The organism is Mitsuaria sp. PDC51 (assembly GCF_900113225.1).
Taxonomy (GTDB): Bacteria; Pseudomonadota; Gammaproteobacteria; order Burkholderiales; family Burkholderiaceae_C; genus Roseateles.
In genome coordinates this window covers 1,084,047-1,198,062 of the sequence record NZ_FOZE01000001.1, presented here as the reverse complement: position 1 = coordinate 1,198,062, position 114,016 = coordinate 1,084,047, and the positions used below count along the sequence as shown (strand labels likewise).

At 65.8% G+C, this 114,016-nt stretch carries 98 protein-coding genes, 1 tRNA gene and 1 pseudogene (2 of these 100 only partly in view); 31 read left to right on the top strand and 69 right to left on the bottom strand.

The genetic code is table 11. The features are described 5' to 3' along the window. The 3 genes from dnaJ to BM393_RS05250 all read left to right on the top strand — a co-directional run. On the top strand, positions 1-12 hold the 3' portion of the coding sequence (gene dnaJ / locus BM393_RS05260) for a molecular chaperone DnaJ (RefSeq protein ID WP_091723150.1). The gene continues 1,134 nt to the left of window position 1, outside the view; only the last 12 of its 1,146 coding nucleotides appear in the window; the start codon falls outside the window, past its left edge; its stop codon occupies positions 10-12. A 178-nt stretch (positions 13-190) separates the two neighbouring features. Beyond that, the gene (locus BM393_RS05255; protein WP_091723148.1) at positions 191-1,852 is read left to right on the top strand and encodes a response regulator; all 1,662 of its coding nucleotides are present in this window, start codon (positions 191-193) and stop codon (positions 1,850-1,852) included. A 177-nt stretch (positions 1,853-2,029) separates the two neighbouring features. After that, a complete protein-coding gene (locus BM393_RS05250) occupies positions 2,030-3,658 on the top strand; it encodes a phosphoethanolamine transferase (RefSeq protein ID WP_217648386.1) in 1,629 nt (542 codons plus the stop codon). 46 nt (positions 3,659-3,704) lie between these two features. Here the strand turns inward: BM393_RS05250 and BM393_RS05245 are convergent, their stop codons facing one another. Together BM393_RS05245 and BM393_RS05240 are read right to left on the bottom strand one after the other, a co-directional pair. After that, the gene (locus BM393_RS05245) at positions 3,705-4,577 is read right to left on the bottom strand and encodes a PA0069 family radical SAM protein (protein ID WP_091723144.1); all 873 of its coding nucleotides are present in this window, start codon (positions 4,575-4,577) and stop codon (positions 3,705-3,707) included. 481 nt (positions 4,578-5,058) lie between these two features. After that, positions 5,059-5,334 carry a helix-turn-helix domain-containing protein gene (locus BM393_RS05240; RefSeq protein ID WP_091725059.1) on the bottom strand — a complete coding sequence of 92 codons (276 nt, stop codon included), beginning with the start codon at positions 5,332-5,334 and terminating at the stop codon, positions 5,059-5,061. 177 nt (positions 5,335-5,511) lie between these two features. On the opposite strand from BM393_RS05240, the gene BM393_RS05235 reads away from it, so the two are divergent. From BM393_RS05235 to BM393_RS05220, 5 genes are all read left to right on the top strand, one after another. Beyond that, positions 5,512-5,898 carry a hypothetical protein gene (locus tag BM393_RS05235; protein WP_141225233.1) on the top strand — a complete coding sequence of 129 codons (387 nt, stop codon included), beginning with the start codon at positions 5,512-5,514 and terminating at the stop codon, positions 5,896-5,898. An 18-nt stretch (positions 5,899-5,916) separates the two neighbouring features. Further along, a complete protein-coding gene (locus BM393_RS05230) occupies positions 5,917-6,408 on the top strand; it encodes an HAD domain-containing protein (RefSeq protein ID WP_091723140.1) in 492 nt (163 codons plus the stop codon). Further along, positions 6,405-6,971 (top strand): HAD domain-containing protein, encoded by a 567-nt coding sequence (locus tag BM393_RS26410; protein WP_175538192.1) that lies wholly within the window; start codon positions 6,405-6,407, stop codon positions 6,969-6,971. Before BM393_RS05230 ends, BM393_RS26410 begins: the two co-directional genes overlap by 4 nt. 196 nt (positions 6,972-7,167) lie before the next feature. After that, positions 7,168-7,833 (top strand): hypothetical protein, encoded by a 666-nt coding sequence (locus BM393_RS05225; RefSeq protein WP_091723137.1) that lies wholly within the window; start codon positions 7,168-7,170, stop codon positions 7,831-7,833. A 365-nt stretch (positions 7,834-8,198) separates the two neighbouring features. Then, a complete protein-coding gene (locus tag BM393_RS05220; RefSeq protein ID WP_091723134.1) occupies positions 8,199-8,429 on the top strand; it encodes a hypothetical protein in 231 nt (76 codons plus the stop codon). 192 nt (positions 8,430-8,621) lie between these two features. On the opposite strand, the gene BM393_RS05215 is transcribed toward BM393_RS05220, so the two are convergent. The 8 genes from BM393_RS05215 to BM393_RS25120 all read right to left on the bottom strand — a co-directional run bounded on the left by BM393_RS05215 (position 8,622) and on the right by BM393_RS25120 (position 16,426). Beyond that, complete coding sequence (locus BM393_RS05215) at positions 8,622-9,806, bottom strand: restriction endonuclease (protein WP_175538191.1); 1,185 nt, start codon at positions 9,804-9,806, stop codon at positions 8,622-8,624. A gap of 25 nt (positions 9,807-9,831) precedes the next feature. Further along, on the bottom strand, positions 9,832-10,350 hold the full coding sequence (locus tag BM393_RS25590; RefSeq protein ID WP_175538190.1) for an H-NS family nucleoid-associated regulatory protein: 519 nt from the start codon (positions 10,348-10,350) through the stop codon (positions 9,832-9,834). Positions 10,351-10,499: 149 nt separating this feature from the next. After that, positions 10,500-11,669, bottom strand: a complete 1,170-nt coding sequence (locus BM393_RS05205; RefSeq protein WP_091723129.1) for a reverse transcriptase family protein — start codon at positions 11,667-11,669, stop codon at positions 10,500-10,502. A 188-nt stretch (positions 11,670-11,857) separates the two neighbouring features. Then, complete coding sequence (locus BM393_RS05200) at positions 11,858-13,168, bottom strand: hypothetical protein (protein WP_091723126.1); 1,311 nt, start codon at positions 13,166-13,168, stop codon at positions 11,858-11,860. Between the two features lie 344 nt (positions 13,169-13,512). After that, complete coding sequence (locus BM393_RS05195; protein ID WP_091723123.1) at positions 13,513-14,445, bottom strand: HNH endonuclease; 933 nt, start codon at positions 14,443-14,445, stop codon at positions 13,513-13,515. A gap of 78 nt (positions 14,446-14,523) precedes the next feature. Then, positions 14,524-15,090, bottom strand: a complete 567-nt coding sequence (locus tag BM393_RS05190; protein ID WP_091723120.1) for a hypothetical protein — start codon at positions 15,088-15,090, stop codon at positions 14,524-14,526. 96 nt (positions 15,091-15,186) lie between these two features. Beyond that, positions 15,187-15,864 carry an SOS response-associated peptidase family protein gene (locus tag BM393_RS05185; protein WP_175538189.1) on the bottom strand — a complete coding sequence of 226 codons (678 nt, stop codon included), beginning with the start codon at positions 15,862-15,864 and terminating at the stop codon, positions 15,187-15,189. 139 nt (positions 15,865-16,003) lie between these two features. Continuing rightward, complete coding sequence (locus BM393_RS25120; RefSeq protein ID WP_141225231.1) at positions 16,004-16,426, bottom strand: hypothetical protein; 423 nt, start codon at positions 16,424-16,426, stop codon at positions 16,004-16,006. 97 nt (positions 16,427-16,523) lie between these two features. On the opposite strand from BM393_RS25120, the gene BM393_RS05180 reads away from it, so the two are divergent. Continuing rightward, positions 16,524-16,952 carry a hypothetical protein gene (locus tag BM393_RS05180; protein WP_141225230.1) on the top strand — a complete coding sequence of 143 codons (429 nt, stop codon included), beginning with the start codon at positions 16,524-16,526 and terminating at the stop codon, positions 16,950-16,952. On the opposite strand, the gene BM393_RS25115 is transcribed toward BM393_RS05180, so the two are convergent. Continuing rightward, positions 16,939-17,310, bottom strand: a complete 372-nt coding sequence (locus tag BM393_RS25115) for a hypothetical protein (protein WP_141225229.1) — start codon at positions 17,308-17,310, stop codon at positions 16,939-16,941. The genes BM393_RS05180 and BM393_RS25115 overlap by 14 nt on opposite strands. Positions 17,311-18,115: 805 nt before the next feature. Here BM393_RS25115 and BM393_RS05170 point away from each other — a divergent pair. From BM393_RS05170 to BM393_RS05150, 5 genes are all read left to right on the top strand, one after another. Beyond that, entirely contained in the window at positions 18,116-18,871 is a 756-nt protein-coding gene (locus BM393_RS05170) for a GIY-YIG nuclease family protein (protein WP_091723110.1), read from the top strand. A gap of 409 nt (positions 18,872-19,280) precedes the next feature. Then, the gene (locus BM393_RS05165; protein ID WP_091723106.1) at positions 19,281-20,384 is read left to right on the top strand and encodes a restriction endonuclease; all 1,104 of its coding nucleotides are present in this window, start codon (positions 19,281-19,283) and stop codon (positions 20,382-20,384) included. A 308-nt stretch (positions 20,385-20,692) separates the two neighbouring features. Beyond that, positions 20,693-21,868, top strand: a complete 1,176-nt coding sequence (locus BM393_RS05160; RefSeq protein ID WP_091723103.1) for a dsDNA nuclease domain-containing protein — start codon at positions 20,693-20,695, stop codon at positions 21,866-21,868. Positions 21,869-21,901: 33 nt separating this feature from the next. After that, positions 21,902-23,608 carry a hypothetical protein gene (locus BM393_RS05155; protein WP_091723101.1) on the top strand — a complete coding sequence of 569 codons (1,707 nt, stop codon included), beginning with the start codon at positions 21,902-21,904 and terminating at the stop codon, positions 23,606-23,608. Positions 23,609-24,077: 469 nt separating this feature from the next. Beyond that, complete coding sequence (locus BM393_RS05150) at positions 24,078-25,028, top strand: putative phage abortive infection protein (protein ID WP_175538188.1); 951 nt, start codon at positions 24,078-24,080, stop codon at positions 25,026-25,028. 195 nt (positions 25,029-25,223) lie between these two features. On the opposite strand, the gene BM393_RS05145 is transcribed toward BM393_RS05150, so the two are convergent. Continuing rightward, positions 25,224-25,646 (bottom strand): hypothetical protein, encoded by a 423-nt coding sequence (locus BM393_RS05145; protein WP_141225228.1) that lies wholly within the window; start codon positions 25,644-25,646, stop codon positions 25,224-25,226. Positions 25,647-26,110: 464 nt separating this feature from the next. Further along, on the bottom strand, positions 26,111-26,830 hold the full coding sequence (locus tag BM393_RS25110; protein WP_141225227.1) for a hypothetical protein: 720 nt from the start codon (positions 26,828-26,830) through the stop codon (positions 26,111-26,113). 273 nt (positions 26,831-27,103) lie between these two features. On the opposite strand from BM393_RS25110, the gene BM393_RS05140 reads away from it, so the two are divergent. The 4 genes from BM393_RS05140 to BM393_RS05130 all read left to right on the top strand — a co-directional run bounded on the left by BM393_RS05140 (position 27,104) and on the right by BM393_RS05130 (position 34,299). Continuing rightward, the gene (locus BM393_RS05140; protein ID WP_141225226.1) at positions 27,104-28,399 is read left to right on the top strand and encodes a site-specific integrase; all 1,296 of its coding nucleotides are present in this window, start codon (positions 27,104-27,106) and stop codon (positions 28,397-28,399) included. A gap of 152 nt (positions 28,400-28,551) precedes the next feature. Further along, positions 28,552-30,297 carry a hypothetical protein gene (locus tag BM393_RS25105; RefSeq protein ID WP_141225225.1) on the top strand — a complete coding sequence of 582 codons (1,746 nt, stop codon included), beginning with the start codon at positions 28,552-28,554 and terminating at the stop codon, positions 30,295-30,297. Positions 30,298-30,389: 92 nt separating this feature from the next. Continuing rightward, positions 30,390-32,612 (top strand): hypothetical protein, encoded by a 2,223-nt coding sequence (locus BM393_RS25100; protein ID WP_217648385.1) that lies wholly within the window; start codon positions 30,390-30,392, stop codon positions 32,610-32,612. 568 nt (positions 32,613-33,180) lie between these two features. Then, entirely contained in the window at positions 33,181-34,299 is a 1,119-nt protein-coding gene (locus BM393_RS05130; RefSeq protein ID WP_091723082.1) for a PA0069 family radical SAM protein, read from the top strand. Positions 34,300-34,769: 470 nt separating this feature from the next. Here the strand turns inward: BM393_RS05130 and BM393_RS25095 are convergent, their stop codons facing one another. From BM393_RS25095 to BM393_RS05115, 3 genes are all read right to left on the bottom strand, one after another. After that, the gene (locus BM393_RS25095) at positions 34,770-35,852 is read right to left on the bottom strand and encodes a hypothetical protein (protein WP_141225223.1); all 1,083 of its coding nucleotides are present in this window, start codon (positions 35,850-35,852) and stop codon (positions 34,770-34,772) included. Between the two features lie 464 nt (positions 35,853-36,316). Continuing rightward, positions 36,317-36,748, bottom strand: coding sequence for an NYN domain-containing protein (locus BM393_RS05120; protein ID WP_217648384.1), 432 nt, complete (start codon positions 36,746-36,748; stop codon positions 36,317-36,319). Between the two features lie 436 nt (positions 36,749-37,184). Continuing rightward, positions 37,185-40,523, bottom strand: a complete 3,339-nt coding sequence (locus tag BM393_RS05115) for an NERD domain-containing protein (protein WP_091723074.1) — start codon at positions 40,521-40,523, stop codon at positions 37,185-37,187. Between the two features lie 672 nt (positions 40,524-41,195). On the opposite strand from BM393_RS05115, the gene BM393_RS25090 reads away from it, so the two are divergent. Beyond that, on the top strand, positions 41,196-42,446 hold the full coding sequence (locus BM393_RS25090; RefSeq protein ID WP_141225222.1) for a hypothetical protein: 1,251 nt from the start codon (positions 41,196-41,198) through the stop codon (positions 42,444-42,446). A 276-nt stretch (positions 42,447-42,722) separates the two neighbouring features. Here the strand turns inward: BM393_RS25090 and BM393_RS05110 are convergent, their stop codons facing one another. Then, entirely contained in the window at positions 42,723-43,064 is a 342-nt protein-coding gene (locus BM393_RS05110; RefSeq protein ID WP_091723070.1) for a hypothetical protein, read from the bottom strand. Positions 43,065-43,139: 75 nt separating this feature from the next. Here BM393_RS05110 and BM393_RS05105 point away from each other — a divergent pair, with 75 nt between their 5' ends. From BM393_RS05105 to BM393_RS05090, 4 genes are all read left to right on the top strand, one after another. After that, positions 43,140-44,825, top strand: coding sequence for a hypothetical protein (locus tag BM393_RS05105; RefSeq protein ID WP_091723066.1), 1,686 nt, complete (start codon positions 43,140-43,142; stop codon positions 44,823-44,825). Between the two features lie 184 nt (positions 44,826-45,009). After that, positions 45,010-45,675 (top strand): response regulator, encoded by a 666-nt coding sequence (locus BM393_RS05100; RefSeq protein WP_091725057.1) that lies wholly within the window; start codon positions 45,010-45,012, stop codon positions 45,673-45,675. After that, the gene (locus BM393_RS05095) at positions 45,672-46,256 is read left to right on the top strand and encodes a hypothetical protein (protein WP_091723062.1); all 585 of its coding nucleotides are present in this window, start codon (positions 45,672-45,674) and stop codon (positions 46,254-46,256) included. Before BM393_RS05100 ends, BM393_RS05095 begins: the two co-directional genes overlap by 4 nt. A gap of 71 nt (positions 46,257-46,327) precedes the next feature. Beyond that, the gene (locus tag BM393_RS05090) at positions 46,328-48,397 is read left to right on the top strand and encodes a glycoside hydrolase family 2 TIM barrel-domain containing protein (protein WP_091723058.1); all 2,070 of its coding nucleotides are present in this window, start codon (positions 46,328-46,330) and stop codon (positions 48,395-48,397) included. A 431-nt stretch (positions 48,398-48,828) separates the two neighbouring features. Here the strand turns inward: BM393_RS05090 and BM393_RS05085 are convergent. The 8 genes and pseudogenes from BM393_RS05085 to ppsA form a co-directional block, all read right to left on the bottom strand. Further along, positions 48,829-50,091 (bottom strand): annotated as a pseudogene (locus BM393_RS05085) (alpha-L-fucosidase); the annotation flags it as partial. Positions 50,092-50,159: 68 nt separating this feature from the next. After that, positions 50,160-51,581, bottom strand: coding sequence for a replicative DNA helicase (gene dnaB / locus BM393_RS05080; protein WP_091723049.1), 1,422 nt, complete (start codon positions 51,579-51,581; stop codon positions 50,160-50,162). A 200-nt stretch (positions 51,582-51,781) separates the two neighbouring features. Then, on the bottom strand, positions 51,782-52,234 hold the full coding sequence (gene rplI, locus BM393_RS05075; protein WP_091723044.1) for a 50S ribosomal protein L9: 453 nt from the start codon (positions 52,232-52,234) through the stop codon (positions 51,782-51,784). A gap of 12 nt (positions 52,235-52,246) precedes the next feature. Beyond that, positions 52,247-52,537: a 30S ribosomal protein S18 gene (gene rpsR / locus BM393_RS05070; RefSeq protein WP_067062534.1), complete on the bottom strand. Its 291-nt coding sequence runs from the start codon at positions 52,535-52,537 to the stop codon at positions 52,247-52,249. A 64-nt stretch (positions 52,538-52,601) separates the two neighbouring features. Beyond that, the gene (gene priB, locus BM393_RS05065; protein WP_091723040.1) at positions 52,602-52,886 is read right to left on the bottom strand and encodes a primosomal replication protein N; all 285 of its coding nucleotides are present in this window, start codon (positions 52,884-52,886) and stop codon (positions 52,602-52,604) included. Positions 52,887-52,943: 57 nt separating this feature from the next. Continuing rightward, positions 52,944-53,306 carry a 30S ribosomal protein S6 gene (gene rpsF / locus BM393_RS05060; RefSeq protein ID WP_091723036.1) on the bottom strand — a complete coding sequence of 121 codons (363 nt, stop codon included), beginning with the start codon at positions 53,304-53,306 and terminating at the stop codon, positions 52,944-52,946. A gap of 169 nt (positions 53,307-53,475) precedes the next feature. Continuing rightward, positions 53,476-55,554, bottom strand: coding sequence for a sodium:solute symporter family protein (locus BM393_RS05055; protein ID WP_091723030.1), 2,079 nt, complete (start codon positions 55,552-55,554; stop codon positions 53,476-53,478). Positions 55,555-55,778: 224 nt separating this feature from the next. Next, on the bottom strand, positions 55,779-58,190 hold the full coding sequence (ppsA, locus tag BM393_RS05050) for a phosphoenolpyruvate synthase (RefSeq protein ID WP_091723027.1): 2,412 nt from the start codon (positions 58,188-58,190) through the stop codon (positions 55,779-55,781). A 311-nt stretch (positions 58,191-58,501) separates the two neighbouring features. On the opposite strand from ppsA, the gene BM393_RS05045 reads away from it, so the two are divergent. Together BM393_RS05045 and BM393_RS05040 are read left to right on the top strand one after the other, a co-directional pair. Further along, positions 58,502-59,323 carry a pyruvate, water dikinase regulatory protein gene (locus BM393_RS05045; protein ID WP_091723022.1) on the top strand — a complete coding sequence of 274 codons (822 nt, stop codon included), beginning with the start codon at positions 58,502-58,504 and terminating at the stop codon, positions 59,321-59,323. Between the two features lie 15 nt (positions 59,324-59,338). Beyond that, a complete protein-coding gene (locus tag BM393_RS05040; RefSeq protein WP_091723019.1) occupies positions 59,339-60,232 on the top strand; it encodes an EamA family transporter in 894 nt (297 codons plus the stop codon). A 31-nt stretch (positions 60,233-60,263) separates the two neighbouring features. On the opposite strand, the gene BM393_RS05035 is transcribed toward BM393_RS05040, so the two are convergent. From BM393_RS05035 to rpsB, 16 genes are all read right to left on the bottom strand, one after another. Further along, a complete protein-coding gene (locus BM393_RS05035) occupies positions 60,264-61,037 on the bottom strand; it encodes an RNA methyltransferase (protein WP_091723015.1) in 774 nt (257 codons plus the stop codon). Between the two features lie 77 nt (positions 61,038-61,114). Beyond that, positions 61,115-61,780: a ribonuclease HII gene (gene rnhB / locus BM393_RS05030; protein WP_091723010.1), complete on the bottom strand. Its 666-nt coding sequence runs from the start codon at positions 61,778-61,780 to the stop codon at positions 61,115-61,117. Continuing rightward, complete coding sequence (gene lpxB, locus BM393_RS05025) at positions 61,752-62,897, bottom strand: lipid-A-disaccharide synthase (RefSeq protein WP_091723005.1); 1,146 nt, start codon at positions 62,895-62,897, stop codon at positions 61,752-61,754. Before lpxB ends, rnhB begins: the two co-directional genes overlap by 29 nt. A gap of 18 nt (positions 62,898-62,915) precedes the next feature. Next, complete coding sequence (gene lpxA / locus BM393_RS05020) at positions 62,916-63,707, bottom strand: acyl-ACP--UDP-N-acetylglucosamine O-acyltransferase (RefSeq protein WP_091723002.1); 792 nt, start codon at positions 63,705-63,707, stop codon at positions 62,916-62,918. A gap of 38 nt (positions 63,708-63,745) precedes the next feature. Continuing rightward, positions 63,746-64,201, bottom strand: coding sequence for a 3-hydroxyacyl-ACP dehydratase FabZ (fabZ, locus tag BM393_RS05015; protein ID WP_091722999.1), 456 nt, complete (start codon positions 64,199-64,201; stop codon positions 63,746-63,748). Further along, positions 64,198-65,259 (bottom strand): UDP-3-O-(3-hydroxymyristoyl)glucosamine N-acyltransferase, encoded by a 1,062-nt coding sequence (gene lpxD, locus BM393_RS05010; RefSeq protein ID WP_091722993.1) that lies wholly within the window; start codon positions 65,257-65,259, stop codon positions 64,198-64,200. The genes fabZ and lpxD overlap by 4 nt, the downstream gene beginning before the upstream one ends. A 2-nt stretch (positions 65,260-65,261) precedes the next feature. Further along, positions 65,262-65,771, bottom strand: a complete 510-nt coding sequence (locus BM393_RS05005; protein WP_091722990.1) for an OmpH family outer membrane protein — start codon at positions 65,769-65,771, stop codon at positions 65,262-65,264. Further along, positions 65,771-68,074 (bottom strand): outer membrane protein assembly factor BamA, encoded by a 2,304-nt coding sequence (gene bamA / locus BM393_RS05000; RefSeq protein WP_091722986.1) that lies wholly within the window; start codon positions 68,072-68,074, stop codon positions 65,771-65,773. The genes BM393_RS05005 and bamA overlap by 1 nt, the downstream gene beginning before the upstream one ends. A 9-nt stretch (positions 68,075-68,083) precedes the next feature. Further along, positions 68,084-69,454 carry an RIP metalloprotease RseP gene (gene rseP / locus BM393_RS04995; protein WP_091722983.1) on the bottom strand — a complete coding sequence of 457 codons (1,371 nt, stop codon included), beginning with the start codon at positions 69,452-69,454 and terminating at the stop codon, positions 68,084-68,086. 54 nt (positions 69,455-69,508) lie between these two features. Further along, positions 69,509-70,717: a 1-deoxy-D-xylulose-5-phosphate reductoisomerase gene (gene ispC, locus BM393_RS04990; RefSeq protein WP_091722980.1), complete on the bottom strand. Its 1,209-nt coding sequence runs from the start codon at positions 70,715-70,717 to the stop codon at positions 69,509-69,511. Between the two features lie 19 nt (positions 70,718-70,736). After that, complete coding sequence (locus BM393_RS04985; protein WP_091722977.1) at positions 70,737-71,570, bottom strand: phosphatidate cytidylyltransferase; 834 nt, start codon at positions 71,568-71,570, stop codon at positions 70,737-70,739. A gap of 1 nt (position 71,571) precedes the next feature. Continuing rightward, positions 71,572-72,303 carry a polyprenyl diphosphate synthase gene (gene uppS, locus BM393_RS04980; RefSeq protein ID WP_255511904.1) on the bottom strand — a complete coding sequence of 244 codons (732 nt, stop codon included), beginning with the start codon at positions 72,301-72,303 and terminating at the stop codon, positions 71,572-71,574. 13 nt (positions 72,304-72,316) lie between these two features. Continuing rightward, the gene (gene frr, locus BM393_RS04975; RefSeq protein ID WP_091722973.1) at positions 72,317-72,877 is read right to left on the bottom strand and encodes a ribosome recycling factor; all 561 of its coding nucleotides are present in this window, start codon (positions 72,875-72,877) and stop codon (positions 72,317-72,319) included. 94 nt (positions 72,878-72,971) lie between these two features. Beyond that, positions 72,972-73,682 carry a UMP kinase gene (gene pyrH, locus BM393_RS04970; RefSeq protein ID WP_091722969.1) on the bottom strand — a complete coding sequence of 237 codons (711 nt, stop codon included), beginning with the start codon at positions 73,680-73,682 and terminating at the stop codon, positions 72,972-72,974. A 107-nt stretch (positions 73,683-73,789) separates the two neighbouring features. Next, positions 73,790-74,686, bottom strand: coding sequence for a translation elongation factor Ts (gene tsf, locus BM393_RS04965; RefSeq protein WP_091722965.1), 897 nt, complete (start codon positions 74,684-74,686; stop codon positions 73,790-73,792). A 118-nt stretch (positions 74,687-74,804) separates the two neighbouring features. Continuing rightward, entirely contained in the window at positions 74,805-75,551 is a 747-nt protein-coding gene (gene rpsB / locus BM393_RS04960) for a 30S ribosomal protein S2 (protein WP_091722962.1), read from the bottom strand. 204 nt (positions 75,552-75,755) lie between these two features. On the opposite strand from rpsB, the gene BM393_RS04955 reads away from it, so the two are divergent. The 3 genes from BM393_RS04955 (at position 75,756) to BM393_RS04945 (ending at position 79,918) form a co-directional block, all read left to right on the top strand. Beyond that, entirely contained in the window at positions 75,756-77,111 is a 1,356-nt protein-coding gene (locus tag BM393_RS04955) for an amidase (RefSeq protein ID WP_091722958.1), read from the top strand. A gap of 1 nt (position 77,112) precedes the next feature. Further along, positions 77,113-78,318 carry an FAD-dependent oxidoreductase gene (locus BM393_RS04950; protein WP_091722955.1) on the top strand — a complete coding sequence of 402 codons (1,206 nt, stop codon included), beginning with the start codon at positions 77,113-77,115 and terminating at the stop codon, positions 78,316-78,318. 73 nt (positions 78,319-78,391) lie between these two features. Further along, a complete protein-coding gene (locus BM393_RS04945; protein ID WP_091722950.1) occupies positions 78,392-79,918 on the top strand; it encodes an NAD(P)H-hydrate dehydratase in 1,527 nt (508 codons plus the stop codon). Positions 79,919-79,992: 74 nt separating this feature from the next. Here the strand turns inward: BM393_RS04945 and rnr are convergent, their stop codons facing one another. Continuing rightward, a complete protein-coding gene (gene rnr, locus BM393_RS04940; RefSeq protein WP_091725051.1) occupies positions 79,993-82,443 on the bottom strand; it encodes a ribonuclease R in 2,451 nt (816 codons plus the stop codon). A gap of 117 nt (positions 82,444-82,560) precedes the next feature. On the opposite strand from rnr, the gene BM393_RS04935 reads away from it, so the two are divergent. After that, positions 82,561-82,645, top strand: a tRNA-Leu gene (locus BM393_RS04935). A 217-nt stretch (positions 82,646-82,862) separates the two neighbouring features. Here the strand turns inward: BM393_RS04935 and BM393_RS04930 are convergent. From BM393_RS04930 to BM393_RS04830, 20 genes are all read right to left on the bottom strand, one after another. Then, entirely contained in the window at positions 82,863-83,384 is a 522-nt protein-coding gene (locus BM393_RS04930; protein ID WP_091722945.1) for a phosphoribosyltransferase, read from the bottom strand. A 71-nt stretch (positions 83,385-83,455) separates the two neighbouring features. Continuing rightward, complete coding sequence (locus tag BM393_RS04925; RefSeq protein WP_091722941.1) at positions 83,456-84,793, bottom strand: adenylosuccinate synthase; 1,338 nt, start codon at positions 84,791-84,793, stop codon at positions 83,456-83,458. A 53-nt stretch (positions 84,794-84,846) separates the two neighbouring features. Beyond that, positions 84,847-86,010, bottom strand: coding sequence for an ATP phosphoribosyltransferase regulatory subunit (locus tag BM393_RS04920; RefSeq protein ID WP_091722937.1), 1,164 nt, complete (start codon positions 86,008-86,010; stop codon positions 84,847-84,849). A gap of 162 nt (positions 86,011-86,172) precedes the next feature. After that, positions 86,173-86,358: a DUF2065 domain-containing protein gene (locus BM393_RS04915; RefSeq protein ID WP_091722933.1), complete on the bottom strand. Its 186-nt coding sequence runs from the start codon at positions 86,356-86,358 to the stop codon at positions 86,173-86,175. A 73-nt stretch (positions 86,359-86,431) separates the two neighbouring features. Further along, positions 86,432-87,328 carry a protease modulator HflC gene (gene hflC, locus BM393_RS04910; protein ID WP_091722930.1) on the bottom strand — a complete coding sequence of 299 codons (897 nt, stop codon included), beginning with the start codon at positions 87,326-87,328 and terminating at the stop codon, positions 86,432-86,434. 20 nt (positions 87,329-87,348) lie between these two features. Then, positions 87,349-88,542 carry an FtsH protease activity modulator HflK gene (gene hflK, locus BM393_RS04905; RefSeq protein WP_254783385.1) on the bottom strand — a complete coding sequence of 398 codons (1,194 nt, stop codon included), beginning with the start codon at positions 88,540-88,542 and terminating at the stop codon, positions 87,349-87,351. Between the two features lie 143 nt (positions 88,543-88,685). After that, positions 88,686-90,026, bottom strand: coding sequence for a GTPase HflX (gene hflX / locus BM393_RS04900; RefSeq protein WP_254783213.1), 1,341 nt, complete (start codon positions 90,024-90,026; stop codon positions 88,686-88,688). Between the two features lie 6 nt (positions 90,027-90,032). Continuing rightward, entirely contained in the window at positions 90,033-90,275 is a 243-nt protein-coding gene (gene hfq / locus BM393_RS04895; RefSeq protein WP_091722923.1) for an RNA chaperone Hfq, read from the bottom strand. Positions 90,276-90,354: 79 nt separating this feature from the next. Beyond that, positions 90,355-91,704, bottom strand: a complete 1,350-nt coding sequence (gene der, locus BM393_RS04890) for a ribosome biogenesis GTPase Der (RefSeq protein WP_091722919.1) — start codon at positions 91,702-91,704, stop codon at positions 90,355-90,357. A 1-nt stretch (position 91,705) separates the two neighbouring features. After that, complete coding sequence (gene bamB / locus BM393_RS04885; protein WP_091722914.1) at positions 91,706-92,851, bottom strand: outer membrane protein assembly factor BamB; 1,146 nt, start codon at positions 92,849-92,851, stop codon at positions 91,706-91,708. Further along, on the bottom strand, positions 92,848-93,522 hold the full coding sequence (locus BM393_RS04880) for a tetratricopeptide repeat protein (RefSeq protein ID WP_091722909.1): 675 nt from the start codon (positions 93,520-93,522) through the stop codon (positions 92,848-92,850). The genes bamB and BM393_RS04880 overlap by 4 nt, the downstream gene beginning before the upstream one ends. 121 nt (positions 93,523-93,643) lie before the next feature. Then, entirely contained in the window at positions 93,644-94,951 is a 1,308-nt protein-coding gene (gene hisS / locus BM393_RS04875; RefSeq protein WP_091722904.1) for a histidine--tRNA ligase, read from the bottom strand. After that, on the bottom strand, positions 94,948-96,249 hold the full coding sequence (gene ispG / locus BM393_RS04870) for a flavodoxin-dependent (E)-4-hydroxy-3-methylbut-2-enyl-diphosphate synthase (RefSeq protein ID WP_091725047.1): 1,302 nt from the start codon (positions 96,247-96,249) through the stop codon (positions 94,948-94,950). The genes hisS and ispG overlap by 4 nt, the downstream gene beginning before the upstream one ends. A gap of 55 nt (positions 96,250-96,304) precedes the next feature. Continuing rightward, the gene (locus BM393_RS04865) at positions 96,305-97,363 is read right to left on the bottom strand and encodes a RodZ domain-containing protein (protein WP_175538187.1); all 1,059 of its coding nucleotides are present in this window, start codon (positions 97,361-97,363) and stop codon (positions 96,305-96,307) included. Positions 97,364-97,373: 10 nt separating this feature from the next. After that, positions 97,374-98,138 (bottom strand): type IV pilus biogenesis/stability protein PilW, encoded by a 765-nt coding sequence (pilW, locus tag BM393_RS04860; protein WP_254783212.1) that lies wholly within the window; start codon positions 98,136-98,138, stop codon positions 97,374-97,376. A 56-nt stretch (positions 98,139-98,194) separates the two neighbouring features. Beyond that, complete coding sequence (gene rlmN / locus BM393_RS04855; protein WP_091725044.1) at positions 98,195-99,385, bottom strand: 23S rRNA (adenine(2503)-C(2))-methyltransferase RlmN; 1,191 nt, start codon at positions 99,383-99,385, stop codon at positions 98,195-98,197. A gap of 57 nt (positions 99,386-99,442) precedes the next feature. After that, the gene (gene ndk / locus BM393_RS04850; RefSeq protein WP_091722894.1) at positions 99,443-99,868 is read right to left on the bottom strand and encodes a nucleoside-diphosphate kinase; all 426 of its coding nucleotides are present in this window, start codon (positions 99,866-99,868) and stop codon (positions 99,443-99,445) included. A gap of 121 nt (positions 99,869-99,989) precedes the next feature. Further along, positions 99,990-102,083 (bottom strand): pseudouridine synthase, encoded by a 2,094-nt coding sequence (locus BM393_RS04845; RefSeq protein ID WP_091722889.1) that lies wholly within the window; start codon positions 102,081-102,083, stop codon positions 99,990-99,992. A gap of 50 nt (positions 102,084-102,133) precedes the next feature. Continuing rightward, the gene (gene scpB, locus BM393_RS04840; RefSeq protein WP_091722885.1) at positions 102,134-103,045 is read right to left on the bottom strand and encodes an SMC-Scp complex subunit ScpB; all 912 of its coding nucleotides are present in this window, start codon (positions 103,043-103,045) and stop codon (positions 102,134-102,136) included. A 286-nt stretch (positions 103,046-103,331) separates the two neighbouring features. Further along, positions 103,332-104,390, bottom strand: coding sequence for an RluA family pseudouridine synthase (locus BM393_RS04830; RefSeq protein WP_091722879.1), 1,059 nt, complete (start codon positions 104,388-104,390; stop codon positions 103,332-103,334). Between the two features lie 142 nt (positions 104,391-104,532). Here BM393_RS04830 and BM393_RS04825 point away from each other — a divergent pair, with 142 nt between their 5' ends. Next, positions 104,533-105,315, top strand: coding sequence for an outer membrane protein assembly factor BamD (locus BM393_RS04825; RefSeq protein ID WP_091725042.1), 783 nt, complete (start codon positions 104,533-104,535; stop codon positions 105,313-105,315). Positions 105,316-105,512: 197 nt separating this feature from the next. Here BM393_RS04825 and BM393_RS04820 read toward each other — a convergent pair whose 3' ends face one another. Then, positions 105,513-107,621, bottom strand: coding sequence for an ATP-dependent DNA helicase (locus BM393_RS04820; protein WP_254783211.1), 2,109 nt, complete (start codon positions 107,619-107,621; stop codon positions 105,513-105,515). Continuing rightward, the gene (locus tag BM393_RS04815) at positions 107,608-107,862 is read right to left on the bottom strand and encodes a YdcH family protein (RefSeq protein ID WP_091722875.1); all 255 of its coding nucleotides are present in this window, start codon (positions 107,860-107,862) and stop codon (positions 107,608-107,610) included. Before BM393_RS04815 ends, BM393_RS04820 begins: the two co-directional genes overlap by 14 nt. 52 nt (positions 107,863-107,914) lie before the next feature. Here BM393_RS04815 and BM393_RS04810 point away from each other — a divergent pair, with 52 nt between their 5' ends. Further along, complete coding sequence (locus tag BM393_RS04810; RefSeq protein ID WP_091722870.1) at positions 107,915-108,682, top strand: PP2C family serine/threonine-protein phosphatase; 768 nt, start codon at positions 107,915-107,917, stop codon at positions 108,680-108,682. 63 nt (positions 108,683-108,745) lie between these two features. Here BM393_RS04810 and BM393_RS04805 read toward each other — a convergent pair whose 3' ends face one another. The 5 genes from BM393_RS04805 to BM393_RS04785 form a co-directional block, all read right to left on the bottom strand. After that, positions 108,746-109,471 (bottom strand): hypothetical protein, encoded by a 726-nt coding sequence (locus BM393_RS04805; RefSeq protein WP_141225221.1) that lies wholly within the window; start codon positions 109,469-109,471, stop codon positions 108,746-108,748. 104 nt (positions 109,472-109,575) lie between these two features. Continuing rightward, complete coding sequence (gene zapE, locus BM393_RS04800; protein WP_091722861.1) at positions 109,576-110,676, bottom strand: cell division protein ZapE; 1,101 nt, start codon at positions 110,674-110,676, stop codon at positions 109,576-109,578. A gap of 135 nt (positions 110,677-110,811) precedes the next feature. Next, on the bottom strand, positions 110,812-112,239 hold the full coding sequence (gene lpdA / locus BM393_RS04795) for a dihydrolipoyl dehydrogenase (RefSeq protein ID WP_091722857.1): 1,428 nt from the start codon (positions 112,237-112,239) through the stop codon (positions 110,812-110,814). An 18-nt stretch (positions 112,240-112,257) separates the two neighbouring features. Then, a complete protein-coding gene (gene odhB / locus BM393_RS04790) occupies positions 112,258-113,520 on the bottom strand; it encodes a 2-oxoglutarate dehydrogenase complex dihydrolipoyllysine-residue succinyltransferase (protein WP_091722854.1) in 1,263 nt (420 codons plus the stop codon). A gap of 118 nt (positions 113,521-113,638) precedes the next feature. After that, positions 113,639-114,016, bottom strand: partial view of a 2-oxoglutarate dehydrogenase E1 component gene (locus BM393_RS04785; RefSeq protein ID WP_091722849.1) — the 3' portion only. It continues 2,475 nt past the right edge of the window; the window shows 378 of its 2,853 coding nt (coding positions 2,476-2,853); the start codon falls outside the window, past its right edge; it ends in the stop codon at positions 113,639-113,641.

The window sequence follows — 114,016 nt, the reverse complement described above, 5'->3', positions numbered from 1 at the left end:
CTCTTCAAGTAAGCCACCAACAGCGGCGCGCAAGTTCACGCCCGGATTGGGAATTCAAGCTGCGGCCCCCACGCAAACCCGGGGAGCCGGCGGCGATCGCCGGGCGGACAATCCGCCTCGTGGTTGACGACATTCGCACACATCGTTGGGGTGCTGCCGGCCCGCTCTCTTCGGAGGCGGGCTTTTTCACATGGGCGCCCGCCACGCCCGCGGGACGGCGGCCATGACGCTGGCCAGCCCCTTGTCCAGCCCCCTGTCCAAGACGCAGGCGCTGGTCATCGACGGCAACGCGACCTCGCGCAGCCTGATGACCGCCCAGCTGCGCGAACTCGGCGTCGGGCACGTGCGCCAAGCCACGCGGGTGCGCGACGCCCGCGTCATCCTCGAGACGCAGCCCTACGACATCGTCCTGTGCGATTACTACTTCGACGGCTCGGAGCTCTCCGGACAGGACCTGCTCGATGAACTGCGGCGCGAGCAACTGCTGCCCTACGCCACGGTCTTCGTCATGGTCACCGGCGAGGCCTCCTACGCGAAGGTCGCCGAGGCGGCCGAGGCGGCGCTCGATGCCTACCTCGTCAAGCCCTACACCAGCGCCGCGCTGGCCGACCGCCTGGCCAACGCGCGGCACCGCAAGCTGGAGCTGAAGGCGATCTTCGACGCCATCGACGCCCGCGACTTCGACCGCGCCGCCGACCTCTGCCTGGAGCGCTTCCAGCAGAAGGCGACCTACTGGCTCTATGCCGCGCGCATCGGCGCCGAACTGCTGCTGCGCCTGGAGCGCCACACCGAGGCGCGCGAGCTGTACGAGGCGATCATCGCCGCGCGCACCGTGCCCTGGGCGCGGCTGGGCGTGGCGCGCACCGAGGTGGCCAGCGGCAACCTGAGCGCCGCGCGCCGCACGCTGGAGACGCTGATCGGTGACATGCCCGACCAGGCCGACAGCTACGACCTGATGGGCCGGGTGCAGATGGAGCAAGGCGAGATCGACGCCGCGCTCGCCACCTACCGCACCGCCGCGACGCTGACGCCGGGATGCCTGCTGCGCCAGCAGCATTGCGGCACGCTGGCCTTCTATGCCGGCCAGCGCGACGAGGCGCTCAAGATGCTGGAACGCAGCCTCGCGCAGGGGCTGCGCTCCAAGCTCTTCGACTGGCACAGCCTGGCCCTGCTCGCGCTGATGCGCTTCGACGCGAAGGACGGCAAGGGACTGAAGTACGCCGCCGACGCCCTGGCGCAGGGCATCGAACGCGCGCCGCGAGACGTCCGGCTGCAGCGCTTCGACGTGCTGCTGCAGGGGCTGCGGCTGCTGATGGAACGCCGGCTCGCCGATGCGCTGCAGCTGGCGCGCGACTTCGCGCGCCGCGCCGCGGACGAGGCCTTCGACCTGGAAGCCGCCTGCCTGCTGATCGCCCTGTGGGTGCGCATGGCGCGGCAGGACATCGAGCTCAGCGAGATGGACCTGCTGATGAGCCAGCTCGGGCTGCGCTTTTGCAGCTCCAAGTCGGCGACCGAGGTGATGCTCGCCATGGCCGAGGGCCACGAGCCCAGTTCGCGGCTGATGCGCGAGGCCAATGCCCGCGTCTTCGCGATCTCGGAAACCGCGATGCGCCAGGCGATGCGCGGCGACGCGCAGGCCGGGGTGCAGCTGCTGGTCGAGCAAGGCGGGCTGACGCTGAACGCCAAGCTCATCGACATGGCGGCGCTGGTGCTCAAGCGCTACCGCGACAGGATGAGCGACCCGAGCGCACTGGCGCCTCGCATCGAGGACCTGCAACGCCGCTACGTGCAGGCCAGCGGCCAGGGGCTGAAGGCGGCCCGTGCCGCCGGCGGCATGGCCTTGCGGGGATGAAAGCCGGTCCGGTGGCCGCGCCGCGGCATGACGCAGGGCGAGGCTTCAGGAGATCTTCAGGTGGGACCACTACAAGGGCCGGTTTGATCATGCCGGCCTGACACAAGCAAGATGCCGTTTTCCGATTCCTCGACCTCGCGATCGCGCCAGGCCGGCGCCGCGCGCACACGTTCCCCGTTGACCCTGGCCTGGCTGGCTGCGCTCTGGATCGGCGTGCTCGGCAACTGGCCGCTGTGGCAGCGCATGAGCGGCATGCCCGACTACGCCGGCCCGTCGGGCCAGTTGTTCGTCGTCGTCTTCGCCGGCATCGTGATCCTGGTGCTGGCGGCCTGCTTCAGCCTGCTGGCCTGGCGCGTGGCGGTGAAGCCGCTGCTCACGCTGATGCTGCTGCTGACCGCGCCGCTGGCCTACTTCATCGGCAGCTACGGCGTGGTCATCGACAGCGCGATGATCACCAACGCGCTGCAGACCGACGTGCGCGAGACCCGCGACCTGATGGGTTGGGGCCTGGCGGCGCATGTGGCGGTGATCGCGCTGCTGCCGCTGCTCTGGCTCTGGCGCCAGCGGCTGACCGACCGGCGCTGGTACCAGCGGCTCGGCTGGAACCTGGCCAGCGTCGCGCTGGCGCTGGCGCTGGGCGTGGGCCTGGCGGCGACCCGCACCGCGGAGCTGGCCTCGACCCTGCGCAACCACAAGGTGCTGACCAAGATGGTCAGCCCGATCAACGCGATCTGGGCCAGCGCCGCGCTGGTCGTCCAGAAACAGAAGAAGCCCAAGGGCCCGCCGGAGATCGTCGCCGCGGACGCGACGCTGACGCCCCGACCCGACGGTGCGCGGCCGCCGCTGGTGCTGCTGGTGGTGGGCGAGACGGCGCGCTCGGAGAACTTCCAGCTCAACGGCTACGGCCGGCCGACCAATCCGGAGCTCTCGGGCAAGCCGGTGCTGAGCTACCGCGAAGTCGCGTCCTGCGGCACCTCGACGGCGGCCTCGCTGCCCTGCATGTTCTCGCAGCTCGGCCGCGAGGCGTATGTCGACCACCCGGGCAACCAGGAGACGCTGCTGGACGTGCTGCAGCGCGCGGGGCTGGCGGTGCTCTGGCTGGACAACCAGTCGGGCTGCAAGGGCATCTGCGACCGCGTGCCGAATGCGCAGGCCATCAATCCCGCCCGCGCCGACCATCCCCTGCCCGCCGGCCTGTGCCGCCCCGACGGCGAATGCCTGGACGAGGCGATGCTGCACGACCTGGACGCCCGCATCGCCGCGCTGGATCCGCAGCGCGTCGCGCGCGGCGTGGTGCTGGTGCTGCACCAGATGGGCAGCCATGGACCGGCGTATTACCTGCGCACGCCGGCCGAGCGCAAGCCCTTCCAGCCGGAATGCCGCAGCAACGCGCTGCAGCAGTGCCCGCTGGAGGAGGTGCGCAATGCCTACGACAACACGATCGCGTACACCGACCACGTGCTGGCCAAGGCGATCGACTGGCTGGGCACCCAGCAGTCGCGTTTCGATCCGAGCCTGCTGTACGTGTCGGACCACGGCGAGTCGCTGGGCGAGAACAACCTGTTCCTCCACGGCATGCCCTATGCGCTGGCGCCCAAGCAGCAGAAGCATGTGCCGCTGATCCTGTGGCTGCCGGCACAGACGCGCCAGTCGCAGCGCCTGGACGAGGCCTGCCTCACCCAGCGCCGCGACACGCCGATGTCCCACGACGGGCTGTACCACACGGTGCTGAGCCTGAGCGGCGTGCAGACCTCGGTCTACCGCAAGGACTGGGACTGGGTCGGCGCCTGCCGGCGCGGCGGCTGATCGACCGTCCGTCAGGCCCTCGAGCCCGTCAAGCCCCTCAGGCCCGTCAGAACAAGGACTGCTGCCCCTCCAGCTTCGAGGGGGGTCTGAACTCGCTGAAGTCGAACTGGTGCCGCTCGCGGCCCAGGCCCAGGCGCTGGGAGGCCTTGCGCAGCCGCTGCTGCAGCAGTTCGGCCCAGATCCCTTCGCCGGTGAAGCGCGTGCCGAAGCGCGGATCGTTGTCCTTGCCGCCGCGCATGTCGCGCAGCCGCGCCATGATGCGCGCGGCCTTGTCCGGCTGGTGCAGCCGCAGCCAGTCGTGGAACAGTGGCGCCACCTCCCAGGGCAGCCGCAGCGGGATGCTGAAGGCCTTGGTCGCACCGGCCTCCGCGGCCGCCTCGAGGATGCGCTCCAGCTCGGGCTCGTTGAGGAAGGGGATCACCGGCGACACGCTCACCCCCACCGGCACGCCGGCCTCGGCCAGCGCCTTGATGGTCTGCAGCCGCCGCTGCGGCGAGGCGGCGCGGGGCTCCAGGATGCGCGACAGCGCCGGGTCCAGCGAGGTCACCGACAGGTAGACCGACACCTGCCGCTTGAGCGCCATCGGCACGATCAGGTCGAGGTCGCGCTCGATGCCGCTGGACTTGGTCACCACCGAGAACGGATGCCGCGCCTCGGTCAGCACCTCCACCACCGCGCGGGTGATGCGCAGCTTGCGCTCGATCGGCTGGTAGGCGTCGGTGGCCGTGCCCAGCACCAGCGGCGCCGGCTGGTAGGCGGGCGAGGCCAGCGCCTCGCGCAGCCGCTCGGCGGCGTTGACCTTCGCGATGATCCGGGTCTCGAAGTCCAGGCCCGGCGACAGGTTCAGGTAGCTGTGCGTCGGTCGCGCGAAGCAGTAGATGCAGCCGTGTATTACACGAACCAAAAATATGTGGAGCACCCCTCAAATTCAGAGGAGAGGGCAGCTGGCACAAGTCGACAATAGGACGGAAGCAATCGCGCCCGCCCCGAAGAAGCGCGGTCCTCTGTTGACTGAGCTGGGTCAGACGCAAGGCGTTGTGGCTGCTCGGGAGTCGACCCGCTAGGTCTTGACCGACCCAAACGTTCGATGAGCCGCCACGCGCGCGACCTGCGGACGCGGACTGACTTTCCGTCAGCGCAACTAAGCCGACGGCGAGCTCAAGTTTGGACGGCGTCCGTTATCAGCAGGCAACACCGCTTCGCGCTACGAGACGCAAAGCGGTCCGCTCGGTGAGACTGTCCCGCCTCCAAGCTCCCCGTACCCACGACTCCAAAGGGCACGTCGCCGCTCTACCCCCATAAGGACAGAGGGCGAGTAAAAGGCTTCAGCGCACTGGTACGGCTCGGATACGCGCTCCCCGCGCCATGACCAACCTCCCCCTGGGCTCAACCGCCAGCCCTTAACTCCCGTCGGCTTCTTCAGGAGAGATTCTGGCCCGCTCCCGAGAGGGTTTTAGAAGCAGATGAGGCGCGACCCCTAGCGCGTTGGCGAGGCGCTCAATGCTGTCCAGACTTGCGGCTTGACGGCACTGTTCGACCTGGCTCACATAGGTTCGATGCAAGCCAGCTTTCCCGCCCAATGCCTCCTGCGACAGGCCCAGCTTCTTGCGATAAGACTGCAAAGCTGCAGCAAAAACTTTTCGAAGGGCTTGCCCTTCCACCTTCGCTTCTTCCATGTCCGCACGGTGCAAGAGCGCAGTTGAAACGTCTACAGTTCATTCATCTACCGCTTTTTCGTATACTGGCTATTCATATCGCCCACAAACGTCGGCTACGCCGGAACATCCGGGGGCTCAGCGACCCTTTCGGGTCCTCCAAGTAGGTTCAACGACCACGAGCGAGAAGGACATCCAATGAACGCGCAAGCTACGGCAATGCCTAAGGGTGGCATCAGCCTCGACCCCGCCCACCACCTGTTTATCGTTGACGTAGACGAGACGGTGGAAGGTCGAACGGTCTGCCAACGTCGCGCCTTCTTGGATTTCGGTGAGGCCCTCGCCTTCGCAGGAGAGAGGCCGTCGCGGTTGAGCGCGTTCTTCGCGCCGCTTGGCCCTTCCACAGATTCCGTCATGTTCGGCACCGTCCAGCAGGTCTTTGCCTCGCGCTACTCGGGCTCCTACGCACTGACGTTTGCCAACGCACCATCGTTGCTCGTGCGAATTGATGGCAAACCTACTGAGGCCGGGATGGAGCCATGCACGCTCGTGTATCCGCCGGCGGCCAAGTTTCGGACTTCCTAAAAGGAAACGAGCGTAGTGATGGCGCCCGTAGTCTTTCTAAATTTGGACGGGGTCACGCATCCCTTGAGCATGCAGTACGCAGTACTGAGAGGCTATCCGCATGCAGGTCCACCTCACTTTTGCTGGGCCACCCCGCTGCGCGACGTCCTCGAACGCTGGGACGCTTCGGTGGTGTTTCGCTCGACCGCAGTCAGCATGTTTGGCATCGAAGCCATCAAGAGCCTGGCACCGGCTTGGCTACAGGGGCGAGTGACTGGCGCAACCGGCGACGTCGTTAGGTGCATCGCATTGTTCGAGCTAAGGAAGGTGAACACAGTCTTCGGGACCATCCGGAATTGCGTCCAGCAGAACAAGCTGCTGCACTGGGTGTCTCTCGACGACAGCGACGACGGCTGGCCGTCCGACCCGGCCGTGAAGCGGCACTTGGTCAAGGTCGACGCTAGCAGCGGACTCAGCGACCCAAAGGTCATCAAACGGCTAGAGGCCGCGCTCAGGGAGTGCGCGCCATGACAGTGGCCGCGAAGCGTCCGACGGTGCTTTTGGACGTGGACGACGTGCTGTGCCCCAATCAACCGTTTGGCGGTCTGCACGTGTTTCGCGCATTGCATGGACTTGACGTTGCGGTGCCGGACCTCTACGAAAAGCTCTTCGCCGCCCAAGCGGTCGCGTTGCTGGATGAGCTCATGTGCGAGCTCTCACCACGTGTAGTGTTGACAACGAGCTGGCTCTCGCTCCTCAAGCGTCCGCATTTCGAGCACGTGTTCAGGCGATGCGGCCTAGCGAGCGTCGCTGACAACTTTCATGTGCATTGGGCGGCCCCGACCAATCGGGACGAATCTCGGCTTGATGCCGTCCAGAGGTGGTTGCGCGCACACCACAATGGGGAACCGTTCGTCATTCTTGACGACGTGGAGTCCGGAGAGAGCCTCACTGGTTCAACCCTTGACGTCGCCGGTCGAGTGGCTCTCTGTGACGCGACGGGTTGCTTGCAGCCCTCTCATCTCCAACTCGCCCGACGCGCTCTACAGCGGCCGATTTATGAGCCACACTCGACGGCGCCGCCAAGGGACTGAGATGCCGAGCGCGTTTGAGCCTGATGCGCGCCAGAAGCTTCTCATCAAGGAGGCGAACCGACTCGCGAATCGCGACAGCGGCCCAAGTCGGTACGCCCCCGCGGAGCTTGTTGTTCGCATGACTTCCGAGGGGCTACATGTGAACAGCACTTAAGATGACAGCCAGTCCGATGGACGGGACGGTAGCAACCAACCTATGCCTCCGTTGGACCTGGAGGCACAGCGCCGCGAGGAGAGCCTCCCTGCGGAGTTCTCGGTATGCCGGGTGGTACTTGCCGCGGCAGTGCACTCAGCCGAGGATTTCCCCCTGACCCAGCCAGAAATCGCAGCGAGATATCCGATGGCGAACTGCGTTGCCGCGCACGTGTTCAAGGTGCCACCACACGTCGTGTTGCTCGAGTTCGACCAACAAGTCAGTCATCGTGACGCCGCGATGGTCGCAAGCGTCGAAGCAGTCCTGCGCACCTTCCCACGCGCCGAGTTCATCGACTTGCCCGGGCAGAACTCCCTCATCGAATTGCTCGTCGATGCAAGTGACGAGATAGCGCCCGCCCAGAAGCAGCTTGAGACCATGTACCGGTGCACGATGCCTTCGGATGATTTGGTTGCCATCGCCGCTTCATCCGTCGATGGCCTTCTGGCGCAGCGAAATTTTGGTGCACGACTGGTTGAGGCAGATGTCTTCGAGGTGCACACAGAACTCGGCATCGCACACCTCGCAACGCCTGACGGACGCATGCTCTGCATTACCGAGCGGACGCCTGGAATTGCGAGCCTGAGTCTGCTCGAGGATGGTCAGCGGTACCGCTGCTGGGTTCACGGTAGGTCCAACCTAGTCCAGCGTGCAGAGCCGGCGGACTGAGAACTATCGATGTGTCATGAGGACGAAAGCATCAAGCGCGGCGAGCCGCGCAAGTTCGGGGTGGTCGTACTCGCCTTCCAGCACGCGGCGAATTGCCGGTCCGAGCTCTGGCGGCGGCGTGAGTATGAGAACGGCGACGTACTTGCCGTTGGGCAGTTCATCAGCATCGACGTCCGCGGACTACTCATCCATGTGACTCCTCCTGCTGAGGCACAGGTTGCGCCACCACGATTGGAAGACGGGCGCTCGGGCCAGGCCGGGCAACGAAGGCAAAGCGCGCCTCGCTGGAGCTCGCGCTCAACATGTGGATTCTTGCGGTGCGTCGTCCGGGTCGTCAACGTTCAAGCTGAGATGGAGCTGAGGCGATGAAGGTCTGCATGTGCCGGTTCTGCGGCGTCAAACACGAGTCGGTGATGGAAGTCGTCCTTGTGGGCATGAGCAAGGAAGAAGCCTATACCCGGACGCACTGTCGGTACTGCGAGGCTCCCGCATCAAGCTTTCTCGAGCTACCGGATGAGCCTGAGCTCGGAATCGATGAGATTGGCTACCCATCGGTGGTGATTTCCAAGAACCGGTTCGGGGCGCCGACGAATTGACGTCAGCTTTGCAGCGGCAGCAGTCTATCGGGCGTGCCGCCGTAAGATGCGCCCCTACCTGCACCGACCCGTACCGCTGAACCTGGAGAACATCGCAGTTGAGGCTGGCAGCACCACCGTTGCGCACCTAGCGATTTTGGTTCGCAGTGACCTTGGGGCTGTTCGTACGTTGGCGCCGCCAAAAAATGCACATTAGGGGCCGGGCTTGTCCTTGCGAAAGTCCGCCTCGAAGACTTCGATGCGACCATCCGTCCTACTCGGGTACAGCACGCGCGGGTCGTAGCGGTCCGTCGTCTCGACCCTTGCGTAGAACGTCGCGAAGGGACCTGCGAGACGGTCGAAAAACGGCGCGTATATGTGCGGCTCCTCAAAGTGCTCATCGCCCAGCTCGTCAATGTCGAGAATGTTTTCGAAAGGTATGGTGGCGAGCACTTCGAGCCAGGCCTTGTTAGCCTTCGGAAAGGCGTCCCAGACCTCCTGGATACGACTGCGCAGCTCGTAGTCTTCCTCCTCGCGCCGCCAAGGGTCTTGATGCGGAGACGAACGCACATGATTGAACGCCATGGCCGCGTCCCATTGCTCCCCATCGTCGTGCAGATAAGCGAAGTACCGACGCACGCAGAACACCAAGCCCTCGTGGCTCATCTGCCGATACTCCCGTACGAACCACGGTGGTTCACCTGTCTCAGGGTCGCGCACGTCCCTGGAGTGCGGGTACGAAGGAGCCTCGGGCGGCCGCAGAAGCAGGAACTGGTGCTGGTAGTCCTTGAGTAGCCGATTCGCCTTCCGCTTCATCGCGAGGCGCGCTCGGAGTTCGGTGCGTTGGGTGCGCCGACGAATGGTCAGCGAGATACCGAAGTATGCGAAAAGGAGGTGGTCCGCAGCCGGCTGGAACAACTTGTCTTCAAGCTCGGCCTTGCCCCAAAGGTGCCACTCTTGCAGACCCATGGCCTTGCACTTCTTGGCGAAGTCGTCACGTGCCTTCTTCGAGAAGTCTGCGGCGGCGGTGAATACTATCCCGTACAGCTGCTCGTCCGGGCTCAACACAACGCCGTCGAGGTAGTCCGTCAGCGCCTTGGGCCCGATGGCCCTCTCACGTTTGCATTGGATGAGCCACAGTCGGTCTTCGGCCCCTTCACGGACAGCCGTCTCATCAACAACCTCGGTCTCTCCGTCCGAGGAGCGCTGGGTGGTGTCCCCGCCGACGATTTCGTAGCCTCGAGCGTCAAACCCGTCATCGCTGCCGGACCGTCCGGTCGCTTCAAGTTTGCGCCAAGGTTTGAACTCGTACGCAAGCTGTCGGACCAGGTCCTCGAATCGCTTCGGCTCAAGGTCTTCAAAGTGAAGTGGCCCAAGCGTCTTGGTAGTCGTCGCCATGCGGTGGTTCAGTGGTAAGCCGCCCTCACGGTTTCGCGATGAGCAGGTCTTCAGCAGTCCTGCCCTCAGCCAGCGCGGCAACGAACCAGCCCGGACGTGTGCCCTTGCCTGTCCAGGTCTTGCCATCACCGTTGTGATACTTGGGTTCACCAACTCGCCTCTGCTTGCTGGCCGCCCGCTTCCCGCCGAGGCTGCGTTTGCCGCTTGAATCGCGACTGGGAGCGTCGGTTGAAGTAACGAGCAGGTCCTCCGGGGATTTGCCTGCTTCGAGCGCCTCGCGGAACCAGCTTGGACGCTTGCCCACCCCGCTCCATGTTCGCCCGTCGGCAGAGCTGTACTTTGCAACGCCGCCGCGTGGGGTCTTGGCAGGAGCGGCGCCCTTCTTGGCCGTCGAACTGAAGAGGTCCTCGGGTTTCAAGTTGTAGTGCTTGATTGCTTCCTTGATTCGCCCGATGACGCCAGCGACTTCCTTGGCGCGGATGGAGTCAGCCTCCTTCTGTAGCTTGTCGATTTGAATCAGGACCTGTTGTAGCGATTTAGGCATCGGGAGCTCCGTTGGACAGAAGGCATTGCGTTTCCGCGTACTGCTGATTTAACCACCCGAACGTCTCTAATCCATGCGAAAGCAGGTAACAGCAAGACATAGAGTGCCAGTAATTTCGATGGGCGCTCGGCGCCATCCACATCACGAAGTCAATAGACAACCGGCCAAGAAACTGCATTGAGGCGTCGTGCAAGCTCGGCGCCGTACTGCGGTTCCACTTGGCTGGCGTAAGCCGCAAGTCCCAATAGGTGATTTCTTAGCCCGGCCACGGCAGAGAAGCCGCGGGCTTGAGCGTGGCGAACCGCGCCCACATCAGGCCTCTCAAGGTAGTACAGGTGCTGACGCATCTTGTTCTTGAACTCCCTGGTGAGCCTGGGCTCCTTGCCGTCGACAAGCAACCCGAGGACGACCTTCCGAGAGCGAGGTGGCACTACTTGAGTCTTCGCAAGGTTGGGCTGCAAACCGAATCTTCCTAAGCTTCGGTAGACCTTCTGAATGAGTTCGACTGCAATCTCCCGTCCGAAATCCCTTCGGGGTGTTGAGAACGTGAGGTCGTCGGCGTAGCGCGTGTAGGTCATGCCGTGAAGCTTTGCAACCTTCGTCAGCTCTTCATCGACATCTCGCATGACAAGATTCGCGAGCATCGGACTTGTGGGCGCCCCTTGAGGGAGGTGCCCGAACCTCACCACTGCGTACTTTCGTATCGCTGCGACATAGCGAGGCGCGCGCCTGGTCCACCGCGCGTTGGCGTACAGACGAGAGGCTGGCCCCACCCTTGTGCACAGCCGCGCCAGTTCCAGTGAGACCAGCGGCTGGTAGCCCAATCTGCGGAAGGCCTTGTAGACCGAGACTTCTGAAATTGACTCGAAGAATCTTCTTACGTCAAGCTTCACCAACCATCGACTACCGCAATGCGGTTCCACAGCTGCGAGAAGAGTAGAGCCGGGAGCGAACGCCGTGCTTGCAGAGTGTGGTCGACCCCAAGAGAGAACGTTGCGCGACAGCCACCTTTGGAGAAATGCCAGCTCCACATCCGGTACGCAAATCGTTCTGAACGCAGTGCAATTCGGAGCAACCGGGCGTTTCTTGATGCGAAACACCCTGTAGGGGTCCTCAATCTCTCGGCTGACCCAATCGCGGAGTTTGAGGTAGCTCGTGTCTGTGAGATGCGCGAGATGCCGCAGCGTCAGGATTGGCGGCAACGAAGGATGAGCTGCTACAACCGCCTCGCTAGCAGCGACCGCAGCATCAAGAATCGACTGCGCAACTCCTAGCTGCTGCGCTTGTCGAATATAGGGTTGAGGCTTCCAATCATCCATCTACTTTGACACCCTCTGGGTGAGGTCTCCCGCCGCAAGTAGAAGGCTACGCCACGTAACCTTGTGGCGGGAGGGCTTAGCCGTAAGCAGGAGCTGGTTCATAGAGCGGCAGTAGTCTGCGCCCGGTTGATGAGCCGATGCTCATCAATGGTGGCTGCGTCCTCTCGACGCGCACCGAATCTAGACTTTCAGACTGGATGCCTCAACGACTTCGGATAGTACGGCAATATCTTGACGGAGCGAGGCTGGAAATCGGCTTCTTGTATGGATTCCGTCCATTGCTTTCGCGCATGCTTCAGCTGGCCTGCTCCCGCGTCCGTCATGCGTCTCTGGGAGTCAATCCACCCGTACTCGCCAAGGAGCCGGCAGAGTCTCCTCACCTTCGATACGTCAAAGCCTGAACGCGTAGCCAGCACTCTGTCGTTTGCCCTCGGCGGTGAAGCCAACGCCGCCAGCATCTGCAGCACCTCCCAGGCCGAAAGTTCCGACTTGACGACCCTCGAGCGAGCCAGCCGTTGCTGCCCGAGCTTCTCCAGTCGTCTCAGCACCCTCTCTGGGGTAAGCGCTTGCCCAAACGCATCGCTTCCTAACGATGCTGTAACTCGCGACGGAAACAGGGGTGTCCAGGGTCTCGATGCACTTCGGGATGCCTTGTGGAGAAATGATGGAGAAGTGTTCGGAGCCCCGTGGGCAAAGACAATCAGCGTTCCCAAAGAGCCAAACCCCAGCGGATTACCAGTACCGCCTCCCCATGGCGGCGCCTTCCCGTCGCCGTACACCGCGGGCGCATAGGCCTCGCACAGCCTCTTCATCTGCAGAGCCTTTCCTATGGAGAACTCCGTGTCGATGGTCGGCGCAGGGTGCACATGGGTGACGCGTGCCTTCGTTGAATGCGCGTCTATGAGGCGCTCGCCTTTTTCCGTACTGGCATAGGCAACGACGCCGAACTTGAGAAGCTCGCCTGACCACCAACTGCGAACAGAGCGAACTCGCCAAGCGGCCTCAAGGTAACTTCGGATGCGGTAGCCGCTCCCGACAAGGTCGGTGACGACCCAGAACTCTTTGACCTTCGCCTTCCGAATGCGCTCCGGTCCAGGGTGGTCGAGAAACTTCTTCGGATGCTCCTTGACGAGCTGAGAGATGAGTTGAGCGACGAGTCCCTCGCTCCCCACGGAGGCGTCATAGGCCTTGGTGGACTTCACAGGGGGTGGACCCATCGCGCCTATCGCTCTCTTGCGCCTTCCTGTTGTCTCCTTGAAGAGCCGATGCGGGATTCCAAGGCGACTACCCAGCTCGCGTTCGGCATAGAGGGCAACCGTCCCATGGACCGCCTCCGCCCGTTCCAAGATATGCGCTCGCAATCCGTCTGCAAACTCATCTCGCGAGACCAAGCGTAGCGCTCGAAGCAGTTCCGTAGCCAAAGCCTTATCCCCGAGCGGGAACTGCCCCAGCCACTGCTGTGCGCTCTCAGTCGTCTCGACTGCATTAGGGGCTTTCATAGCTGCCATATGCTAGGGAGAATTTTGGGAGTAGAGCATCTCACTGTCGACGAGTCCTGGTGCTTGGAAGCCACTGTGGCCCGGATGGGATTTGTAGATGGCCAGCCTTGCACATGCGCGTAGTAGCGACCAACTCTGGAGACCGTTATGTCAAAGTCTTCTCCCGCTCCAAGCCAAGGTAGCGTCCGGTAGCCATCTCCCGCAGGCTCATCTCCCGGTCGGTCTTCGAGCCATCCAGGGCCTGGAGGGAACTGGCCCAGCACGACGGGTCAGCCGCCTGGTGGTGGACGAGGAAACGCTCCACCAGGTTCGAAGAGGTAGCACTGGCGCGTTGCGCGCCGCGCCTACTCTTCGTCAGCCTCGCCCTCTTCGTCCCTAGCCTTTGCAATCGCAACACGCTGCAGTTCAAGTTCCTCGAATCGCTTATGGTGCCGGGCCAAATAGCTCGCGCGGCTAGCACATGGCTTGAACTTGAGCTTCCCGAAGGGCCCCAGCAAGGCCATAACTTCGGAAGGAACGCTTTTGGCGAACTTCACGCTTCCGGTTCGACTGAACGTAAGCAGATGCTTGTCAAACAGCGCATCCAAGTTGGCGGACAACAGCAATCCATTGAGCGGGTCCCGCCGCTCCTCTGCATTCGCCTCACGCCAAGGGACGATGTGGGATGCACGCAGCGCTGCGCGCAAGTTCATTCCAGAGGACGGACAGGTCCAGTTGAACTCCTTCCCAAGAGCCGCCCGGAACGTGCCTTGTCCAAGGCGCACCTTGATGAGTGCGTCCTTATCGGTGGCTGAGAGATTGGACTTTTCAATCTCGGCGATGTCGCGTGCTATGTCATCCTCGGCACCAAGCCCGAGAGCTCCGTCTACCCATTGGGCGGACTGCTTCATCACCTTCAGCGTTGCCTCTGTTCCGACAATTCGGTAGTAGCGCCTAACGTCCTTCCCTTCCGCGCGAATCGAGAACTGTGATTCGTCTAGATGATGAATCCTCATAAAATCCTCCGCCCCGTACTCCTTAGGCTCAGCGAAGCGGAGGCGCCCGGCACCGTCCAACGAGTTGAACCGATAGAGGCATCCGTAGCCGTGGTCCCAAAGGTCTGAGTGCATTTGCCCCACGTACACCCCGTCCCACAAGACGCGGATAAGATTCCGCTTTCTATTTGGGTTGGAGCTGGGGAGTGCAACGATGTCGAAGCCAGCAGCTCGGAGAGATGCACGCGTTCTCTCTGCGAAATCGTTGAGCTTTGGACCCGAATAGTTCTTGATTTCGGCCATGTGAATGTGAGGGACAACTTGGCGAGGTAGCTTGCCACGTACCGGCGAGCCCCAGTCGTGTCAGCGGTATGACAGAGGTCAGCGGAAGACTTCGCCAGTTGCCGCGTTCAGGTACACCCGATTCTGCTTGGTCATGCCGCCGCAGTAGGTGAAGTACACGGGCTTGTTTGGGAAGTTCGTGGACTTGGACCAGCCGCCCACTTCCTTGAAGTCCTGCACCGAGCACTGCTTACGCTGGATGAGTTCCTGCGAAGCCTTGATGAACGCCTTTCGGTATCGGGCGAAATCGTCCGAGCCTGTGAGCAGCTTAGCAATCTCAGGCTCATCAGACTTGGCCACCTCGTCAGCAGGCCGCGCCGCCGAAAGGTCCTTCACCGCAACCCAGCGCGCCACCTGCCCAGGAACGCCTTCCACTTGGCCGTCGTAGTACTTCGTGACGCGGGCCCATTGCCCCTTGACCTCAAGAACTTCCACCGCTTGGCGCGTGCGCAGCACGTTTGTGGATTTCGCGTTGGCGGCGGGGGCTAGGCGCTCATCCGTCTTTTCGACAGAAACGTAGTACGTCCCCGGTCCTTTGACCTGGCCGATGGCCGCGCTGGACGCCACCACCGCGGCGAGGAAGATGCAAGTAGTCAGGATGCGCATGCGCCGATTCTGGCGACGTCTTTGCAGATGCGCGCCACCCCATGTCGGGGGAGGCTGACCCAGCGCCACCTCCTCAACTCTTGACCAGAGAAGGGGTCAGGTATTGCCAGCAATCAATCCACGCTGACTGACAGATTGCGAAGATATGCCCGTGAGCATTTCGTCCATCCGTTGTGCATCCGACTTGTCGTAGAACTCCGCCGGCGGCGCGACGAGAAGAGCCTTCGCCTCATCGATGGAGCCCTGGAGCCAAGTTGTCCAGTGCGCCGGCTCAATGTGGGCCGACCCTCGCTTGTCCTGCTTCTCTGGCGGAAGGACCTCGCCGGTGACACGGTCCTTCTCCGGTCGATGCAGCCGGTTGAGCAACGGGTGGTCGTCGACGTTGAATGTCAACATGGCGTAATTGTTCACCAGCTCGCCGGACTCGGGGTCAGTCCATTCGGACCAGATTCCCCCCACCATCCACGGCAGCTCGTCAGCGCGACGTAGCTGCCACCAAACGCATTTGCCAGTCTGCCAGTTTGGCTCTTGCAACCGCAGAGCGGGAATCAGACAACGTCGGCCGCCGCGCCACGCATCTTTGAACGCGGGAGAGCTGGCAACGGTCTCTACCCTCGCATTGTTTTTCAGCATCGACTCACGCCGAGGCTGGCCGCCGGGCTTCTTCGACGGGTACTCCTTGTACTCAACACGCTCACGCTGCCCAGCCCGAATCATCCCCCACTGACCGAGGCGACCGGTCAGGCCGCCATCACCGGCCGGGATGAGGAACATGCCTGTATCGAAAGGGCCCACGATTGGCCTGGGCGGCTCCTCAGGCAGCCAGAGTTTCCCGATGTGCCGCCGGACGTAGATTTCGAAGTCGTCCCGCGGACTCATGTGGTAAAGGTTGCACATCTGTCGCGCTCCGCTCTCAAGGCGAGTTTCTTAGGCTGCCAAGGAAGGCCGCCGGGTCCACGGCGTAGCGCCACGCCGCAGAACGCTTCAAGGCGTCCAGCACGGATGCCGGGGTTGGTTGGAGAACCTCATGGAGTTCAGCGCTGAACAGGCTGCAGTCCAGCGCTGAAGCAAGCTTGCAGGTATCACGAACGAACCCGTCGGTTTCCGAGGCTCGAGCGTCGAAGCGAGCATGAATCTCACAGCCCCCGTCATCGAGCACGAGCAGGTCCACGCGATTCCCGACCTCACTTCCAAAAACGAACCATCGGTCAAGCATTTCGTCTCCTACGCCAAACAGCAGAGGAAGCAGGTGCTCTGCGGCCTCGCGTGTGGAAGCCGGCAGCGGTTCATCAAGAGCTTGCCGATAGAGCTGCACATCGAACTGCCAAGTCGCCATGGCACTCTCCTGCGGGCGGCGAGATTGGCCGCGTTATCCGGGTCCAGAGGATACGGCGCTCCCGCCGTTCGTGGAGGCGTGGCCTAGGCCAAGAGTCGTGGGCGATAAACTGGGCAGCATGCAGGCCTTGGTAGATTCCGCAGCCGACGAAGCGCGGCAACAGATTGGTGAGCGGATTGCTCGGTCGCTGCTCGACGTCGACCACTTCGTTTCGCTGCTGGCGCAAGAACTCGCCAGGTCCAAAGCGGCGGTGGTTCGCGAGCTCGTCCGAGACCTCGTCGCTCAGGTGCAAGCGCTGCGCCTGGCCATCAGCATGGACCGTACGGGTGAACACCTGCTGGGCCCGGCTCAGGACCTCAAGGCGACGTCGAGCCAACTTCGCCTCATCTGCACGAAGTCGCGCATCAGCGAGGGTTCGAAGTTGGCCATCGAGCTCGTCGCGAAGTTGCTGCCGCAGCTGCTTCGCGACCTCCACGAATGGGACGCCGCTCCCAGCGCTCCAGCGGGCGACATCAGTCAGCCGTGACGCCGAGGGCCTCTATGGCCTCCAGCAGCTTCATCACTTCGCGGCGTCCGTTCGACTCCTTCGGTTCGGAGGCAGGGACTGGCGGAGGCATCGGCCAGGCCCACAAAGTCTGGCGAAACGATGTTCGCCGCTTGCGGTCCCACTCATCCTCTTCACCGCTCACGATGATGCCTCTTGCCTCGATGCGAACCAGTCGAGCACTGAACATCTCGACCAGAGGCTGCAGAGAGCCTCCAACGGGCATCAGAAGGCACACGGTGCGTCCACGCCCATCCCGGCCCTGATAGCGGCTTGCATCGAGCCGTAAAAGCCCTTCCAAGGGCACGGCAGCACGCAGCACCGAGGGGTCGAGCTTCACCCCTCGGTGTCGAAGACGGAGTGCTCTGACCAACATCTTGCGAATACTGTATGTTTATACAGTACTATACCCGCATCGCGATTTCGGAACCAAGCCATGCTGCTCGATTTGAACGACCCTGCCTCAATCGTGCGTTGATACTCGGTTTACCCCGCGCGGCACGGAGCACTTCTGGCCGACTGGTGGTCGCGGCGACCGGAGTTCCGAAGCACCATCGAGCGAGCTCGTCAGCTCATCAAGTCCGACCCCAAGCTTCGGTCCGCGATGCGCCAAGCACGCGCCGCAGAAGCGTCCGAAGCAACTTGGGACGGCAACTATCGGCCGTCTCACGACGAAGTCTTCGCAGGTGAACTGGGGAACTGAGCGTGCTGGATGACGTATCGCCCCCTCATCAGCTACTAACCGATACCCGCGGAACCCTGCTGGAGTTCGAGTTCAGCTTGCGGTTTGAGCTCGAAGAATGCGATGGACTGCTGGATGTCGCCATGGAGCGACTTGACGCTACGGGGAGCACCAGCACTCTCCTCGGAGCAAGCATCAATGCGGTGCTTGAACTGCAGTTCGTTCGGCGAGCGGTCTCCGCCCAGGAGGCATTGACGGAGGCTACCGCGACCGTTGAAAAGGCCTTCCCGGGCGCCAGACTGGTGAGCATCTCACCCGCACCCGACACACCGGCGGCGTAGCCAGTTGGCGCTGGAGGCTGGACGACCGAGCCGCAGCGCGACGGAATGCGCTACCGACTTGCGCTTGGCTCCGCACGTTTCGGGGGTGAAGTCAGCCCGGTAGGCAAGGTAGGCTCCGCCCTATGCTGACCCCGAAAAAATACTGGCGCCTACCAGTCGACATCGATGACGAGTCCGTGCCGCGTTCCGCATTTACGCTGCCGTCGACTATCTCGGGCCAATCCCGCCCGCCAGCCGTTGGCGACGGTGTTGTACTTGCAGCGTATGACATCGAAAACTCTTCCGGCCTGTTCAGGTGGGTTGGTGTCGTGACGGGCATTGGTGTCGGCCCGGAGCGGATGGTGGACTGGCGACCTGCCAGCGAAGAAATCTACGTGGATACGGTTCCCGGCCGCGGCTACTGGCGTAAGGGAGCGTTCGGATTCGCGGACTCCAAGGTTGCTGGCTACGGACTCCACGAGGTATGGGCCCATCACTTTGGCCTGGAACTTAGGGACCACGCAAAGGTCGAACGTATGCCTCGCGCGCCGAGAAGCGTGGGCCCTACGCGCTCAGGCATCTCGAAGGAGCGGCTGGTTCCTGTAGAAATCATCGGGACACCGACGGTGGGACCAAAGGCTGGCGTTGTCTACGTACTGAAGTCCGCCTACGGCTACAAGGTGGGCCGGACTAACAATGTTCCTTCGCGCATGCGAGCCTTCGGTGTGCAACTTCCGTTCGCGTACTCCATTCCCTTCTGCATCTGGTTCAAGGACTGTCATGCGGCGGAACGAAGCTTTCATAGGCAGTTCTCGGACCGTCACATCAACGGCGAGTGGTTCGACCTCGGCGAAGACGATTTGTCCAACATGCGTAGCGGCCCGCGGGTCATGGCTTAGAGACAACGCTAGTCCAGCTCTTGGTTGAGCCCTTCGCTTGCACCTCGCGATGTCGGACCTTGCGGACCTCCGAAACGTGGTCCTCAGCGTGCCGCTTCGACGCGAGAAACAACACGCAGCGCTGCCCCGCAAGTTAAGAGTCGTGATGGGTTGTGAGTGCGAGCTCGTAAGGCGCGAGGTGCTCCGCCTCGTCCGCCAACGGACGGAACGCATTAGCGCAGATTCAAAGCGGCGGTCGCTCAAACATCAAGGCGTCGGCACTCGGACCGAGAACTCAGAAGATACAAGTGCGTCAAATCGAGAAGTATCGGCAGCGTTGTATCAATTCAGCTCCGCAGGATGGACCTGAGGTCGTGAATTGCGACGGAGAAATGCGTTTGAACGAAGTAGAACATCACAGCGAGTAAACATGGCGAGCATCGATTCTGTTCTATCCCCATTAGGCGAGGACCTGCCACTCCTCCACCTTTCAGAGATGGAGCACCTTAGAGAGGCGATGCTGACTAGGCGAGAGCGAGTCGTAGCCATATCCGGTGATAACGCCACCGGCAAAACCCTGCTGTGGCGGACGATGCTGGAGCGCCATCGCGAAGACCTCGTCGGAGGCGTTGAAGCCATCAGCTGTCGCCACACGCCGAGGAGCCTCCCCCGCATAGCTGGCGACACAGCACTGATAGTTCTCGACGACCTAGACAATGAAAGCATCGAGAGTTGGTTCGGCCCAATTGCGACCCTACTTCACCAGCATCCCGAGAAGCAGGTGCTGCTGGTCGGCTGCTACCCTGAGTTCTTCGAGCGATTCGGCCCGAGCACACACATCCGTATGGCGACGCTCGACGACCTTCACGTCCGACGCACCTTGTCAAAGCTGCTGTCAGGCGGTTCTACTGCAACTGAGTTGCGGCGCGCTGTCGATTACTGTCGAGGCGATATCAGACTGCTACGCGCACTTGTCAGGGAGCTCTCGGCCAACCCTGGCGACCTCCACGGCGCGCTTCAGACTATCTCCAGCGGCGTCGAGTACGCGCTGAGCAGCGGCGGCCTCCTACTCCCAGATAGGAAACGAGAGTGGCTCGAGTTCACGTCGCACATTCAAACAGTCAACGGCCAACTCCTTCGGTCGGTGCAAAAGAATCCGAACGCCATCTTCGACCTCACGTCTCGGCAGTTCGAAGAAGTCACAGGCGAGTTGTTGGAGAAGCTTGGATACAAGGTCGAACTCACTAAGGCAACCAGAGACGGCGGCAAGGACCTCATCCTGGCGAGCCATTCCAACGTTGGCCAGTTCGTCTACTACGTTGAGTGCAAGCGTTACGCCCCGGAGAGACCTGTCGGCGTCCACCTCGTCCGAGAGCTCGTGGGCGCAATCTATGCGGACAGAGTAACTGCCGGAATCATGGTCACCTCGTCCTACTTCTCGCCGGATGCCGTTAGCTACTCTCAGCAGCTTAAGCATCAACTTACTCTCGTGGACTTCCTGCGGTTGAAAGCTTGGCTCAAGGATGCACACTGACTCGCACCGGAACGGTCTGGAGGCCGGCATCTGCTCTCGAGGTGGAAGTCGCCATTCCAAGCCCGCTTGACGCCTTCAGCTACCAGGGCAAGGAAGTAGCCCCGCACGATGCTGCTCTGACCAAGCATCCGGTGTTTGGCCTCGGTGTGAGTAAGGGCCGCCCCCTCATCGGGGGGGGTTCACGTTTCGCATTCGCTCAACAATTTTCTTGTTTCACGTCTTTACACATCTCAAACACTCCTCGATGATGGCCCTCGCCAAACACAAGATTTCCTCCGCATGAACGGGGGCAAAAGAGGGAGGGCGCGTTGAGCGGAATCAACGGCGCGGCGGAGCTTCTGTCCGTCGCCAACAATCCAGACTACTCGGAGACCGGTGGTGGTCACGGCGCCAAGGGCGTTGACTTTCCGCGCTGGTGGGCGGTCTTCAGAATGATGGAGCTGGAAAAGGCCAACGAGCCGGACTTCCTGCTTCTCTTCGAATCAGTCCAAGACGTTGCGGAGCTCGATTCAGCTAGCGCGCCAACGCGGGCTAGGGTCTACCAAGTCAAGAAGAAGGACTCGGGCAGCTGGACTTGGGCGGTCCTAACTGGCACGGTCACTCCGAAGGACCCATCCGCGCCCCCAAAGAAACCGGCCAAGACTACAGCGGCGACGCCGAAAGCCCCTGACTTTTCGAAAGTCGCGGGCTCCGTGCTCGGAAAGCTCCATCTCAGTCTCAGTGCATTCACCGCGCTTCCCGTCGAAGGTGTATTCCTCTCTAACGCCGGTTGTGACCTTCCGCTCGCCGGCGGGGGCTCTGCGTCGACGACGATGCCCTGCTCCCTAACGGACTTGTCGCCCGACCACGTTCAGTTGCTGACAGACGCCTTCGCATCACTGGCGCCAGGCGGCCCACCGCCCGACCTGGCGCGCGTGAAGCTCCAGAAGGTCGCTATACATCCGGACAAGCTAGATGCGCCGGCCATTGCCGCAGCTCTGGAGCTGTTGATGGAGCGAAGCCCTTTACACGCCGGCCAGGCTAAGGCACTCGTTGAGTCGCTGGTGATGAAGATTTCGCCGTTGACCCGCGGTACCGACGCGTGCAAAACGTTCGAGGACCTCGTGAAGGAGCGAGGCTTCTCCAGGGGTGCGTTCATCGACGCGCTTGCGGCCCTGGAGACGGTGCCGGACCGAATGGCGCTGCTCAGCGACTTTCTGGGCCAGCTTCAGGCCGAGGGAATGCCGTTCATCACCATCGCTGCGATTCGCGTCGCAGCGGCACGGGTGCAGCAAGAGCGACTCACTGGAGGGACGGACGTTTCTCGGGAAATCGACGATTTCAGCGATGGATGGATAGCGGCGAACCCACCCACCCCGACATTGCGGCCCTACGTCGAGGCCGCGTTAACCGAGCTCAAGGTCAAGTTCAGCGCACATCGCGACCAGGACCTGATTGCTCGGTTCGTAATGAGAGCCATAACGAAATGCGTGGACCAGAACTAAGACTGCTCGTCCGAAGCCTGAGAACAAAAGACTATGCATCGCTTCCGATTCAAAAACATCTGGCTGCTCTCTCACCGAGAGAAGAAGGCGCGGCACGTGGAGTTTCATCCGAGCAAGAACTTGCTGGTGGGGAGGAACCACACGGGCAAGACGACGCTAATTCGGAGCCTGTTTGAAACGCTCGGCGCCACGCCGCAAGGAAAGCTCGAACAATGGGACGAGAACGCAGTTTCTCTGCTTGAGTTCGGCGTTGACGGGAAGAGCTACTTCGCGCTTCATCAAGATGGTCGACGTGCGCTCTTCGACGGGCAATTCAACCTCCTAATCTCCACTTCGAAGTTCGGAGAATGGTCTAAGCGCTTCTGCGAAGTCACGGACTTCAACTTGGTGTTCTCCGATAAGAAGCAGGCAGAAGTGGTCCCGGCCGACCCCGCCTGCTTCTTCGCCCCGTTCTACGTTAACCAGGACGGTAGCTGGCAGGCCGAATGGAACACATTCGGCGGCATGAAGCGTTTCAGCGCACCTTTCAAGCCCATCCTGGAGTACTTCACTGGGGTCTGCCCACCGGAGTACTACTCGGCAAGCGCTGAGAAGTCGCAGCACTCTAAGACGCTCGAGGAACATCGGCGTGAGTACAAGCTGCTCGAGCGCGCCATAGAGCGCTTCAGCAAATCCATCCCGTTGTCCGGCCCCAAAGTTGCCCCGGAGAACTTTGTCGCAGAGATTGAGCAGCTTACGCGGGAGGTCAATGAGCTCAACGTCCGGCAAGAAGGACTGAGGAGCACGGCCGTCCGTGAGCAGGAGCTCCTGAAGAGCCTTGACCATCAGATTCACCTCGCCGAAGGAGCCTTGGCTGCGTACGACAGCGACACAAAGTACCTTCTCAAGGAGGGTGCCGCACCGCTCATCTGCCCGACATGTCACGCGGAGCACGAGAAGCCATTCATCGACTTGCTCGAATTTGCTGAGGACGCCCGTGTTCTGCGGGAGCTAGCGGCACGACTTCGGGAGGATGCGGCAGAGGTCCGCAGACGCACGCACAAGGCGTTCTCTGAATTGAGTACGCTCAATGAGAACTATCTGCGCATCTCCCGCCTTCTGGATTCTCGCAAGGGCGAGCTGAAGTTTAAGGATGTGGTCGGTAGCCTCGGTGCCGAGTCCGCATTCGCGGCCTTCGAGGCGGAACGCAAACAGATACAGGCGGCCATCGACGCGGTGGTTCTTACGGTGGAAGCACTCGAGACAAAGATGGCAGAGCTTCGCTCAGTAAAGCGCACCAAGGCAATTTTGACGAAGTTCCGGGAGCACTACGTTGCAAGCCGCATCGCACTGCAACTGCACGCCGTACCGACCAAGACGCTCCAACTGGCCTCTCGCCCCTCCCTATCGGGAAGTGGCGGCCCAAGGTCCATCCTCGCCTATTACGCAGCCATCTGGCGGACGGTTCAAGGCGACCAGGGGAGCTACGACATTCCCATCGTCATTGACTCCCCCAACCAGCAGGCTCAGGACGACATTAACCTACCAGCCGTCCTGCAGTTCATCGCGAACGAGCTTCCCGCCGGAACACAACTCATCGTTGGTCTGGAGACTCCGACTGACTTTGTGTTCGACCGCGCGGAGACACTGACCGAGAAGTTCGGAATGCTTACCGAGGCGCATTGGGACGACACCAACGCTCTGGTGGAACCGCTGCTGTCCAAGATGTACGAGGCAACATTGGCCCAAAGCCGGAGTTGACCGAGAGCGGTGCCACGAGGTCCGGAGCCGAGGTCTGCGCGCTTGACGTCGCTACCTCGTAAATTTCCCCTTAGTCCATGCTTCGGGCGGACCGACGGACGATTCGCTAAGAGCTAAATCCGTCCGAGGGAGAGATATGAAAACAAGCAGCAGCGACAGTTTGCCCACTAGACCCAAGGGCAAGGCGACGAAGACTCCTCCGCTGCCGGTACCTGGACCGCTCGCTCGATTCATTCGACGAAGGACTCAGCCGCGTCCGGCCGACGCCACGGACAAGCGAGACTGGTTGTCCGGCCTCGTACCGATACTGGCCATCGCAGTCGCCGCGTTCATCTGGTGCGGGTGGGTTGCTTGGGGCGCGGCGTTTGTGCGAGGAAAGATGTTGTCTGAAGGCACAGCACCTGAGGCCGTTCCTGGCTCGGGAGCCCCCGCTGCGCCTGACGCCAAAGCGTATGTTGTAGAGATTCCCATGCCTAAGAATGGCGAGGCCGGCAAAGTGGCAAGCCAAAGCAGTGTCGCTATCCGTGTCGAACTGCCTGAGCTACCCAAGGCCCCAACGGAACCACCTTCGCGCTTGTCAGAGCTTGGACAGGCAGGTGACGCCTTCGGCGGGGCGAACGCTCTCTTCTCAGCCATCGCCGGTGCGCTGCTCATCTGGGCGGGCTGGCTGCAGCGACGGTCGTTGATAGAAGCAAGAAAGGTGAATGCTCGGCAGGCCTTCGAAACGACATTCTTCGAGTTGCTGACGTTGACGCGGGAGCTTGAGAGCCGCTTCAAGCGCGAGGTCAAAGAGCCCGCCTCCATCTTCGCAAGGCGGCCCCCTCTGAATCGGCGAACGAAGTACGTGCGAGACCGCTCCACGCGGTCCGAACGTCCGTTCCAAATGCCGCCCGAAGTGCGCGGCTCGGATGCTCTCTCAGCTTGGGCGGTAGCCCTCATGGAGTTCTCCGCGGCGAATGGCGCAGCAGTGCCCGAAGAGGACCGGCTGCGGTTGGTATCTACGTTCTTCCACAACTACATCTATCTGCCAAACTCCGGCAGCTTCGGGCCGTACTTCCGCACGCTCTATCAGACATTCAAGCTCATCGACCAATCGCCGATGTCGCGAATCGAGAAAGAGCGCTACGCAAAAATTGCGCGAGGGATGGTCAGTGAGGACGCGGTGCTTCTGTTGGCCGCTAACGCTGCGACGCCGGCGGGACATCGCTTCAAAGTCTATTTGCGCCGGTACGCACTGCTGGAACACATGAATCCGACCTACAAACGAGCGCTACGAGCGTCGCTTCTCAAGTACGTTGGCGCGTCGTCGTTCCTCCGCCATCCTGGGGCCATCCGGCCAGAGACATTGAACAAGTACACCGGCGCCCAAGCGTACTCAGAAGACCTACTACCGCTCACCGCCGGGCAACGGCTGTACTAGACGGCCAAGAACTTATCCGAGCGAGGACAGTCTGGGCGCCCGCCAATCGGCGCTACCTAGTTGATGCCCTACCAACAAGGTTCTGCGCAAGTCTCCAGCGAGACGTGAGCGACAAACCATGGTGCAACTACGCCGCTCGATATTGACTGCTGCCGCGGACAAGGTGGCCATCGCCTACGCCATGTTCCATCCTCGTCAGGGAGCTTTGAAACCCCAATCGACGCACACCTGGTCGATACGAGCGCGCCCGCGTGGAACAAGGTCCATCAAAGGGCATTGAGCCCAACGTACCCCATCAAGACAAGCAAGCATGGCGTCAGACAACTCGACATCGAGACTCCGCAGCGAGTACATGTCGAAGTGCTGATATCCAGCCACGGCCGCAACGAACGTTGCCGCGCGGCGGGCCTGCCCTGTGTCCGACCGCTCCGCCAGCGACAACAACAGCTCTAGCGCCTCCCTTGCTGGCTGTTGGGCAGCACGGGCACGCTCAGCCCACGCCAATTGCTCCGCCTCCCGCTCTCGGCGGCGCGCCTCGACCTGCTCAACGCTAGGTTCCTGGCGCTTCATGGGCGCCCGCGCCGGACTCAGCGGGTGCGGTTCATCACTGTCCTTCATGGTTCATCGGCCCTCTAGCCCCTCCTGAGTTCGCGACCACCTCGCCAGGCTCCGTATCGACGTAGTAGTCGCTACCCACAGCAACTGCACGAGCTAGAAGCGCGTTCGACACGCGCCAAATCGGCCGTTGGAGTTGCCCAGCCGCTGCCAAGCAAGCTTCCATATCCGCCGCGATGACGGGGCCAAACGCGGCAAGCTCAGTTTGCTCACCTCCCCAAATCATCTTCCGACCAAACGATATCACCGGCTCTCTACCCTCTTCTAAGCCGCCTTCTACTGCCTGAAGCAAACGCTCATACGCTTCATCCGCACGCCGAAAGGGAACCGCGCGCCCATAACTCTTGGACATCAGTACTCCAGTTCACAAGAACCCCGCTTTGAAACACTGGCCGCTGGGGGCATGGAAGTTGTGCACAGCAAATTCGCAAATATGCGTCGGCAGTGTATCGAGCGACTCATCTGCCTCAACGCACCCGACGAAGCTCTTGGTCAAAGAATTCGAAGAGGTCGGTATAACCACCCCAATAGTCGGAATAGCTGGCCCGAAGCGGGGAATCCATGGGAGGAATCTCGGAGGCGTACTCCCAGGGCAAAGGTAACGCACGCTTGGGGTCACTCATGCGCAACGGAGGAGGAGTTGGGCCTGCAAATGCCAGCAACCTCAGAATCCGCATCACCAGCTGACTAACCTCAATTCTTCCTGGCGGAGGAACCAAGTCGAGCACCGCTCTCATATGGTCCGAGAATGACCAAGCCTCGCAAGACCAATTCCCAGATTGGACACATGCCTCAATTCGGACGGCAATCTCCTCACCGTAACGAACCTCAATGAGTAGCCAGGAAACCTCCGGCCCGTCCTGCTCCCATTCGCTCTGATACGACCAGAGCTCCTCTGCGGCTCGTGCTGCGAGGCAAATCAACGACTCTCTCGAGACAAGATGGTGCTCAACGCTTTCGCCTCCAATGCACTGAAAGCGATGGTTTCTCTCGGTGACCGACCAACCAACATCCGACCCGTAAACCTCGGAAGTAAGGTCAAAACGAGGGCCCCAATGCAAAGCCCCATCTGCCGTTGTGTAGACCGCTAGCACATCCATCTCAAGCTCGTCGCGCGACTCCTCTTCCGCCGCTGTATCGGCATGGCCGTCGGAGTGCGACACCTGATTCGATACGTCATTGCTCATGACTGAAAACTTGCCCAAGCCAAGTAGGAATGGTCTGACGCTAACACCATCGTCGAGTTCAGAGCAAGTAAAAAAACGCAGAAGACCCCTGGTATCCACCTTTTGCATAGCCCGACCAGAACGGTATTCAACTTCAGCATTGCAAATCAAGTGGATGGATTACAGCAACTGTATCCATTGAAGGAATTCACATTTTCTTGAAGTGATAAAAGGGGTTTGCACCATTGAGTTTCGGGTGGCACATTCGGCGCCTTTCACATCTCGACCGACCTCGTGGCCGCCTCCATCGACTGGCAGTTAACACGTTGCCATCGCCCCCTTCCCTCTTCGCTCTTGCCGGAGGGATTTCCGGTATTGAGCGATGCCTCGTCTGACCTCCTATGCGAGCCCGCCGTAGTTTTTTTGTACGAAACGTTTGTTCGCGCAAAAATCAACTATGCGGATAAGGAGTACTCAGTAACAAACCTAGCAAACGACCTTAAGGGTTGGTTCACCTATCTAGAACATGTGGAGTTGGACTGGTCGGAGGCTACCGAGTCTCATGTGGCGGGATACATCCACGCAATGGCAATCACCATCGCTCCAAAAACCGCGAAGTTCCATTCGGAACAAACAATGAAGCGCCGCGTATCCACAGTCTCGAACCTCTATAGGTGGGCAGCAAGAGTCCACTTCTGCAAATGGGACGATAGTAACGACGAGTTACTGCTGCAGAAGGCCTCTACGAGTAGGGGCGCTAGATACTTCAAATGGCCGGATTGCTCCAGTAAGCAAGATGCCTATCGAATAAAAGGACTACTGAAGGATGAAGCCAAGGAAATATTCAAGAAGCTGGGCGAACGCCCTACCAAGCACGAGCAGGCGTGGAAGGACTTTGGACAAGGCGTCTCCAAGTCACTTCCACCTAGCGCAAAAGACAGACTAGCTGCAGAGATGGCACTTAATGCAGGCTTGCGAGTCTTTGAATGCACACGCTTGAAACTGGGTGCCGTGCAGAAGTATCTCGACGACATCGAGAATATTGTCGCCACGAAACTTTATCCGGTAGATATCAAGGGAAAAGGCGGCAAGACACTGCCGACCAATTTCTCAGGAGCGTTGCTTCTCCAAATTGCTGCGTACGTCCGCGGCGAAAGGGCTTGCTGTAATCCAAGATGCGATACGGTGCTAGTAAATCCGCCGCACTACGGACCGAGCCTTATGGGTCGCCAATGTACAACGAGGACTCTTGAGAAACGTTTTTCTGAAGCCTGTATTGCCCTTGGCGTTCTGCGGGAAGAAGAGTACTTTGCAATTGGAGATGATGGCAGATACGAAAGCACCCCGCGGAAACGCAAATGCCCCAAATACGTCTTTCACGACTTGCGACATACCTTTGCATTCTGGACCTATCTCGCCCGTCGGTGGACGGATGCAGAACCGTGGAAGTACGTTTCCGAACAACTTCGGCACGCCAGCATAGAAACAACGCTGAAAATTTACCTCGCACATATCAATGCATACGAAGCAATAGTAAGCGACGATTTCTTGGAAAGTTTTAAAACTCGCCGCGGCGGCGCAAAAAACTGAACTCCAATATGTCACGTCGTCCTAAACGACCTACTCATTACGACCAACTCTCTGCGGCTGCTTGGGAGGTCGTTGCTGCTCGGGATACGCTCCCCAGCGTTGATGCATCGCTTACGTCCTATACGGGAGATCCTTCGCTGGCGCCAAGCTTCTTGCAGCAGCTCGAGATTCTGCGCAACACAGTTCAGGAATGGCCCACGTCCGATTTCTGGCTGCAGGGATACGTGCTATGGGCGAACGACCCAAAGTCCAAACGTAAAAACCACCGTCAATTTTCAAACTTTGTAGGAGGCCTTCAGAATGGTGTCTTTGAGTTCATGGAAGCACACGATTATCTCCAAATCCAGTCGACGGAAATTGACACCAAATGGGTGAACGCCTTAGTTGACTGGTTGAAGACTGCAGATAGAAAGCTTAAGAAGCGGGCAATATCTAGCCTGGGTGAAGGGCCTCGTGCATACAACACTGCAAGACGCCAATACCTCTACTTCAAGGCACTAATTGATGCCTTGCGCGGAAATGCACGATGCAGCCATTTACTCAGCCCCAAACTAAAGCTTCCAAGGATTCCGTTTCCCGATGCAGAAGAGCATGGAAAGCGAACCAAGCGACTGTCAGATGAACTTTGGCTGAAGATTTACGATGCCGCTGTCGAAGAAGTGACGGAGACGATTACCACTTGCTATGAATCATGGAACATTCTGGAAGGCGATTTTATCGCACCTGACGAAAATCGCGCGGGCTCAGGCAGATTCCGCAACAACTTCCCAGCCGTTCTATGGGGCCTCAAGAATCGCCACCCCGACATTATTCCCACCATCCGCGAGATGCAGGCGGAATGGCCTGGCGACCTCACGAACGCAATTAAGGAACACATAAGCATTTATCGCGCGAGCCTGTGCTTCCAACCGACAGCTCGCTCCCTGTTTCCATTTGTCCTCCTTCTGTACATCTACTCGCAGGCCAACACTGGTTCCCTGCGGACACTGCGGATTAATGACATCGCAGAAATTGAAGGTTTCGGCGGTCAACGCGTGGCTTGGTACTTGAGCAAGCCTCGCGGAAGTGATTACACCCGGTCGTTTCCGATTGACCGAGAGGACATTCTATCTCCGAACGCCATCGTGGAGTTCATTATTCATTGGACACGCAGGATTCGAAGATTGGCGGGAGATTATCGAGAATTCACCTTCATTTTCGTGAATAACTGGGGAAACGTATTTCCATTCAGTGCATCGTCAATGCCTGGCAAGAAAACGGAAGCATGTGGACACTGGCTTTCAGCAGCAAAGGACTTCTGCAGGGTTCACAGTCTGCCGCATTTCGTTATCAAGGAGCTTCGCTTAACCGGCCTGCACGTTATTCGTGAACGTTCCGGTGATGACCTACTCGCGCATAAAGTTGCCTCGGGCACGAGCACTGAAGCAGTAATCAAAGACCATTACGAGGGGGAGGACGCCAAACTTATAAGGTCCCAGCAGTTGGGCGAAGCAATGGCTAATCAGTCTCGGTGGATTACGTCCAACGGGCGCATCCATCAGCGAGGAAACAACCTCAGCGAAGATTTACTCGCTGCAACGCCAGGATGGAACTGCCTCGACTGCTTCAATTCGCCGCGTCCCGGGCAAAAGCCCGGGCGCCTTTGCGATGCCTTTGGCGAATGCCCCGCTTGCCCTCACTCAGTTCTCGACACGGATTCGCCTTACTGCTTCGCCCGAGCAGTCCAACTTAGAAACGAGATAACCGACGCATTTGACTACATGGAGTATGAGCGTTGGGCAAAGGTATTCAGTCCCGTTGCAAAGCGACTGGATGAGTATTGGTTAAACCTGTTCTCGGACGAATGCATCGAAGCGGCTCGTCTGCTGAACGTCAATGACCTGGGACGTTTAACATGAAACTAAACGCACTGCAAAGAGCCGGCAGCTACGATTACCAACGGACGTTGGGGCAAGCCCTACGCGATGTACTTTGCTCCCCCTGGGACTCAATGAGTTGGTACTTCTCCCGTTTCCTGCCCACTGGAGAAGTTCGGATTCCGGCTCACTGGTCGTTTGTCATCGCCCCGGGCATTACGTCTGAACAGTACCCAGAACTAATCGAATGCTTCAAGGCTCTCTTGGCTAGCCTGCTGGCGAATCGTAATCAGCAATCCTATGATTTTTCCGTACGTTCAATCCCTGCGTTCCTCATCGGCGCGCGCGCGATGTTACGGTGGATGGCGACCAACAACATTCGTGACTTCTCCGAACTAACTCCGGAAGTGTGCGATGCGTACTTGGCAGACCTGCCGTCTGAGATTCTTCACCCAGTGAACTACCGTCCCGGACCGCAGGAGGGTCGAAAGAAGGTCACCGAACTCCGAGAGATGGCTGATATCGAACTCGCTTACGAAAGCGCGGGGGTCGATGAGTTCGACGAACAGGCAACGCCCACATTCGATGAAGAAACGGGCGGCGAGGATGAGTACGTCAATGACGACGTGAGGGACGAAGACGGCAACGAAACAGTGAGCGTCGAACAGATTGATGATTCCATCGTTGCGCAAAACGTTGCTGAGAATGAGGAAAACCGTCAACCCTCATTTAACCAAGTCTATTTGAGAATTAGCACCATTCATCAGATTTATTCGCAACGTCTCGACTTCGAAGAATTCGGAATTCCATTCATGCTTTCGCAGCCATTCGACGGTCTGTCGGCAAAGAAAGTGGCGGAGCCGGTATCCAGAATTGTCCGAGAAATTACGCCCCCACTGCCTGACGAGGTCGCTCTGCCGTTGCTGACTGAGGCTCTTACATGGCTTGACGATAAAGCACCCGACGTCCTTCGATTGCGCGACCTGGTTTTGATGGAACGCACTCGCCTTGCGAAGGAACATGGCTTGCGTACTACGAAGTACTACACGCAACTCAACAAGGCGCTGCGCGCTTTCGAGTTTTCGGTACTTACTGGTCAAGTCAGCCCCTGGCGTGAGGGCCTCGAATCCGTCTCCATGGAGACACCTACGACCAACCCCGCGAAGTTGATTCCAGTTCAGCTTGGGCCACTGAGGCAAGTCAGACGCCTTATCCTCACGCTACGTGATGCAGCCTTTGTACTACTAAACTATCTCGTTGGCCTTCGAATATCCGAGTACAAATCTATTCGGGTACGAAACCAAAGCGGATTGCTTTTCGGCTGTGTGGAAAAGAGAACTTCTCGCTCGGGAATTCTTGAGATTTTCTTTGTAAAAGGATTCATCACGAAAGGCCGTGACATTCCAATTGAGACCGAATGGGTTATTGGATGTCGTCCCGTAGGCTCCGATTTTGAGCCCATACCTCTTCGAGCAATTCGACTTCTGCACGAACTATTCCTACCTTGGAAGGGCGACTGTCAGGAGTATGGACTGTTCCAGCAGTTCTCCAACATGAACTCCTTGCCCTACGACGAAGATTTGACCGTCGATGCATTCTCTGGAAATCTGGTGTTGGGCTTACGTCGCTTTGTGCATCATGAGGTCGACCTCACGGGCCTCCCACAGAGAGGAGCGCATGGGGAAGACTTAACCCCCTACATTGCGACCAGGGGAAGATGCATCACCTCACATCAGGGGCGGAAGACCTTTTCGGCGTTTATGCTTGACTCTCGCCGGAGCTTGCTGCTTCCCGTTAGTCGACACTTTCATCACCTCAACACGACAGTAACTGAAGCATCGTATTTCGCCGCAGTTGCACGATTGAAAAGGGAGGTCAATTCTGAGACTACGGCCAACACTATCCGCGTTTTTGAAGAAGTGATGGACGGAAACGTCGTCCTTGTCGGAAGAATGGCGGCTGCGATTGACGCGATGGTGAATAGTGAAGCCTGGGCTAACGCAAGCACTCGACGCGAGCGATATATTGCAATCAAGGCCACCGTTCTGCTTCACGAGTTGACCATTTATTTCACTCGATATGGAATGTGCTTCATTAAAGCTAAGCCCCTCGAGTCACGCTGCAACGAGGCCGCCGAGCATACGGGATGGCTGTGGGACGAGCCTGCTTTTGAATACCGAACACCAGCGCTCTGTGCCGGATGCGGCTGCTTCGCCATTGACCCGAGCCATCGCACATATTGGGTAGACCGAGCTGACCGCCATATTGATGGGGACGCGCGGGAGTTCCATGTTCTGTTTTCGCAACGCGAACAGGCCCGAAAAGTAGTTCTTTGGCTTAAGGACGCGGCGGCATGAAGGCTCGACGTCAACAATGGGGCTATGTCGCGGAAACCGAACGCCTTCTGCGGGAAGCTTTTAACGCCATTCAAGCAGAACCTAAGGCGCGGTTAGGCATATCGTCCGTGGCACGCCGAGCAGGTTTCTCGAGGGATGTACTCAGCGGAAGGCGGACTGCTTATGTCGCTCTGCAAACGGAAATCCGAGAGGCGGTGCGCGCGAGAGCTAGTACCGCCAGAGCGAAGGTTTTGGCGGCCGCACAAGAGCGCCGTGACTTTCAGCAAGAAGTGGAGCGCCGTCACGCAGCAGCAGACGATTTGATTCGCCGCTGGAATCTGAGCAGGGGACGAAGCGCAGATGGGATGGACCGAGGCGCCTCAACATCTGCCCAGCGCCGCCGAAGCTTGCAAGTGGTGCCCAAGCCAAAGTTGTCCGGGGTTTGACACGGGCAGAAGAGCAGCTGCAGTTGCGGCCAGTGCACTAGGCGTCGGCGAGCCGCGTGGCGGAATCCATGAACTACTGTATATTTATACAGAAATCTTGCAGGCGTGCGGAGTCCCCACTCCGCGCGACAAGGAATGGCGCCATGGGCCACACACCCTCCTCCATCGTTCAGTTCGTCAAGGGCCGCGGCGTCGGGTCAAACGCCCGTTCACGTTTCGAAGCTTGGCAGCGCGAGCCCTCGCTGGAGCACCTGGACGAGGCGCGTCTGATTGACGGCGAAGGACCTTTAAGCGAACCGAGCGTCAGAACGGAAGTGATGGCGCGCGAGGCGAGGTCCATCATTAGCCACAACACATCGCCGGATATTCCGTTCGACCAAAGCATCAACCCCTACGCTGGCTGTGAGCACGGTTGCGTGTACTGCTATGCAAGACCGACTCACGCATACCTCGGCCTTTCACCAGGGCTCGACTTCGAGACCAAGCTCGTCGCCAAGACGAACGCAGCCGAGCTCTTGCGGAAAGAGCTCGGTCGCAAGGGGTACCAGCCTAGCCTCATCGCGCTTGGCGCCAGCACGGACCCCTACCAGCCGATTGAACGCGACTTCCGCATCACGCGGTCCATTCTGGAGGTATTGGCTGAACACCAAGCCCCAGTGAGTATCACGACGAAGTCAGCCCTGGTCACGCGTGACATCGACATTCTGGGACCGATGGCGGAGCGAGGTCTAGCCAGGGTGAACATCTCGCTGGCCACTGTCACTCCCGACCTGGCTCGCATCCTGGACCCTCGTGCCAATGCACCGCATCGGCGCTTGCGAGCCATGCAAGAGCTGGCACGGGCAGGCATACCCGTGGCCGTCTTTGCATCGCCGATGATTCCTGGCATCAACGATGCGGACTTGGAGTCAATCTTGGAAGCATCTGCCGCTGCAGGCGCCTCCTACGCGAGCATGATTGTGCTCAGGCTGCCACTAGAAGTTCGCGACTTGTTCGTTGAGTGGCTTCGCCAACACTTCCCTCTGCGTGCCGAGCACGTGATGAGCCTCGTGAGGCAAATGCGCGGCGGGGTCGACTACGACTCGTCCTTCGGTTCACGGATGCGTGGCACCGGCCCCTATGCCGCACTTCTGAGGCAACGATTCAACGTTGCAGCGAAGAGGTTTGGTTTGAGTAAGGTGCCAGGGGCGGTTGACACCAGCCTGTTTCGGATTCCTCCGGCCGTTCGCGCAAGTTCTGATGGCCAACAGACGCTGTTCTAGCTGGGGGAGCGAGAGCTCGCTGAGCCGCATCAACGCGCGCACGAGCAGCCAAGCGTTCGTTGTTGTCGAGCGTATTGAGAAGAGGCGCGCCCGCGGCAGCGTCCAATGACCCCGCGCCGTGGCTGCGCTCCAGCTATCGCGGCACGCTGCTGATGACCTGCTACATGCCATCGGAAGCGGAGGAGTCGACTGCCAAGGGCACGTAGGCCTGGTCTCGTTGGCGGTCTGTTCGTCTCGAATCTGGAGCTTGGACCGCATCCGCACCGACTAGCCCCTGGCAGCGGAACGCTGAGCTCTTCTACATGGGCGGCGCCAACGGCTACCTCGACTACGCGCACAACGGCGAGACGAAGGACATCGTGGCGGCCTAGGGAAAGGTTGACCGTCGGTACACAGTCATGACGAAGCAGGCTGGCCCTCGTTGCACGCCATTGGGGTCGCAACTTAGTGATGCAGCCCCTTCTTGCTTGTCATAACGGCGTAGAGCTCGGCCGCCGAGCCTCCACGTCGTCGATGCGAAGGTCGTCGTCGATGACGATGCGAATCACGCCGAAACCTTGCACGGGTTCTTGTATGAAGCGCTCGAGAGGCGTCAGTGGCCACGATATGAAGCCGTCTCGTACCCGGTCCAGATGAACCCAATCATCCATCCCAGGCAGCAGATGATGATTTCCGGTGTACTTGAGAAACGGAGCATGCTGCGCCATGTAAGACGTCGCAGCGGCGATTTGAGGGGGAGACGCTCCAGCAACCACTTTGCCGCCAGCGACGTGAGACAGGGGCAGGCCTTGGCTCATTCGGTCCGAGGCGAACCACACGAGGTAATTGGTTAGCTGCGACCAGTCATCGCCAAGGTCGCATTGCCTCCCCTCGGTCCCTTGGTACAACTTGGCAAGGCCGAGTCCCAGAGAGTCGGATTCGCCGACGCTCACGCCATCAGGTACGGTGAATGCGGAAGCGGATGGGCTCACCGGCAGTGCGGCTACCGCGGACTCCAGTCGCCATCCTTCATTGCACGTCCCCTTGGGCCTAACCACCGCATACTTTGCTTGCTTTGACCTGTAGTACGTGGGCTGCCATACAACGAAAGGGGTCGGAATCTTTGGAGCGTTGGCGGGGGGATTTAGCACCTCGAACGACGGCCAGTTGGCATACATGTAGCGCTGTATTAGCTCGCTTTCCTGAGTGAGCTTACAAACGTCATTGCCTTCGGCACGTTTGGCTTGAACCAGCAAGCTCCGAGAAACGCGGCTTACGCCGCTGCCTCGTTGCAAGATAAGTAGGAGGTCTGCTAGCTCCGGCTTGCACGGCTTGGTCGCTGAGTGCAATAGAGACTTCCAACTCACACGAGGAATGTTGTGGCAGAAGACGGCGGACACCGTCATCGACCCGGACGCCACAAAGGGCGACCACTGAGTGGCCAGGATTGCCGGCATATGGGCAACAAGCCGAGCGACCTCACACGGTTCGGTCGACCCGGCAATAAGGCTGTAATCTTTCAGCGCCGTGCCCACTGCGACGTCCGCAGCCGTCGCAAGTGTCTGCAGGTTCATGGTTCTCCCTCAGGCTGCACAGAACAATGCGTCCGTTTCGCAGCGACAGTTCGAAGCCTGAGCATAGCTGGCGACGGGCCCAACTCACTTCCCAGACGGATGGGAACCTCTTGCTTCATGCATTCCATGCGTTCCTGCTCAGGAATAGCTTTGAGTTGCCCCATGTACTGCTGAACGCCTCCCTTGGACGAATAGCTAGGAGGCCTCATCCACCCTGTAATGACTGGAACTAGCCTCAACACCTACTACCTGGTACCCCTTGATTTGAAGCTTCCCGACGATGTCCTTCTATGCCCGGATTGCATCTGACGCGGAAAGCTCACGCCTCGCGTCGATTTCTCCAACTCCAGCGTGCGAGTCCATCGGCTGTCGCAGAGCACGGGACCTCAGTCAAACGTCGCCTACGCTGGATGGCCCGCCCCAGAACCGACGCTTGCTCGCAGACACGCATGCCCTTTGCGACGTTAAAACCGCAGGGCTTCAAGGTAGTCATCGAGGGCAATGAACTTGGAAGCTTCCTCTCGGAGTTCGCGGGCCGCATGGCTCCAGAACACAACCTCCACCTTATACCCGTCCTTTTTGAGTTCCTTGATGGTCGGGACGTAATCCGCATCGCCTGAGACAAGCACGAAGGTATCGGCCTTTGGGTCGCCATGCTTGTACGCATCTTTGGTGAGCAGTGTAGCAATGCCGGTATCAATCTTCTTCTCCTTGTTCCGCACATTGCGGTCCTCAAGGTGAAGTTCAAAACCGACCCTCTCCGCAATTGCCCAGATTGAGTCGTTTGGCGGAGGGCGCGAGCCGAAGAGCGCCGCGCGCTTCAAGCTCGAAATGTCCTTGCCCACCAAGAACTCGTACAGCTTTCCGAAGCTGATGGTGTACGCGTGGTCGAACACCCCAGGGTCGGCAGCGCCTCCCGAATCGTCGGGACAAGCCCATGCTTCACGGCTGCGACCCGCCGTCCCTCGATGTAGAGATTAGAGTTGTCCACGTAGATGTAGTCAGCCATCGCCTTCTCCTTTTTCGCTCCCGTGAACTATGTTGGCAGAGTCCTTGGGGGTGGCGACATGGTGAATCTCCTCAGAAAGACGCCGCCTATGCCTTCACCCCCTCGACCAGAGGGGATAGGCAACGAGGAGATTGGGAGGCTCGTAGCTCGGCCGAGCTATGCGTCAGGCACTGCGATGATTTCGAGCGCAGTGCCAACGCATCCGCCAATGCATGGCGGCGGCGGTGGCCAGCAAGGGACCAAGCCGTTCGAAGCGGGGAGAGGCCGCGTGGTTCTCGGTCTCTCACTGCTTTAGCCACGGGCAACCTACTCGGTTCCTGCTGCTAGCGGGCCTCGATGTCTCGGATTGCATCGAGCGCCGCCTCGCCCACATCGACGTCATCCACGTGTGGGTAGAGCGAGGAGACGTCGTTGGCCGTTCCGAAACGACCCAACACTTGGATGGCAAGCAGGAGGTGGGACTGGGGAGGCTCAATCCTCTCGTAGTACCAAGCCGCGTCGGCCTTCGTCGCGAGTGCGTCTTGCGCAAGTGCGACAGACAGGCTCGGGAAAAGCTCGGGCAACTGCTTTGCGTTCATCGACATGGAACGGCCCCATCGCAGCGTGGCGACCGCAGCCATCGCGTGTAGTCCACCAACCAAGTTCAGTTGCTCCCGAGACTCGGCCAGCACGCGCTGACGAAGCCACCCAGCTTGCTCTGGTAACGCACTGACATAGTAGAGACGCGCACATGCAAGTAACGCGACCTTGGCCGGCTCTGGCAGCAACGCGGTCCATGAAACCGTTGGCAGCTCCAGCCCCATCGTTCCGAACGCCTCATGCGCAACAACGAGAGACTCCAACGACTCTTGTGGGCCGTGAGAGTGCTCAGAGGGAAGCTCCAACCACGGACTAATAGTTTCGACCACATAAGGAGATGGTCCGGCGTCGACGGCTCGGCGAATCAGCGAGGACGGAAAGCAGAAAGCGGCCTTGTCCGCGGTAGTTCCCCGGCAAGCCATCGCGCTCAGGAGAGCAATGTCTTCGGCCGACTGGTCATGCCAGGCTTGATAGTGAACATCCCCAAAAGGACTGTCGAACTGTTGCATGTAAAACCGCATCGCTGCCGCGCAGGCCTCGGCATCCTCCGGCTCCGCCAACAGCGACTTCAGCTCGGCCTTAAGCTGGTCAAGGTCGCCCCATTTGACGTCGTCATACGCGCCTTGCGCGTACATGGCTGCGGTCAGAGCATGTTGGAGGAAGGGATGGTTGGTCTTCAGCTCCCCCATCGCATCCAGTAGCTCCCGCTTACGTGCTTCGTCCCCCACCTCCATTTGTTCGGCGAGGTCCAGAGACTGGAGCTTCAAGTGATAGGGACTTCGCTTCCAGTCCTTCCTGAAGAAATCCACTAGCCTGTCGGTCAACGGTCCAGTCTCAGCGGGTGCTGGTCGCTTTAGCAACGCAAGAAGCACGTACGTTTCCAAGAGCGACTTGTCGCCAGTCCAATGCGCAGCACGCACCTCGCCTAAGCCGACAGGGTAGATGGCTCGGATGGAATGATGTCCGCCCGCGGTTGCTGAAATCAGCGCGCTCAAGGAGAACTCATTCCCACCGAAAAGCACGACCTCAGCGAACAGCTCCTCCGACAACTTGATTAGTTCTATCCGCTCGAGGTCCGCCCCAACAGACGCGAGCATGCGTAAGATTGCAGCGTCCGCTCGCCGGACGGCATCGAGCACGGGGGACAGGTAACGTCCTTCGCAGAATGCCTTCGTCACCAGCGTCAGCAGAACCTTGTCTTGCTCAGACCACGGAGGCGAGTTTGGAACGACACAGGAAACGCCTGTCATTCCAGTCCCGTCGCGCTCAAACGTCAGAACGTCTGCCTCTTGCTGCAACCTTGCAATGATTTCATCGCACTTGGCGCGTATCCACGCTTGCGATGCGGCGCCACACTGTCCAGCATCTGCCGCGCGCAAGAGTTCAAAATCCAGCACTTGCGGCAGCACGCTTTGAAGCAACTGTTTGCTCTCTATCGCGCCTAGCAAGAATTGGCGACTTTTTGCCAAGCGAGGGGACTGCAGTGTTTCAAGCGTCGTCTGTGCAGTTGTCATGCGCACGCGGGCGGCCCACTCCGCCGTAGCTGCGCGCAGGAACTGCTCGTGCCCGAAGCTCATCCTGTCACCGCGCCTCGCGAGTACACGCTTGGCAATCAACAGGTTGAGCAGGGCTCGAGCAGTCGGAACACCCTGTAGAAGTCGGTCTGCCTCTCGCACCGAAGTCGAGAAGCGGGCGTCTTCCGCCAGCACGCCGGCAAGGCGCGCGAGGAAGGCAATACCCTCGAACGCATGCTCTCCAAGCACTTTCCTAACGAACGTGTCAAAGAGCGCGAAGCCGCTACTTCCGTCGCCGAGCTCGGCAAGCACCTCCCCGACCAGTCTCGCTTCCAGACCACTGCCAACTGCGTCGAGGAAGTTAGGCAGTCGGTTCAACGCATCGCCGGTTCCGCATGCCCCTTGAGCAATGCGGACCTTCAAGTCGTTGTCCGGTCTCTTCACGTTCACGGTCACGCCATCGAGTAAGTCTGAGCGAACAAGGTGACCGCTCGACGTCACGACGCACGGTGAGCTGACCTTTCGCACGAACGCCCGAACCGCCCTCGTCAGGCGCTCTTGTCGGAACTCGTGGCACTCGTTGTAGCCGTCTACGCAGACAAGAACTGGTCTGCGTAGTCGCCGCACGTCGCTCAGGAACTGCTTCGCACTCGAGCCAGACAACAGACCAACCTCTCGCTCGATGAGGTCCTTGAGCGAGCCGTCGAAATCCTGCGCCTGGAGCAGCAAGGGAGCAAACCCCACCTCGATGCAGTCAATCGCGAGTCGTGAAATGAGCAACGACTTTCCGCAGCCCGATGGTCCGAGCAGAATGACTACTTGCCCAGGTGCCTTCAGCACCTCATTCATCACATCGGCCCTTGTTCGCGCCTCCCCGTCCAGTTCGTACTGGTCATCGACCAGTTGAGCTGCCATCAGCTCGTGCTGGATTCGGAACTGCTCGTTGTATAGCTCGATGCGCGACCGTGCAGCGGCCATCTCTTCGTCGACCGCATCGATATGCATAGCAACGCGTCTCAGCCCGAGAGAGGCCGCGACCGCCGCCACCTCCTTTGGAGTGAGGCGCTGCTGCGACCCACGCTGCAGCAGCTCGGGTAGTTGCCCTGGAATCGCTTTGCTCACTTTTTCTGTGGTCGGCACGGATGAGCCCTCGGGCCAGCCGAACGCGGCCATGACGCATGCGTCGGGATAGCCGGACGCCTTGCTCGCGGTCGCTCCAACTGCGTCCTTCCAGGCGTTCTTCGCGTCCAACGCTTGGCGATACGCGTTCCTCATCTCGAGAATGAGCCCGCCTTGCGTCGCTACGGTCCACGGACCGTTCTCCTTGCCAGTCACCGGCCATCGATAGGACTTGGCCTCGATAACCAACACGCCCTTCGGCGTACACACGACGAAGTCGAGCTGCCGACCAGAAGCTTCGAAGTTGGCCAATATCGCGAACGGCCCGGGGAGTCCGGCAAGAGCGACCAGTAGGTGTCGATACACCTCGACCTCCGAGGCGACATCGATTGGCGCGCCGATATAGACGTCGACTTGGCTGCTGCGTTGGGATGCCGAAGGGGCGCTCATGGTCAGCGAGGGTGCGAAATAGGCTAGCTGGGCGACGAGTGTGTCTTACCGAACCGGCACAACCGTTCATGCCTCATTCGTGAGGCGCGCCGTCGGCCACATTCTTCTAAGTCCCGTCTGTCCGCGCCAAAGGGCTGCCGCCGCCGGCCGCGGCCAACGAACTTACCGGGATGCTGAGGAGCGAGGTCAGGACCGTCCTCGCTGCCGAGATACGATGGTTTGCCACTAGATGCTCTGAAGGGCACGGTTCGTACGGACTGAACTTGGGATGGAAGTATGGGAAGAGCCGCTCGGGATGACTTCAATGCAGCTGCGCGACAGAAGCTTGCCGAGCGTGCCGGCTACATCTGCTCTAACCCAGACTGCCGAAATGGCACGGTAGGTCCCGCTGGAACCCCGACCGAGTCCGTGAGCATCGGCGTTGCAGCCCACATTTGCGCCGCGGCCAAGGGCGGTCCGAGGTTTGACCCCTTGCAGTCGCCCGCAGAACGACGCTCCTTGGAGAACGGAATCTGGGTATGCCATTCCTGCTCTCGGAGAATTGACGGGGATGTGACCACCTACACGCGAGAACTCCTACGTGACTGGAAGCGAGGCGCGGAGCAACTGGCTCTCCGCCACTTGGTGGAGTCTCACATCAGCGAGACGGTAGTGCAAGAACGCATGAGGACGATGCTGAGCATCGTCCCCAGTCCTCAGGCGCACAACGCGGTCACGTCGGTGCATCGGGCGACAGAGGCATTCTTGAATGGGAAGGACAAGCGCATCGCCGTCAAGAGCTCATTCGGTCCCGAAGGTCATGTGCTGGAACTCGTCGCCAAGGAGAACTTCGACGTCAAGCTTCGCCTGACGGGTACGGACATGGAAGCAATATCAGCGGCCATGGCCGCAGTGAGCGCTCATGGGGAAGTCGCCTCTATCGAGTTCACCGACCTTCGTTTCTTCGGTTCCGCACTGCTGGAGTACTTGAGCGAAGACCGCGGACCTGGCCGGCTTGAGCTGACCCCTGTGACCGAGCAGGCAATGCTTACTTTAAAGCTACAGCCTCCAGACGGAACAACTACGGAAGAGGTTCACTTTGAAGGTGCTGCAACGGCAGGACGCCAATCCGTAACGGTCCGCGGAGAGCTGTATGGCGGAGCTGTCGTGATTGCGGTGCGCGTTCACGTTGCAGGGGAACGGCTGGGGTCACTGGACGTTACGCTGGAGGTCAGCACGGCTGTGTGGAATAGGAAGGACCTTCGCTCCTTGCCGCACCTGCAGAAGACCTTCGAACTGCTGAGTCGTCTACTCTCGGACTGGAACTGCAAGCTTGAAGTCTTCGCCTATGGCAAGTCCGCTGGGCCGTGGGACATCACGCGACTGTCCGAAGCTCCACTTCTGAGAACTCACGCTGTTCGTTTGAGCTATGCATGCAACGCTCAGTTGGTTGCGAAGCACCTCAAGTTGGAAATTCCCTTCATCGACGGTCACCCGTTTAAGAAGGACGAGTACAACGCGCTACAACGAGCGGCTCATGCCGCATCCGGCACGCTTGCTGCACCCGATTCTTCCTATGATGAGTTTGTTGAGTTCGTCGTGAACTCGGCGTCGGCTGACGATGTCTTCGTGCCGACTCCTAAACAGCGGATAAGTCTCATCTTGCGTTTCCCCAAGGGCGAGCGCATCTCAGTGTTTGGTGTTCCTGTGGACCTTCCGCCGCTGGTGGGCAACACGCTCTGCGATGTCATTGAGGTCACCCCAATCGCAGACGGAACGAGGCACCGCGTGACGGCGAGGAAGGTGTCTGGCGTCGCCTCGCTGTACACCTTCACACCTCCAACTAAGAGTGCCGATGTGGAGATGCTCTCAACTGAAGTTCCAGGACTGTTTGCCAGCATCGTCGACGACAACACTCCCGAGTCGGACTCTCCGCGAACCTAGGGCTCCGTGAACGTGCTGAGCTTCAGGCTCAAGCGGTGGCCCAAGGGACGACGACGACGCGGTACCCACTCTCGACACCTTCAAGGACCTGTTCATCGCGCACGGCGAAGGGCTGGGAGGCTTGCAACCTGAGCGTCAAGCCCATGGCGGCAGCAAAGAGCACGGAGCCTCTCCGGCTCAGCCTGTGGAGGCGCTGCCCCCTCCTTCGACCGAGCGCTGGCAAGATGGTGAGCTCAGCGAAGGAGGGGCGCTTCAGACCTTCCTATATCGCTTGGGTCAAAAACTCCGCCCTCCGCCCCAAGAGGGGCTGCTGCTCCACACATTCTGCGTTCGCATAACATGCTCGCAGCCGCGGTAGGGATTGATCGAGAGGTCGAAGCCGATGTCCGGCGACTGGTTGCCGCTGAGGATCTTGCGGGCCTGCTCCTCGATGATCTCGGTCCTGGGCGCGACATGCTCCTCCAGCGCCGTCTGGTCCAGCGTGCCCCAGCCGTCGTCGTACTGTTCGCGCTCGCGCGATTCGAAGCGGTGCGGCATGGCCCAGCCGCTGCCCCGGCCCTTCAGGGCATCGGCCTGGATGTACAGCGGCGGCCTGGCGATCTTGGTGTCTTGCGGCATACTGTCAATTTATACAGTAATCAGCCGGATTGCCAGTGCCCGTCGGCATCTTCGCGGCCGACATAATCGCCGCCCATGGATGCCCTCGAAGACCTGCTGCGCGCCGCCCTCCACGAGATGGGCCGCGGCCGCCACGCCGAGGCGGCGGCGCTGCTCGCGCCGCATGCCCACGTCGCGTCCAACCCGCTGCAGCGCTACCTGGGCGAGTCGCTGCGGCGCAGCGGCCAGGCGCAGGCGGCGATCGGGCCGCTGATGCAGGCGCTGGCGCTGAAGATCGACGACATCGACGCCTACCTGCAGCTCGCCTTCGCGCTGCAGACGCTGCAGATGAAGACCGAGGCGGCGGAGTGCTTCCGCACCGTGGCCGCGCTGCGTCCCGACAGCGTCATGGCGCAGGCCTACCAGGCCCATGGCGACCAGCAATGCGCGCGCTGGGACGACTTCGACGCCAATCTGCAGGCGCTGCACGCGGCGCTGCGCGCCAAGCCCGAGGCGGCGGACGACGAGTTCGGCGTGCCCTTCGCGCTGGCCGCCCTGCCCCACGCGCCGGCCGACCTGCTCAAGGTCGCGCGCCTGAGCACGCGTTTCCTGAGCCGCGGCATCGCGTCCCTGCCGCCCGCGCGGGCGGTCGACAAACCGCGGCTGCGCATCGGCTACCTGTCCGGCGACTTCCACGCCCACGCGACGGCGGCGCTGATGGTGGAGGTGCTCGAGTGCCGCGACCGCGCGGACTTCGAGGTGCTGCTGTTCTCGCATGGACCGGACGACGGCTCGCCGCTGCAGCAGCGCGTGCGCGCCGCCTGCGACCGCTTCATCGATGTCGGCGCGCTCGACGCGGCCGGCATCGCCGCGCGCATGCGCGCCGAGAGCGTGGACATCGCGGTCGACCTCAAGGGCCACACGGCCGGCAGCCGCTTCACCGCGCTGGCCGCGCGGCCGGCGCCGGTGCAGGTCGCGTGGCTGGGTTTCCCAGGCACCTGCGGCGCGGACTACATCGACTACGTCATCGGCGACCCGATCGTGACGCCGCTGGCCGACGCCCCGTTCTACAGCGAGCGCATCGCGCAGCTGCCGCGCTGCTACCAGCCCGGCGACGCGACGCGCCGCATCGTGCCGACGCCGCGCGCCGCGCTGGGCCTGCCCGAGGACGCGATCGTGCTGCTGTCGGCGAACGTGGTGCACAAGGTCCTGCCGCCGATCTTCGAAGCCTGGATGGTGCTGCTGCATCGCCTGCCCTCGGCGCTGCTGTGGCAGCTCAGCGGCGGCGAGCAGGCGGACGCGCGGCTGCGCGAGGAAGCCGCGCGGCACGGCATCGTGCCCGAGCGCCTGGTGTTCATGCCGCCGGTGGACATGGCCGCGCACTGGAACCGCCTGGCCGCCGCGGACCTGGCGCTCGACACCTGGCCCTACAACGGCCACACGACGACCAGCGATGCGCTCGCGGCCGGCGTGCCGGTCGTGACGCTGCGCGGGGACGGCTTCGCGTCGCGCGTGGCGGAGAGCCTGCTCGCCGAGGCCGGTCTGCCGGAGCTGGTCTGCGAGTCGCTCGATGACTACGTGGAACGCGCCTGCGCGCTCGCGACCGGGCCCAAGCCGCCGATCCGGCCGTGGATCGATTCACGCGCCTTCGCGCGCGACCTGGAAGCGCTCTACCGGCGCATGTGGGCGCGCGCCGTGGCTGGCCTGCCGCCCGAGGCCCTGCCGGCCGTGTCCGTCCCGGTTGCGCCGGCCGGCGACGCCGCGGACGCTCGCAGACCGTAGCCTTCACCGTCTCGATCCGGCCGCGGTCGCGTGGCTCGATCCTGGCCATCGCCATCGTCGTCGCCCGCAAACGCCGGTGACGTTGACCGACGCCATGAAGCCGGGCTGTGGGTCACATGAAGAATCGATGAAGCGCCGCGCCGGCGGCGGCGCGGAGGCTTCGCGGACTGGTCCAATGCCGGCCATGAAGATTCTCCTGATCGAGGACGACCTCGACCTCGGCAATGGCGTGCGCATCGCGCTGACCGACCAGGGCATGGACGTCGTGTGGACCCGCCAGATCGCCGCCGCCTGGCACCAGCTGTCGCAGCAGCCCTGCGACCTGGTGCTGCTGGACCTGGGCCTGCCCGACGGCGACGGGCTGCAGCTGCTCGCGCGGCTGCGGCGCGAGCACGGGTCGCTGCCGGTGCTGATCCTGAGCGCGCGCGATGCGCTGCAGGACCGGCTCAACGGCCTGGATTCCGGCGCCGACGACTACCTGGTCAAGCCCTTCGAGCTGGCCGAGCTGCTGTCCCGCATCCGCGCGCTGGCGCGCCGCAGCTACGGCTTCGACGGCGAGTTGCTGTCGCTGCGCGGCCTGCAGCTGCACATGCCCACGCGCCGGGTCAGCGTCGAGGGCCAGCCGGTGGAGCTGACCGTCAGCGAATACGAGCTGCTGCGGCTGCTGATGATGCGGGCCGGCCGCATCGTGACGCGGCGCACGCTGGAGGAGCAGGTGCTGCCCGGCGGCCCGGGCAACGCGAGCAACGCGCTGGACGTGCACATGGCCAACCTGCGCCGCAAGATCGGCGACGGCTGGGTGCGGACGGTGCGCGGCGTGGGCTACGTGATCGACCAGGAGACGCGATGACCGCGTCGTCCTTCCGCCTGCCCCCGCCGCCGGGGCCGCGGGCCGCCCTCGTCCTTGTCCTCGTCCGCGTGGGCCGGGGCCTGCGCGAGGCACTGCTCGCCGTGGTCCGGCCCAGCCTGGTGCGGCGCCTGCTGGTGGCCCAGCTGGCGCTGCTGATGCTGCTGTGGGTGCTGGGCATCGCCTATCTGCTGCACCAGGGCGGGCGCGCCTTCCTGCTGCTCCAGTCGAAGCAGATCTACCCGACCATCCTGGCGATCGCCGACGACACCGACAGCACGCCCGAGCGGCGCCGGCAGGCGCTGGACCTGCTGCACGCCTCCATCGTGGAGGAGTACGACACCTCGCCCGAGCGCCAGCCCGCCATCCTGGTCACGCGCGGGACGCAGGTGCTGTACCGGTCCCGCAACGCTCGCGCGCTCGGTCGTGTCGGGCCATGGCGGCCGCATCGTGTTGGCAGAGGCGGCCGGCGGCCACGGCCTGCGGGTCGAGGTGCGGCTGCCGCTGCTGTAGCGCGATGCGCAGCACGCCGCCACGGGCGTGTTTTCGCCAATGGCCACGACACGCGCTCGTCCCTACATTAGTTCGGTCGCCGCATTAACTTGCCTCGCCGCGTTCGAGGTGGCGCGCTTCCCAACTTCCGGGCCCGTTGACGATGCTTCGCTCCCTGCTTGCCTTGGCGCTCAGCCTGTTTGCCCTGCACGCTCAGGCCGCCCGCGTGACCACCGCGCTGGAGAGCGCCTGGCGCTTCCAGCGCGCCGACGTGGCGGGCGCCGAGGCGCCGGACTTCGACGATGCCGCCTGGTCCACCGTCGCCCTGCCGCACACCTACAACGTGCCCGATGGCGAGACCGGCGGCAGCCCCTACCGCGGCGCCGCCTGGTACCGCCGCAGCCTGGACGTGGCGCCCGGCGGCGCGACGCGGCGCTTCCTGGAGTTCGACGCCGCGACGCTCGCCGCCGACGTGTGGGTCAACGGCCGCCACGCGGGTCGCCACGAGGGCGGCTATGCGCGCTTCCGCTTCGACATCACGGCGCTGCTGCGGCCGGGGCCCAACGTCGTCGCCGTGCGCGTCGACAACGGCAAGCTACCGCACGTGGCGCCGCTGGCGGGCGACTTCACCGTCTTCGGCGGACTGATCCGGCCGGTGCGCCTCATCGAGACCCCGCAGGCCCACATCGAGTTGCTGGACCACGGCGGCCCCGGGGTGCGCGTGGACATCGAGCAACTGAACGCCGAGCGGGCGCGCCTCCAGCTGCAGGTGCAGCTGCGCAACGACGGCGACCAGCCGGCCGTGCGTCAGCTGCGATTGACGCTGCGTGATGCCGCAGGGCGCTCCGTGGCGCAGCAGTCGCAATCGCTGCGGCTCGCGCCCGGCGCGCCGATCACGGCGACGGCGACGCTCGACGTGCGGCAGCCCCACCTGTGGCAAGGGATCCCCGACCCGTATCTCTACCGCCTCAGCGCCGAGCTGATGGACGCCCGCAGCGTGGCCGACACGGTGCAGCTGCCGGTGGGCCTGCGCCAGTTCGGCGTCGACCCGCAGCGCGGTTTCCTGCTCAACGGCAAGCCCTACCCGCTGCATGGCGTCAACTACTTCCACGCCGGCCGCCCCGGCCGCGGCGTGGCGGTGGGCCCCGCGGAGATCGACGAGGACCTGCGCCTCCTGATGGACCTGGGCCTCACCGGCCTGCGCCTGGTCCACTACCAGCACCCCGCCTACACCTACGAGCGGGCCGACCAGCTCGGCCTGGTGGTGTGGACCGAGATCCCGCTGAATGCCTTGATGGCGGAGACCGCCGCGTTCCGCGACAACATCCAGGCCCAGCTGCGGGAGCTGATCCGCCAGAACCGCCATCACGCCTCGGTCGCCGTCTGGGGCGTGGGCAACGAGGTCTACCGCAGCGACGAGCCCATCCGCGCCCTGCTGGCCGACCTGCACGCGCTGGCCAAGCAGGAGGATCCCTCGCGGCTGACCACCTATGCCCACTGCTGCGCGCCGGATGACCATCCGATGGCGCTGCAGACTGACCTGGCGTCCTACAACCGCTATTGGGGCTGGTACGACGGCGAGTTCAAGGACATCGGCCCCTGGGCCGACAAGCTGCACGCCCGCATGCCGGACAAGCCCATCGGCCTGGGCGAGTTCGGCGCGGGCGCCAGCGTCGTCCAGCAGGAGGACCCGCCGCGTCGCCCCGAGCCGGGCGGGCGCTGGCATCCCGAGCAGTACCAGGCGCTGTTCCACGAAACCTATGCGGCCGAGGTCGCCCGGCGGCCCTTCCTGTGGGGCAGCTTCATCTGGCTGGGCTTCGACCATGCCGCGGCGAACCGCCACGAGGGCGACACCACCGGTCGCAATGACAAGGGACTGGTCAGCTACGACCGGCGCCACCTGAAGGACGCCTATCACCTGATGCGCGCCTGGTGGAGCAGGCAGCCGGTGCTGCACCTGACCAGCAAGCGCCTCGTCCAACGGCCCGCGGGTCCGGTAGACATCAAGGCCTACAGCAATGCGCGCCAGGCGACGCTGGAGGTCAATGGCAAGGGGATGGGCACGGTGGACGTGGTGGACCGCATCGCCCGCTGGCCCGGCGTGGTGCTCGAGGCGGGCCGCGCCGTGCTCAAGGTCACCGACGACCGGGGCAGCGCCGACGGCGTCGAATGGGAGATCGGGAAGGTCGGAGAGACCGCAAAGACCGGCGAGGCCGGCGGCCCCGCCCGCTGAGCGCGGCAAGCCACCCAAACCCCGGGACCGTCGCCGCGTTGTCGCGTGCGTGCCGGTGCCGGGGAATCCGTGGACGGTCAGGCGAAGGCGATGCGCAGCGCGCTGACATGCCGGCTGGGCAGACGCTCCGGCACTTCGACCTGCAAGGCCTGGGCGGTCTGGCGGAAGCGCACGGCGCCCGCGCCCAGCAGCTCGACCCGACGGACCGGGCGGGACTCCTGCGCATTGCCGGTGCGCAGCGACACGATGTTCACCTGGCCCTTGGGCTCGCCCAGCGTCAAGGCGTACAGCGCGCCGTCCCGGGTGGTGAAGCGCAGGTCCTGCGCCGTGTAGGCGGTGTCTTCCTTGAAGGCGCCGCCGGCGGCTTCGGTCGGGCCTTCGCCATGCACCTTCCACGGCCGCGTGCCGTGGATCGCCGGCGCGTTGACCGCCATCCACGCGGCCATCTCGGTCAACAGCCGGTCCGATTCGGGCGGGAGCGTGCCGTCGGCCCGCTGCACCACGTTGAGCAGCATGTTGCCGTTCTTGCTGACGATGTCGCACAGCATGGTCAGCACCTGCGCCGGCGTCTTGTAGCGATCGTGCTCGGAGAAGAACCAGTCACCGTTGGAGGTGTCGGTCTGCCAGGGCAGCGCGTTGATGCCCTCGAGCACGCCGCGCTCGACGTCCTGCACGCCGATCTCGCGGATGAACTCGCCGGACCCCAGGGCCTTGTGGTTGTAGACGGCCTGCATCTCGCCGTTGCGGCGCAGCGAGGTGTTGAACAGGTGCGCGATCGCGGCGCGGCCCACGGCGCCGAACGGGATGCCGCCGTCCGAATACAGCAGGTCGGGCTGGTGGCTGTCGATCAGGTCGATGATGCGGCGGTACCAGATCTCGTGGAACTTCGGATTGGTCGTGTACCAGTCGCCGCCGCGGTTGAGGTAAGGCGTGTTGTGCGGCTCGTGGTAGAGGTCGGCGTTCTCGGGCTTGGCGCCGTCGTAGGCCACGCCGAGCTTGGGCCAGAACTGGTCGCACTGGTGGCTGGTCCACCACCAGTTGTGGCTGGCGCCCAGATGCTCGGATACGCCGAAGCGGAGTCCGCGCTTGCGCGCGGCGCGGGACCAGTCGCCCACCACATCGCGCATGGGACCGACCTGGGTGGCGTTCCAGCGGTGGTGCTTGGAGTTCCACAGATCGAAGTTGTCGTGGTGCACGCCCATCGACACGAAGTACTTGGCCCCGGCGGCCACGTAGCGGTCCATCAGCGCGTCGGGCTCGAAGCGCTCGGCCTTCCACAGCTTGAGCAGGTCCTTGTAGCCGACCTCCGACGGATGGCCATAGGTCTTGACGTGATGGTCGTAATGCGGGTGGCCGGGCACGTACATGAAGCGGGCGTACCAGTCGCCCTGGCCGGGGACGGCCTGCGGCCCCCAATGCGACCAGATGCCGAGCTTGGCGTCGCGGAACCAGGTCGGCACCGTCGACGCGCGCAGGGAATCGACCGCGGCAGTGAACGGGCCTTGGGCCAGGGGCGGCGGCGTGTACGGCGCGGGCGCCGGGCGCTCGCTGCCCTGGGCCTGGGCCTGGCGGGCGACGCCCAATCCGGCGGCGGCCAGCAGCGGGGTGGCAATGAAAGCGCGTTTGCTCAGATCAGACACAGGGACTCCAGTGGATGTGGGGGTTCCAAGACTGGCTGGCAAGGAGCTGCGCATCCGGTCTTACCAGAGAATAACGATATTCATCTGGTCTTACCACATCTTTACGGGTGTCATTGCCCGGATCAGTACTCGTCGCCTCCCGGGCTCACGTAGCCCGGCGCGAGGTTCTCGAACTTGGTGTTCTGCCGCGCGAAGGCCAGCTTCACCGTGCCCACCGGGCCGTTACGCTGCTTGGCGATGATGATCTCCGCCACGCCCGGCTCCTTGCACTCGTCCTTGGTGTAGTACTCGTCGCGGTAGATGAACATGATGATGTCCGCGTCCTGCTCGATGGCGCCCGACTCGCGCAGGTCGGACATCATCGGCCGCTTGTCCGGCCGCGTTTCCACCGAGCGGTTCAGCTGCGACAGCGCGATCACCGGGCAGCGCAGCTCCTTGGCCAGCGCCTTCAAGCCCCGCGAGATCTCGCCCACCACCGTCGCGCGGTTCTCCTCAGAACCGCCGCCGTTGCCGCTCATCAGCTGCAGGTAGTCGATGATGATCAGGCCGATCTGGCCCGAGATCCGCGCCTGGCGCCGCGCTCTGGCGCGCACTTCGCTGGGCGAGAGGCCGGGGCTTTCGTCGATGTAGATCGGCGCGTTGCCGAGCTTGTCGACCGCCTCGGCCAGGCGGCCCCATTCATCGTCCTTCAGGCGGCCGGTGCGCAGGTTGCTCTGGTCGATGCGGCCGATCGAGCCGACCATCCGCAGCGCCAGCTGCGCCGCGCCCATTTCCATCGAATAGATGATGACCGGCAGGCCCTCGTTGATGGCCACCGCCTCGCCGATGTTGATCGCGAACGCGGTCTTGCCCATCGACGGCCGCGCCGCCAGGATGATCAGGTCGCCGCGCTGCAGGCCGGCCGTCATGCGGTCCAGGTCGTAGAAGCCGGTGCGCACGCCGGTGACGTCCTCGGCGCCCTGCTCGGCCAGCTCGTTGACGCGGTCCATCAGCTCGACCATCAGCCGGTCCATGCTCTGGAAACCGGTGCCGCCGCGCGAGCCTTCCTCGTTGATGCGGAAGATCTTGCCTTCGGCCTCGTCCAGGATCTCGTTGACCGCGCGGCCGGCGGGATTCAGGGCGGCGGTGGCGATCTCGTCGGAGGTGGCCACCAGCTTGCGCAGGATCGCCCGCTCGCGAACGATCTCGGCGTAACGGCGCAGGTTGGCGGCACTGGGCACGCCCTGCGCCAACGCATTCAGGTAGGCCAGGCCGCCGCACTCCTCGGCCTTGCCGACCGAGGTCAGCTCCTCGAACACGGTCACCACGTCCGCCGGCTTGCCGGCATTCACCAGCTTGCCGATCGCGGCGTAGATCTGCTTGTGCTCGTAGCGGTAGAAGTCGGTGTCGCTGAGCGTGTCCGCCGCCTTGTCCCAGGCGGTGTTGTCGATCAGCAGGCCGCCGAGCACGCTCTGCTCGGCCTCCACCGAGTTCGGCGGCACGCGCAATCGCGCGATTTCGCTGTCGCTGGCACCGGACCCGGGCGTGGTGAAGATCGCGGACATTGTGGACAAGCCTGTGGATGAGCTATTGATAGCGTGTGGGCCGGCTGTGGGTTTCGCCGCCTCGAAAAAGCAGAAAGCCGACGGCTTCGCAGCTGTCGGCTTTCTTTGGGCCTTCCTCCATCGTTGCAGCCCCTGGCGGCGCTGCAAAGCTGGGGAATGTCCGGTGGACGCGCAGAGCGCCCGCCGGATGTATCGAGCGATTACTCGACTTCGGCGACGACCTTCACGGTCACTTCCGCCACCACGTCGGTGTGCGGAGCGACGGAGACGGGGAACTCGCCGACGGTCTTCAGCGGACCGTTGGGCAGGCGCACCTGCGACTTGACGATGGCCGTGCCGGCCTTGGTCAGCGCTTCGGCGATGTCGGCGTTGGTCACCGAACCGAACAGACGACCGTCAACGCCGGCCTTCTGCGAGATGGTGACGGTGGTGCCGGCGATCTTCTCGCCCAGGGCTTGCGCGGCGGCCAGCTTCTCGGCGGCGACCTTTTCCAGTTCGGCGCGCTTGGCTTCGAATTCCTTGATCGCGGCTTCCGTGGCGCGGCGCGCTTGACGGGTCGGGATCAGGAAGTTGCGGGCGTAGCCGTCCTTGACCTTGACGACGTCGCCGAGGTTGCCCAGGTTGGCCACTTTTTCCAGCAGGATGACTTGCATGGGGTGGACTCCTTAGACCTTGTGCTGGTCGCTGTAGGGCAGCAGGGCCAGGTAGCGGGCGCGCTTGATGCACACCGACAGCTGACGCTGGAAGAACGCGCGCGTGCCGGTCAGGCGAGCGGGAACGATCTTGCCGTTTTCGCTGATGAAGTCGCGCAGGACGTCGACGTCCTTGTAGTCGATCTGCTCGACACCGGCGACGGTGAAGCGGCAGAAACGCTTGCGCCGGAACAGCAGCGATTGTTGGTTGCGCTTGGGCTTGCGGTCCTTGGAGAACCGACCTTTACCACGTGGCGGGGGCATAGTGACCTCTTGATCTATCCAGATGTAAACGAATCGCGCGACGTGCCGCTCTCTTCAATCCTTGTCAGGCGTCCAGGCCGGTGATGTGAAACACCGTGCCCCGACCTTGCCGCTGGGCCGAGAGGAAGCCGGTGAACACCGTCTTCTCCGCCAGGTCCAGCGCCTGCACCCGCTTCACGATCTCGCCGATGGCCACCGCCTTGATCTCCAGCGCGATCTTGCGCGGAGCGCCGGCTTCGTCGGCCATGGACTCATGCTTGAGCATCAGGTCCAGGGCGGGGAGCCCGGCGGGGGTGTATCGGAGAGCCGCTTTCTCGAGGATCTGCGCCTGCAGCACCAGTCGGTTCATGCGTGCGCGGATCGGCGGGCAGGATTACGAGAACGTCAGGGAGTCGCGCCTGTCAGCTCAGGCGGACGCTTCTTGCGGAGCCTTGCGGGCTTCTTCGCGCTCGACGGCCTTCATCATCACCGACGGGTTCGTCTCGGCCTTGTCCTTGACGACGGTCAGGTGACGCAGCACGGCGTCGTTGAAGCGGAAGCCGGTTTCGATTTCAGCCAGGACTTCCTTGCTGCACTCGATGTTCAGGCACAGGTAATGCGCCTTGGCCAGCTTCTGGATCATGTAGGCCAGCTGACGGCGGCCCCAGTCTTCCACGCGATGCACCTTGCCACCACCGTTGGTGACCAGGCCCTTGTAGCGCTCCAGCATCGCCGGAACTTGTTCGCTTTGATCCGGATGGATCAGCAGAACGATCTCATAGTGACGCATGTGAACTCCTTATGGGTTTCAACGACCGCCGGCACCGGCATCCGAAGATGCCCTGCCCTTGGCCTGAAAGCCGGACCCCAGCGTCAACTCCTGGGCCCGGCAAGGGAATCGCGGATTCTAGTCGAGCCCGGGGGTCGCCGTCCAGCGCCGGGCTGCGGACGCGGCGGATTCAGGGCGCGGCACCCGTCACCCGCCCCTGCAGCGCCCGGGCCGTCGACGAGGGCGGCGGGGTCAGCAGACTGACCGCCACCAGCGCCGCCACGCCCGCCGGCAGGCCGAACAGCGCCGCGGCCATCGGCTGGATGCCCCACCAGAGCTGCGGCTCGCCGCCCAGGCCCAGCGCCTGGCGCAGGCCGGCATGCGCGCCGACCATGTAATACAGCGTCACCCCCAGCCCGACCAGCATGCCGGCGGCGGCGCCCTGCTTGTTGGCCCGTTTCCAGAAGATGCCCGCGACCAGCACCGGCACCAGCGTCGAACCCGACAAGGAGAACGCCGCCGACACCAGCAGCAAAATGTCCGCCGGCTTCTGCGCGGCCACCGCCGCGGCCGTCAGCGCGGTGGCCAGCAGCAGCGCCTTCGAGATGGTCACCCGCTGCGTCATCGATGCGCGCGGATTCATGACCCGGTAGTAGACGTCGTGGGACAGCGCACTGGAGATCGTCAGCAGCAGCCCGTCCGCTGTCGACAGCGCCGCGGCCAGCGCGCCGGCCGCCACCATCGCGGCCAGCACATGCGGCAGCCCGGCCAGCTCGGGCGTCATCAGCATGACGACGTCGCCGCCCAGTTTCAGCTCGCCGAGCTGCAGGATCCCGTCCTGGTTGATGTCCTGGATGCTCAGCAGGCCGGGATCGACCCGCATCCATTGCTTCATCCAGCCCGGCAGCTCGGCGATCGGCGTCCCCACGAGCTGATGCAGCACCTCGTGCTTGAGCATCACCGCCAGCGCCGGCGCGAACAGGTAGAGCAGCGCGATGAAGAACAGCGTCCAGGCCACCGAGGTGCGGGCCTCCGCCACCGTGGGCACCGTGTAGTAGCGGGTCAGGATGTGCGGCAGGCCGGCGGTGCCGACCATCAGCACCAGCACCAGCGCCAGGAAGTTGCGCCGCGACAGCGAGTAGGCCTCCTGCTCCGCCGGCGTGCCGTCGGGATCGCCGGCGAAGGGCCTCGCATGCGGCGGCATGCCGGCCAGCGGCTCGGCCCGCTGGTGGTTGGCGACCACGGCGCGCTGCCACAGCTCTCGGGCTTCCGCCTCGGTGCGCGGCAGCGCGGCACGGACTTTCTCCGCCGCCTGGATCTGCGCCAGCGGCGCATCCTCGGCCTTCAGCCGGGCGATCACCTGGGAGACACGCTGGCGCTCGGCGTCGAGCGACTGCGGCAGGCCGGCGATCAGCTGCTGGAAGTCCTTCGCGCGCTGCTCGTGCAGGCCTCTGACCTGCAGCTCCTTCGGATCGTGCAGCAGTTGCTGCTCGCGCGCGGTGATCTCGCGGACCTCGCCGCCCGCGGTGAACTGCGGCAGCGGGAAGCCGGTCTGCTGCGTCGACAACCACATCACCGGCACCACGTAGGCCAGGATCATGATGATGTACTGCGCCACCTGGGTCCAGGTCACGGCCCGCATGCCGCCGAGGAAGGAGCACACCAGCACGCCGCCCAGGCCGACGAACAGGCCGATCTCGAAGGTCAGGCCCGTCAGCCGGGTGGTGATCAGGCCGATCGCGTAGATCTGCGCGACCAGGTAGATGAACGACACCAGCACCGCCGCCGCCGCGCCCATCACGCGCAGCCCGCGACTCTCGAAGCGGGCGGCGAGGAAGTCCGGCACGGTGAAGCCGCCGAAACGGCGCAGGTACGGCGCCAGCAGCAGCGCGACCAGGCAGAAGCCGCCGGTCCATCCCAGGACGAAGGCCAGGCCGCCGTAACCCGCCAGGTACAGGCTGCCCGCCATGCCGAGGAAACTCGCCGCACTCATCCAGTCGGCGCCCGCGGCCATGCCGTTGTAAAACGCCGGGACGCGCCGGCCGGCAACGTAATACTCGACCGGGTCAGTGGTGCGGCTGAAGACGCCAATGCCGGCGTAGACCAGCACCGTCAGCAGCAGGAAGGAAAAACCCAGCCACTGCTTGGGCATGCCCATCCGCTCCAGCACGCCCAGCGCGCCAACAAGCAGCACGAAGCCGATCGTGTAGGCACCGTAGTTGCGGTGGAGCCGGCGGCGGAACGCGGCATCGGACGGGGGCGTGGACATGGGTGGGGATCATCGCCGGCTTGGCGGGGAGACACATCCACAACTTCCCCGGTCTTGCTTCACTGCGTCGGGCGGCGCGCTGGCCGCCAGGTCGCGGGGCCTTGGCGGCGAGCGCCAAAACCCCGCGACCTGCCGTCCCCCATCACTGTCGTCCTGCCACGGATTGGGAGTGGGGACTGCCATGAAAAACGGCCCTTGCGGGCCGTGGGTGGGGTGCGGTGGGGTCAGCGCTTGGCGAGGCGCTGCCAGGTGTCGACGACGGTGTCCGGGTTCAGGGACAGCGACACGATGCCCTCGGCAGCCAGCCATTCGGCGAAGTCAGGATGATCGCTGGGACCCTGGCCGCAGATGCCGATGTACTTGCCGGTGGCGCGGCACGCCGTGATGGCGCGCGAGATCATTGCCTTGACCGCCGGGTCGCGTTCGTCGAAGTCGCCCGACAGCAGCTCCAGGCCGGAATCGCGGTCCAGGCCCAGCGTCAGCTGCGTCAGGTCGTTGGAACCGATCGACATGCCGTCGAAATGCTCCAGGAACTGCTCGGCCAGGATGGCGTTGCTCGGGACCTCGCACATCATGATGACCCGCAGGCCATCCTGGCCGCCCGCGGCCGCGCGCTTCAGGCCGCGCTCGGCCAGCATCGCCACGACCTTCTCGGCCTGCCTGACGGTGCGGACGAAGGGCACCATGATCTCGACGTTGGTCAGGCCCATGTCGTTGCGCACGCGCTTGAGCGCCTCGCATTCCATCGCGAACGCGTCCTGGAACTCGCCCGAGATGTAGCGCGACGCGCCACGGAAGCCCAGCATCGGGTTCTCTTCGTCCGGCTCGTAGCGCGAGCCGCCGATCAGCTTGCGGTACTCGTTGCTCTTGAAGTCGGACAGACGCACGATCACCGGCTGCGGCCAGAACGCGGCCGCGATGGTCGCGATGCCCTCGGCCAGCTTGTCGACGTAGAAGGCGCGCGGCGACGCATGGCCGCGGGCCACCGACTCGACCGCCTTCTTCAGGTCGTTGTCGATGTTCGGATAGTCCAGGATCGCCTTCGGGTGGACGCCGATGTTGTTGTTGATGATGAACTCGAGGCGCGCCAGGCCGACGCCGCTGTTGGGCATCTGCGCGAAGTTGAAGGCCAGCTGCGGATTGCCGACGTTCATCATGATCTTCACCGGGCTGTAGGGCATCTCGCCGCGGTGCACCTCGCTGACCTCGGTCTCGAGCAGGCCGTCGTAGATGAAGCCGGTGTCGCCCTCGGAGCAGGCCACGGTCACCAGCTGGCCGTCCTTGAGCTTGTCGGTCGCGTCGCCGCAGCCGACCACCGCCGGGATGCCCAGCTCGCGCGCGATGATGGCCGCGTGGCAGGTGCGGCCGCCGCGGTTGGTGACGATGGCGCTGGCGCGCTTCATGACCGGTTCCCAGTTCGGGTCGGTCATGTCGGTGACCAGCACGTCGCCGGGCTGCACCCGTTCCATCTCCGCCACGCTGTCGACCAGCCGCACCGGGCCGGTGCCGATCTTCTGGCCGATCGCGCGGCCCTCGGCCAGCACCGTGCCCTGGCCCTTGAGCTTGAAGCGCTGCTCGACCTGGCCTTCGGCCTGGCTCTTCACCGTCTCCGGGCGCGCCTGCAGGATGTAGAGCTTGCCGTCGTTGCCGTCCTTGCCCCACTCGATGTCCATCGGGCGGCCATAGTGCTGCTCGATGATCAGCGCGTACCTGGCCAGTTCGATGACGTCGTCGTCATTGAGCGAGTAGCGGTTGCGCTGCTCGACCTCGACCTCCACCGTCTTGACCAGCTTGCCGCTGGCGGCCTTCTCTTCCGGGGTCGAGAAGGTCATCTGGATCAGCTTGGAGCCGAGGTTGCGCCGGATCAGCGCGAACTTGCCGCGCTGCAGCGCCGGCTTGTGGACGTAGAACTCGTCGGGGTTGACCGCGCCCTGCACCACCGTCTCGCCCAGGCCGTAGCTGGAGGTGATGAAGACGACGTCCTTGAAGCCGGACTCGGTGTCGATGGTGAACATGACGCCGGCGGCGCCCAGGTCGGAGCGCACCATGCGCTGCACACCCGCCGACAGCGCCACGTCCGCGTGGGCGAAGCCCTTGTGCACGCGGTAGCTGATCGCGCGGTCGTTGTAGAGCGACGCGAAGACTTCCTTCATCTTGTGCAGCACGTCCTCGATGCCGACGACGTTCAGGAAGGTCTCCTGCTGGCCGGCGAAGGAGGCGTCGGGCAGGTCCTCGGCGGTCGCGGACGAGCGCACGGCGAAGGACGCGTCCGGGTTGCCAGCGGTCAGGCGCTCGAATTCGGCGCGGATGGCCGCTTCCAGGTCGGCCGGGAAAGGCTGGGCCTCGACCCAGCCGCGGATCTCGGCGCCGGCGGCGGCCAGGGCGCGCACGTCGTCGGTGTTCAGGTCGGCCAGGCGACGCTGGATGCGGGCATCCAGGCCCTCGTGCTTGAGGAAGTCGCGGAAGGCATGCGCGGTGGTCGCGAAGCCGCCGGGGACCCGCACGCCGGACTGGGCCAGCTGCGAGATCATTTCGCCGAGCGAGGCGTTCTTGCCGCCCACCGACTCGACGTCGGTCATCCTCAGTTTCTCGAAGGGTACGACCAGGGCGGTCGCCTCGAAGCGTGCATCAGACATGGGAAAACTCCGTGATGTTGAGAAACCGGGGCTCCCCGCGCGCTCCCGAGCGGGCCGGCGCGGCCGGCGGCTTCGAGGGAGACGGGCATGGCACGGCGCACGACAGGTCTTGTCGATTCTTGTGGGCGTCGCGGCGTGGCGTTCATGCGGTGGGCAGGGGCAAGTTGCGGGCGATTCTAGTGGGAGGCCGATCTATGATGTAAGCCCTCGTTCGGGGCCGGGCCGGTGAGATCCACCGGCGAAACTTCTCGCTTCGGCACGCGGCGTGCCCGCTTCCGCGAAGGCTCCCCGACCGGTTTCAAAGGCCTGACATGACCCAGCACACCGTCTACTTCGTCTCGGATGGCACCGGCATCACCGCCGAAACCTTCGGTAACTCCATCCTGGCGCAGTTCTCGGTCAAGGCCCGCCATGTGCGGCGCCCGTTCATCGACAGCGGCGAGAAGGCACACCAGCTGGTGCAGGAGATCAACGAGACCGGCGAGCGCGAAGGCGTGCGGCCCATCGTCTTCGCCACGCTGGTGAACCGCGAGGTGCTCAACGTGGTGCGCCAGGAGTGCAAGGGCCTGGTGATGGACATGTTCGGGACCTTCATCGCGCCGCTGGAGGATGAATTCCGCATCAAGTCCAGCCACCGCGTCGGGCGTTTCTCCGACGTCGCCAAGAGCCAGGAGTACCACGACCGGATCGAGGCGATCAACTTCTCGCTGGCGCATGACGATGGCCAGTCCGCGCGCAACCTCGATTCGGCGGACGTGATCCTGGTCGGCGTGAGCCGCTGCGGCAAGACGCCCACCTCGCTGTACCTGGCGATGCAGCACGGCATCAAGGCGGCCAACTACCCGCTGATCCCCGAGGACTTCGAGCGCGGTCATCTGCCTTCGCTGCTGGTGCCCCACAAGAAGAAGTGTTTCGGCCTGACGATCGATCCGGAGCGCCTGGCGCAGGTGCGCAACGAGCGCCGCCCGGGCAGCAAGTACGCCGACCTGATGAACTGCCATTACGAGGTCCGCGAGGCGGAGACGATGATGAAGAAGGCCGGCATCAACTGGCTGTCGTCGACGCACAAGTCGATCGAGGAGATCGCGACGACGATCCTTCGCGACATCCGCCCGGACCGGCTGATGTATTGAGCCCGGCGACGACGGATGCCGGCTTCCGCGCTGGCCCTGGTCGTCGCGGCGGCGCTGATCCACGCGCTGTGGAACTTCGCCGCGAAGAAGGCGCAGGGCAACCATCACTTCGCCTGCATGACGGCGCTTGGCGTCAGCCTGCTGTGGCTGCCGGCCGTCTTCGTGGTCGGGCTCGACGAGTTGCCCAGTTGGGGCTGGCAGGCGTGGACCGCCACGGCCGCGAGCGCCGTCGTTCACCTGGCCTACTTCAACGCGCTGCTCGCCGGTTATCGCGCGGCGGACATGACGGTGGTCTATCCGGTCGCGCGCGGCAGCGGACCGCTGCTGTCCTCGCTCGTGGCCGTGCTGCTGCTGGGCGAGCACCTGGGGCTGGGCGGCGCGCTGGGCCTGGCGGGCGTGGTCGGCGGCATCCTGCTGATGGCGGCGGGGCCTGCCTTCTTCGCCAAGGACGCGGCGAGCGCCGATCCTGAGCGACAGCGCAGACGCAAGTTGGGCATCGCGTGGGGAGCGCTGACCGGCGCGACCATCGCCGCCTACAGCGTGATCGACGGCTACGCGGTGAAGGTCCTGGCGCTGTCGCCCATCCTTTACGACTACTTCTGCAACCTGCTGCGCGTGCCGGTCAGCCTGCCGGCGGTGCTGCGCGATCGGGCGGGATTCCTGCCGGCGCTGCGCCGGCAGTGGAAGCATGCGCTGGTGGTAGCCATCGGCTCACCGGCGGCCTACATCCTGGTGCTCTACGCGATGAAGCTGGCGCCCTTGTCGCGCGTGGCGCCGGCGCGGGAGCTGTCGATGCTGTTCGCCGCGCTGATCGGCGGGCAATTGCTCGGCGAGGGCGAACGTGGCTGGCGCATCGCCGGGGCGGCGCTCATCGCGCTTGGCGTGGCGGCGCTGGCGGTGGCGCGTTGACCACCCTCCGGCCCTCGCCTCACGCGGACCTTCAGCCCAGCCGCCGCCTGGCGGATTCGTAGAGACAGATCGACGCCGCGCTCGCGACGTTCAGCGACTCCTCGCCGCCGGGCTGTGGGATGCCGACGCGCAGGGCGCAGCGCCGCATCAACGCCTCGCCGACGCCCTGCCCTTCGTGGCCCATGACCCAGGCGCAGGGGCTCGGCAGCTCGGCCTGATGCAGCAGCGCATCGGCGTGCGAGCTGGTCGCCAGCAGCGGCACCTTCAGCGCGTCGAGGTCCTCGACAGCCAGCCCCTCGATCAAGCTCAGCCCGAAATGCGCGCCCATGCCCGCGCGCAGCACCTTGGGCGACCACAGCGCCGCCGTGCCCTTCAGCGCGAGCATTTGCCGGAACCCGAGCGCCGCGGCGCTGCGCAGGATCGTGCCGACGTTGCCCGCGTCCTGCAGCCGGTCCAGCACGACGGAATCCGCCCCGGCATCGATGCGCGGCTGCGCCGGCAACGCCAGTTCGAAGCCGATCTGCGCCGGCGACTCCAGCCCCGACACCGTCTTGAACAGCGCCGGCGAGACGACCAGCACCTTCGGCGCCGCGTCGGCCAGCGCGCGCAGCGCCTCGTCGGCCGCCGCCACGTCGGTGATCAGCGCCAGCGCCGGCCGCACGCCGCGCTGCACCGCGGCGCGCGCCAGGTGATCGCCCTCCAGCCACACGCCGCCCAACTTGCGGTAGGCGCCGCCGTCCTGCGCCAGCTTGCGCAGGCGCTGCAGGTGGGGGTTGTCTCGGGCGGTGATCGACTGCCAGCTCATGCGGCGCCTTCTTCAAAGTGATCCAACGAACGGGGCCGCGCGCGCTCCGGGAGGAGCGTTCGCGCGGCGGGATGCGCTCAGTCCAGCGCCGCGGCGTCGACCGCCAGGCGCATGTCGCTCAGGTCGAGCGACCGCACCGGCGCAAAGCTCTGCCGATGCCAGACCGTCGCGCCATGCACGCGCAGCGCCTCGAGGTGCTCGCGCGTGCCGTAGCCCTTGTGGCTGTCGAAGCCGTACTGCGGATGCTGCTCATGCATCTGCAGGCAGAAGCGGTCGCGGTGCACCTTGGCCAGGATGGACGCCGCCGAGATCGCCGGCACCAGCGCATCGCCCCGGACGATCGCCTCGGCCGGGATGCGCAGCACCGGCAGCCGGTTGCCGTCCACCTGGACGCGCCCGGGCTTCAGCCGCAGGCCCTCGACCGCGCGGCGCATCGCCAGCATCGTCGCCTGCAGGATGTTGATGCGGTCGATCTCCTCAACCGTCGCCTCCGCGATGCAGAAGCACAGCGCCTTGGCACGGATCTCGTCGAAGAGCTGCTCGCGCTTCTTCTCGCTCAGCACCTTCGAGTCGTTCAAGCCCTTGATCGGACTCTGGTCGTCGAGGATCACCGCCGCCGCGACCACCGGTCCGGCCAGCGGGCCCCGCCCCGCCTCGTCGACGCCGCACAGCAGGCCCTCGCCGGCCCACTCGAGGCCGAGCTGCGTCGGACGTTCAGGCGCCGAGGATTTTCGCGATCGCATCGCCGGCCCTTCGCGCGGTGTTGCAGCGCAGCTGTTGGTGGATCTCGAGGAAGCGCTCGCGCAGCCGCTCGCGCCGGGGCGCGTCGTCCAGCCACGCCAGGCCCTCGCGGGCGATGCGCTCGCCGGTGCACTCGTCCTGCAGGCATTCCGGCACCAGCGTCTCACGCGCCAGCACGTTGGGCAAGCCCACCCACGGCAACAGCGCCTTGCCCTTCATCCGCCAGGCATTGAACCAGTGCAGCTTGTAGGCGATCACGATCGGGCGCTTGAGCAGTGCCGCCTCCAGCGTCGCGGTGCCGCTGGCGACCAGCGTCAGGTCGCAGGCGGCCAGCGCGTCCTGCGCGCGGCCGTCCACCAGCGTCATCGGCAGGCCCTGGCCATGCTCGGCCATCAGCGCCTCGACCATCGGCCGCAACCCCGGCGCGATCGGGATCACGAAGCGCAGCGCCGGCCGCGCCTGCAGCATCCGCTGGGCCGCCTGCAGCAGCGGCGGGCCGATGTAGGTCAACTCGCTGCGGCGGCTGCCCGGCAGGATCGCGACGACCGTGTCGCCCTCCGCCAGGCCGAGCGCGGCGCGGGCATCCTCGCGGGGCGGCTCGAGCGGGATCTGGTCCGCGAGCGGGTGGCCGACGTAGGTCGCCGGGATGCCGGCCTTGGCCAGGATCTCGGGCTCGAACGGGAACAGGCACAGCACGTGGTCCGCGCTGCGCTTGATCGTGGTGACGCGCTCCGCGCGCCAGGCCCAGATCGACGGGCAGACGAAGTGCACGGTCTTGATGCCGGCTTCGCGCAGCCGCTGCTCCAGGCCGAAATTGAAGTCCGGCGCGTCGACGCCGACGAACACCGACGGGCGCTCCGCCAGCAGCCGATCCCCGAGCTGGCGGCGGATCGCCAGCAGCTCGCGGATGTTCTTGATCGCGTCCCAGTAGCCGAAGATCGACAGCTTGTGGCTGGGCCACCAGGCGTCGAAGCCCTGCGCCTGCATCTTCGGCCCGCCGATGCCCGCGGCGGTCAGGTCCGGCCAGCGCGCCTTCAAGCCCTGCAGCAGCAGGCTCGCGAGCAGGTCCCCGGAGGCCTCGCCGGCCACCAGGCCCAGTCGAGGATCCGTGGAGGTCATGTCAGGCGTCCGGGCCGATCAGCGGACGAGGCCGCGCTTGGCGCCGGCCAGGAAGTCCAGCATCACCTGGATGTCGCGGATGGACTCCGCGTCCTGGCCTTGCTTGAGCGCCTCCAGGTTGGCCACCGACTGCTCCAGCGTCGTGCCGTCGCGGAACAGCAGCTTGTGGACCTGGCGGATCACGCCCAGCCGGTCATTGCTGAAGCCGCGGCGGCGCAGCCCGGTGAGGTTGACCGCCCGCACCGTCAGCGGATTGCCGTCGACGGTCATGTACGGGGCGACGTCCTGCGCGACATGCCCCTGGAAGCCGATCATCGCGTGCGCGCCGACATGCACGAACTGGTGGACGCCGGTCAGGCCGCCGATGGTCGCCCAGTCGCCGACATGGACGTGGCCGGCCAGCGTGGCGTTGTTGGCCAGCACGCAGTGGTCGCCGACGATCACGTCATGCGCCAGATGCACGTAGGCCATGATCCAGTTGTCCGAGCCGACGCGGGTGACGCCCTGCTCCTTGAAGGTGCCGGTGTTGAAGGTGCAGAACTCGCGGATCGTGTTGCGATCGCCGATCACCAGCTCCGTCACCTCGCCGCCATGGCTCATGTCCTGCGGCATCGCGCCGATCGACGCGAACTGGAAGATGACGTTGTCGCGGCCGATCGTGGTCCTGCCCTCGACGACGGTGTGCGGACCGATGCGCGTGCCCGCGCCGATGCGCACCTCGGGGCCGATCACCGCGTAGGGACCGACCTGGACAGTGTCGTCGAGCTGCGCCTTCGGATCGACGATGGCGGTGGGATGGATCTGGGCCATGGGCGTGAGGAGGCTGCGGAAACGGGGCGGACGCCGGATCAGCAGTCCAGCTTGCGCATCGTGCACATCAGGCCGGCCTCGGCCACGATGTCGGTGCCCACCAGCGCCTTGGCGCCGAACTTGTAGATGCCGGCCTTGGCGCGGTCCAGCGTCACTTCCAGGATCAACTGGTCGCCCGGCTCCACCGGGCGCTTGAAGCGGGCGTTGTCGATGCCGGCGAAGTACACGACATGGTTCTCGTCCAGCGTGAAGTTGTAGCTCTCCACCGCCAGCAGCGTCGCGGCCTGCGCCAGCGCTTCCAGGATCAGCACGCCCGGCATCACCGGCCGGTGCGGGAAGTGGCCCAGGAAGAAGGGCTCGTTGATGCTGACGTTCTTGATCGCGCGGATGCGCACGCCCTTCTCCACCTCCAGGACGCGGTCCACCAGCAGGATCGGGTAGCGATGGGGCAGCTTCTCGAGGATGCCGTGGATGTCGATGCGGGTCTCGTTCATGTCGTCTTCTTTTCCAAGGCTCGCACGCGCTGGCGCAGCTCATAGAGCCCGCGCAGCGCGGCGGCGTTCTTCTGCCAGGACGCGGCGTCCTCGAAGGGCCACATGCCGGCGTAGGCGCCGGCCTTGTCGATGCTGTTGCTGATGTTGGCCGTCGGGCCGATCTGCACGCCGTCGGTGATCTTGATGTGGCCGTTGATGCGCGCCGCGCCGGCCACGATGCAGTTCGCGCCGATCTCGGCACTGCCCGCGATCGCCACCGCGCCGGCGATGGCCGTGCCGCGGCCGATCTTCACGTTGTGGGCGATCTGGACGAGGTTGTCGATGATCACGCCGTCGGCGATCACGGTGTCGCCCAGCGCGCCGCGGTCGATGCAGGTGTTGGCGCCGATCTCGACGCCGTCGCCGATGCACACCGCGCCGAGCTGCTCGATCTTCACCCACTCGACGCCGGCGGCGCCCTTGGTGGGCGCGAAGCCGAAACCGTCGGCGCCGATCACCACGCCGCTGTGCACCAGCGAGTGGGCACCGATCACGCAGTCATGGCCGAACACCACATGGGGCGCCAGGCGCGTGTGCGCGCCGACGCGGGCGTCCTGTTCGACGATGGTGTGCGCGCCGATGCGGGCGCCGTCGCCCAGCACCGCGCCGGATTCGATCACCGCATGCGGGCCGACCTCGACGTCGCGGCCCAGGGTCGCATCCGCCGCGACGGTGGCCGTCGGATGGATGGCCGGCGCCGCGCGCGGCTTGCGCATGTTCGCGGCCCACCACTGGGTCAGCCGGGCGAAATAGAGGTAGGGATCCGGCGCGACGATGCAGCAGGCGGTCGAGCCATCCCCCCGGCGCGCCGCGGCGGCCTCGGCCAGCTTGGGCGACACGATCACGCAGGCCGCGCCCGTAGTGGCGAGCTGGGCCTCGTACTTCGGATTCGAGAGGAAGGCGATCGCGTCCGCGCCGGCTTCCTCCAGGGGCGCGATCGCGCCGATCGCCACATCGGAGGCACCAACAAGATCGCCGCCCAAGGCGGCGATCAGATCCGAGACCACAAGCTGTTTCATGGTCACTTCTGAGCGTTGAGCTGGTCGATCACCTTCTTCGTGATGTCCACGCGGGGGCTGGCATGAATCGCATCCTGAACGATCAGGTCGTACTTGTCATCCTCGAAGATCTTCTTGATGACCTTGTTGGCCTTCTCGATCACCGCGGAGAGTTCCTCGTTCTTGCGCTGGGCAACGTCCTCGTTGAACTCGCGGCGCTTGCGCTGCAGGTCGCGGTCCTGCTCGATCAGCTCGCGCTGGCGGCGACCCCGTTCGGCTTCGCTCAGCGCGGGGCTGTCCTTGTCGAGCTTCTCGGCGGCGCCGCGCAGCTTGGTCTCTAGGTCCAGCAGGGCCTTTTCGCGGCGGCTGAACTCGGCCTGCAGCTTGGTCTCGGCGGCCTTGGCCAGGTTGGTCTCGCGCAGGATCCGCTCGCTGTTGACGTAGCCGATCTTGACTTCCTGGGCTTGCGCGCCCAGGGTCGTCGCACCCGCCAACAGGACGGTGGCGACGATCTGCGACAGCTTGCTCTTCATCAGAATGCAGTCCCGATCTGGAATTGGAATCGCTCGATTCTATCCGTGGACTTCTTGCGGATCGGCGAGCCGTAGCTCAGGCGCAGCGGGCCCATCGGCGACAGCCAGCTGATGCCCACGCCGGCCGAGGCCCGGACGTCCTGGAAGTCCAGCTTCTCGTCCTGCCCCCAGACATTGCCGGCGTCGAGGAAGCCGAACAGGCGGAAGCTCTTGTCGTTGCCGGAGCCCGGCACCGGGACGTAGAACTCGGTGTTCAGGTTGAACTTGCGGTTGCCGCCGGTGTAGGAACCGGTGACGTCGACCGGACCCAGCGTGCCGGGCTCGAACACCCGCACCGAGCCCAGGCCACCGCCGTAGAAGTTCTTGAAGATCGGATACGGCCGGCCGCCCAGGCCCTTGCCGTAGGCGAATTCGCCGTTGATCATCAGCGAGAACTTGCGGCCCAGCGGGAAGAACTCCTGGTACTGCAGGTTGGCGATCGTGTAGCGCGAGTCGCCGACCGGGCTCATTTCCAGGTTGACGCGCTTCATCGCACCGGCGGTCGGCGTGATCACCGAGTCACGGTTGTCCTTCTTCCAGCCGATCGTCAGCGGGATGGACATCGCCGAGGCGCCGAACTGCTCGCGGAACAGCCAGTAGCTGTTGGGCAGGCCGGTGCGCGTCGTGATGCGCGTGGTCTCGTAGCCGATGCCGAAGAACACGGTGTCGTCTTCCGAGAACGGCACGCCGAACTTGACCGAGCCGCCGTACGAGGCGAACTCGTATTCCTCGCCCAGGTTGTTGATCGGCTTGACGGTGCGGTAGAACACGTCGATCGCGCGCGACACGCCGTCGACCGTGAAGTACGGGTCCACCGTCGTCACGCCCAGCGAGCGACCGGTGCTGGCGGTGTTGACCTGGATGCCCAGGTAGTTGCCGGAGCCGAACACGTTCTCCTGCGAGATCGAGCCGGACAGCGACAGCTTGCTCGCGCTCGAGTAGCCGGCGCCGATCTGGATGTTGCCGGTCGGACGCTCCGTCACCGTCAGGGTGACGTCGACTTGGTCGGGCGAGCCCGGCACCTCGGTCGTGTCGATGGTGACGTCCTTGAAGTAGCCCAGCCGCTCGACGCGATCGCGCGAGGCCTTGATGCGCGCGCCGTCGTACCAGGACGATTCGAACTGGCGGAACTCGCGGCGGATGACCTCGTCGCGGGTGCGCGTGTTCCCGGAGATCAGCACGCGGCGCACGTAGACGCGGCGCTGCGGCTCGCCCACCAGCGTGACGGTGACCTGGCCGGTGGCGCGGTCGATCTCGGGCCGGCTCTCGACGCGGGCGAAGGCATAACCGAAGGTGCCGTACAGGTCCTGGAAGTTGCGCGTCGTCTGCGCCACCGCCTCGCCGTTGTAGGGCTGGCCCGGCTTGAGCGCCACCAGGCGCTTGAACTCCTCCTCGCGTCCGAGGAAGTCGCCTTCGAGCTTGATGCCGTTGACGGTGTAGGGCTGGCCTTCGCTGATCGTGATCGCGACGCTGATGCTCTGCTTGTCCGGCGAGATCGTGACCTGCGTCGACTCGACGTTGAACTCCAGGTAGCCGCGGTTCAGGTAGTACGAGCGGATCGTCTCCAGGTCCGCGTTCAGCTTGGCGCGGGAATAGCGGTCGGTCTTGGTGTACCAGGTCAGCCAGCCGGAGGTGGTCTGCTCGAGCAGGCCGGTCAGCGTGCTCTCGCTGAAGACCTTGTTGCCGAGGATGCGGATCTCGGCGATCTTGGCCGGCTCGCCCTCGGTCACCGAGAAGCTGACGTTGACGCGGTTGCGCTCGATCGGGGTGATCGTCGTCGTGACCTCGGCGCCGTACAGCGAGCGGGTCAGGTATTGCCGCTTGAGTTCCTGCTCGGCGCGGTCGGCCAGCGCCTTGTCGAAGGGCTTGCCCTCGCCGATGCCCACGTCCTTCAGCGACTTGGTCAGGGCCTCGGTGTCGAATTCCTTGAGGCCGACGAAGCTGACGTTGGCAATGATCGGACGTTCCTCGATCACGATGACGACCGCATCGGTGTCGAGATTGATCCGCACGTCCTTGAACAGGCCGGTCGCGAACAGCGCACGCAGCGCGGCGGCGCCCTTCTCGTCGTTGTAGGTGTCACCGATGCGGAAGGGCAGCGCCGCGAAGACCGTGCCCGGGTCGGTACGCTGCAGGCCTTCGACGCGGATGTCCTTGAGTACGAACGGTTCGGCGGCCCAGGCGGAACCGGCGTGCAGCGCGGTGGCCAGCACCGCCAGTTGGATCACGTGGGGGCGCAGGGCGTCGGGCAGGAATCGGGACATGCGGAAGCTTCAGTGCAGACCCAGCGTGCGGGTCAGATCGTTGAAAAGGGCCAGGCTCATCATCAGCAGCACGACGGCGATGCCTGCGCGTTGCAGCTGCTTGTGCCACCACTCAGAGACAGGGCGGCCGCTCAAACCCTCGAAAAGATAATACATCAGGTGTCCGCCATCGAGCATCGGCAGCGGCAGCAGGTTCAGCACCCCGAGGCTCACGCTGACCGCCGCGAGGAAACTCAGGAACGCCGTCAGCCCGAGGCTCGCCGACTGGTCCGCGGCCTTGGCGATCGTGAGGGGGCCGCTGAGGTTCTTTACCGAAGCTTCACCCACCAACATGCGGCCCAGCGTCTTCACCGTCAGCGCGCTGAGTTCCCAGGTCCGGGTCAGGCCTTGCCTCACCGATTCGACGGGACCGTAGTGGACCGTGACCAGCGCCGGCCGGGCGTCGAAGCCGGCGCCGATGCGCGCGACGCGCTGGTCGCCGGCGATCTCGACGCGCGGCGTGACCACCCGCTCGAGCTGCTGGCCGTCGCGAAGGACCTGCAGTCTGAGCGGCTCCGCCTGGTTGTCGACCACCGCGCGGCGCACGCGCTGGATGAACCAGGCGACGTCCAGCACTGGCTCGTCATTGACACGCAGCACGCGATCCCCGGGCAGCAGGCCGGCAGCCTCGGCGGGCTCGCCCGGGACCATGCGCCCCAGCACCGGCTCGACGAACACACCGCCCAGGCCGATGCGGCCCATGGTCTTCTCGTCGAAGTCGCGGCTCTCCAACGTGTCGGTCTCCAGCCGGACCGTGCGGCGGCCATGGCCGGCCGCGTCGCTGACGCTCAGCAGCAGCGGCCGCTTGTCGGCCACCGCCTGCGCCAGCTGCCAGCCGAAGTCCGGCATCGAACGCACGTCCTCCCAGTCCTCGCCATCGGAGGACCAGGCCTGCACCAAGTCACCGGCGCGCAGGCCGGCGCGCTCGGCCAAGCCTCCGGCCACCGGCGAACCGAGCAGCGCCTTGGGCTCCTCGCGCCCGATCCAGCCGACCGCCGCGAACAGCAGCACCGCCAGGATCAGGTTGGCGGCCGGGCCCGCGGCGACGATGGCCGCGCGCTGCCACAGGGATTTGCGATTGAAGGCCTGCGACTGCTCGCCGGGCGCCACCGGGCCGTCGCTTTCATCGAGCATGCGGACATAGCCGCCGAGCGGGATGGCGCTGAGCGTGAACTCGGTGCTGTCCGGCGACTTGCGCCGACGCAGCAGCACGCGGCCGAACCCGACCGAGAAGCGCAGCACCTTGACGCCGCAGGCGCGGGCGACGCGATAGTGACCCCACTCGTGGATCACGATCAGGATGCCCAGCGTGACGAGGAAATAGAGGACTTGGGAGAGCATCGCGGGCGTCCTGGATCGAAGGCGGGATCGGTGTGGCGACCGGTGACGGAAGGGTCAGACCGCGGCGGCAAGCGCCGCGATCCGCTGCCGGGCGTGCCGGCGAGCCCGGGCATCGAGCGCCAGCAGGCCTTCGACGCTGTCGACCTCGCCGGCCTGCGGCATCACCGCCTCGAGCGCGTCGCGGTTGATGCGGCAGATGTGATCGAAGCGCAGCTGACGGTCCAGGAAGGCGGCCACCGCCTCCTCGTTGGCCGCGTTCAGGACCGCGGTGCTGCCCTCGGCCGCGCGCAGCGCCTGCCACGACAGGTGCAGGCCGGGGAAGCGGACCGCGTCCGCCTCCTCGAAGGCCAGGCTGGGGGTCTTGAGCAGGTCCAGCAGCCCGGCGCCCGACTCGACACGTTCGGGGAAGGCCAGCGCATAGGCGATGGGCACCCGCATGTCGGGCGTGCCGAGCTGCGCCAGCACCGAGTGGTCGCGGCAGACCACCATCGAGTGCACGATGCTCTGCGGGTGGATCAGGACCTTGATCTGCTCGGGCTTGAGGTTGAAGAGCCAGCGCGCCTCGATGACCTCGAGGGCCTTGTTCATCATCGTGGCCGAGTCCACCGAGATCTTGCGACCCATCACCCAGTTCGGATGCGCGCAGGCCTGCTCCGGCGTGACATCGGCGAGCGAGGCCGGATCACGCTGGCGGAACGGCCCGCCGGACGCGGTGAGCACGATGTGGTCGATGCGCTGGGACCAGGTCGACCGGTCCTCGGGCAGGCACTGGAAGATCGCCGAGTGCTCCGAGTCCACCGGCAGCAGCGTGGCGCCGCCCTGCTCGACCGCCTGCATGAACAGCGCGCCGCCGAGCACGATGGCTTCCTTGTTGGCCAGCAGCAGCCGCTTGCCCGCGCGCGCCGCGGCCATCGCTGGCGGCAGTCCGGCCGCGCCGACGATCGCCGCCATCACCGCGTCCACCTCGGGGTGGGCGGCGATCTCGCTGAGCGCGGCCATGCCGTCCAGCACCTCGGTGCGCGAGCCGGCTTCGCGCAGTCTCGCGCGCAGTTGCGCCGCCAGCGCGGCATCCGGCAGCACGGCGAAGCGCGGCTGATGCTGCAGGCATTGGGCCGCCAGTTCGTCGACGCGACTCATCGCCGACAGCGCGAAGACGCGGTAGCGGTCGGGGTGACGCGCGATCACGTCCAGCGTGCTGGTGCCGATCGATCCGGTGGACCCCAGCACGCAGACCTGCTGCGGACGGTGGAAGGTGGAGCTCATCGCTGGGAAATCCGCGGTATCAGAGGGAGGTCAGCGCCAGTGCCAGCGGCAGGACCGGCAGCAGCGCGTCGACACGGTCCAGCACGCCGCCGTGACCGGGCAGCAGCTGGCTGCTGTCCTTGGCGCCGGCGGCCCGCTTGACCAAGGATTCGAACAGGTCGCCGACGACGCTCATCGCCGACAGGAAGACCAGCGCCAGCAGCGACACCAGGCCCAGCCGCTGCACCAGCACGGTGTACATCGAGGGCGAATCCACCGGCAGGCGCAGGTCGATCACATGCACCCAGACGACGCCCAGGACAATGACGCCGACGAGGCCGCCGATCGCGCCTTCCCAGCTCTTGCCCGGGCTGATCGCCGGCGCCAGCTTGCGACGGCCGAAGGTCTTGCCGGCGAAGTAGGCGGCGACGTCGGCCATCCAGACCAGGCACATCGCCGACAACAGGAAATTGATGCCGCGCTGGCGCGCGACGACCAGCGCCAGCCAGGCCGCCCACAGCAGCACCGCCCCGAGGAGCAGCCGCAGCGCCGGCGACAGTCTGGGCCAGCCGGCCACGCCGACCGCCAGCGCGCGCACGCCGCCAAGCACCCACAGCCCGCCCGCCAGCCACCAGCACCAGGCCGGCACCTGGAAACCGACGACGTAGAACGTCGCCGCGCAGGCCGCCGCCAGCGCGGCGCCGAACGCGAGCGCCGGAGCGCCGGGCTTGCCGTTCAGCCGCGACCATTCCCACCCGGCCGCCGCGATCATGACCAGCGTCAGCAGCGCGAACCACATCGGGTTCGACGCGAACAGCGCCGGCAACAGGATCGCGAGCAGGACCAGGGCCGTGATCACGCGCTGAAGCAGCATTTCAAGCCTCCTGGGCAACGCCCGGCACGTTGACGCCACCGAAGCGGCGGTCGCGCGCCCGGAACGCGGCGATCGCCTCGTCCAGTTGCGCTTCGCCAAACTCCGGCCACAGGCAATCGGAGAACACGAACTCGGTGTAGGCGGTCTGCCAGAGCATGAAGTTGCTGATGCGCAGCTCGCCGCCGGTGCGGATGAACAGGTCGGGATCCGGCGCATAGCTCATCGCCATGAACTCGGAAAGCTTCGCCTCAGTCAGTTCGGCCGGCTGCACGCCGGCCTCCATCGCCTTGCGGCAGGCCTGGACGATGTCCCAGCGGCCGCCGTAGTTGAACGCGACGTTCAGCGTCAGCTTGCTGTTGTGGGCGGTCGAGTTCTCGGCCTCGGCCCAGGCGGCCCGCAGCTTGTCGGACACCGCCTCGCGGTCGCCGACGATGCGGATGCGCACGCCCATCGCGCCCATGCGCGCCAGGTAGCGGGACACCGCCGCCAGCACCAGGCCCATCAGGCCGGACACCTCGTCGCTGGGCCGCTTCCAGTTCTCGCTGGAGAAGGCGAAGACGGTGAGGTACTCGATGTCGCGGTCGATGCAGGCCTGCACCACGCGCACCAGGGCGTCCACGCCCTGCTTGTGGCCGAAGAAGCGCGGCAGGAAGCGCTTCTTCGCCCATCGACCGTTGCCATCCATGACGATGGCCACATGACGGGGCACACCCGCCTTGCTGTCGGCGCTCACAAGGACGCGACGATCAGACGGCCATGATCTCGGCTTCCTTGGCCGAGAGCAGCTTGTCGATCTCGTTGACGACGCGGTCGGTCAGCTTCTGGACCTCGTCCTGGCTGCGACGCTCGTCGTCCTCGGTGATGAGCTTGTCCTTGGCCATCTTCTTGGCCTGCTCGTTGGCATCGCGGCGCAGGTTGCGCACGGCGACCTTGGCATCCTCGGCAGCACCCTTGGCGACCTTCACCAGATCGCGGCGGCGCTCTTCCGACAGCGGCGGCATCGGCACGCGGATCAGGTCGCCCTGCGACGACGGATTCAGGCCCAGGTCGGATTCGCGGATGGCCTTCTCGATCTTCTGGCCCATGCCCTTCTCCCAGGGCTGCACGCTGACCGTGCGGGCGTCCAGCAGCGTGACGTTGGCCACCTGCGAGATCGGCACCATCGAGCCGTAGTAGTCCACGTGCACCTGGTCCAGCAGGCCGGGGTGGGCGCGACCGGTGCGGATCTTCTGCAGTTCGTTCTTGTAGGCCTCGACGGACTTGGCCATCTTGGCTTCGACGTTCTTCTTGATGTCGGCGATGCTCATGTTCTTTTCCTCGGATCAAAGGGTCGAGCGGGATCGGCGGAGCAGGATCCGCTCCCGGTGGAGCGGCGATCCGGACTCCAACGCGCGAGCCGCCTCAGACGTGCACCAGGGTGCCTTCATCCTCACCCATCACGACGCGCTTGAGCGCGCCCGGCTTGAAGATCGAGAACACCTTGATGGGGAGCTTCTGGTCACGGCACAGCGCGAACGCGGTCGCGTCCAGGACTTGCAGGTTCTTGCTGATGGCCTCGTCGAAGGTGATGCGGGCGTAGCGCGTCGCGGTCGGGTCCTTCTTCGGGTCGGCGGTGTAGACGCCGTCCACCTTGGTCGCCTTGAGCATGATCTCGGCGCCCACTTCCGCGCCGCGCAGCGCGGCGGCCGTGTCGGTCGTGAAGAAGGGGTTGCCGGTGCCGGCGGCGAACACGACGACCTTGCCTTCTTCCAGATACTGCAGTGCCTTGGGGCGCACGTAGGGCTCGACGACCTGCTCGATCGCGATCGCCGACATGACGCGGGCGGTCATGCCTTCCTGGCGCATCGTGTCGGCCAGGGCCAGCGAGTTCATCACCGTCGCCAGCATGCCCATGTAGTCGGCCGTCGCGCGGTCCATGCCCACCGAGCCGCCCGCCACGCCGCGGAAGATGTTCCCGCCGCCGATGACGACCGCGACTTCGACGCCGAGCTTCGTCACTTCCTGGATTTCCTGGACCATGCGCACGATGGTCGCGCGGTTGATGCCGTAGGAGTCGTCGCCCATCAGGGCTTCACCGGAAAGCTTGAGCAGGATGCGTTTGTGGGCGGGCATTGTTACCTCGTCAATACAGCCGATAGAGAGAGTGTCGTGCGTGCGCCTGCATGCGCAAGCGCACAAGTGTAAAGGGCGCCAGAGGCGCCCTTTTTGAGTCGCGATGCTTATTGCTGCTTGCTCGCGGCCGCCACCTGGGCAGCCACTTCGGCGGCGAAGTCGTCGACCTTCTTCTCGATGCCCTCGCCCACCACGTACAGGGTGAACGACTTCACCGTCGTGGCCTTCTCCTTGAGCATCTGGGCGACGGTCTGCTTGCCGTCGGCGGCCTTCACGAAGACCTGGTCCAGCAGCGAGACTTCCTTCAGGAACTTCTGCACCGAGCCCTCGACCATCTTGGCGACGATCTCGGCCGGCTTGCCGGATTCGGCGGCCTTCTCGGCGGCGATCTTGCGCTCCTTCTCGACCAGCTCGGCCGGGACTTCGGCGGACGACAGCGCAGCCGGCTTCATCGCGGCGACGTGCATCGCGACGTCCTTGGCGGCGACTTCGTCACCCTCGAACTCGACGATCACGCCGATGCGGGTGCCGTGCAGGTAGGACGCCAGCTTGGCGCCTTCGTAGCGCTTGAAGCGGCGGATCGTCATGTTCTCGCCGATCTTGCCGATCAGGCCCTTGCGCACGTCCTCGACCGTCGGGCCGAAGCCTTCCTGCGACAGCGGCAGGGCGGACAGGGCGGCGATGTCGGCGGGGTTGTTCTCGGCGACCAGGCCGGCCAGCGCGTTCACGAAGGCCAGGAAGGCGTCGTTCTTGGAAACGAAGTCGGTTTCGCAGTTGACTTCGATGACGGCACCGGCGGCACCCTTCACGGCGGCGGCGACGACGCCTTCGGCGGTGATGCGCGAGGCGGCCTTGCCGGCCTTGTTGCCCAGCTTGACGCGCAGGATCTCTTCCGCGCGGGTCATGTCGCCGTCGGCCTCGGTCAGGGCCTTCTTGCACTCCATCATCGGGGAGTCGGTGCGGGCGCGCAGCTCGGCGACCATGCTTGCGGTAATTGCTGCCATTTCAATCTCCGTGTGTCGCGGCCCGGAACGACCCGGCGCCGCGGAATTCTGAATCTGGTTGGACGAAGGGGGCTGAATCAGCCCCCTTGTCATGTCCCTTGAGGGCTTCGGGCCTGGATCAGGCGCCTTCGTTCACTTCCACGAACTCGTCGCCTTCGGCGGCGACGGCCTGGACGACTTCGTTCGTCGAGTTGGCACGGCCTTCCAGCACGGCGTCGGCGACGGCCTTGGCGTACAGGGCGACCGCCTTGGCCGAGTCGTCGTTGCCGGGGATGACGTAGTCGATGCCTTCGGGCGAGTGGTTGGTGTCGACGACGCCGATGACCGGGATGCCCAGCTTCTTGGCTTCGGCGACGGCGATCTTGTGGTAGCCGACGTCGATGACGAACAGGGCGTCAGGCAGCGCGGCCATGTCCTGGATGCCGCCGATGTTCTTTTCCAGCTTGCTGATGTCGCGCTGGAACATCAGGGCTTCCTTCTTGATCGCGGGCTGGGTGCCGGCGTCGATCTGGCTCTGCATGTCCTTGAGCTTCTTCAGCGAAGTCTTGACCGTCTTGAAGTTGGTCAGCGTGCCGCCCAGCCAACGCTGGTTCACGCTGGGCACGCCGGCGCGCTCGGCTTCGGCGGCGACGATGTCACGGGCCTGGCGCTTGGTGCCGACCATCAGGATCGTGCCGCGCTTGGCAGCGAGCTGGCGCACGAACTTCAGGGCTTCCTCGAACGCGGGCAGCGTCTTCTCGAGGTTGATGATGTGGATCTTGTTGCGATGGCCGTAGATATACGGGGCCATCTTGGGGTTCCAGAAGCGGGTTTGGTGACCGAAATGGACGCCGGCTTCCAGCATCTCACGCATCGTGACGGACATAAGTACTCCGAAGGTTGGTTCTAGAATCCGGCACGAATTGCGACGTCTGCTTGTACGTTGCAACACCTTGATTCGCCGGATCCGCGAATTTGCGACGTGCGACAAGGACTTGGATCCTCCGCCTGCACACCGCGTTCCCGCCGGATTCCAGCCCCCTTGGCTGGGTCGTCCGGCAAAAACCCGAAGAGTATAACCCGTTTTGGCATGCCGATCGACTTGACCGACGCGCTGGCGTCCCTGCGCGAGGGCCGCCAGTCGGCCGCCGCCCTGCTCGCCACCAACCTGGCCCGCGCCGACGCCCCGGCCTGCGAGCACATCTTCCTGCGACGCTTCGACGCGGAGGCCCTCGCCGCCGCCCAGGCCAGCGACGCAGCGGCCGCCCGCGGCGAGCCTCGCCCGCCGCTGGGCGGCCTGGCGGTCTCGGTGAAGGACCTGTTCGACGTCGCCGGCATGCCGACCACGGCAGCCTCCGCCGCGATGGACGACGCCCCGCCCGCCACCCGCGACGCCCCGGCCGTGGCCCGGCTGCGCGCCGCCGGCGCGGCGCTGGTCGGCCACACCCATCTGAGCGAGTTCGCCTTCTCCGGCGTCGGCATCAATCCGCACCACGGCACGCCCCGCAATCCGGTGACACACGCCCTCGACGGCCTGGACCGCATCCCCGGCGGCTCGACCTCCGGCGGCGCGGTCAGCGTCGCGGCGGGCGCGGCGTGGGCCGCGCTCGGCTCGGACACCGGCGGCTCGCTGCGCATCCCGGCCGCGCTGCAGGGTCTGGTGGGCTTCAAGGGCACGGCGCGGCGGGTGCCGCTGGGCGGCTGCCTGCCGCTCTCGCCGTCGCTGGACACGGCCGGCGCGATCACGCGCTCGGTGAGGGACGCGGCGCTGCTCGATTCGGTGCTGAGCGGCGCTCCGCTAGAGATCGACGCGCGCCCGCTGTCGGCCTGGCGATTCGCGATCACGCCGACCTTCATGCAGGACGAGCTGGAGCCGGCGATCGCGAGCGCCTTCGAGCGCGCCCTGGCGACGCTGCGATCGGCCGGCGCGCGCATCGAGGAACGCGCGCTGCCCGCCCTGCCCCGTGTGGCGGAACTGCAAACCCAGGGCGGCATCACCGCCGCCGAGGCCTGGGCGTGGCACCATGCGCGCCTCGCCGAACGCGGCGACCGCTACGACCCGCGCGTCGCGCTGCGCATCCGCCGCGGCGCGTCGATCGCGCCCGACGCCTACCAGGCGCTGCTCGACGCGCGCCAGCGCTGGATCCACGACATGAAGACCTCGATGCAGGGCATCGATGTCTTCCTCAGCCCCACCGTTCCCCTGCAAGCCCCGGAGATCGCCCCCTTGCTGCACAGCGACGACCTGTTCTTTGCCACCAACGCGCGCCTGCTGCGCAACACCGCCGTCGTGAACCTGCTCGACGGCTGCGCGATCTCGATCCCGTGCGAGCGCCCAGGCGAGCTGCCGGTCGGCCTGATGCTGTGGGCGCCGGCGTCGCGCGACGCCGCCGTGCTCGGCGCGGCCGCGCGCGTCGAAGCGGCCCTGGCGGCGGGAGCGCGCTGAGATGCGGATCGCCATCATCGGCGCCGGCCTGGCCGGCGTGACCAGCGCCTACGAACTCGCGCTGCAAGGGCACGAGGTCCAGGTCTTCGAGCGCGACACCAGCGTCGCGACCGGCGCGAGCTTCGCGCCGCCGGGGCTCATCGCGCCGGGCCTGATGGCCGCGCGGGCGAACGCGCCGCTGCGCTGGCGCGGCAAGCCGGGCCAGATCGGCTGGCGCTTCGCCCACTGGCGCGCCGGTCGTGCGCGCGGCGCGCAGGCGATGCCCGAGGCGCTGCACGCGCTGGCGCTGCGCGGGCAGGCGGTGATGGCGGTGTGGCGACGTGAACTCCAGATGGAGGTCGAGCGCGAGGCCGGCGTGCTGCTGCTGTGGCGCAGCGCCAAGGACTACAAGGCCGCGGCGGCGCTGCTCGCCCGGCTGCAGGAGCGGCAGGTGCCGCACCGCGAACTCGATGCCGAGGGATGCCGCGCGCAGGAACCCGGACTCAACGCCGAAACGCCGCTGCACGGCGGCATCCTGCTGACGCAGGACGAAGCCGCCAACGCGCGCCAGTTCAGCCAGGCGCTGCGGGTGGAGGCGCAGCGCCTGGGCGTGCACTGGCACTTCAACACCGACGTGCTGCGCGTCGAGCCGGGCAGCTCGCCCGCGGTGCACGTCGCGGCCGGCGAGCCGGTGCGCGTGGACGCGGTGCTGGTGTGCGCGGGCAAGGGCGCGGCGCCGCTGCTCGCGGCGCAGGGCCTGAAGCTGCCCTGGGGGACGGTCCACACCCACACGATCACGGCACCGCTGCGGCAGCTGGAAGCGCACCCGGACCTGGGGCCGCGCGCCACCGTGGTCGACATGAGCCTCGGCGTCAGCCTCACCCGGCTGGGGCAGCGCGTGCGCGTGGGCGGCGCCAATGAGCTCGGCGGCGCCTCGTCGCAGCCCGACGGCCAGTCGATGGGCGCGTTGCACCAGGCGGCGCATGACTGGTTCCCCGGCGCGCTGCTGGCCGGCGGACAACAGCGCTGGAAGACCGCGCGGCTGCTGCTGCCCGACGAGCTGCCGCTGATCGGCGAGTCGGGCCTGCCCGGCGTCTGGCTCAACATCGGCCACGGCGAGCATGGCTGGACCATGGCCGGCGCCGCGGCGCAATTGATCTCGGCCCGGCTGGCGAAGCAGGACCCGGGCATCGACGCCGCGCTGCTGGAGCCCGGCCGGCTGCGCTGACCATCGACGCGGAAGCGTCTGGCGGCGCCCCGCCTCGCCACGCTCCGGGGGCCGAAGCGCTAGAGTCGGCGCCATGCGGCCCGTCCTCCCCCTCTCCCTCGCGCAGCCCTTGCACGATGCGGCGTCGAGTCGACGCATCGAGTCGGCCGCGCTCTCGCGCCACCCGCCCCACACGCTGATCGAACGAGCCGGCCTGGCGGTCGCCCGACTCGCGCTGGCGCTGCGACCGCTCGGCCGCCACGCCGTCGTCATCGCCGGCCCCGGCAACAACGGCGGCGACGGTCTCATCGCGGCCCGGCATCTCGCGGCGCGCGGATGGCGCGTCGACCTGCGCCTGGTCGGCACCGAACCGGCGCCGGGCACCGATGCGGCCCATGCGCTCGACGCTGCGCGCGCCACCGGCCTGGCAACGCTCACCGACCTTGCCACGCTGCCGGACGATACCGACCTGGTCATCGATGCCCTCCTCGGCCTTGGCGCGAACCGCGCGCCCGACGGCGCGTTCGTCGATGCGATCCAGGCCATCGCCGCCTTGCGCGCTGCCGGCGCCCTGGTGCTTGCCGTGGACCTGCCGAGCGGGCTCGACGTGCGCACGGGCCAGCCGCTGGGCGCTCATGCGGTCGAGGCCGACCACACGCTGACCTTCCTGACGCTCAAGACCGGGCTGTTCACCGGCGAAGGGCGCGCGCTCGCCGGGCGCCTGTGGTTCGATGACCTCGGCGAGGCGCCGGCCGAGGGCGCCGTCGCGCAAGCGCCCGCCACGCTCTTCGGCCGTGAGCGCATCGCGCGCTGGCAGCGCGATTTCCGCCGGTCGGCCTCGAGCCACAAGGGGCGGCATGGCGACGTGGTCGTGCTCGGCGGGGCGCCGACGATGCGCGGCGCCGCGTGGCTCGCAGCCACCTCCGCGCTCGCGGCCGGCGCCGGGCGTGTCTACGCGGCGCTGCCCGATGACGACGGCCTGGCCTGGCCGGCCCAGCCGGAGCTGATGCATTGGGACTTCGCGCGCTGGAGCGCTCCCGCCGAAGCCTGGCGGGACGTCGTCGCGGTGTGCGGCTGCGGCGGCGGGACGGCGATCGCGCCGGCGCTCTCGACCGTGCTGCATGGCGCACGCCACGTCGTGCTCGATGCCGACGCGCTCAACCTCGTGGCCGGCGATGAATCGCTGCAGGCCTCGCTGCGCCGTCGCGCCGCCCATGGCTGGTCGACCCTCCTGACGCCCCATCCGCTGGAAGCCGCCCGCCTGCTCGGACTGACGTCAGCCGCCGACGTGCAGGCCGACCGGCTCGCGGCCGCTGCGCAGCTCGCTCAGCGCTTCGGCGCGACGGTAGTGCTGAAGGGCTCGGGCAGCGTCGTCGCTTCGGCGGCGCAGCCCTTGTCGATCAACAGCACCGGCTCGTCGGCGCTGGCGACGGCGGGCAGCGGCGATGTGCTGGCCGGCTGGATCGGCGGCATGTGGGCGCAGTCGCCGGAGGTCTCGCCGCACGATCTCGCCACGGCCGCGGTCGCCTGGCACGGCGCCGCCGCGGAAGGCCACGCCGGTCCGATGCTCGCCGCGGACCTCGTGGCAGCGATGGCCGCGCTGCACGCCCCGGCCGCGTAGCCGCGTGCCCACAACGACGAAGGCCTGGCAATGCCAGGCCTCGTGTCATCCCGCTCGAAGCGGGTGATCTTCCGTCAGGCGCCTCGCTTGCGACGCGTCGTCTTGGCCGCGGGGGCGCCGCTGCCCTTCGCGGCGACCGACTTCGCCGCGCCGCGCGCCGTGCGCTTGGCCGCCTTGACCGGATGCGCCGACGCGCCCTTGGTCGCGCGTTCCGACTTGCGGCGCTCGGCCTTCAGCACGCGGTCGGCCTGCTCGATGCGCTCGAGCGCATCGACCGCCGTGGGCGGGTCCGGCGGCGGCAGCGGCATCGGCTCGACCGTCGCGGCGGGCGCGGCCGCGGCTTCACGCCGGGCGCGCTGCTCGGCGCGCTTGTCCTGCTTGCGCGCCGGCCCCTTGCCGTCGCCCCGCTTGTCGCCGAACTTGTCGCGGTGGGCACCGCGCAGCAGGCGGTGCTCGTCCTGCTCGCGCACCAGGCGGAAGTCGATCTTGCGGCCGTCCAGGTCGACGCGGCTGACCTGCACCTGCACGCGCGCGCCGGTGGCATAACGAATGCCGGTGCGCTCGCCCCGCAGTTCCTGGCGGACCTCGTCGAAGCGGAAGTACTCGCCACCGAGCTCGGTGATGTGGATCAGGCCCTCGACGTACATCGCGTCGAGCTGCACGAACAGGCCGAAGCTCGTCACCGCGCTGACGGTGCCGGCGAACTCCTCGCCCAGGTGGTCGCGCATGTAGCGGCACTTCAGCCAGGCTTCGACATCGCGGGAGGCCTCGTCGGCGCGGCGCTCGTTGGCGCTGCAGTGCGCGCCGACCACCTCCCAGCGCTCGAGCTCGGTCGACGCCAGGCCCGGGTTCGGGATCTTCGGCGCGGCCTTGCCCGGGCGCTTGGGCAGCGGATTGGCCGCTTCCATCTTGTGCGCGTCCAGGGCGTACTTCTTCGTCCCGAGCAGGGCCTTGATCACGCGGTGCACCAGCAGGTCCGGATAACGCCGGATCGGGCTGGTGAAGTGCGTGTAGGCCTGGTACGCGAGCCCGAAGTGGCCCGAGTTGAACGGCGTGTAGATCGCCTGCTGCATCGAGCGCAGCAGCATCGTGTGGATCTGCTGGGCGTCGGGACGGTCCTTGGTCGCCTGGGCGATCGCCTGGAATTCGCCCGGCGTGGGATCGTCGCTGATGCCCATGCCGATGCCCAGCGCGCGCAGGTAGGCCTGCAGCGTGCCGCGCTTCTCGGGCGTCGGGCCCTCGTGGACGCGATACAGCGACGCGTGCTTGCCGCCGGCGATGAAGTCGGCCGCGCAGACGTTGGCGGCGAGCATCGCCTCCTCGATCAGCCGGTGCGCCTCGTTGCGGGTGCGCGGCACGATCTTCTCGATGCGGCCGTTGTCGTCGCAGACGATCTGGGTCTCGGTGGTCTCGAAGTCCACCGCGCCGCGCTTGGCCCGCTGCGACAGCAGCGCGCGGTAGACCTCGTGCAGGTGCAGCAGGTGCGGCACCAGCGCCTGGCGCTTGTGGGCCTCGGGGCCATGGGTGTTGCCCAGGATCGCCGCCACCTCGGTGTAGGTGAAGCGCGCATGCGAGTTGATGACCGCGGGATAGAACTGGTAGGCGTGCAGTTCGCCGGCCTCGGTGACCAGCATGTCGCAGACCATGGACAGGCGGTCCTGCTCCGGGTTCAGCGAGCACAGCCCGTTGGAGAGCTTCTCCGGCAGCATGGGGATCACGCGGCGCGGGAAGTAGACCGAGGTCGCGCGCTCATAGGCATCGCGGTCCAGCGGCTCGCCGGGCTTGACGTAATGGCTGACGTCGGCGATCGCCACCAGCAGGCGCCAGCCCTTGAAGGCGGTCTTGCCTCTGCCCTGCTTGTGGGGTTCGCAATAGACGGCGTCGTCGAAGTCGCGCGCGTCCTCGCCGTCGATGGTCACCAGCGCCACGTCGCGCAGGTCGATGCGGTGCTTCATGTCGACCGCGCGGACGCGGTCCGGCAGCTTCGCGGCCTGCTGCAGCGTGTCGGCGCTGAAGGCGTGCGGGACCTCGTACTTGCGCACGGCGATCTCGATCTCCATGCCGGGGTCGTCGATCTCGCCCAGCACTTCGGTCACCCGGCCGACCGGCTGCGAGTACAGCGACGGTGGTTCGGTCAGCTCGACCGCGACGATCTGGCCGGCGGTGGCGTTGGCGATCGCGTTCTTCGGGACCAGGATGTCCTGACCATAACGCTTGTCTTCGGGCGCGACGAGCCAGATGCCCGACTCCAGCAGCAGCCGGCCGATGATGGGCTTCTTGCGGCGCTCCAGGATCTCAAGCACGCGGCCTTCGGGGCGGTTGCGCTTGTCGAAGCGCACAACGCGCACCCGCAGGCGGTCGCCGTGCATCACGGCGTGCATTTCCTGCGAGGAGAGGTAAACGTCGGGCTGGCCGTCGTCGGGCATCAGGAATCCGTGCCCATCCCGGTGACCTTGCACCGTGCCTTCGATCTCCCCCATCAGCGGATGGCTTTGGGGGCTTGCGTTCTTGAAGTTTTTGATAATAGAATCCTTGTCTTTCCTGAAACGCAGAAGCCGTTTGGCGTTTCGAAGAAACTGAAGGCTCAAGAATACTGCAAAGTCGCTTGAGCTGAGTTTTTCGAGAAGTTGGCTTTTGACCTTGCCCAGGTGGCGGAATTGGTAGACGCACTAGTTTCAGGTACTAGCGGGTAACTCCGTGGAGGTTCGAGTCCTCTCCTGGGCACCAATTCTGAAAAGCCGGCCATGAGCCGGCTTTTCTCATTTTTCCGCCCAGGAAGTGATGCCCGGTGGGCATCACGGGAGGACTCGAATGGTTTGGACCGTTGGTCCAAACCGGGGTCGCGCGAAGCGTGACCGAGTCCTCTCCGGCGGTGGCAGCGAGCGCGGCGCCCGCGCAGCAACCGCCAAACAAAAAGGGCCGACATCCGTCAGCCCTTCCCTCATCAGATCGCGAATTTCTTCGCCAGCGCATCTGGCCGCAGCGCGTCGTAATCCTCGAACGGCTGATGGATCCACGGACTGGTTTCCAGCATTTCGACGTAATAGTCCGGCGTGTACTCCGACACGCTCTTCGTCCAGATCACCGCCGAGCGCAGCTCGCTGATCGCCGGCATGCCCCGCAGCCGCTCCACGACCGCCTTCAGCGTCACGCCAGAGTCCGCCAGGTCGTCCACCAGCAGCACTCTCCCGGCCAGTTCACCCTTGGGCATGGTGATGTACTTGGCGATATCCAACCGCCCCTGGATCGTCCCCGCCTCGGCCCGATAAGAGCTGGTCGACATGATGCCCAGCGGCTTGTCGAACACCCGCGACAGCACATCCCCCGGGCGCATGCCGCCACGCGCCAGGCACAGGATCTGGTCGAACTCCCAGCCGGAGGCGTGCACCTTCAGCGCCAGGCGTTCGATCAGCAAATGGTATTCATCCCAGGACACGTACAGATGTTTGCCGTCGTCGGTCAGCATGGGGGAGGCTCCTCAGCGAAGAATGGATCAGGTCTGGATAAGACGGAATACAACAGGGCTCGAGCGATCGCTCAACCCTGGAACGGGTGCTGCAGCAGGATGGTGTGGTCGCGGTCGGGGCCGGTGGACACCATGGCGATCGGCGCGCCGATCACCGCTTCCACGCGCTTCAGGTAGTTGCGCGCGTTCTCCGGCAGTTGCTCCCAGCGGGTGATGCCGAAGGTCGATTCGGTCCAGCCGGGGAAGACTTCGTAAATGGGCTTGCACGCGGCGATCTCGTCGCCGTCCAGCGGCAGGATGTCGAGCTGCTTGCCGTCGAGCTCATAGCCCACGCACATGTTGATCTCAGCCAGGCCGTCGAGCACGTCCAGCTTCGTCAGGCACAGGCCGCTGATGCCGTTGATGATGATCGAGCGCTTCAGCGCGGCGGCATCGATCCAGCCGCAGCGGCGCGCACGGCCGGTGACCGTGCCGCGCTCCTGGCCGACCGTCGACAGGTGGTGGCCCACCGTGCCGGGCGTTTCCCAGTCCAGCTCGGTCGGGAACGGGCCCGAGCCGACGCGGGTCGCGTAGGCCTTCGTGATGCCCAGCATGTAATGCAGCATCTGCGGCCCCACACCCGCGCCTGCGGCGGCGTTGCCGGCGACGCAGTTGCTCGAGGTGACATACGGATAGGTGCCGTGGTCGATGTCCAGCAGCGTGCCCTGCGCGCCTTCGAACAGGATGTTGTCGCCGCGCAGATGCGCCTTGTGCAGCATGTAGCCGACGTCGGCCATCATCGGCTTGACCTGCTCGGCCAGCGCCATCGCATGGTCGAAGATCGGCTGGAACTCCAGCGCCTTCGCGTTCAGGTAGCCGGTCAGCGCGACGTTGTGCAGGTCGATCAGTTCCTTGAGCTTCTTGGCGAAACGCTCCGGATGCTTCAGGTCCTGCACGCGCAGCGCGCGGCGGGCGACCTTGTCCTCGTAGGCGGGGCCGATGCCCTTGCCGGTCGTGCCGATCTTGCCGCTGCCGCTGCTCTCGCGCAGCGCCTCGCGGGCGCGGTCGACCTCGACGTGGAAGGGCAGGATCAGCGGGCAGGACTCGCTGATGTACAGGCGCGAACGCACCTCGACGCCGGCCTTCTCCAGGCGCTCGATCTCCGACAGCAGGTGGGTCGGATCCAGCACCACGCCATTGCCGATGTAGCAGGCGACGCCGTCGCGCATGATGCCCGAGGGGATCAGCTGCAGCGCCGTCTTCACGCCCTTGATGACCAGCGTGTGGCCGGCGTTGTGACCGCCCTGGAAGCGCACCACGCCCTGGGCGTGATCGGTCAGCCAGTCGACGACCTTGCCCTTGCCTTCGTCACCCCACTGGGTGCCGACGACCACCACGTTGCGGCCGCGCGCGATCTCACTGCTTTGCATGACGTTCTTCCGATGAATTGAGGTTGAGGGGGTGGAGGGGCGGATCGCGTCGCTCAGAGCGATCGCAGCACCCATTGACCGCCGGCCTGAACCAGCTCGCGGTCGCATTCGAACTCGTCGTTCTCTTGTTCGTGGCCCGGCAGCACGCAGACCACGGTTTCGCCCTGCTCGCGCAGGCGACGGACGGCCGCGCGCAGGTCGGGATCCTCGCCCCAGGGGGCACGCACCGCGGCCCGCAGCGAGGTGGCGGGAATCAGCCCCACCAGCGTCTTCAGGTCCAGGCTGAAGCCGACCGCCGGACGGCGACGGCCGAAGACCGCCCCCACCTCGTCGTAGCGGCCGCCGCGCAGGACGGCATCGGTGCCGCCCACCGCGTACAGCGCGAAACGCACGCCGCTGTAGTAGCCGAAGCCCGGCAGGTCGGCGAGGTCCACGCCGATGCGCACGTCGGGATAGGCCGCGCGCAGGTGACGGATCAACCACTCCAGGTCGTCTAGCGCAGCCGTCACCAGCGCATTGGCCGGCAGCGCGCGGCGCGCGTCGGCCAGCACCTCGACACCGCCGTACAGGCGCAGCAGCGTCTGCAGCGCGGTGACGACGTCGTCCGGGAGTTCGTTGGAGAACGCCGCCACGCCGGCCGCGTCCTTGGCGGCCATGGCGGCCACCAGCGCATTCAGGCGGTCCTCGCTCAAGGCGTGATCGCCCAGCACGCCACGCACCAGGCGCGCGTCGCCGAGGTCCAGCACCAGCTGCGTCAGGCCGGCGCGCTGCATCGCGTCGATGGCCAGTTCCTGCGCCTCCAGGTCGGCCTCGAGCCCGGCATGGCCGTAGATCTCGACGCCGAACTGCAGCGGCTCGCGCGTCGCAGTCAGGCCTTCGGCGCGGGTGTGCAGCACCGGACCGCAGTAGCACAGGCGCGTCACGCCGGCGCGGTTCAGGAGGTGGGCATCGATGCGCGCGACCTGCGGCGTGGTGTCGGCGCGCAGGCCCAGGCTGCGACCGGAGAGCTGGTCGACGAGCTTGAAGGTCTTGAGGTCCAGCGCCTGACCGGTGCCGGAAAGCAGCGAGTCGAGATGCTCCAGCATCGGAGGCATCACCAGCTCGCAACCGTAGGTCCGCGCCATGTCCAGCAACTCGCGGCGCAGTTCTTCGATGCGGCGGGCCTGGGAGGGCAGGACGTCAGCAATGTGCTCGGGCAGCAGCCAAGCAGAGGCCATGGACGTTCAGGGAGGGGGTTAAAAACGGCATTGTACCGGGGTCGCGGCGAACCTCGACCTCCGAGCCCCTCACGCGGGGGCCCGGCGCGGATTCGCCAACGATTCACCGAGCCTTCGTGACGGGCTGCCCATTTGGGATGCTTCGGGCGCTTCGGGAGCGCGTCAAAGCAGCAACAGCAGCAGCGCGCCGCAGGCGAGGCTGGCCAGCCCGAGGAACCTCAGCTGGCCGTCACTCATCGCCAGCAGCCGGGCGAACAGCTGCCGCCAGGCGCCAGGATTCAGGAAGGGCATCAGCCCTTCCATGATCAGCAGCAGCGCCAGCGCCGCCAGCCACTTGTCGCCGCTCATGACGAGACCGCCCTCCCCGGCCGTGGCCGGTCAGCTCGATGGCGAACGGGCGGGCCGACTGGCCCGCCCGGGATCACTTCTTCGGGGCCGCCGCCGGCGCGCCCGGGCCGCCGGTGCGCATCGTGTTGAAGAACTGGCTCGACGGGTCCAGCACCATCACGTCGCCCTTGCCCTTGAACGAGCGCTGGTACGCATCCAGCGAGCGATAGAACTGCGCGAACTGGGGATCGCGACCGAAGGATTCCGAGTACAGCGCCGACGCCTTGGCATCGCCCTCGCCCATGATCTTCTGCGCGTCGCGGTAGGCCTCGGCGGTGATGATCTCGCGCTGCTTGTCGGCATCGGCCTTGATCTTCTCGCCCTCGGCGGCGCCGGTGGAACGCAGTTCGTTGGCGACGCGGGCGCGCTCCGACTTCATGCGGTTGTAGACCGACTCGGTGATGTTGGCGGCGAAGTCGACCCGCTTGACCCGCACGTCGACGATCTCGATGCCGAACTGCTTGGCCTCTTCCTCGAGGCGCTTGCGCACGTCCTGCATGACCTTCTCGCGCTCGGTGGCCAGCACCGCGCGCACGGTGCGCTTGGTCACTTCCTCGTTGAGCGCGGCCTGCACGATCGGGCTCAGGCGGGTTTCCAGGTTGCGCAGCTGCGTGCCGCTGTTGCGGATGTACTGTCGCGAGTCGACGATGCGCCACTTCACCAGCCAGTCGATGACCAGGCTCTTCTTCTCGGCGGTGAAGATGGGGCGCGGATCGGCCGCGTCCAGCGTCTGCACGCGGCGGTCCAGGAAGACCACGTTCTGCAGCGGCGGCGGCAGCTTGAACTTCAGGCCGGGCTCGGTGATCACTTCCTTGATCTCGCCTAGCGAATAGACGACCGCGAACTGGCGCTGGTCGACGACGAACAGCGTCGAGCTGGCGATCATGAACAGGATCAACAGGCCGACGACGACGGAGACGATGCGATTCATTGTTGTGGGCTCCCTGTCGATCAACGGCCGTCGCGGTCGCGGCTGCGCATGCTGTCGCGCGAGCGCGGATCGCTGCCCAGCGACGAGGCGCCCGAGGTCGCCGGATCGGTCGGCACCACCGGCGTGGGCGCCGTGGTCGTGACCGTGCCGCCGGGCTGCGTCTGCTGCATCAGCTTGTCCAGCGGGAGGTACAGCAGGTTGGAACCGCTCCTGGCGTCCACCATCACCTTGGTCACGCGGGAATAGACCTGCTGCATCGTGTCGATGTAGAGGCGGTCGCGGGTGACGGCCGGCGCCTTCTGGTACTCGGCCAGCACCGACTTGAAGCGCTGCGCGTCACCCTCGGCGAACGAGACGACGCGGGCGCGGTAGGCCTCGGCATCCTCGCGCAGGCGGGCCGCCTGGCCCTGCGCGCGGGGGATCACGTCGTTGGCATAGGCCTCGCCTTCGTTCTTCAGGCGCTCGCGGTCGGCGTTGGCCCGGAAGGCATCGTCGAAGGCGGCCTGCACCTGCTCGGGCGGCTGCACGCTGCTGACGTTGACGTTGACGATCTGGATGCCGGTCTTGAGCCGGTCCAGCTGCGCCTGGATGGACTTGGCCAGGTCGATCGCGATCGCGTCGCGCTGCTCGTACAGCACCGAGTCCATGTTGCTGCGGCCGACGATCTCGCGCACCGCGGACTCGGACGCCTGGTTGACGGCCTCGTCGGTGTTGAAGTTCTCGAAGAGGTAGTCGCGCGCATCCTTCAGCCGGTACTGCACGGTGAAGCGGATGTCGATGATGTTCTCGTCCTGCGTCAGCATCGACGAATCCCGCAGGCCCGATGCTTGGCCGACCGAATTGCGGCCGACCTCGACGGACTGCAGCTGCGTGAACGACACCACCTCGTGCGCCTGGAACGGATACGGCAGGCGGTACTGGATGCCGGCATCGACGGTGCGGCTGTACTTGCCGAAGGACGTGATGACGCCCTGCTGACCTTCCTGGACGATGAACACGCCGCTGGCCAGCCAGCCCAGCACCACCACGCCGACCACCAGGCCAACGCCGATGCCGGCGCCCTTCATGTCGGGCTGCGGGCCACCGCCGCCGCTGCCCGCCGGACCGTTGCCGTCATTGCCGCCGCGGCCGCCGAACAGGCGCGAGAGCTTGCGGTTGAAGTCGCGCCACAGCTCGTCCAGGTCGGGCGGGCCTTCGTTGCGGCCATTGCTCATCCAGAGCCCCACCCAGCGGCGCAGGCCACCGGCTCCACCCTGCGGGCCACGTCCGCCGCCAGCGGCGGACAGGCGATCGTCTTGATTCATACGCATCCTGATGAGGAAGTCTTGTTGCGAGTATCGGGCATTGCGCAGCGTTCTCAGCCTGTGCGTCCCTGCGGATCATCCTGCGGGACTGTCCGAGCTTGGGTCAGGTCTTGATCGTTCAAGGCGCCGTCGTCACCGTCATCTCCGTCGGCCGACGCCGGTTTTCCGGAGACCTCGGGCTCATCGCTCCCTTCGGCCCCATCGGCCTCCTCGAGCGCCAGGCCGGCGTACTCGGGCACCGGCTCGGCCTGCATCAGCGAGGCGATCATCGCGCGCAGTTCATCGAGGCCCTCGCCCTGCGCCGCGCTGACGAAGACGCGGGGCAGGCGCTGGCCGCCGTGCTCGCCGCCGATGCGCGTCAGCCAGTCCTGCAGCTGGCGCGGGCGCTGCGTGGGCTCGAGCAGGTCCAGCTTGTTGTAGACGAGGATCTGCGGAATGTGCTGCGCGCCGATCTCGGCGAGCACCCGCTCGACCTCTTCCATCTGCTCGGTCAGCACCGGGCTGGCGGCGTCGACCACATGCAGCAGCAGGTCGGCATCCGCGGCCTCCTGCAGCGTGGCCTTGAACGCCTCGACCAGCTTGTGCGGCAGGTCGCGGATGAAGCCGACGGTGTCGGACAACGAGACGCTGGTGCCCGCCTCCTCGAGGTAGAGCGAGCGCGTCGTCGTGTCCAGCGTGGCGAAGAGCTGGTTGGCCGCGTAGGTCCTGGCCTTGGTCAGGGCATTGAACAGCGTGCTCTTGCCGGCATTGGTGTAGCCCACCAGCGAGACGCGGAACACTCCGTTGCGGGCGCGGGCGCGGCGCTGCGTGGAGCGCTGGCGCTCGACCTTCTTGAGGCGTTCCTTGATCGACTTGATGCGGTCGTCGATCATCCGGCGGTCCAGTTCGATCTGGCGCTCGCCGGGGCCGCCGCGCATGCCAATGCCGCCGCTCTGGCGCTCCAGGTGGCTCCAGCGGCGCACCAGGCGCGTGGCGAGGTACTGGAGCCGCGCCAGCTCGACCTGCAGCTTGCCCTCGAAGCTCTGGGCGCGCGCGGCGAAGATCTCCAGGATCAGCGCGGTGCGGTCGGCCACGGGCACGCCGAGGTGGCGTTCCAGGTTGCGTTGTTGGGCGGGGGAGATGGCCTGGTCGAACAGCACGGTGTGCGCGCCCAGCGCGTCCACCATCAGCTTGATCTCGTCGGCCTTGCCGGACCCGACGAACAGCGCCGCGTCGGGCGCCTTGCGCTTGGCGACGATCCGGGCGACCGGCGTGTCACCGGCCGACTCGGCCAGCAGCGCGAGTTCGTCGAGGGTGGGGTCGAAGGCCACGTCGCGGCCCAGATCGACCCCCACCAGAATGGCGCGCGCCGCCTCGGGGGGCGGCGTCGAATGGGTGGGGTCTTGTTTGGTCAATCAGCGTCAGCTGGCGTCGTTGCTCTCGCCGGCGTGGAAGTTCACGGCGCGGCCGGGGACCACCGTGGAGATGGCGTGCTTGTAGACCATCTGCGTCACCGTATTGCGCAGCAGCACCACGTACTGGTCAAAGGACTCGATGTGGCCTTGCAGCTTGATGCCGTTCACAAGGTAGATGCTCACAGGAACATGCTCCTTGCGCAGCAGGTTCAGGAAGGGGTCTTGCAAGAGTTGTCCTTTGTTGCTCACGATATGCTCCGTGTTGTGAGAGTGGTGTTGGAAGCCCGGACCTTATCACAGCACCGGGTTTCCCCGGACGGCCGCGAACTCAGGTTTCGGCGAACGGGTTCTTCGAGGACCGCAGCTCGATCCGCAGCGGCGTGCCCACCAGCTTGTAGTGGTCGCGGATGCGCCCTTCCAGGTAGCGCTTGTAGACGTCGCTGACGCCGTCCAGCGCATTCCCGTGAATGACGACGATCGGGGGATTCATCCCGCCCTGGTGCGCGTAGCGCAGCTTCGGACGCGAGATCCCCGCCCGCTGCGGCTGCTGGTGCTGCACCGCCTCCTGGATGAGACGGGTCAGCACCGGCGTCGTCATCTTGCGATAGGCCGACGAATAGGCATCCGCCAGCGCCTTCCACAGCGGGCCCAGGCCCTGCCGCTTGAGCGCGGAAATCTTCAGGATGGGGGCGAAGCGCAGGAATCCAAGCCGCGTCAGGATCTGGCGTTCGATGGTTTCGCGCTGGTAGCTGTCGATCGCGTCCCATTTGTTGATCGCCACCACCACCGCGCGGCCGCTGTCCAGCACGTAGCCGGCGATGTGGGCATCCTGGTCGGTGACGCCCTGCGTCGCGTCGATCAGCAGCAGCACCACGTTGGCGTCGGCGATCGCCTGCAGCGTCTTGACGACCGAGAACTTCTCGATCGCCTCGAACACCTTGCCCTTGCGGCGCAGGCCGGCGGTGTCGATCAGCTTGAACTTCTGGCCGTTGCGCTCGAAGTCGACGCTGATGGCGTCGCGCGTCGTGCCCGGCATGTCGAACGCGACCAGGCGTTCCTCGCCCAGCCAGGTGTTGATCAGCGTGCTCTTGCCGACGTTGGGCCGGCCGGCGACCGCCAGGCGGATGGCCTTGGACTCGTCCTCTTCCGCACCCTCGCCTTCGAAGGCCTCGTCCTCGGCGGGCGCCTCGAAGCTGTCCAGCACGGCTTCCAGCAGCGAGCGGATGCCCTGCCCGTGCGCGGCCGAGACCGGATGCGGCTCGCCCATGCCCAGTTCATGGAACTCGGCCAGCAGCGGGCTGTCGCTCATGCCCTCGGCCTTGTTGACCGCGACGAAGACGCGCTTGTTGCACTGGCGCAGGTAGCGGCCGATGTCCTGGTCCTGGCCGGCCAGGCCGGTGCGCACGTCCAGCACGAAGATGACGGCATCCGCCTCGGCCACGGCCTGGCGGGTCTGCTTGGCCATCTCCTTGACGATGCCGGTGGAGCTGTCGGGCTCGAAGCCGCCGGTGTCGATGACGATGAACTCGCGATCGCCCAGGCGCCCGTCGCCGTAATGGCGATCGCGCGTGAGACCGGCGAAGTCCGCGACGATGGCGTCGCGGCTCTTCGTCATCCGGTTGAACAGCGTGGACTTGCCCACGTTGGGGCGGCCCACCAGGGCGATCACAGGTTTCATATCAGTCTTGGCGCAGCGCGAACAGGCGTCCGCTGCGGGTGGCGACCAGCACCGTGCCGCCGAGCTGCACCGGCGCCGCGGCGATGCCGGAGCTGTCGGTCTGCAGGCGCTGCACGGTCTGGCCCTTGTCCTTGGACAGGAAGTGCACATAGCCCTCGCTGTCGCCGACGATGACCGACTTGTCGGTCACCAGCGGTGCGCTGAGCTTGCGGTTCTGGAATTGGTCGGCGGTCCAGACGACGTCGCCGCTGCGCGTGCCCCAGGCGGTCAGCCGGTCCGAGGCGTCGCCGCCGACGACGATCGTCGCGTCGGCCCCCACGCCGCGCAGGCCGGCGTTGTTGCGGGTCCAGATCGTGTTGCCGCGCTCGCCGTTGACGCAGGCGACGGCCGACTGGAACGCGCGGGCGCAGAACACCTCGTTGTCGCGGGCCATCGGGCCGACCAGGTCGGCCAGGCGCTCGACCTCGTTGGTGCCGCGCGGGTTGGCGATGGTCGCTTCCCACATCAACAGGCCGCGGGTCGGGTCGACACCCGCCAGGCGGGAGCCCTGCCCCACCAGCAGCGTGTTCTGGTAGGCACCGATCACGCCGGCCTGCTGCAGCGTCAGCGGCTCGCCCGGACGGCGCAGCTCCCACAGGCGACGGCCGTCGACCGCGTCGAAGGCCAGCACCGCGCGGTCCAGCGTCAGCACGAACACGCGCTCGCCGGCAACGAACGGCGCGGTGATGACCGGCGTCGTCAGCGTCTTGCGCCACAGGATCCTGTCGCCCTCGGTGACGACCAGCTCGTTGTCGCGGGTCACCGCCGCGGCGAAGCGGCCATCGCTGCCGACGCCGGCGCTCAGACCCTTGCCGATGTCGGCGCGCCACAGCGTGGTGCCGTCGGTGGCGGAGATCGCGCTGATCACGCCGTCCGACCCGCCCACGACGAAGCGGTCGTTCACCGCGGTGATGGTCAGCGGGAACTTGACGCTGTCCACCCGCGCTTCCCAGGCCACGCGGGCCTGCAGCGACGGGGTGATGTTCTCCAGCGGCGCCGGCTTGGGCGCGTTCGAGCTGCTGAACAGCGAGCAGGCGCCCAGCGTCATCGCGACGCCGCCCAGCAGCAGCGCCCGGCTCAGCGCGCCCAGGGTGACGCGGGCCGTCATTGCGCGGCTCCCGCGGCGGCGGCATCGCCACCCACCGCCACACCCAGGCTGGCCAGCTTCACTTCCAGCAGGCGGCGGTAGTCCAGCTGCTTGTCCATGCCGTCATACGCCTTCTTGAACTCGGTCTTGGCGACATCGGGCTTGTTCTGCAGCAGCGCCAGGTCGCCGCGGCGATCGGCGGCCAGCGGCGCGAAGTCGGCGCTCTTGACGCCGTCCAGCGTCTTGGCGGCTTCGTCGTACTGCTTGGCGTCCATCTGCAGCGCCGCCAGTCTCAGGCGGGCCAGGTCGCGGTAGGCCTCGCCCTTGGCATTGGCCACCGCCCAGGTCAGCGTGGCGCGCGCGTCGTCGGCCTTCTCCTTGTCCAGCTGCAGCTTGGCGGTCATCAGCGCGGCCTGCGCCGTGTAGCCGGTGGAGGCGAAGTCCTGCTTCAGCGTGCCGAAGACGGCCGCGCCCTTGCCCAGGTCGCCGGCCTGGACCGCGCGTTCCAGCTCGCTGAACATCGCGCCGGCCTTGGCGGCCTCGTTGCGCTGCCAGTAGTTCCAGCCGGTCCAGCCGGCATAGGCCACCAGCACCAGCGTCAGCAGCCAGGTGATCGCATTGCCCCAGCGCTTCCAGAACGCCTTGAGCTGCTCCAGCTGTTCCTGTTCTTCGAGATCGAGATGAGCCGCCATGTGCGAGTGTGGGTCCGTCGGTTGAGGGTCGAAGCCGGCCCGGCGCGAGCGTCGGCCGGCTGGGGAAAGTTGCTGAATGCGGCCGGCGGCGCCCTCCTCGGGCACCCCGGCGAAGCCGCGATTATGCGGTGCGCAGATCGGCTGCCCACGCAGCCGCCGTGTTAAGCGGACGTGTCACCTGCTCGCCGTCGCCGCGCAGGGGCTTGACCGCGACCTCGCCCCGGGCGAGTTCATCGGCGCCGAACACCAGCGCGAAGCGGGCGCCCGAGGCGTCGGCCTTCTTGAACTGCGACTTGAACGAGCCGCCGCCCGCATGCATCTGCACCGCGACGCCTTCGGCGCGCAGCACTTCCAGCACCGGCATGGCCTGGGCCAGCGCCGACGCGTCGGGCAGGATCGCGTAGACGTCCGGCGCCGAGGACGGCACCGCCAGGCCCAGCTCGTCGATCAGCAGCAGCAGCCGCTCGATGCCCAGGCCGAAGCCGACCGCGGGCGTGGGCTTGCCGCCGAGCTGCTCGAACAGCCCGTCGTAGCGACCGCCGCCGCAGACCGTGCCCTGCGAGCCGAGCTGGTCGGTGACCCACTCGAACACGGTCAGGTTGTAGTAGTCCATGCCGCGCACCAGGCGCGTGTTGATGCGGTACTCCAGGCCGGCCGCGTCGAGGATCGCGCGCACCGCGTTGAAGTGGGCCAGGCTGGCCTCGCCCAGGAAGTCCATCAGCTTGGGCGCAGCCTCGACCACGTCCTGCATCGCCGGATTCTTGGTGTCGAGGATGCGCAGCGGATTGCTGTGCAGGCGGCGCTTGCCGTCCTCGTCGAGCTTGTCGGCATGGCCTTCCAGGTAGGCGATCAGCGCGGCGCGGTGCGCGGCGCGCTCCTCTGGCTGGCCCAGCGAGTTCAGCTCCAGGCGCACATGCTGGCCGACCACCAGGCCCAGCTCCTGCCACAGGCGGCGGACCATCAGGATGATCTCGGCGTCCACGTCCGGGCCGGCGAAGCCCAGCGCCTCGACGTCCAGCTGGTTGAACTGGCGGTAGCGGCCCTTCTGCGGGCGCTCGTGGCGGAACATCGGGCCCAGCGTCCACAGGCGCAGCGGGCCGTTGTACAGCGCGTTGTGCTCGACCATCGCGCGCACGATGCCGGCGGTGGCCTCGGGGCGCAGCGTCAGCTGGTCGCCGTTCATGCTGTCGGTGAAGGAGTACATCTCCTTCTCGACGATGTCGGTCACCTCGCCCAGGCCGCGCACGAACAGCGCGGTCGGCTCGACGATCGGGGTCAGCATGTACTGGTAGCCGTAGCGCTGCAGCACGCCGCGCAGCGTGGTCTCGAACCAGCTCCACAGCTGGCTGCTCGGCAGCTTGTCCTTGCGGTCGACGCTGGCCGGGAGGATGTCGTTCATCCCCTTCACGGCCTGGATGTTCTTGCTCATGCGGTGGTGGTGCTCGCGCCGTAGCGCTTTTCGATGTAGGTCTCGACCAGGGCGTGGAACTCGCCGGCGATGTTGTCGCCGCGCAGGGTCAGCGCCTTCTCGCCGTCGATGAAGACGGGCGCCGCCGGCGCCTCGCCGTTGCCCGGCAGGCTGATGCCGATGTCGGCATGCTTGCTCTCGCCCGGGCCGTTGACGATGCAGCCCATCACGGCCACCTTCATGTTCTCGACACCGGGGTACTTCTCGCGCCAGACCGGCATCTGCGCGCGCAGGAAATCGTCGATCTGCTTGGCCAGCTCCTGGAAGGTGGTGCTGGTGGTGCGGCCGCAGCCGGGGCAGGCGGTGACGCTCGGGTTGAACGCGCGCAGGCCCAGCGACTGCAGGATCTCCAGCGCGACGACCACTTCCTGCGTGCGCGACTCGCCGGGCTGCGGCGTCAGCGAGACGCGGATGGTGTCGCCGATGCCTTCCTGCAGCAGCACCGACAGCGCCGCGGCCGAGGCCACCGTGCCCTTGGTGCCCATGCCGGCCTCGGTCAGGCCCAGGTGCAGCGCGTAGTCGCAGCGCTTGCTCAGCGCACGGTAGACCGAGATCAGATCCTGCACGCCGCTGACCTTGCAGCTGATGATGATGTTGTCCGGATTCATGCCCAGCTCGCGGGCATAGGACGCCGACGACAGCGCCGACTGGATCAGCGCCTGGTACATGACCTGCTTGCCGTCCCAGGGCTGCGCGCGCCTGGCGTTGTCGTCCATCATCTGGGCGAGCAGTTCCTGGTCCAGGCTGCCCCAGTTGACGCCGATGCGCACGACCTTGTCGTACTGCATGGCCGCCTCGATCATCTGCGCGAACTGGCGGTCCTTCTTGTCGCCCTTGCCGACGTTGCCGGGATTGATCCGGTACTTGGACAGCGCCTGCGCCATCGCCGGATGCTCGCTCAGCAGGCGGTGGCCGTTGTAGTGGAAGTCGCCCACCAGCGGCACGTCGATGCCCATGCGGTCGAGCTGCTCGCGGATGTGCGGCACGGCGTCGGCGGCCTCGGGCGTGTTGACGGTGATGCGGACCAGCTCCGAGCCCGCCTGCGCCAGTTCCTTGACCTGGATGGCGGTCTCGATGACGTCGACCGTGTCGGTGTTGGTCATCGACTGGACGCGCACCGGCGCGTCGCCCCCGATGGTGACGATGCGGCTGCCCCAGCGCACCTGGGCCTGGCGCGAGCGGCGCGCGGCGGGCGCGGCGGCGGCGATCAGGTCCGACAGGTCGGCGGCGGCGGAATCGGGAGTGTCTGGCTTGTCCATCATGCGGCGCTCATGCGAAAGGGGTACGGCTGGCGGGGCGCCCGTCGGTCCGGGTTCAGTTCAGTTCAAGCCGGGCGACGTTGTCGCGCGCCCGGGCAGCGAGGTCCACCGGCTGGCCGCGGAACACCAGTTCCGTGCCGGACACGTTGCCCACGCGCAATCTCAGCGGCGCGACGCCGTGGACGTCGACCAGATCGCCAGGACGCAGCAGCCGGGACAGCAGCACCTGGCCCTTGGCGTCGACGACCTCAACCCAGGACTCGGCGCTGGCGCGGACCTTCAGCGGGGAGGTGCCGGGCGCGGGCGTGCCGGCCTGGATCGGCTGGCCGGCCCCTGCGGCGGCTGAAGCGGCGGTGGAGGCGGCCGGCGGCGTCGTGGCGGCGGCCTGCGTCGTCGCCGGCGCGGGGGACGGCGTGGCGGCCGGCGCCGTGATCGGCGTCGCGGCGCCGGAGGTCTGCGGCGGCAGCGTCGGCACGCTGGCGGTGGACTGCGGCGCGGCCTCGGAGGCGCTCACCACCGGGGCTTCGATGTTGGTCGGGGGGCTGTCGGTCGCGACCGGGGCGGTGCCGACGGCGCTGCCCGGGCCGGGGGTCGCGGTGGTGGTCGAGGCGTCGGGCGCCGATCGGAACCGCGCCGTCACCTGCTCGATCCAGCTCGACGGGATCGCGTACACGGCCACCGCGGCGACCAGCAGCACGCCCACGCCGAGCACCGCCGGGCGCTTCAGCAGCTCGGCCGAGAGCATCGGCTCCTGGCTCACCGAGCGCTCGCGGAACGGCTGGTTCAGGCCCGGCGTGACGCGGTCCAGCGAGGCCTCGGCGCCGCTGCTGGGCAGCATCGCCAGCACCGGCGCCGCCTCGATCTTCAGCACGCGGCACATCGAGCGCGCCAGCGCCCGGGCGAAGGTCGCGTCGGGCAGCTCGTGGTAGCGGTCGGCCTCGAGGGCCTCCAGCTTGGATTGCGGCACCTTCAGCGTCGCGGCCAGGGCGGCGATGTGCAGGCCGCGCGCCTCGCGCGCGCGCCGCAGCGCGGCGCCCGCGGAACTGGGGCCGAAGGTGGATGGCGCAGCGCTTGCGGCTGCGGGCGTCGCCTCGTCGGCGGCCGTCGGAGTCATGCGATGTCCCTCATTCATCGAATCGACCGTTGTTCAATGCCTGCGTCTCGGCCGCCTGCGGATACTTGCGCCGCAGTTGCTGACCGAGGTCGTCCATGTTGGCCGCGTTGCCCAGGCGGCGCTCGATGCGCAGCTCCAGCCAGAGGCTGGCCGCGTTCGCCTGTTCCACATTGCTGTTGACGCGGCGGGCGTAGAAGCGCGCCCGTTCGTATTCGCCCTGGCGGTACAGCACCTCGCCCAGGTTCAGCGCGATGGTCGGATTGCCGGGCTCGGCCTCGAAGGCCTTGGACAGGTGAGCCTGGGCCGGCACCAGCCGGCCCTCGCGGGCCTCGCAGGCGCCCCAGGCCAGCAGCGTGCGCGCGGGCGTGCGATAGGCCGGCAGCGCCACGGCGGCCTCGAACTGCTGGTAGGCCTCGGCATAACGCTGGCGCTGGCACAGGAACCAGCCGTAGTTGTGCAGCGTGTCGCCGTTGTTGCGGTCGCGGGCCAGCAACTGCTTGAAGCCGTCCTCGGCCATCGCGTACTCGCCCATCGCGGCGTAGATCAGGCTGCGCAGGCTGATCGCCTCGGGCAGGTCGGGCTTGGCGGCCATCGCCAGCTTGACCTCGTCCAGCGCGGTCTCGTACTGGCCGCGGGCGAAGTAGCCGCTGGCCAGCTCCAGCCGCACCTGGGCCCGGCGGTCGTTGTCCGTCTTGTCGCTCTCGGTCCGCGGTTGCTGCTGCTGCTGCGGCGAGGTCGTCGCGCACCCGGCCAGGGCCGCGGCGATCAGCAACACGACGGACAGGGTCCGGGCGGAACGACGCGGAAAGACGGAGCCGGGCGACGGAACGGTCATGGACGTGGGCCTGTGGGAGTGACGGGAGTGACGGGGGAAGAAGTCGCCGCCGGCGCCGGGGCCGCCGTGCCGGCCGATGCCGCGTCCCGCTGTACCACCACGGGCGCGCGCACCATGCGCAGATGGACACGGGTCCGGTCCTGCACTTCGCCGGCCAACTGGCCGCAGGCGGCATCGATGTCGTCGCCGCGCGTCTTGCGGACGGTGGTCACGATGCCGGCCTGGATGAGCAGGTCGGCGAAGGCCTTGACGCGCTCGTTCGAGCTGCGCTTCAGGCCCGACGCGGGGAAGGGATTGAACGGGATCAGGTTCAGCTTGCAAGGCACCTTGCCCTTGAGCAGCGCGATCAGCTCGCGGGCCTGCTCCGGCGCGTCGTTCACCTCGTGGAGCATGCAGTACTCGAACGTGATGAAGTCGCGGGGCGCCTTGTCCAGATAGGCATTGCAGCTCGCCAGCAGTTCCGCGATCGGGTACTTGCGGTTGAGCGGCACCAGCTGGTCGCGCAGCGGGTCGTTGGGCGCGTGCAGCGAGACGGCCAGCGCCACCGGCGCGTCCTCGCGCAGGCGGTCGATCATCGGCACCACGCCCGAGGTCGACACCGTCACCCGGCGGCGCGACAGGCCGTAGCCATGGTCGTCGAGCATCATCCGAAGCGCCGGGACCAGCGCGGCGTAGTTCTGCAGCGGCTCGCCCATGCCCATCATCACGACGTTGGAGATGATGCGTTCGTCCTTGCCCAGGCGCTGGCGCAGCGTGTGCTCGGCATGCCAGAGCTGGGCGATGATTTCCCAGGTCTCCAGGTTGCGGCTGAAGCCCTGGTGACCGGTCGAGCAGAAGCGGCAGCCCACGGCGCAGCCGGCCTGGCTGGAGATGCACAGCGTGGCCCGGTCGTCCTCGGGGATGTAGACCGCCTCGACGGCGTTGCCCTGGCCGACGTCGAACAACCACTTGATGGTGCCGTCGGCAGAGACGTGTTCGGAGATCACCGGCAGCGCGGTGATGTGGGCGCGCCCGGCCAGCTTGTCGCGCAGCGACTTGGCCAGGTCGGACATCTGGGCGAAGTCCGATGCGCCCTTCTGATGGATCCAGCGGAACAGCTGGGTCGCGCGAAAGCGCTTCTCCCCCAGCTGCTCGCAGTACGCGGCCAGGCCTTGCAGATCGAATCCGAGCAGGTTGACCGCGTCCATCATGCGTTCCTCTTTCTCAAGGGCCTCGTGGCCCGGAGGTCAGAGGCTTGGCCCGATTCAGCGGGCGTTGATTTCCAGGCCGGAGAAGAAGAAGGCGACTTCCACGGCGGCGGTTTCGGGGGCGTCGGAGCCGTGCACCGCGTTGGCGTCGATGCTGTCGGCGAAGTCGGCGCGGATGGTGCCCTTCTCGGCCTTCTTCGGGTCGGTGGCGCCCATCAGGTCGCGATTCTTCAGGATGGCGCCTTCGCCTTCCAGCACCTGGATCTGGACCGGGCCGGAGATCATGAAGTTCACCAGGTCGTTGAAGAACGGGCGGGCCTTGTGCACGGCGTAGAACGCTTCGGCTTCGGCGCGCGACAGCTGCTTCTGCTTCGAGGCGATGATCTTCAGGCCGGCGCCTTCAAAGCGGGAGTAGATCTGGCCGATGACGTTCTTGGCCACGGCATCGGGCTTGATGATGGAGAGGGTGCGTTCGATGGCCATGTCTTTTCCTTGAAAATCTTGGGCTTGGCAAAACCCGGCATTGTAATGCTTGAAGTCAAGCCCCCAGGTGACAACCCGTCATCGGACGGGGTCGCCGGGGGCGACGAGCAGGCTGACCCGCTCAGCGGCGACCGCGGCCGCCGCCGCCGCCGCCGCCACCCCCACCACCCCCGCCGCCACCACCGCGGCGGCCACCGCGATTGCCGCCCCGGTTGATGAAGGCGTCGGCGCCGATGTAGCCCATCGAGGTCTTCATCGGATCCGGAATGCGCTCGCCGCCCGGGCCGCGCTGGTTGCCGCCGCGGCCATGGTCGCCCGCATCGCTGCCGCCCTTGCCGAAGCCTTGCGGGATGCGCTTGCTGCCGGTGGCGAAGCGACGGTCGAAGGTCTGCTCCAGCGGATTGATGTGCTTCGGGATGAAGTCGTCATCGTCCTCGTTGCGGGGCCGGCGATCGCGTTCGCGCTCCTGCTGCTGTTGCTGCGGGCGCTGCGGCTGGTGGGCGCGCTGTTCGCCGCGCTGCTCCTGGCGCGAGGGCTCCGGACGGCTCGGGCGCGGACCGCCGCTGTTGCCGCTGCGGCGCTTGTCGCGACGCTCGGCGCGGTCGTTGTTGCGCGGCGGGCGCGGCTCGTTGCCGGCCAGCTGGCGGATGACGCGGACATCGGCGTCGCCCAGTTCGATGTAGACGCCGCGGCGCAGGCCGCGCGGCAGCACGACGGTGCCGTAGCGGATGCGGATCAGGCGGCTGACGGCCAGGCCGACGCTCTCGAACAGCTTGCGGACCTCGCGGTTGCGGCCTTCGGTGATGACGACGCGATACCAGCGGTTCACGCCTTCGCCGCCGCCGTCCTCGATGCTCTTGAAGCTGGCCTGCTGACCGTCGACGTCGACGCCGGTCAGCAGCTTGTCCTTCTGATCCTTGCTCAGCGAGCCCAGCACGCGCACCGCGTACTCGCGCTCGACGCCGAAGCGCGGGTGCATCAGCTGGTTGGCCAGTTCGCCGGAGTTGGTGAACAGCAGCAGGCCTTCGGTGTTCAGGTCCAGGCGGCCGACCGACTGCCACTTGCCCTGCGGCAGGCGCGGCAGGTTGCGGAAGACGGTGGGACGGCCCTCGGGGTCGTTGAAGGTGACGACCTCGCCGACCGGCTTGTGGTACGCCAGGATGCGCGGCGCCACGGGGGCGATGCGGACCTTGATCGGCTTGCCGGCCACCGCGACGCGGTCGCCGTAGGAGATGCGCTGGCCGACATGGGCGACCTCGCCATTCACCGTGATCTGGCCCTTGGCGATCATGTCCTCGATGTCGCGCCGGGAGCCGACGCCTGCCTGCGCCAGTACCTTCTGCAGCTTGGGCGCATCGGCATCGGGCGCGAGCACGCGCTTGCCGGGCTGGCCGTCGGTGCCGGTCTCGCCCTCGTCGGCGGAGGCCTCGACTTCCGCCGCGCCCGTCTCCGCCACGTCGCCGTCGCCTTCGACATCCGCGTCGAAGGCACCGGACACCAGCGCGTCGAAGCGCGCCTGGGCCTCGGCCTGCAGCTGGGCGTCGTCGACCGGATCGGCGGCACCTTCAGCGCCCTCGCCTTGCGGCGCGCGCGCGGGGCGCTGGCCGGACTCCTGGGCCTGCGCCTGCTGACCCTCGCGGGGCTCGCGATCACGATCGCGACCACGACGGCGGCGGTTGCGGCCACGCCCTTCACGATCGCCACCCGCGTCGCCATCGGCGGCGTCACCGCCCACGGGGCCGGCGCCGCGCGTCTCGGGCGACACCAGCTCACCGACCGCTTCCGCGACCGGCGACACCGGTGCCGGCGACACCTCGACGGTCGCGACCGGCAGGTGACGGATCGGCTCGGCCATCACAGCGGCGGACGCCTCGGCGCCGGCGGCGGGAGCGGCCTCGGCCGCCTCAGCGGCCTTTTTCGTCGTGCGGCGCTTGGGCTTGGGCGCCTCGGCGTCAGCGGCGGGCGCTTCGGCGGTCTCTGCCGCAGCAACCGCGGGGGCCGTCTCAGCCGGCGCGTCGACGGCCGCGGCCGTCTTTCGGCGCGCACGCGGCTTCGGGGTCTCCTCGGCCACGGGCGCGGCGCCGGGCTCGGCAGCCTCCGTCGGGGCCGCGGCCGCCTTGCGGGTGCGCTTGGGCTTCGCGGGCGCCTCGGACGGCGTGTCCGCGGCGGCGGTCAGCGTGTCGGGCTTGGAATCGTCGATTTCGTTGGAATTCATGTGTCGGCTTGCACCTTGTCAGCGGTGGACACGGCCCCTTCCCGGGGCGTTCAAGTGGGCTCGGGGTTGACCGCCCCGGCCGGTGGTTCTTCACCCGGCTCGCGCGAGGCGGCCGGCTTGGATTCGTCTTCGATGGCGGCCTGCGCCGCCGCTTCCGGCACTTCGGATGCCTGATCGTCGGCTTCGGCCGCAGCCTCCACGGCGATCGTCGATTCGGTCGCCGTCGATTCAGCGACTTTCGATTCGTCGGCCGTCGATTCAGCGACTTTCGATTCGTCGGCCGTCGATTCGTCGGCCATCGACTCCTCGGCCGTCGATTCAACGCCAGCCGATTCCGCCGCCATCAGGGCCACCGGGGTGGCGCCGTCCGGCTCGACTTCAACGACCGCGTCGCCGGGCGGCTCCTCGAGCAGCGAGCCCTGCAGCGCCCCGGCGATCGGCGTCGGGTCGCCGCCCTGGATCAGCGCCGGCAGTTGCTCCAGCGAGTGCAGCCCCAGGTCGTCGAGGAACTGCTTCGTCGTCGCGAACAGCGCCGGACGGCCCGGCGCCTCGCGATGCCCGATGACCTCGATCCAGTTGCGGTCCTCGAGCTGCTTGATGATCGGCGCCGCCACCATCACGCCGCGGATGTCCTCGATGTCGCCGCGGGTCACCGGTTGACGGTAGGCGATGATCGCCAGCGTCTCCAGCACCGCCCGCGAATACTTCGGCGGCTTCTCCGGATTCAGCCGGTCCAGATGCTCGCGCATCTCGGGCCGGCTCTGGAAGCGCCAGCCGGAGGACAGCGCGACCAGCTCGACGCCCCGCCCTTCCCACTCGCGCAGCAACTCGTCGAGCAGCGACCGCACGCTGTCCGCATTGAGCTCGTCCACGAACAGCGAACGCATCTCGCGCAGCGTCAGCGGCGCCTGCGCGCACAGCAGCGCCGTCTCCAGGACCCGTTTGGCCTCCTGCGTGTCCATGGGCTCAGCTCATGACGCCGGCCTCGGGACCGGTCAAATCGGTGTGTTTCGCCATCTTGGGCGCCAGCGGCGGCAACGGGCCGCGCTGGACGGGTTCGATCTGCTTGCTTGGGAGCTCTTCGCTCCATCGGCCGCCGTTCAGTGGACGGTCCCGGCCGGTGGGACGGACGCCGCGTCGGTCCGCGGCCTGCGCTGCGGACGGGGTCGACTGCCGCCCCGCCGCCGTCTTGCGCACGTTCTCGCGCAAGAATTGGTCGGCATTGTAGCGCGGGCGCGCGGACTCCTCTCAGAACGTCGGATCGGGCAAACCCGCGACGCGCCAGCCCGACGCCAGCTCCGGCGGCAACGGGGCCTCGAAGCGCATCGGCGCGCCGGTGACCGGATGCTCGAAACCGAGCCGCGCCGCATGCAGCGCCTGCCGCGACACGCCCAGCGCCTCGGCGCCGCCGTACAGCGCGTCGGACACCAGCGGATGGCCGCGATGCGAGGCGTGCACGCGGATCTGGTGCGTGCGGCCGGAGTGCAGCACGCAATGCAGCGCGGAGACGGTCCGTTCCAGGCCGCGGGCGTCCTGCCACTGCCCCTCGGCCAGCTTGAAGAAGTCGGTGCGCGCCGGCTTGCCGCCGCCGACCACCGCCATGCGGATGCGCGACTGGGGATCGCGCCCGATCGGCGCCTCGACGATCCATTCGTCCGGCGTGCGGCCGTGGACCAGGGCGAGGTATTCGCGATGGACCTCGCGCGCCGCGATCATCCGCACCAGCGCGGTCACCGCCGGCAGCGTCTTGCCGACGACCATCAGCCCGGAGGTGTCCTTGTCCAGGCGGTGCACGATGCCCGCGCGCGGCAGCATCGCGGCCTTGGCGTGATGCGCCAGCAGGCCATTCATCAGCGTCCCGGACCAGTTGCCCGCCGCCGGATGGACGACCAGGCCGGCGGGCTTGTTCACCGCGAGCAGGTGCTCATCCTCGAAGACGATGTCCAGGTCCAGCGGCTCGGCGCGGAAGGCGAGCGCCTCCTCGGTGGGCACCAGGTCGACGGCCAGGCGCTGGCCCAGCCTGGGCTTGCGCGACGCCTGGGTGACGAGCTGCCCGTCCAGCGTGACGCAGCCGCGCTCGATCAGGCCCTGCAGGTGGCTGCGCGAGAACTCCGGCGCCAGCTGCACCAGCCACTTGTCCAGGCGCAGCGCGAGCTGGTCGCGACCGGCCTCGGCCTCGCGGCGTTCGGGCGCGTCGAGGCCGACGTCCTGAGCGTCGTCGAGGCCCTCGCTGCCCGAGGGCTCGCCCGAGTCATCGCGCGGGTAAAGCCTGCCCTCGGGCGCCGGGTCGTGGCCGACCTGAACCATATAATCGCCGCTCCAATTTCAGATGAGGGCCGCCGTCGCGCGCGCCCTGTGGACCATGATCGAGACTTGGGTGTTGCGCCGCCGGACCGCGGAATCTGTCGGGCTGTCCGGGACCTGGCGCGCCGCGTGGCGCTGCGCCGCGATGACCGCCGCGACTGCCGCCGTGCTGGGACTGGCGGCCTGTTCGTCGGCCCCCAAGGAGGACCCGAATTCCCAGGCCAACCTGGAGAAATTGTACGCAGAGGCCAAGGAGGACATGCTCTCCGGCTCGTACGACCGGGCGATCAAGACGCTGGAACGCATCGAAGGCCGCGCCGCCGGCACGACGCTGGGCCAGCAGGCGCAGCTGGACCTGGCCTGGGCCAACTACAAGAGCGGCGAACGCGTGCAGGCCGTGACGGTGCTGGACCGTTTCATCAAGCTCAACCCGTCCAGCCCGGCGCTGGACTACGCGCTGTACATGAAGGGCCTGGTCAACTTCAACGACGACCTCGGCCTGTTCGGCCGCATCGCGCGCCAGGACATCTCGGAACGCGACCAGCAGGCGGCGCGCGACTCGATGCAGGCATTCAAGCAGCTGGTCGAGCAGTTCCCCGAGTCGAAGTACTCCGAGGACGCCCGCATCCGCATCGACTACATCACCAACAGCCTCGCGGCGTATGAGGTGCATGTGGCGCGCTACTACTACAACCGCGGCGCTTATCTCGCGGCGGCCAATCGCGGTCAGGCCGCGTTGATGGAGTTCCAGTACGCGCCGGCGCTCGAGGAAGCCCTGTTCCTGATGATGCAGAGCTACGACAAGCTCGGCATGACCCAGCTGCGCGACGACACCCGCCGCGTGCTCGTGGCGAGCTTCCCGGATAGCTCCTATCTGACGACCGGAAAAGCGAAACAAAAGGACAAAGCCTGGTGGCAAATCTGGTGATCTGGTGGCCAGACACCCGCCAGACGTCGTTGCTCGGGGCCTTGCATAGCGCTGCTATGCGGCGGCCCCTCGCGCCTAGTCTGGCGGGCGTCTGGCCACCAGATCCAAGCGCTAGCAAAGAATGCTCGAAGCCCGCTCGCTAGCGGGCTTTTCTTTTTCCGCTTGCTGGCGGACGTCTCTCTTGAGGGCTGACGCCGTCAGCGGTCGTGAGAAGTCTTGAGTTCGGCGAGCCACGCCTGCGCGGCGGCCTCGTCGGGGACCTGCGTCATCGGGGGTAGCGCCTCGCGCAGGCGCTTGCCGTAGTGCGATCCGGCCAGCCGCGGGTCGCAGACCACCAGCAAGCCACGGTCGGACTCCGTTCGGATGAGACGGCCAGCGCCCTGCTTCAAGGCAATCGCGGCCTCGGCGACGAAGTACTCCATGAACGGGTTGCGGCCCTCGGACTCCAGCCGCGCTACGCGCGCCTCGACCAGCGGATCGTTCGGCGGCGGGAACGGCAGCTTGTCGATCAGCACGCACTGCAAGGCGTCGCCCGGCACGTCGATGCCCTCCCAGAAGCTCGCCGAGCCCACCAGCACCGACGCCGGCTGGTCGATGAACTGCTGCAGCAACTGCCGCTTCGGCATGCTGCCCTGGACCAGCACCTCGATGCGGTGTCCACCCTCCTCGAAACGCTGGCGCAGGACCTCGGCCACCGTCTGCAACTGGCGCAAGGTCGTCGTCAGGATGAAGGTGCGCCCACCCAGCCGCGCTGCCAGCCGCGCTCCCAACCAGCCGACCGATTCGCCGTGATCGGGCTCGGACGGCTTCGGGAAATGCCGCGGCACGTAGAGCCGCGCGTGCGCCGCGTAGTCGAACGGACTGCCCACGCGCAAGGTGCGCGCCTCGCCGAGACCCGCTGGCTCGGTGAACCAGCTGAGCGCATCGTCCTCGCCCAAGGTGGCCGAGGTGAAGATCCACGCCTTGGGCGTGCTCGCGAGCGCCTCCTGCATCGCCTCGCGGATGTCCAGCGGCGATTCGATCAGGCGCACCTGGTGCGTGCCGACATCCACCCAGCGCACCGCGCCAGGATCCGGCGCGCGTGCGAACAGCTGCGCCGTCTTGTAGAGCTCGACCGCGCGCTCATGCAGCCGCGCCAGGTCCGGCCCGACCTCCATGACCGTCGCCAGCGCGTCGACGCTGAGCTCGACCGCCCGCGCCACCTCGCCCAGCGCCGCATCGAATTCGGTCCGGCCCTCGCATTCGTTCCAGCGCAGCTTCAGCACACCACGCAGCTCGCGTCCGCCGGCGCAGGCCAGCCTCAGTGCGCGCGCGGCGCGTTCGACGCCGCCAGCGATCGCCTGCCATTCCTGCAGTCCCCGCGCATGCGCGAGCCCCTGCGCCAGCAGGTCGCGTCCGAAGTCGAACAGCTGCGCGCTGCCCAGCATCCGGCCCAGGAAGTTCAGGCCCGCCTCGGGCAGCTGATGCGCCTCGTCGAAGATCGCGACCTCGACGCTGGGCAGCAACTCCGCGACGCCGCTGTCGCGTAGGACCAGGTCGGCGAAGAACAGGTGATGGTTGACGACGACAAGATCCGCCTCCATCGCCTCGCGCCGCGCCTTCACGACGTGGCATTCGCGGTAGGACGGGCAATCGGTGCCCAGGCAGTTGTCGCGCGTCGAGCTGACGATCGGGATCACCGGCGAGCGCTCGTCCAGGCCGTCGATCTCGGCGAAATCGCCGGTGTGGGTGCTCAACGCCCAGCGCTCGATGCGCGCGAGCTGCGCGACCGCCCGTCGATCCGGCAGCTCCGCGCTGTGGCGCGCCTGCTGCAGTCGGTGCAAGCAGAGGTAACTCCCTCGCCCCTTCAGCAACGCGGCGCGCAGCGGCAAGGCGAAGGTGTCGAGCAGCCGCGGCAGGTCGCGCATGAAGAGCTGGTCCTGCAGGCTCTTGGTCGCGGTGCTGATCAAGGTGCGGCCGCCGCTGAGCAGCGCCGGCACCAGGTACGCGAAGGTCTTGCCGACGCCGGTCCCCGCCTCGACGACCAGCGTGTCGCGCCCGGCGATCGCCTGCGCGACGGCCAGCGCCATGCGCTGCTGCGGCTCGCGCGGCGCATAGGCCGGGTCGTGGCGCGACAGCGGACCGCCGGTGTCGAAGGCCGCAACCACCGATTGCTCGAGCTCGCCCGGCCGCAGTTCCTCGGCCGCCGCGCGGGCGCGCGAGGCCGCCAGCGCCGGCGACGCCTCGGCGGCGCCCCAGGGGGCATCGGCCATCAGGGCGTCGGTCGAGTCGTCGGTGTCGGGTTCGTGAGGGTCAGGCCGGCTCATCGGGATCACTGGCCCGCTCGAGCCGCGCGATCTCGTCGCGCAGGGCCAGGCGCTGCTTCTTCAGCCGGCGCAGCGTGAGCTCGTCGACCGGCGGCACGGCGATGCCGGCGCCTGCGCCGCCGATGTCGATCACGCGCAGCGTGGAGGCGCCGATCAACGCGTCGATGCGGCCATCCAGCTCGGCATGCGCGATGCGCAGTTCGATCAGACGTCGGGCTGGAGAGTGAAGTTGTTCATCCATAAACGGGGAACCACCCGGCCGGAACGCCGAGCCGCACGATTATAGTTTTGGGATGAGTCGCACTACCCCAGGCTTTCGCCTCAGCGCCGCCACCGGCATCCATCGCGGCGATCGTCTGTACCAGCAGGATCAGGTCCAGGTCATCGCCCATCCCCGCCAGAGCGGCTGCGTGCTCGGCATCGTCGCCGACGGCATGGGCGGCAAGAGCGGCGGCCGCAAGGCCGCGGACCAGGTCATCCTGACCGCCCAGCAGCTGTTCGAGCGCTTCGTCCCCGGCGAGGAGGACGAGGCCGAACTGCTGCGCCAGATCGTCTCCGAATCCCACCTGATGATCCGCCTGACGGCGATCTCGGCCGAGGAGGAGCCACACAGCACCCTGGCCGCCTACCTGCTGACGGCCGACCGCCGCTGCTTCTGGATCCACACCGGCGATTCCCGCCTCTACCACTTCCGCGGCCCCAACATGGTCACGCGCTCGCTGGACCAGTCCTACGTCCAGCGCCTGGTGGACGAGGGCCAGATCACCGAGGACGAGGCGCTGGTGCATCCGCAGTCGAACCTGCTGACTGCCTGCCTGGGCACGGTGCAGGAACCGACGCCTGTCGAGTCCTTCATCGAGCGCCTGGAGCACGGCGACAGCCTGATGGCCTGCAGCGATGGCCTGTGGCACTACTTCAGCCCGGCCGAGCTGGGCACGGTGATGCACAGCCTGCCGCCGCGCGACGGCGCCGAACTGCTGGTCAACAAGGCGCGCCAGCGCGCCAAGGGCACCGGCGACAACCTGTCGCTGGCCATCGTGCGGCTGGATCCGCTCGAGTAACGCCCGCTCGGCGCCGCTCCGCGGCGCTCGTGCCTCTCCCGCCTTGCCCCCGCCCCGGCGCGTTCAGCGCTTGGGCAGCGCGCGGATATCCGAGGCCGACGGCGTCGGCAGATGCGCCGCCGGCGGCTTGCTGTTCTTGCCCGCCGGCGCGGAGGCGGCGGATGCCGCCTTCTCCGCCTGCCGGACCTGGAGCTCGCCGGCCTTGCGCTGACGCTCCTGCGCCTTCTGGCGGCGCTCGGCGGCGGCCTCTCGGCGCTTGGCGGCGTCGGCCTTGGCTTCCGCCGCCTGCTGGGCCTCGCGGCGCTGATGCAGCTCGGGATTCGCGCGCGGCGTGCGCGCGCCCGGGACCGCCGGCGCCGAGGCCGGCTGCACCGCTTCCCGCACCGATTCGGTCTTGCGGCGCGCCTCGTCCTGGGCCGCCTCGCGTTCCTTCTCCTGGACCCGCTCACGGGCCGCGGCGCTGCGGCGCTGACGCTCCTCCGCATTGACCTGGTGCTCGACCCGGTCCAGCGGCCGCAGCTGGCGGATGCGTTCGTCCCGCGCCTCTTCCAGGCAGCCGGTCACGACGAAGCGCTGGTTGCACTCCTTCACCCGGGACTGGTAGGCCTGCTCGATCCGGGCGCGCGCGGCATCGATCTCGGCACGGGTCATGTCCGCGGCCACAGCGACCGGGGACACGGCACACAACGAGATCAGCGAGATCAGCGAGATCGGCGCAATCAGCGCAATCAGCGCATTCAGCGCGATCGGCGCCCTGGACGCGGCGGCGAGAACGAAGCGGAAAGTCATGGGCGCGATCATCGCATCCGCTGGCGCCCCCGCCGGCGAAGCCGCCGCCCGTGACTTCCCTACATCCCCGGTCGGCGAGGCGACGGCAGCCCGCGGACGCGCGCTCAGGTCAGGCGCGTGTCGACCTCGCGCCGCTCGAGTTCGAGGTACTCCTTGGACTGCATCTCCTGCAGCCGCGACACGGTGCGCGGGAACTCGTGCGCGAGCGGGCCTTCGGTGTAGAGCTGCTCGGCCGGCACCGCCGCCGAGATGATCAGCTTCACGCGGCGGTCGTACAGGACGTCCACCAGCAGCGTGAAGCGGCGCGCCTCGCTGGCCAGCCGCGGCGGCATGGCCGGCACGTTGGACAGGATCAGCGTGTGGAACTGCGTCGCCAGCTCCAGGTAGTCGTTCTGCGAGCGGGGGCCGCCGCAGAGCTCGCCGAAGTCGAACCACACCACGCCGCCGGCGCGACGCCGGGAGCGGATCTCGCGGTGCTCGATGTGCAGCACGGGATCCTCGTCGCGCGCCTCGGCCAGCGACTCGAAGGCGGCCGTCAGCGCGCCTTCGGTGTCCGCGTTCAGCGGCGTGTGATAGAGCTCGACATGCTCCAGCGAGCGCTGCCGGTAGTCGGTGCCGTTGTCGACGTTGATGACTTCCAGGTTGGCTTTGAGCAACTCGATCGCCGGCAGGATGCGGTCGCGATGCAGGCCGTTGGGATAAAGGCCGTCGGGATGGAAGTTGGACGTCGTCACGATGGACACGCGGTTCTTGAACAGCGCATCCAGCAGGCGGTACAGGATCATCGCGTCGGTGACGTCGGCGACATGGAACTCGTCGAAGCAGATCAGCCGGAAGCGCCGCGCGATGCGCTTGCCCAGCTCGTCCAGCGGATCCTGGATGCCCTTGAGTTCCTGCAGCTCGCGGTGGACCTCGCGCATGAACTCGTGGAAGTGCAGCCGCGTCTTGCGCGTCAGCGGCACCGCCTGGAAGAAGCAGTCCATCAGGAAGCTCTTGCCGCGGCCGACGCCACCGAACATGTAGACCCCGCGCGGCAGCGGCGGGCGCACCAGCAGCTTGGTCACCGCGTTGGAGCGCCGCGCCTTGTAGGCGGCCCATTCGTCCTGGCAGCGCTGCAGCGCGGCCACGGCGCGCAGCTGGGCCGGGTCGGCGGTGTAGCCGCGTTCGGCCAGGGTCTGGTGGTAGAGCTCGGTGACGGTGGTCATGCGGCGGAGTTCAGGTCACGGGATCGGGATCGCGATCGGGCATTCGGGCGGCGGGCCCGCGCAGGTCAGCGCAAGAAAAAAGGGGCGACTCGCGCCGCCCCTCTCCTGCGCGTCCGTGGCGCTTCGAGCCTGGGCTCAGAAGTTCAGCGTGCGCTTGTCCACGGCCAGGGCCGCTTCCTTGGTCGCTTCGCTCAGCGACGGGTGGGCGTGGCAGATGCGGGCGATGTCCTCGGCCGAGGCCTTGAACTCCATCGCCACCACGGCTTCGGAGATCAGCTCCGAGGCCATCGGGCCGATGATGTGCACGCCCAGGATCTCGTCGGTCTTGGCGTCGGCCAGGAACTTGACGAAGCCGGTCGTGTCGCCCAGCGCGCGCGCGCGGCCGTTGGCCAGGAACGGGAACTGGCCCGCCTTGTAGGCCACGCCGTCCGCCTTGAGCTGCTGCTCGGTGCGGCCGACCCACGCGATCTCGGGGCTGGTGTAGATCACCCACGGGATGGTGTTGAAGTTGACGTGACCGTGCTGGCCGGCAATGCGCTCGGCGACCGCGACGCCCTCTTCTTCCGCCTTGTGCGCCAGCATCGGGCCGCGCACGACGTCACCGATCGCCCAGACATTGGGCAGGTTGGTCTTGCACTCGTCGTCGACGACCACCGCGCCGCGCTCATCGAGCTTCAGGCCGACGGCTTCCGGGTTCAGGCCGATGGTGTTGGCGACGCGGCCGATCGAGACGATCAGCTTGTCGACCGCCAGCGTCTGCTCGGCGCCCTTGGCGTCCGTGTACTTCACGGTCACGCCGGACTTGCCGTTGTCGACGGAGGTGATCTTCACGCCCAGCTCGATGTTCAGGCCCTGCTTCTTGAAGACCTTGGCGGCTTCCTTGGCGACGGACTCGTCGGCGCCGCCCAGGAAGGCGGGCAGCGCTTCCAGGATCGTCACTTCCGCGCCCAGGCGGCGCCACACCGAGCCCATTTCCAGGCCGATGACGCCGGAGCCGATCACGCCCAGCTTCTTGGGCACGGCCGGGATGCGCAGCGCGCCGTCGTTGGACAGGATGTTGGTCTCGTCGAACGGGGCGCCCGGCAGCTGGCGGGCGTTGGAGCCGGTGGCGACGATCACGTGCTTGGCCGTGATGGTCTCCTCGGCGGCGCCGGCGACCTTGATCTCGTACGCGCCGTCCTTGGCGGCCACGAAGGAGCCGCGGCCGTGGAAGAACGTGACCTTGTTCTTCTTGAACAGGTAGAGGATGCCGTCGTTGTTCTGTTTCACGACGGTGTCCTTGCGGCCGATCATCTTGGCGATGTCGATCTTCAGGTCAGCCATCGAGATGCCGTGATCGGCGAAGCCGTGGCCGGCGTGCTCGAAGTGCTCGCTGGACTGCAGCAGCGCCTTGGACGGGATGCAGCCGACGTTGGTGCAGGTGCCGCCGGGAGCGGGACCGCCCTTGTCGTTCTTCCACTCGTCGATGCAGGCCGCGTTGAAGCCCAGCTGCGCCGCGCGGATCGCCGCGATGTAGCCGCCGGGGCCGCCGCCGATGACGACGACGTCGAATTGCTTGCTCATGTCGTGGTCGTCCTCGGATTACAGATCGAACAGCAGACGGGCCGGATCTTCCAGCGCGTCCTTCATGGCGACCAGGCCCAGCACGGCTTCGCGGCCGTCGATGATGCGGTGGTCATAGGACATCGCCAGGTAGTTGATCGGACGGATCACGATCTGGCCGTTCTCGACGACGGCGCGGTCCTTGGTCGCGTGCACGCCCAGGATGGCCGACTGCGGCGGGTTGATGATCGGGGTCGACAGCATCGAGCCGAAGGTGCCGCCGTTGGAGATCGAGAAGGTGCCGCCGGTCATCTCTTCGATGCCGAGCTTGCCTTCCTGGGCCTTCTTGCCGAACTCGGCGATCTTCTTCTCGATGTCGGCGAAGCTCATCTGGTCCGCGTTGCGCAGGATGGGCACGACCAGGCCGCGTGGCGAGCCGACGGCGATGCCGATGTCGAAGTAGCCGTGGTAGACGATGTCATTGCCGTCGACCGAGGCGTTCAGCACCGGGTACTTCTTCAGCGCGTGGACCGCGGCCTTGACGAAGAAGCTCATGAAGCCCAGCTTCGTGCCGTGCTCCTTGGTGAAGCTGTCCTGGAACTTCTTGCGCAGCTCCATCACCGGGGCCATGTTCACTTCGTTGAACGTGGTCAGGATGGCGTTGGTCGATTGCGACTGCAGCAGGCGCTCGGCGATGCGGGCGCGCAGGCGGCTCATCGGCACGCGCTGTTCCGGGCGGTCGCCCAGGTTGACGGCGGCCGGGGCGGCCACGGCCGGCAGCGGCTTGGCGGCGGGAGCGGTCGGGGCCTGCACCGGAGCGGGGATCGCGGCCGGCTTGGCGCCGCCTTCGATCGCGCCCAGCACGTCGCCCTTGGTCACGCGGCCATCCTTGCCGGTGCCGGCGACCGAGCCGGCGGCCAGGTTGTTGTCGGCCATCAGCTTGGCGGCGGCCGGCATCGCGACGCCGGCCTTGCTGTCCGACGACGAGGCGGCGGCAGCCGGCGCGGGAGCCGCGGCGGCGGGTGCCGGAGCGGCAGCGGCGGGCGCGGCGCCGGCCTTGCCTTCGGAGTCGATCTTGGCGATGACCTGGTCCGAGGTCACCGTGCCGCCGTCGCCGACAACCAGCTCGGCCAGCACGCCGGCGGACGGCGCCGGCACTTCGAGCACGACCTTGTCGGTCTCGATCTCGATCAGGATTTCATCGATGGCCACGGCTTCACCGGGCTTCTTCTTCCACTGCAGCAGGGTCGCCTCGGCGACCGACTCGGACAGTTGGGGGACTTTGACTTCAACGATTGCCATGATGTTTGTTCTCTCGGTTTTTCAGTAAACCGGAGCCTTGCGCCTGCCGGTCGCCGGGCCGCCCCCGAAGGCGGCGCACGGCGCCGGTGTCATTGCGGCGCTTGGCGTCCGCAATGACTCACTTGGTCAGCACGAAACCCTTCAGCTTGCCGAAGGCCTGCTCCAGCAGCGCCTTCTGCTGTTCCTGGTGCAGGTGGGCGTAGCCGACCGCCGGCGAGGCCGATGCGGGACGACCGGCGTAACCGAGCTTCTGGCCGTCGGCCATGTTCTCGTGGATGTAGTGCTGGACGAAGAACCAGGCGCCCTGGTTCTGCGGCTCGTCCTGGCACCACACGATCTCGGCCAGGTTCGGGTACTTCTTGAGCTCGGCCGCGAACGCCTTGTGCGGGAACGGATACAGCTGCTCCACGCGCACGATCGCGACGTCCTTCTTCTCGCCGCGGGCCTTCATCAGGTCGTAGGCGACCTTGCCCGAGCAGGCGATCACGCGCTTGAC

What these genes read in the sequence shown, in the direction of transcription:
- BM393_RS25090 (WP_141225222.1), top strand. Translation starts at nt 41,196, where the DNA reads ATGCTGAGCATCGTCCCCAGTCCTCAGGCGCACAACGCGGTCACGTCG.
- BM393_RS05155 (WP_091723101.1), top strand. Translation starts at nt 21,902, where the DNA reads ATGCATCGCTTCCGATTCAAAAACATCTGGCTGCTCTCTCACCGAGAG.
- bamB (WP_091722914.1), bottom strand. Translation starts at nt 92,851, where the DNA reads ATGACGGCCCGCGTCACCCTGGGCGCGCTGAGCCGGGCGCTGCTGCTG.
- priB (WP_091723040.1), bottom strand. Translation starts at nt 52,886, where the DNA reads ATGAACCGACTGGTGCTGCAGGCGCAGATCCTCGAGAAAGCGGCTCTC.
- odhB (WP_091722854.1), bottom strand. Translation starts at nt 113,520, where the DNA reads ATGGCAATCGTTGAAGTCAAAGTCCCCCAACTGTCCGAGTCGGTCGCC.
- lpxB (WP_091723005.1), bottom strand. Translation starts at nt 62,897, where the DNA reads ATGACCTCCACGGATCCTCGACTGGGCCTGGTGGCCGGCGAGGCCTCC.
- BM393_RS05185 (WP_175538189.1), bottom strand. Translation starts at nt 15,864, where the DNA reads ATGTTCCTCATCCCGGCCGGTGATGGCGGCCTGACCGGTCGCCTCGGT.
- BM393_RS05035 (WP_091723015.1), bottom strand. Translation starts at nt 61,037, where the DNA reads ATGAGCTGGCAGTCGATCACCGCCCGAGACAACCCCCACCTGCAGCGC.
- BM393_RS04810 (WP_091722870.1), top strand. Translation starts at nt 107,915, where the DNA reads ATGAGTCGCACTACCCCAGGCTTTCGCCTCAGCGCCGCCACCGGCATC.
- dnaB (WP_091723049.1), bottom strand. Translation starts at nt 51,581, where the DNA reads ATGTCCGCGATCTTCACCACGCCCGGGTCCGGTGCCAGCGACAGCGAA.
- BM393_RS04955 (WP_091722958.1), top strand. Translation starts at nt 75,756, where the DNA reads ATGCCGATCGACTTGACCGACGCGCTGGCGTCCCTGCGCGAGGGCCGC.
- ppsA (WP_091723027.1), bottom strand. Translation starts at nt 58,190, where the DNA reads ATGTCTGATGCACGCTTCGAGGCGACCGCCCTGGTCGTACCCTTCGAG.
- BM393_RS04815 (WP_091722875.1), bottom strand. Translation starts at nt 107,862, where the DNA reads ATGGATGAACAACTTCACTCTCCAGCCCGACGTCTGATCGAACTGCGC.
- BM393_RS05195 (WP_091723123.1), bottom strand. Translation starts at nt 14,445, where the DNA reads ATGGCCGAAATCAAGAACTATTCGGGTCCAAAGCTCAACGATTTCGCA.
- rlmN (WP_091725044.1), bottom strand. Translation starts at nt 99,385, where the DNA reads ATGGACGCGGTCAACCTGCTCGGATTCGATCTGCAAGGCCTGGCCGCG.
- BM393_RS05200 (WP_091723126.1), bottom strand. Translation starts at nt 13,168, where the DNA reads ATGAAAGCCCCTAATGCAGTCGAGACGACTGAGAGCGCACAGCAGTGG.
- fabZ (WP_091722999.1), bottom strand. Translation starts at nt 64,201, where the DNA reads ATGAACGAGACCCGCATCGACATCCACGGCATCCTCGAGAAGCTGCCC.
- rseP (WP_091722983.1), bottom strand. Translation starts at nt 69,454, where the DNA reads ATGCTCTCCCAAGTCCTCTATTTCCTCGTCACGCTGGGCATCCTGATC.
- BM393_RS26410 (WP_175538192.1), top strand. Translation starts at nt 6,405, where the DNA reads ATGACAGTGGCCGCGAAGCGTCCGACGGTGCTTTTGGACGTGGACGAC.
- BM393_RS05170 (WP_091723110.1), top strand. Translation starts at nt 18,116, where the DNA reads ATGCTGACCCCGAAAAAATACTGGCGCCTACCAGTCGACATCGATGAC.
- BM393_RS04915 (WP_091722933.1), bottom strand. Translation starts at nt 86,358, where the DNA reads ATGAGCGGCGACAAGTGGCTGGCGGCGCTGGCGCTGCTGCTGATCATG.
- hflC (WP_091722930.1), bottom strand. Translation starts at nt 87,328, where the DNA reads ATGAATCGCATCGTCTCCGTCGTCGTCGGCCTGTTGATCCTGTTCATG.
- tsf (WP_091722965.1), bottom strand. Translation starts at nt 74,686, where the DNA reads ATGGCAGCAATTACCGCAAGCATGGTCGCCGAGCTGCGCGCCCGCACC.
- BM393_RS05040 (WP_091723019.1), top strand. Translation starts at nt 59,339, where the DNA reads ATGCCGGCTTCCGCGCTGGCCCTGGTCGTCGCGGCGGCGCTGATCCAC.
- BM393_RS05230 (WP_091723140.1), top strand. Translation starts at nt 5,917, where the DNA reads ATGGCGCCCGTAGTCTTTCTAAATTTGGACGGGGTCACGCATCCCTTG.
- ispC (WP_091722980.1), bottom strand. Translation starts at nt 70,717, where the DNA reads ATGAGCTCCACCTTCCACCGTCCGCAGCAGGTCTGCGTGCTGGGGTCC.
- BM393_RS25120 (WP_141225231.1), bottom strand. Translation starts at nt 16,426, where the DNA reads ATGGCGACTTGGCAGTTCGATGTGCAGCTCTATCGGCAAGCTCTTGAT.
- lpxA (WP_091723002.1), bottom strand. Translation starts at nt 63,707, where the DNA reads ATGGCCCAGATCCATCCCACCGCCATCGTCGATCCGAAGGCGCAGCTC.
- hisS (WP_091722904.1), bottom strand. Translation starts at nt 94,951, where the DNA reads ATGAGCAAGAACATCCAGGCCGTGAAGGGGATGAACGACATCCTCCCG.
- rnhB (WP_091723010.1), bottom strand. Translation starts at nt 61,780, where the DNA reads ATGCGATCGCGAAAATCCTCGGCGCCTGAACGTCCGACGCAGCTCGGC.
- BM393_RS04945 (WP_091722950.1), top strand. Translation starts at nt 78,392, where the DNA reads ATGCGGCCCGTCCTCCCCCTCTCCCTCGCGCAGCCCTTGCACGATGCG.
- ispG (WP_091725047.1), bottom strand. Translation starts at nt 96,249, where the DNA reads ATGGACAAGCCAGACACTCCCGATTCCGCCGCCGCCGACCTGTCGGAC.
- BM393_RS05235 (WP_141225233.1), top strand. Translation starts at nt 5,512, where the DNA reads ATGAACGCGCAAGCTACGGCAATGCCTAAGGGTGGCATCAGCCTCGAC.
- BM393_RS05165 (WP_091723106.1), top strand. Translation starts at nt 19,281, where the DNA reads ATGGCGAGCATCGATTCTGTTCTATCCCCATTAGGCGAGGACCTGCCA.
- BM393_RS04925 (WP_091722941.1), bottom strand. Translation starts at nt 84,793, where the DNA reads ATGCAAAGCAGTGAGATCGCGCGCGGCCGCAACGTGGTGGTCGTCGGC.
- BM393_RS04830 (WP_091722879.1), bottom strand. Translation starts at nt 104,390, where the DNA reads ATGGTTCAGGTCGGCCACGACCCGGCGCCCGAGGGCAGGCTTTACCCG.
- ndk (WP_091722894.1), bottom strand. Translation starts at nt 99,868, where the DNA reads ATGGCCATCGAACGCACCCTCTCCATCATCAAGCCCGATGCCGTGGCC.
- lpxD (WP_091722993.1), bottom strand. Translation starts at nt 65,259, where the DNA reads ATGAAACAGCTTGTGGTCTCGGATCTGATCGCCGCCTTGGGCGGCGAT.
- BM393_RS04805 (WP_141225221.1), bottom strand. Translation starts at nt 109,471, where the DNA reads ATGACTTTCCGCTTCGTTCTCGCCGCCGCGTCCAGGGCGCCGATCGCG.
- frr (WP_091722973.1), bottom strand. Translation starts at nt 72,877, where the DNA reads ATGAGCATCGCCGACATCAAGAAGAACGTCGAAGCCAAGATGGCCAAG.
- BM393_RS05105 (WP_091723066.1), top strand. Translation starts at nt 43,140, where the DNA reads ATGGATGCCCTCGAAGACCTGCTGCGCGCCGCCCTCCACGAGATGGGC.
- BM393_RS05115 (WP_091723074.1), bottom strand. Translation starts at nt 40,523, where the DNA reads ATGAGCGCCCCTTCGGCATCCCAACGCAGCAGCCAAGTCGACGTCTAT.
- BM393_RS05255 (WP_091723148.1), top strand. Translation starts at nt 191, where the DNA reads ATGGGCGCCCGCCACGCCCGCGGGACGGCGGCCATGACGCTGGCCAGC.
- rpsR (WP_067062534.1), bottom strand. Translation starts at nt 52,537, where the DNA reads ATGCCCCCGCCACGTGGTAAAGGTCGGTTCTCCAAGGACCGCAAGCCC.
- BM393_RS05150 (WP_175538188.1), top strand. Translation starts at nt 24,078, where the DNA reads ATGCCTAAGAATGGCGAGGCCGGCAAAGTGGCAAGCCAAAGCAGTGTC.
- BM393_RS04985 (WP_091722977.1), bottom strand. Translation starts at nt 71,570, where the DNA reads ATGCTGCTTCAGCGCGTGATCACGGCCCTGGTCCTGCTCGCGATCCTG.
- BM393_RS05205 (WP_091723129.1), bottom strand. Translation starts at nt 11,669, where the DNA reads ATGGATGATTGGAAGCCTCAACCCTATATTCGACAAGCGCAGCAGCTA.
- BM393_RS05130 (WP_091723082.1), top strand. Translation starts at nt 33,181, where the DNA reads ATGGGCCACACACCCTCCTCCATCGTTCAGTTCGTCAAGGGCCGCGGC.
- bamA (WP_091722986.1), bottom strand. Translation starts at nt 68,074, where the DNA reads ATGTCCCGATTCCTGCCCGACGCCCTGCGCCCCCACGTGATCCAACTG.
- zapE (WP_091722861.1), bottom strand. Translation starts at nt 110,676, where the DNA reads ATGACCACCGTCACCGAGCTCTACCACCAGACCCTGGCCGAACGCGGC.
- BM393_RS05005 (WP_091722990.1), bottom strand. Translation starts at nt 65,771, where the DNA reads ATGAAGAGCAAGCTGTCGCAGATCGTCGCCACCGTCCTGTTGGCGGGT.
- BM393_RS25590 (WP_175538190.1), bottom strand. Translation starts at nt 10,350, where the DNA reads ATGCCTAAATCGCTACAACAGGTCCTGATTCAAATCGACAAGCTACAG.
- BM393_RS05090 (WP_091723058.1), top strand. Translation starts at nt 46,328, where the DNA reads ATGCTTCGCTCCCTGCTTGCCTTGGCGCTCAGCCTGTTTGCCCTGCAC.
- scpB (WP_091722885.1), bottom strand. Translation starts at nt 103,045, where the DNA reads ATGGACACGCAGGAGGCCAAACGGGTCCTGGAGACGGCGCTGCTGTGC.
- rpsF (WP_091723036.1), bottom strand. Translation starts at nt 53,306, where the DNA reads ATGCGTCACTATGAGATCGTTCTGCTGATCCATCCGGATCAAAGCGAA.
- BM393_RS05240 (WP_091725059.1), bottom strand. Translation starts at nt 5,334, where the DNA reads ATGGAAGAAGCGAAGGTGGAAGGGCAAGCCCTTCGAAAAGTTTTTGCT.
- BM393_RS05190 (WP_091723120.1), bottom strand. Translation starts at nt 15,090, where the DNA reads ATGCGCATCCTGACTACTTGCATCTTCCTCGCCGCGGTGGTGGCGTCC.
- der (WP_091722919.1), bottom strand. Translation starts at nt 91,704, where the DNA reads ATGAAACCTGTGATCGCCCTGGTGGGCCGCCCCAACGTGGGCAAGTCC.
- rplI (WP_091723044.1), bottom strand. Translation starts at nt 52,234, where the DNA reads ATGCAAGTCATCCTGCTGGAAAAAGTGGCCAACCTGGGCAACCTCGGC.
- BM393_RS05110 (WP_091723070.1), bottom strand. Translation starts at nt 43,064, where the DNA reads ATGCCGCAAGACACCAAGATCGCCAGGCCGCCGCTGTACATCCAGGCC.
- BM393_RS05095 (WP_091723062.1), top strand. Translation starts at nt 45,672, where the DNA reads ATGACCGCGTCGTCCTTCCGCCTGCCCCCGCCGCCGGGGCCGCGGGCC.
- BM393_RS05055 (WP_091723030.1), bottom strand. Translation starts at nt 55,554, where the DNA reads ATGTCCACGCCCCCGTCCGATGCCGCGTTCCGCCGCCGGCTCCACCGC.
- BM393_RS25110 (WP_141225227.1), bottom strand. Translation starts at nt 26,830, where the DNA reads ATGAGCAATGACGTATCGAATCAGGTGTCGCACTCCGACGGCCATGCC.
- BM393_RS05225 (WP_091723137.1), top strand. Translation starts at nt 7,168, where the DNA reads ATGCCTCCGTTGGACCTGGAGGCACAGCGCCGCGAGGAGAGCCTCCCT.
- hflK (WP_254783385.1), bottom strand. Translation starts at nt 88,542, where the DNA reads ATGAGCAATGGCCGCAACGAAGGCCCGCCCGACCTGGACGAGCTGTGG.
- BM393_RS05220 (WP_091723134.1), top strand. Translation starts at nt 8,199, where the DNA reads ATGAAGGTCTGCATGTGCCGGTTCTGCGGCGTCAAACACGAGTCGGTG.
- BM393_RS05145 (WP_141225228.1), bottom strand. Translation starts at nt 25,646, where the DNA reads ATGAAGGACAGTGATGAACCGCACCCGCTGAGTCCGGCGCGGGCGCCC.
- BM393_RS04930 (WP_091722945.1), bottom strand. Translation starts at nt 83,384, where the DNA reads ATGCTGACCGACGACGGCAAACATCTGTACGTGTCCTGGGATGAATAC.
- BM393_RS04825 (WP_091725042.1), top strand. Translation starts at nt 104,533, where the DNA reads ATGACCGCCGCGACTGCCGCCGTGCTGGGACTGGCGGCCTGTTCGTCG.
- BM393_RS05215 (WP_175538191.1), bottom strand. Translation starts at nt 9,806, where the DNA reads ATGGCGACGACTACCAAGACGCTTGGGCCACTTCACTTTGAAGACCTT.
- BM393_RS25095 (WP_141225223.1), bottom strand. Translation starts at nt 35,852, where the DNA reads ATGAACCTGCAGACACTTGCGACGGCTGCGGACGTCGCAGTGGGCACG.
- BM393_RS25100 (WP_217648385.1), top strand. Translation starts at nt 30,390, where the DNA reads ATGAGTTGGTACTTCTCCCGTTTCCTGCCCACTGGAGAAGTTCGGATT.
- lpdA (WP_091722857.1), bottom strand. Translation starts at nt 112,239, where the DNA reads ATGAGCAAGCAATTCGACGTCGTCGTCATCGGCGGCGGCCCCGGCGGC.
- BM393_RS04820 (WP_254783211.1), bottom strand. Translation starts at nt 107,621, where the DNA reads ATGAGCCGGCCTGACCCTCACGAACCCGACACCGACGACTCGACCGAC.
- BM393_RS04865 (WP_175538187.1), bottom strand. Translation starts at nt 97,363, where the DNA reads ATGACTCCGACGGCCGCCGACGAGGCGACGCCCGCAGCCGCAAGCGCT.
- BM393_RS04845 (WP_091722889.1), bottom strand. Translation starts at nt 102,083, where the DNA reads ATGAATTCCAACGAAATCGACGATTCCAAGCCCGACACGCTGACCGCC.
- BM393_RS05045 (WP_091723022.1), top strand. Translation starts at nt 58,502, where the DNA reads ATGACCCAGCACACCGTCTACTTCGTCTCGGATGGCACCGGCATCACC.
- BM393_RS04950 (WP_091722955.1), top strand. Translation starts at nt 77,113, where the DNA reads ATGCGGATCGCCATCATCGGCGCCGGCCTGGCCGGCGTGACCAGCGCC.
- BM393_RS04880 (WP_091722909.1), bottom strand. Translation starts at nt 93,522, where the DNA reads ATGGCGGCTCATCTCGATCTCGAAGAACAGGAACAGCTGGAGCAGCTC.
- pyrH (WP_091722969.1), bottom strand. Translation starts at nt 73,682, where the DNA reads ATGCCCGCCCACAAACGCATCCTGCTCAAGCTTTCCGGTGAAGCCCTG.
- BM393_RS05100 (WP_091725057.1), top strand. Translation starts at nt 45,010, where the DNA reads ATGAAGATTCTCCTGATCGAGGACGACCTCGACCTCGGCAATGGCGTG.
- BM393_RS04920 (WP_091722937.1), bottom strand. Translation starts at nt 86,010, where the DNA reads ATGGCCTCTGCTTGGCTGCTGCCCGAGCACATTGCTGACGTCCTGCCC.
- rpsB (WP_091722962.1), bottom strand. Translation starts at nt 75,551, where the DNA reads ATGTCCGTCACGATGCGTGAGATGCTGGAAGCCGGCGTCCATTTCGGT.